Raw genomic sequence first — 115,343 nt, 5'->3', positions numbered from 1 at the left:
GTCCATTCGCGGCCCGTAGACGTTGAAATAGCGCAGCGCCACATAGCGCAGGCCGTACATATCGGCGAAGCTGCGCAGCAAGCCCTCGTTGAAGGTCTTGGCCGCGCCGTAGATCGTCCGGTTATTGTAGGGGTGATGCTGCTCTGTGGTCGGGAAACTTTCGGCAAGGCCCAGCACCGAGGCGGAGGAGGCAGCAACGACCTTCGACACGCCTGCCTTCACGGCAGCTTCGAGAACATTGAATGTGCCTTCGGCCAGCACATCGAAGGCGAGCCGCGGTTCTTCGGCGCATTGCGTGATGCGGATCGCCGCCTGGTGGAAGACGGTGTCGACGCCTTCGAAGGTTTTCGCCAGAAGCGCTCTGTCGCGGATATCTCCGTCGATGATGTTGACGGACCCGCTTGATATCGCCGTGCTGAGATTGTCCCGGCGCCCGCGCACGAAATTGTCGAGGACGATGATTTCGCGAGGTTTTTCCAAGGCGACAAGATCGGCGATATGCGAACCGATCAGACCGGCGCCGCCGGTGATGAGCACTCGTTTGTTTCTCATGATCTTCCCTCACGCGACTTGTTCGTCATCGGATCATTCTCCGAACGCCAACGTATGAATTTCGCAGGTACGCCTGCGGCGACCGAGAACGGCTCGACGTCGGAAACGACGACTGCCCCCGCTCCAATGATCGCCCCCTTCCCGATGGTCACCCCGGGAAGAATGGTCGCATTCGTTCCGATGTCGGCCTCCGCGCCGATGCGCACCGGCCTGATTTCAAGATCCGTGCGAATGATCGGCACGTCCACCGGCAGCGCCGTGTGGGTCGAGCCCAGCACCTTGGCGCCGGGGCCCCAGCCGACGGAATCCCCGATCTCCAGATCGCGGGCGTCGAAATAGGCCATCGGGCCGATCCAGACATTGTTGCCGATCTTGCACGTCCCGTCGAAGCGTCCCTGGATATAGGCCTGGGCGCCGATGAACACGCCATCGCCGATTTCGAATGTTTCCGGATGTTTGAAGCCAGCGCCGCCTGCAACCTGCAATCCGGTGCCGCAACTCCGCGCGATCGCCTGCCAGATCGCTTTTCGCATCAGCGTGTCGACAGGGCCGTCTCCGGTCGCAAAGCGACCGTAGAGTTCGATCAGGCCCGCACGCCCGTATGATTGCCTGAGCTCTTCGGCGAGCCCGGCCTGATAAGCCGGATCCGCCGGCCGTTCGTGGCGGCCGTGGACCGCCTGCACGATCCGGGCCCCGCTTGCATGACTAGCTGACATAGGCATACTCCAGCGCGGCCGCGACCTGGTCGATATGCCGTGAAGGCATCTCGGGATAGATCGGCAAGGAGAGCACCTCGCGTGCCGCGGCTTCCGAGACGGGGAAATCGCCGGCCTGGTAACCGAGATCGGCATGGGCCTTCTGCAGATGAACGGGTATGGGGTAGTGCAATCCCGAAGGTATGCCCTCGGCGCTGAGCACACGCTGGAGTCCCTCGCGATCGGCGCTCCTGACGGCATAGACGTGATAGACGTGACGCCGGTCGGCTGTTTCGACGGGTAGTTTCAAATGTGGCAATCCAGCAAGCAGCGACGAGTAGCGGCGCGCATGAGCGCGGCGCGCCTCCGTCCAGTCCTCCAGATGCCGGAGCTTCACCCGCAGGATCGCGCCTTGAATGGCGTCCATGCGATAGTTGAACCCCTTCAGCAGATGGTGGTAGCGCTGTTCCTGACCCCAGTCGCGCAGCATACGCATCGTCTTGGCGTGGTCGTCGTTATTGGTGACAACAAGGCCTCCCTCGCCGCAGGCGCCGAGGTTCTTGCCCGGATAGAAGCTGAAACATCCCGATACGCCGATGCTGCCGGCGCGCCGCCCCTTGTATTGCGCTCCATGGGCCTGGCAGGCGTCTTCGATGACGGGGATGCCGTGGCGATCGGCAATCGCCTTGATCGCGTCCATATCGGCCATCTGACCGTAGAGATGGACGGGGATGATGGCCTTGGTCCGGGAGGTTATCTTCGCCTCGATCCCGGCCGGATCCATGGTGAGCGTCACGGGCTCGACGTCGACGAACACCGGCCGTGCGCCTGCGTAGCAGATTGCCGACACGGTGGCGACGAAGGTGAAGGGCACCGTGATGACTTCATCGCCGGGACCGATGCCTGCGGCAAGCAGAGCGAGATGCAGCGCGCTCGTCCCGGTGTTGACGGCTATTGCATGCTTGACATTGCAATAGTCGGCGAATTCCTGCTCGAAGCGCAGAACCTCTTCGCCCAGGACATATTGCCCGGAGGCGAGCACGCCGAGCACGGCGGCGTCGATCTCGCTCTTGATCGATTGATATTGTGCCTTGATATCGAGGAACGGGATCATGCAATGAGCCTCGCCTCTTCGAGCTCGATGATACGGCCGCGCTGAGCGAGCGACCGGCTTGCTGCTTCAAGGACCCGAACGACACGCAATCCGGCCTGCCCGTCCGTGATAGGCCGCGAATTCTGCTCGATGCACTCGACGAACTGATCCAGCTCGCGCTTCAACGCCTCGGTCATATCGAGCTTGGGCGCCCACATGTCGCCGCTGCGGTATCCCACCAGCATCTGGTGCACCTTCTCGCCATAGGCATCGGAATTCGGGCACATGGTGATGCCCTTGTCATAGACCTTGATCTTTTCGCTGGGCTCCAGATCGTCATAGACGATCATCTTGTTGCTGCCGCCGATCAGCGTGCGGCGCACCTTGACCGGGGCCAGCCAATTGACGTGGATATGTGCGATGAGCTTGCTCTCGAAGAAGAGCGTCAGATAGGCGATGTTCTCCGGCTCGCCGAGCACATGGCTCATGCCCGTCGCGGAAACGGCGACCGGCCTCTCCTGCAGGACATGGTCCAGGATGGAAAGATCATGCACCGCAAGGTCCCAGATGACGCTGACATCATGCTGGAAGAGCCCCAGATTGACCCGAACCGAGTCATAATAATACATGTCGCCGAGGCCGCTTTCGACCAGCTCGCGCATCTTGCGGACGGCGCCGGTGTGGACGAAGGTGTGATCGACGGCGAGCACGAGGCGTCGCCGCGCGGCTTCTTCGACCATCCGGGATGCTTCCTCCGTCGTCGATGCCATCGGCTTTTCGACGAAGACATGCTTTCCGGCCATCATAGCCTGCATTGCGAGCTTGTAGTGGGTCGAGACCGGCGTCGCGATCGCGATGGCATCCACTCTCGGATCACGCAGGACTTCCTCGAAATTATCGGTGATCGTGACTGCCGGATAGCGGCTTTTGACCGCCGCCAACCGATCGACATTGAGATCGCAGACTGAAATGAGCTGCGCCCCGGCCGCCTCCGAAATATTGCGGACCAGGTTCGGGCCCCAATATCCATATCCAACAACAGCAATGCCGATCATCGCATTCCTCCAAACGCTTGCATGTTTACTGACCGGTCATGAACGTGACCGGTGATCCTGGCCGGGACACCGGCAACAATGGCGCCGTCAGGCACATCCTTGGTTACGACAGCGCCGGCGCCGACCTGGGCGGCCTCTCCGATGGTCACGCCGGGCAGAATGGTGGCGTTGCTGCCGATCGATGCATGGCGCTTGACCAGTGTGGGAATGACGACCCAGTCGGCCTCCGTCTGCAGACTGCCGTCCGCATTCACGGCACGCGGGTAAGTGTCATTGGTGAACATCACCCCGTGGCCGATAAAAACGCCGTCCTCGAGCGTCACGCCTTCGCAGAGGAAGGAGTGGCTGGAGATCTTGCATTCTTTTCCGACGACGGCGTTTTTCTGAATCTCGACGAAGGTGCCGATGCGCGTTCCCGCCCCGATCGTGCAGCCGTAAAGATTTACGAGATCCGGATGGTGGATAATGGTGCCGTCATCCAGTTTGACGTTTGCTGCAATCATCCCTGCAAAACCCCCTACTCTTGAACAGGTCCAGACTTTCAGTTGAAACAAACAATCGCTTGATTGCACCCGAGGTTTCACACCGACAGGACTAATATTTTTCTACAGTTCAAAGAGAATTGTTTTCTGCATCTGAGTAAAGAAACAAAACGTTTAAGGTTATTCACCTAAAGGCGTATCTACTTAGGACGACTTACGTCCTAATCATATAACGACCGACGTTGGTGGCGGGCTCACCTGCCGCATCCGTTGCCGATCCTACGCCGGAGACTGCGATTGTTTCCATGCATTTAGTGGCCCGCCGCAAATCTACGGTGTAAAAAATAAGTTTAGTCTGAAGACTATCCAGTAACACGCAAGACTACTTCAGATTTATCTTTTCATTTCCGAATTATGATGGAAGTTGTGCGCGACTTAGCCTTTATTAGCTACTGTAACGTTCCGCGAACTGTGGTATTCGATTCCTACTTTAGAGTTTCCTAAACCCCCGTATTGAGAGGGGTCGGTACTCGGGGCGTAGTTCAGCGTAACGTGTTAGGGGAGGGTGAAGCTGTGAATTCAGCACTTATACCAAATTTGGACCTCAGGCAGGAGAACGTCGCTCTTCCGCTGAGGATGGAAAACAATTCGAACCCACCTGCCGTTCCGGGAAGACACACGCATTCGCTTGTCATTCTCGATAATCGTGAGCTCGATCGTCAATGCCTGGCGCAATGCATGTCTGCCCAGAAAGCGGATTTGCAGATTCTGGCATTCGGTTCAATTGAGGAGTGGAAGCAGAAGCGCGATGAATATCCGCCGCTTTCGGCAATCCTCTTGAACGTCGGCGGCAAGAAAATCGATGAGCCGGCCGTTTCGGAGCAAATCCGGAAACTTTCATCGGAATTCGTATCAACGCCACTCATCGTATTGGCCGATAGCGACGATTTCGGTCAGATCGTCAGGGCGCTCGAGTACGGAGCTAAAGGGTTCATACCCGCTTCAGTCAGCGTCAGCGTCTGCATGGAATTGATCGCCCTGTCGGTGGCGGGCGGAATTTTCGTGCCTGCAAGCGCCCTGTTCGCCATGCGTCACTTGCTGGACTCGAGCAATTCGACCGCACGCCCGCTGGCCGGCATATTCACGGATCGTCAAGTCGAAGTCGTGGAGGCGCTCCGACGCGGAAAGGCGAATAAAATCATCGCCTATGAGCTCAACCTGCGAGAAAGCACTGTAAAGGTGCATGTTCGCAATATTATGAAAAAGGTCAAAGCAACGAACAGAACGGAAGTCGTGTTCAAGCTCAACGATCTTTTTCTTTCGGGCGGCTCTGCTGCAAACAGCCTGTGCTGAGCGCATTCTCGCTCTAAATATCCTCGGTGGCTGCGCGGCAAATACGCCACCGAGTCCGAGATTTAACGCCGGAAACGCCTCAGTGGGAGCACCTGCAGCTTCACCTGGGGCGTTTCTCATACGCGCTTCTTCAGGTGAGTGCATTTCCCACAGCTAATTGCCGGTGCCCACGGGAGGCCTAGAAAGAGCCATTCGGATCCTGCGCAACAGGCCTCTCTGCGACTGAGGGACCAGACCCCGCGCAAGATGCCAGAGATATCGGAACTCCGGCAGAGGCGGTACATTCGGCCTCAGGCGATTCAGGCGCAGCTTGATCATGAGGCCATCGACGCCGGAATATAGTCGAAGGCGCCAGGAGGCGTCACGTTTGAAGCGTAGAGATGCTGGTTTCTCGTCAGTCCCGCTTCCGCCAATAGGAGCGGCACGAAGAACATTTGCAAGATCTGGCTGGTGACAGCGCTCAAGAATATCGGAGAACCTTGCAAGCCACTCGGAATCGCTCCGCTCGGGAATCTGGTGAATGCTTCTTCGATCCCTGCCATACCGTCCCGAGACGCTCCCTTCTCCTGAGCGACTAAGTTGCGAGATGACGAGGCGCGCGCGCCTGAATTCGTCGTGGGACAGCGATGGGTAGAAATCCTGCAGCCTCCGCGCCCGCTCAAACTGGCCCCTGCAGATCAAAGAGAGAAGGAAGTACGCCCACTCGACCGGATCCGGGTTTATCGCCCCATATTCGGTCATGGTCACCTTAACCAGGTCCACCAGAAGGTCATGGGCGCGATCGGCGTCGCCCTCCTGCAATGCACAGATGGCAAGGCGGAATTTGGCCTCGGGCAGGTAGGATACATAGTCCAGGCAGCGTGCGTAGCACTGCTTGGCCTCCTCCACCTTGCCCTCTTCGAGAAGCAAGTCGCCCTGCTTCAGCAAAACGCGATCGCTCGCTTCCCCGACGATATGGACGCTCTCTTGCTTGGAGCTACGCTTGACCTTTGCAAGATCGGCGAAAGGGCCGGACTGGATGATCTTTTCGCCGAACTGCAGGCCTCTGTTCAACATAAACCACTGATATATTTGCGGCCTGTGCCTCAGCGTATGGCGCGAATGGATCAAACTGTGACCGGCTGTCGTGATACGCTCTATCTCGTCGGGATGGGCAAAAAGGTAATCCAGCCGCTCGACCACGTTGCGACTGTCAACAAAGACACCGTTTTCCATGTCGACAAAGCCGGCTGCTTCCACTGCTGCCGTGCGTTCCGTCACGAGACAGGCCCTCGCCCCGGGAATCTCAAAGTGCTTGCGCACGACCTCGCCGCCCATGGTGCCGCATGTGGGGACCAGGAGGCTCGCGTTGAGTGCGCGGGCATAAGCCTCGCCGGACAGGAGCTGGGAAGCGAGCTTGCTTTCATAGGCGTGTTGCGGTGAGACCAGGCAGGGGTAACGGTCCCGGATCATCGGAAAGACCGTCTGCCGCCAGGGATAAAGCCCATAGGCTTGACCTGTCAGCGTGACCGGGATGACCTTTTGCTGACCATAGTCGCGGTAGACTTCCGGATCGATGAAATTTGGCCAGACGAACAGATTCTCCTTCACCGCCGGCATATATTCCGGAGTCATGGTTGCGATCGCGAAATACGTCTCGATGCCCCACTGCTCCATATCGGAAAGGAAGCCCGCGCGCCGATCGCACCATGGGTCGGCATTATGAAGACCAAGCTTCGGTACGGCGAAATGGGTATTGGTGTTGGTGATTTTTATCCGATGTGAGCCATGCGACCGATAACCGCTCTCGAACAGCGTCAGATCCGGCTCGTGCTTGTCGCATATCTCCGCATAATCGCAGTCGCGGTTGATGACGACGACATCGAAATGTGTTGCGAGGCATTTGACCTGCTGCTGCATGTGCAGCAGCAGGTAACCGGCCGCGTTCGCATTGGGCTGATGGTCCCATTGAAAGAAAACGAGACGCGGCTTTCGCTGATCAACGTTGCTATTCATGTCCCTATCGAATGGCTTCAGGAACAGTGCGTTCGACGGTCGGAGCCGCCAGATGCGGGTAAGCCTCCTGCGAGGGCTTGACGTTGAGCCTGTTCCGCGCGCCGCCGGAAAGCTTCCACTCGAAATAAGCGATCGTCTTCTCGAGCCCGTCATGCAGGTTCACCGTCGGCTGCCAGCCGAGATCCTGCTTTGCGCGGCTGATATCCGGCTTGCGCTGCGTCGGGTCGTCGACCGGCAGAGGCTTGTAGACGATGGTTGATTTCGATCCGGTCATTTCGATGACCATTTCGGCCAGTTCCCGGACCTGGAACTCGCCGGGATTGCCGAGATTGATCGGGCCTGTCACCCCGGCCGGCGCCGCCATCAGGCGGATGAAGCCTTCGATCAGATCGTCCACATAGCAGAAGGAGCGTGTTTGCGTGCCGTTGCCGAAGATGGTGATCGGCTCGTTTTGAAGCGCCTGAACGATGAAATTGGAGACGACGCGGCCGTCATTGGTCTGCATGCGCGGCCCGTAGGTATTGAAAATCCGCGCCACGCGGATTTCCACGCCATATTGACGGTGGTAGTCGAAGAACAGCGTTTCGGCGCAGCGCTTGCCTTCGTCATAGCAGGCACGGGGACCGATCGGATTGACGCTGCCGCGATACTCCTCGGGCTGGGGATGGACTGCCGGATCGCCGTAAACTTCGCTCGTGGAGGCCTGGAAGATTTTCGCCTTGGTGCGTTTTGCCAGGCCGAGCATGTTGATGGCCCCGTGCACATTGGTCTTCACGGTCTGCACCGGATCGAATTGATAGTGGACCGGAGATGCCGGGCAGGCGAGGTTGTAGATCTCGTCGACCTCCACATAGAGCGGGAAGGTAATGTCGTGGCGGAGCACCTCGAAACGAGGATCGTCAAGAAGATGCAGCACGTTGTCACGCGAACCGGTGTAGTAATTGTCCACGCAGAGGACGTCATTGCCCTCTCGCAATAGCCTTTCGCACAGGAATGATCCCAGAAATCCCGTGCCGCCGGTTACCATAACTCGTTTTTGTCCGTGCATTGGTGTGCTCCCTGTTGATGGTTGCTTCGCGAAGCGAGGATCGTCAGTAGGCTCCCCTACGCTTGAAGAGCGCAGGGATTGTGCTGAAAAGAATTTGGCAGTCGAACCACAGGGACCGATTGTCGATGTAGAACTCGTCAAGTTGCTGCTGCAGCTCGATATCCGCATTGCTTCGTTCGGATATTTGCCAAAGGCCCGTGAGCCCCGGCGTGACGGAACGGCGCTTGGCTCGAAATTCGCTGTTCATGGCCAGGAGGTGATATTCGGGGAACGGACGCGGTCCGACGATGGCCATCTCGCCCGCAATGATGTTCACCAATTGCGGAAGCTCATCGATGCTCGAAGAGCGCAGCATGTGTCCGATAACCGGAAGGACGCGCGGATCCTCCTTGAGCTTGAAATGGCTCAACCACTCGGCGCGCATAGCGGGGTTGTCTCGGAACAGTGCTTCAAGGCGCTGTTCAGCATTCTGATACATCGTCCGCAATTTCAGAACGTGCACCGGCTTACCGGACCGCCCCTCCCTGGTGTGCCGGAAGAAGACGGGGCCTGGATCAATGGCATAGATTGCGGCCGCGGCGAACGCGATGAACGGCGCGACCACGATCATTGCAGGGACGGCGATTGCGAGATCGAGGATCCGTCGAACCAGATCCGAGTTCGCTGACTTCTCACAAGTGGCGAGGCGAATACCGATCTCTCCGCCGACATCCGCGGGTCGCAGTCCGCTTACCTTGAGGTTCGGCGTGTCGGACAGCAGAACGACTTCGGCGAACTTCCGGCGCATCACCGCCAAATCGGGTATCGGCGAGCCCGGGTCGCCCGCAACCACGGCAATGGAGGACCCGCCATCGGGCAAAGCCTCCAAAGTATCGGCGAAAAAAGGCTCCGGCCTGATGCCATACTGCCAGTGATCCTTGAAATGGGCCACGAGAGCGGGAGCAAGGTTGCCTGCCCCGATGACAACCGCGCGCTCCCCCCAGACTCCGAGCTTCCGGCAAAGGCCCCGTGCAAGCCAATGCACAAATGGCTGTACTATCAGCCCGAGAGCGAGGAACCCGATAGTGGCAAGCAGCAGTCGCTCCCCCTCCGGCAGGATAATTGCTCCGAACGCCGCCAGGACAGCCACCTTGACGGCAGCTAAAGTGCGCCGCCGCAGATGTTCGTGGTCATGCAGCCGGTATCCAGGATAGAGGCCGGCCGATGCGTAAAGAATGATCGCGGCGAGTGCTGCGATCGCGAACGTACGCTCGACCAGCGAGCCCTCCAAACCACCGGGGAGAAGGGACACGAGAACAAAATAGGCAATCAAATAGCCCGCAATGTCGCCGGCGACCAGGAAGGACGAGGTTGCAAGCCGAGGAAGCCGACGCCGTAGTTCGGGCATATTCGGCCCTGCCCAGTCAAAGGCATCGGCGGTCTTGGCTGCTATGGGCGGCACGGAACCTGCCGGGATCACCCGCGCCGTCATATCACTTGATGTCGCTGCCTTCGACGGACGCGGTCTTACTTCTGTCGATGCAAATAAGGACATGACGCTTTACCCCTCTACTGCATTTGTCCTGACGCGCCCGATCCAGAAATAGCGTCTTCGATCGGAAACTTCCGAAGCCCCAGTCTCTGGAATGCTGACAGTGAGATGAAGGTCGGCACGACGAGCGCGTAGCGCCGCCACAGCCGCCGCGGCTCGCACAGAAGACGAAACATCCATTCGAAGCCGCTTCTTTGAATGAATCTCGGAGCCTGCCGCTTGAGGCCGGCGTGGAAATCGAATGCGGCTCCGACACCGATGAGCATCGATGCGTCCAGACGATCACGCATGCGCGCCATCCAGAGTTCCTGCTTGGGACTGCTCAGCCCGACCCAGATGATATCGGCGCCCGATCGATTGAGCCGGTCAGCAATTTCCGTTTCCTCCGGCGTCGACAGGCTGCGAAAAGGTGGCGCATAGGAGCCGACGATCTGTGCTTTCGGAAATTTCTCGAGAAGGCGCGCCTGCAGTTGTTCGAGCGTTTCGGCCGTTGCGCCATAAAGGAAGTGGCGCAAGCCGTTGGAGCTGCCGGAATCGAAAACGGACAACATGAGATCCGGTCCATAGACCCTGTCGCTTTCGGCATGGCCCGCACGCTTCAATGCCCATACCAACGGCATGCCGTCAGGAGTTACGAGGAAAGCCCGGTTATGTATCGACCGGAGCTCGGGATCATCTTGACATCGGACGACGCCGTGTGCGTCGCGTACGCACACATATCCCTTCCTACCGTCCTCGATCGCTTTTTGAATAAAACCAGTCGCGCTTTTGAGATTAACTGCCGAAATGCGAACACCAAGGACATTAATCCATTCCAAAGAACTCGTTTGATTGAGAACTGAATCTTGGCTGCCGTCTACTGGTTGCTTTCTCATGACCTACGCTTTCGCGATCTAAACTGTCATCAGAATATGCTGCCAGGACGATTGCCTCCATACTTGCGCCTCCAACTGTTGGACGTAGAAGAGACCTCGTGTTTCTACGTCTTAGGCTGAGATAGGTTACATATTCGAAGTAAGGTGACGTACCCCTCGGCTTGCCAGGTTTGCTCTTTTTGATGAGCGCGGCCCCGAAAGAGCGGTCAAACCACGCAAAGCCGCAGAAGATAGTCGCTTCGCGCATAAATAGAGTTCGAGCGTGAATAAAGCCGGCAGGGAGACATGCCGAACCCGAAATGCGCGATGAGGGCCCCGGCTGGCAAGCCTCCAGAGCTTCCCGGCAGCACCAACCAGCTGCAGAAAGACTTGAGCACTGATTGATATAGTCTACGCAGGATCTTCGAGCGGATCTGGCCGCGGCTTCGCCTCGACGCTCAAAATGCTTTCACCTTGACGTGATGGCTCATTCGATGGATCGGCAGGCCTCCGGCCGCGTCGCAGTTTTCATGACCTTCGTCCGTCGGATGCGTGGACCTCGCCTATGCCGAGGAAGGCTGCAACCGCCATCCTGAAGTTCCGGGGAACCTTCAGTGCAGAAGTGCCGAGACAGCTTGCTGTCAATAATATAGCCCCGCCCACTATCGGGACGCCTGCCTCACTCCACCGGATGACGATTCAAAGGCTGGGTTTCCCGGGCTGGAGCAACGCCGATTCATCACCTGACTTCTGGAGGCGGTGATGGATTGCGACGCACATCGAGATGATCAGTGCAGGAGCTTTGTGCCGTGTGAGACCAGAGGGAGACGCGGTCTCCGCACGGATAATCGAACACTTTTGGACGCGCTTTTGTGGATGGCGAGTGAGTCGCTGGCCGTCGATATGCTGCCTTATAAAGTGGTGAGCAGGCCCCGATGCCCCTGCACGGCGGCCATTTATTACGCAAAAGATGCCAAAAATTGTTAAATTGAGAAAAAAAATGCCGTTTTTTCGTTTCGGAGGAAAAATCCACTCACCCCATCGGGTTTCCTTAATGTTTTCAATAGGGCTATGTCACTGTAGTTGTAGAAAGAATAATTCGCGGCAAACGGGACCTTTATACTGCCCCAATTTGAGCGACTCGAAATTCCGCAAATATTTCAAAATGTAACTTTGGAGTGATTTGGACATTGTGGCAGCAATAAGGCTCATTCATCTCAAGCACTTACTGTCGCGTTGCTGTTGCGCCCTCGAAAACGTCGGCCTATAAACCGCGCCGCAACGAGTGATTAGCTAAAATTAGCAATTGGTAAAGAACAACGCTAAGGTTGAGGACAAGACAATGACGACATACTACGTAGCAACGACCGGCAGCAGCGGCGGCAACGGCAGTGCCTCGTCTCCTTTTCGCACGATCAGCGAGGCAATGGCATCGAACCTTAGGCCCGGCGACGAGGTCGTGGTAAAGGCGGGGACCTACAACGAGGCCATCAACATCGACAAGGACGGCTCGGCAGCAGGCAACATCACGCTGCGCTCGGAAGTTCCCGGCGGGGCGCTGATCCGGCCGCCCGAGGGCTCGTGGAACGCGATTAGTGTCAACGCCAACTACGTTGTCGTTAAGGGCTTTGACATTGGCGGCGCCAACGGCGACGGCATCGAAGCGAACAATGTCCACCACATCCAGATCCTCGATAACAAGGTCCACGGCAGCGGGGAGTCGGGCATCCAGTTCAACCAGTCGGACTTCATCCGCATCGAAGGCAACGAGACCTACAATAACGCATCGACGGGTTGGTTCTCGGGCATCTCGATCTACCAGAACCGGAACATCACCGGCGACACCTCGACGGACGGCTACCGGACGATCGTGCGGAACAACATCTCGCACGACAACGTCACGAAGTCGGGTGCACACACCGATGGCAACGGCATCATCATCGACGACTTCCAGAGCACCCAGACGAGCGGTCATCCGAACTACACGTTCAAGACCCTGGTCGAGAATAACCTCGTCTACCAGAACGGCGGCAAAGGCATCCAGGTTACCTGGAGCGACTCCGTCACGGTGAAAAACAACACCGCATACCACAACAATCAGGACCCGCAGAACAGCGGCACCTGGCGCGGCGAGCTCAGCAACTCGGCGTCGAGCAACAACACCTGGGTCAACAACATCGCCGTCGCGGACCCGTCGATCAACAAGAACAACACCGCGATCGATAATACGTCGACCGACAGCTACAAGAACAGCAACGTCGTCTGGGCCAACAACATCACCTATAACGGCACGGCCGGCCAGGCCTCGGTCAAAACCGACGGCGGCAACGCGATGCCGAGCGCGGCGGACGGTAACAAGCTCGGCGTCGATCCGAAATTCGCGGGGGCAGCGAGCGACAACTTCCACCTCGGCTCGGGCTCGTCGGCGATCGACGGCGGAACCAGCAAATACGGCGTCGCCTCCGTCGATCTGGACGGCCACGCTCGCGTCGTTGGGACTGTCGATATGGGCGCCTATGAATCGGGCTCCAGCTCGACACCGACCACGCCAACGCAACCGACTACACCAACCACACCAACCACACCAACCACACCAACCACACCGACTACGCCGACAACCCCGACCTCGCCGACCTCGCCGACGAAGGTAATCACCGGCACCGACGGCAACGACATCCTGCCGCACACCGGTCAGTCCAACGCCGGCAACGAAACCTACAAGGGTCTCGGCGGTAGTGACGTGTTGAAGGGCGGCGCCGGCGCGGATGTGCTGGACGGTGGCAGCGGCACCGACACGGCCAGCTATGCAGGCTCCACCGCGGTCAACGTCAACCTGGCGACGAAGGCCGCATCGGGCGGGCAAGCTGCCGGTGACAAGATCGCCAGCATCGAAAACTTGACTGGCTCCAGCTACAACGACGTGCTGACCGGCGGCAATGGCGGCAGCAACGTTCTCAATGGTGGGGCTGGCGCGGACAAGCTCAGCGGCGGCGCCGGCGGGGACATTCTCAATGGCGGGACCGGCACCGACACGGCCGGCTATGCGGGCTCCGGCGGTGTGAACGTCAACTTGGCGACTGGCGCCGCATCGGGCGGCCATGCCGCCGGTGACAAGTTCATCAGCATCGAAAACGTGACTGGCTCCAGCTACAACGACGTGCTGACCGGAAATAGCGGCAGCAACGTTCTCGATGGCGGGTCCGGCGCGGACAAGCTGAACGGCGGACTCGGCAACGACAAGCTGATCGGAAAAGCCGGCGCAGACATTCTGACCGGCGGCGGCGGCGGCGATACCTTCGTCTTCGACGTGAAGCCCGACAATATCAGCATGGACAAGATCCGCGATTTTTCCTCTGCAGCGGGCGACAAGCTGATGCTCGATCATTCGGTGTTCACCGCGCTCAGCCTCTCCCATTTTTCGGACGAGAATTTCGTTCTCGGAACAAAAGCGCTGGAGGCTGATGACAAGCTGATCTACGATCAGAAGAGCGGCATTCTATCCTATGACGCGGATGGAAGCGCGGCGGGCGCGGCCGTTCATGTCGCGGATCTCGATAATTCCGCAGCACTTCACTTCAAAGACTTCGTGCTTGTCTAATAACCGGGTCGGCCCGTCGCCTTTCAGGCGGCGGGCCTACACGTCACGGGCAGTCGTGTCTCTTCCTCTTTCCGGCACGACAATCCCGACCCCCTTTTCCGTTGACGCCACGCTCTCCGCAAAGGAGATACCTTTGCGCTGGATCGTCTATCGCCCCGGGAACCCGCGTTTGCCTTTGGTCTCACCCGGCACAGAGCCCCTGACACGCTCCCCTTGATCATCTCGACGTGCGTCGCATCCATCACGGACCTCCAAAAGTCAGTGTTGAACCTGAGTTGAGTCAGCCCGGACATTCTCCCCTATTACTCGGGCGTTGCGACTACGCTGTCGGTGTCCGCCCCAGCCTTCTGAAGATCTCGTAAACTGCCAAATTCTCCCCGAGGCGTGATCTTCGGATGTATTCGGAAGCTCTTGTCGTTCAAATTGCCGGTGTAGCGGTTATGTGCGAACTGCACGTATCCGGACCCATGGTCAGGAGCGTAGACATAGGCTGCCAGCCCGTTGCTACTGTCGATCGACACGATATTGTTCTCGATACGATTAGGACGCGCCCATGGCGGATGCCAACCCCTGCCCGTACTATCATCAACGCGAAAAGCCGCGCCCGATCCGTGCGTGATGACGTTTCCCGTCACCAGGTTGCTCCAGCCGCCGTTGATGCCGATCGCCGATATATTGTCCGAGAGCGTATTTCCTTCGATGCGCACACCGCTGGCTTTGCCATCGGTATAGATTGCCCAGCTGATAGGGGTCGGCCACTCATTGATATTTTCATATCCGGCAGGCCAGAACGTCCCATCGGCCCTGTTCATAAGCTGGCCTGTCCCGGTCACCAGATTGTAGCGGATGCTGCTGTTCATGAGGTCGGCCTGCTCGCCCATCAGCTTGATGCCACCGCCATCTGCCGTTTGCTGATTGGCATTGCGGACCTCGTTATATTCGATGACTGCGTCGTAGACTGCGTCTTGCGCACCCCACAGTGAGCCGCCGGCGATACCGAACTGCGCGGTATTTTCGACCAGGTTATGGGCGATCCTGATGTTGTCGGCCGCTTGGAACCATATTCCCGCGGTTTCAAAATAGACCCTTCCGACGTCATGGATATGGTTCGACAGGATTCTGGCGCCGTTCGATTTGCCGAAGCTGCCATAAGTCGTGCCGATGTAAATCCCGTTGCCAGCCACATCTCCGATCACGTTGCCGGCAATCAGAACATCCTCGCTTTCGCTTACGTGAATGCCGACGCCGACATTTTTCATGACGTTGCCGAGCAGCCTGACGCGGTCTGCATGCTCGAGCCGTATGGCGCCAAAGCCTCTGGTGTCGGTATAGAACTTGCCGCTGCCCTGCGGACCTCCGTCACGAAACTCGAGGCCCGAGACAACCATGCCATCGGCCCCGTCCAGCTTGAAGAATGTCGGCAGGATGCCGGCGACAACCGCGGAGCTCGGGAATAGTCTATCGGTAGGGATATAGGTCAGCTGTCCCGCAGCGACGTCATACCGCCACTCCCCAGGAACATCGAGCAGGGCCGCTGCCCCCGTCAAGAAATAGCGGCTGCCTTCTGCGGTGAAAAAATAGCCGGTGCCTTTGGTATGAACAGTCCGGGTTGCCGCGTCGATTGAAACAGCCGGGAGAGTGTCACTGCCCCATTGGCTTCCCGGCTGGTAGCCGCCAACGATGTGGACGACAAGCCCGGTTGGATCTTCCAACGCCGGAAGATCACCGGCACGGAAGCAAAAGCGCGTATTACCTTGCCAAATATCGCTGTCCGGCTCGCACTTGGCTGCAAACAACCATCCCTTACGCGGATCTCCGCCAAGGGGAGCGTTGGGAAAGCGGGCCCGAGTTTGCAGGATCCCATCGACGAAGAGATCGCCCACCGCCTCATCGGGCGGCAACCTCAGCGGTGCCGTCCAGCGACCATCGGCCTGAGGCGCCCAGTTGCGCATAAGCGGGCCACCGTGCAAAATCGGCATTTCGTTACATCTCGCCGCGATGACCAGGCCCGCATCGCGAGCATCGAAGACTATCGGTTGAACGAGATAGTAGTCTCCATTGCCCATTGCGATTGTGTTTTGGCCGCCGTTCTGGCGCGCAGCATCCCGAGCTTTTTCAATGCTGGCAAAGGGACCGTCGGTACCCTGAGGGTTTGGTTTGGCAAGACGTCCGCTCCAGTTGTCTTTGCCATTGGGAGAAACATAGAACACTGTCCGGACCGCGGATGTGCCGGTCAATACATCGCTCAGCGAAGTCCCCTTCAGCTTGTCCGAAAGGGTCGCCGGCGACGCTTCCGCGCAAGTCGCTTCCCTGACAGCTGTCCGCAGCCTGTCGGGCGCATCTGCATCCTGGCTCACCGATGCCAAGTTGCTCGGCTGCGGAAAGAGCATCGCAAGCAAAACGCCAAAGATCGGTGCGAAACGCAGCCTCATGAGACTTGCAGCTCCGCCGCTCCGCTCCGTGCCGGTGCCCGCAGTCGCCGGCCAGGAGCCGTCGAAACCACAGGCGCGTACAGCGAGAACATGATGATGCCCGTTATGAACAGAATGAATATCGCGTCATTCTGGATCAGGAAGATGGTCTCGGTCAGGTTCATCACCAAAATCACGACCGTGAAGACATTCATCCAGAGCCAGCCGTAATGCTGATCCCGGCACTGAAGGACGGCCCCTTGGCGTAGTGCCTGCAAAACCATCAGAGCGAACAACGCCATTCCGCTTATTCCGAAGCTCAGCATCGTATCGCGAAATCCATTATGGGCGTGGGGAGCCATCCACTGGATCTTTGACCAGATAATCCAGGCTTCCGGGTTCGCCTCCGTCCAAAACGCCTGGTAGCCGAAGCCGAGCAGCAGATGATCGGCTATCTGACCATCGACCAGCTCCCACAAGGGCACTCGACCCGTCAAAGTCGCATCCTTGCCGAGCGCTTCAAGGAATGGGACCAGGAATTCGTGAAGCCAAAGGAGGAGCCCGACAGCCAGTTGTACGAAAAACAGGATGAAGACGATGCGACTGATGCCACGGAGCCGCTGCAAGACGGAGTAGAAGCCGATCAAACAATAGGCTGATACCGTCGCAATGATCGCGGTCATCGATCCGGAGCCCACGAGACAAATCCCACCCGCAATCAGCAACAGCAAAGCGGCTCGTCGCAAGCCCCGGTCGGCGTCCATTAAAACGGCGGTCGCCGCCAGTATCATCATGCCGGCATACCAACCGAGACTGTTCTTGTGAATGAAGACGCCCCGCAGCGCGCCGTCCAGCGGCATGCGGGCGAGACCCGGCGACGCTACGAAAATCAACAGGCTAAGGATGATACATGTTCCGAAGGTCGCAAATGCAAGGAGAAGCAACTGTCTCGGTGTGAAGCGTATCGCCAGCACATAGGCCAGAAGTACCGTAAAGAGCAGGCCGATGGCGCGCCTGAATGTCGTTGATGGGCCTACCGACCAGAAGACAGATACAAACGGTATGGCAACCATCACGGGGACAAGCCAATTTCGCTTGAGCGCGGTGAGAAATTGCGGAAGATTTCGTACCAGCATCAACAATGTAAACCCGTATACGGGTAGGCAAAGCAGACGTAGTATAGACCTGGCATGATCGCTGAGCGCTCCGTCCGCATCCGCCAACAGGAGCGGAAAAAGCGCGCCTGTTTGAAGAAAAAGGCACACGCCGGCGCCCCAGCACTCTATCGCTCGCCAACTGAGGGTCGGCCCATTGGCTACTCCAAGCGTATAGGCTCTCATTACCGCTCCCAACTCTTAGACGGATGAGAGGCTGTTGATCGCGGCAATCTGGAAAGACATGGGTTCCCTTTCAAAGCGGCGCTGCCTGCCAATCAACAATCATCCCGCCACCTCCCCAGTCAACCAACGCAAACGAAGGCAGGGCTAAGCCTAACGCGCATTCCCACCCTCCAAGGACGGTGTCTGGGTTAAGTTTACGGCCCACCCCTCCCCCAAAAGTTGGTGCCGGGGCCCATGGCATTGCCCATAAGAGGAGATGTCACCCGTGCCCGATCACCGGTAGCTTGACGATGAAAGCATATCGCGAAGCACGTCGCGCTGATCCGCAGTTTCCGGTGAAGTGAGGCAATAATTCTGGCGCAGCCGGCCGTTGGCAGGTGACGCTTAGAAGGGTTGGGATTGCTATGGTTCTGCGTCATGGTCCTGGATTGTTACTTTATATAAGCGGAGCGTCAGGCGTTGCGGCGTTGTCGACGGTGACCCTACCGGCTCAAGGCGAAGTCCTGGTCGAGCAGAACTCCTTGCATCAATCCGCGCTGCCCAACGCGCGAGCATTCGCAACTCTGGCGCACCGACGTGTCGCGCAGCGACGCGCTTGAGGGGTGTCATGGAGCGGCCTACAATCAGCGTCCTTATCAATAACTACAATTACGGTCGCTTCGTTGCCCAGGCAATCGACAGCGCCTTGAGCCAGCAGACATCCAATGTCGAGATAATCGTCGTCGACGACGGGTCGAGCGACCAGTCGCGCTCTGTTCTCGATGGCTATGGCAGCCAAGTAAAGGTGCTCTTCCAGGAGAACCAGGGGCAGGCCGCCGCCATGAATGCCGCTGTGAGGTTAAGCAGTGGCGACATCCTCTGCTTTCTCGATGCAGATGACTGGTGGGCGCCGGGCAAGCTGTCGGCAACCGCCGCTGCTTTCCGTTCGAATCCCCAGGCGTCGCTTGTTTATCATCGACTTCAGCCAACGCAGAGCGATGGCTCACCGGCCTTCAGGCCGATCCCTCGGACCCTGTGTTCAGGAGATTTGTCGACGCGGCTCGCCAGATCGGCTGGCTGGTGGCCCTTCCCGATGACATCGGCCATCGCCGTAAGACGCAGCGCGTGGGATGCAGCGGGTGATATTCCCGCGCAGTTCCGCCTGTCCGCCGACGCCTGGCTCACAGGCATCTATCCATTTCTGGGGGGCGTTGTCGCCTTGTCGGATCCACTCGGGTTTTACCGGATTCACAGCAATAACTGGTATCGGCCCGTCGATGATGCCGCCATGCTGCGAAAGCGGATGGCCCATTGGCAGGCGACCGTTGAAGCGACGAACCGGTTTCTTTCCGCGCACGATCTGGCGGGAAGGCTGCATCTGACCGATCACTATCCGTACCGGGTCGCCTCAGCCAGGCTGGAGGGCGCGGATATACGCACCCGGTTCAGACTTGCCCTGGAAGGGCTCTTTTTCGCCGGAGAACCAAACTTGTTGAGGCGGACGCGCGATGCATTGCGCACGGCCCGCGACCTGCCTCGACTTGGTCAGGATGTTGGATTGTCGGAGTCAGCGGGATGAAGGCATTGCTGCTGGTTTCCGAATTGGAAGACTACACCATCTCCTTCGCCAGCGGCGTTGCGCGACATGCGCACGTCATCCTGGCGGTTCCGCGCCGGCGCTACGCACACCTTGCTTCATGGATCGATCCGGCTGTCGATCTGCACCTGATGGACTGGCCAAGGCATCGCTCGCTCTCCAATCCCTGGTTCCTGCATCAGCTCACACGTCTTATCCGGCGGGAGCGGCCGGACGTCATTCACCTTCTGAGCAACTCGACGCTCTGGTTGAACTTCGCCGCGCCGTTTTGGCGCCCGATCCCGATCGTGACCACCGTCCATGACGTGGAAGTGCATCCCGGCGATTCCGACACCCGCACACTGCCGGCCTGGGCTCCCCAATTGATGGTGCGGCAATCGGGTCATGTCGTCGTCCATGGCGAAGGGCTGAAACAAATGGTCCTCGAGCGATATTCGAAATCGCCTGATTGTGTCCATGTCCTGTCGCATCCCGCCATTCATCGCTACGCGGATCTCGCTCGGCGGTACGAGATGGCGCGGCGCGGCGCAGATGGAACTTTGCGCGTCCTGCTTTTCGGGCGGATTTTTGCTTACAAGGGATTGGAGCATCTGATCCGTGCCGAGGCGATGCTCAAGGACCTGCTACCCAATCTACGCGTTACGGTTGCCGGCCGCGGCGATGATCCGTGGGTCTTCCAGCCGCTTATGGGGGAAGCCGGCCGCTATGATATTCGCAACCGCTTTATCGAGGACATGGAGGTCGCCCAGCTTTTTCTGGATGCCGATATCGTCGTCCTTCCCTATACGGAAGCCTCTCAAAGCGGCGTCCTCAATCTTGCCGCGGCATTCGGCAAGCCGGTTATCGTGACTGATGTCGGCGAATTGCGAGCCACCGTTGTGCCGAACCGATTGGGAATGGTGGTTCCACCGGGAGATGTGGAACAGCTAGCGAGAGCCATCTGGACATTGGCTAGAGATAACGAGCTCAGAAGCAGTTTCGGGACCAGCGCGCTCGCTTGGGCCACAGGTCCGAATTCGCCTGAGCGCGTCGGAGCACAGGCTGCGGCCGTTTATCGTGAGGTGGTGGGGACATGCTAATGGATGCGCTCACGGATGGGAACAGGCTGACGACACGCAACGCAGCGGCAACCGTCCGCCACTACGTCCCGGGTGGCTGCGAAAACGGTGGCGGAATTGGCAGGCTGGTCGGCTATATCTCGAACACGGCGAAGGCGGCCGGCGAAACACACCTGGTCACCGACACCAGAGGACCTCGATGGTCCGTGGCGACGTCGCCTGTGCGCTTGCTCGGCGCCGTCTTGATGATGGCGAAGGACCGGATAATGGCACCTGCCCGCATTCACCATATTCATGTCGCCGGTCGCGGCAGCACCACACGAAAACTGGTCCTGACAGAGGCTGCCCGTCGCCTCGGGTGCTCTTACATATTGCACCTGCACGACTACGACTACGCGAACGACTTCGCTGCACGCTCTCCGCGCCAGCAAATGCTCATACGCCGGATGTTTCAACATGCCGACCAGGTCGTGGCACTGGGCCAGCGCGACCGCATGACGCTCAAGACGCTTTTGGGCGTGGACGAGCGCCGCATCGCCGTCATCCGCAATTGCGTTCCCGACCCCGGGGCACGCATTGTCCATATCGGCGAGGTGCCGTTGATCGTATTTCTCGGTCGGCTGAGCGAACGCAAAGGCGTGCCGGAGCTTCTGCTTGCCTTAAGTCATCCGGTCATGAAAGAGCTCCGGTGGCGCGCCGTGCTGGCAGGCGACGGATCTGTCGAAGACTACCGACGTCAGGCTGCCGCCCTGGGACTTTCAGATCTGGTGAAAATGCCGGGCTGGCTTGGCGCCGACGAGGCGCAAGCCTTGTGTGCGCGGGCAGATATCCTGGTCTTGCCTTCGCATGCCGAAGGCCTGGCGATGGCTGTCGTCGAAGGGCTTGCCCACGGGCTTGCGGTCGTCACCACGCGCGTCGGAGCGCATGACGAAGTCATTTCCGACGGTGAAACCGGCGTCTTCGTCCCTGTCGGAGACAAGGATGCGCTGGCTGCGGCGCTGGCGAAATTGGTCACGGATCCGGGAATCCGCAACCATCTCTCGGCCAAGGGCCGCGCTCATTACCTCGCCCACTTCAGTATGAAGGCTTACATGCGATCGCTGGAAGAACTCTACGAAGCTGTCTCCGCGCAACCTCAAACAATGGTTGGTGAACGATGACGATTTCAACTGTCCCGCCAGACCGCAACAGCTCGCTCTCGTCGATGCGATACGATCCTCGGTTTCAGGTGGAGACCAGATCGGACGACTTTGACCTGACATCAGGCTTGCGCCTTATCCGGCGACGGGCGGTCATGATAGTGGCGATAGTCGCGCTGCTTATGGTGGCTGCCGCAGCCGCAATTTCGGGATTGAAGCCGACCTTTCATGCCGAATCCCGGCTGATTATCCACACGCCTCTGGCAACCACGCTGGGTGCGGACGATTCCGGCCGCAACGATCCGCTGAATGCCACATCGGAGACCGAGCGGCTTCTTTCCAGAAGCATCGCAGAGCGGGTCATTCGCGACCTGCGGCTTGACGAGTGGCCGGAATTCAATCCAGCGCTGCAGAAAGCCTCGCTTATCGACGAGATCCGGGGAATATTGCGCGGATTAGTCGACCAAGAAAGACCGTCCTCGTCGGCACAAACCGGCATCGAGCCCATAATCCCTCGGTATTACAAGGCGCTGCGCGTGTGGCGCGATGGCCAGGGGGACGTTATTCAGATCGGCTTTGATGCAAGCGACCCCCGACTGGCAGCCGCGGTCCCGAACCGACTCATCAGCATCTACCTTGAAGAGCGCAAGGAAGGTCTCCGTAGCCGCCTGGACGCAGCGGAAGATTGGATTCTGCAGCGTATCGCCGAACAGCAGATTCGCGTGAAGGCAGCACGCTACGCCGCCGACCAATATCAGAAAACGATGGAGCTAGCCTCAAATGACGACGCTGAGGTTGAAGCGATCAAATCGACAATGGAGTTGGGCGAGCGGCGAGCAAAAATCGAACAAAGTCGCGCTGAAGCGAGAGCAACGATATCTGCAATGGAAGCGGGCGACGACGCCTCGCTTGCCCTGCAGAATATAACCATTCCCGACAGCATTGCCACAATGCAACGTGAGCTTCGTGTACAGGAGCAAGATCTCGAACGCCTTCTTGAAACATATGGCAACACTGCCGAAGCAGTGGTCGATGCGCGCGCGAGGATCGTTAAATCCCGCACCGATCTCAACCTTGCTGTCGATCGATATCTCCAATCAATACGCGCCAAGCTTGCGACGCTCGATCATGAGGATGACGCTGTCCGAGCGGCATTGGCGGTCGCTCACGAGAAGCGTTCTCGCGTCGCCCTGGCGCAGACCGAGTTGGCGCGACTTCAGCGCATGACTGACAAAGAGCAAACGGCACTCGACAGGCTTGAGGAGCAGCGCCGGGGCTTGGCTGGGCAAGCCATGCTGCCGGGGGCGGAACTGGAGGTTTTGTCACCAGCCGCAGTGCCGCTTGCGCCGCAGGGACGCGGACGGCTTTTCTATTTGGCCGGCGCCCTCCTGGCTTCGATTTCGATCGCAGTGAGCGCCGCCTTTGTGGTCGAGATGATGGACAAGTCGGTCCGCAGCTTCGACCAGGTGGCCGGAATGTCGCGTATAATACCCGCCGGATTCATTCCGCATCTGAAAAGGAAAGACAGGGAAAATCCGTCGATACTCTTCGCGGGCACGCAAGACGGGATGTTTGAGGAAGCGATTCGCAACGTCTTGATTTCCCTCAAACAATCCAATGGAGGAAAGCTGCCCAACAGTATCGTTGTAACCTCGGCTCACAGCGGCGAAGGCAAGTCGCTCGTCGCCAGATCGTTGGCAATCGAACTCGCAGCAAGTGGAAGTCCCGTGCTGCTCGTTGATGGCGACCTTCGACGCGGAAATCTGAATTCGATTTTCAAATCGGAGCTTGATCATGGGTTGAATGAATTCCTGAGCGGACTGGCTGGATTACAGGACATCATCCATCATCACCCAAGCGGTATCGACTTCATTCCGGCGGGCAATCCCAGCCTCCATCGGCACGCTCATTCGCGGGATGCGGCTGACATTGTCGAGATGGCCCGCGCAAGAGGCAAAATCGTCATCTTCGACACCGCGCCTGTGCTCGCTTCGCTCGAAACGATGCACCTGACAGCGGTGGCAGAACGAACGCTCGTGGTGGCAAAATGGGGAGGAACGAGCCGCCGCGCCCTGGAATTTTGCTTGCAACAGCTGAAAAGCTCGCAGAAGTCAGAGCTCTTCGTCACCATAAATAATGTCAATCCAAAACAACATGCGAAATACAACTTCAGTGACTCGGAGTTATTCGCAAGCTCACTGATGAAATACCACGATTTTCAAGCATGAACTCGAGCAAGGCTCGTACTGGGGAGACCGTAGTGACAAGTAACAATAAAGTTGCGCTGATTACAGGCATAACAGGTCAGGACGGTGCTTATTTGGCCGAATTGCTCCTGGAGAAGGGCTACGTTGTTCACGGCCTCAAGCGACGTTCATCCTCCTTCAACACCAGCCGCATCGAGCATCTCTATGAAGATCCCCATATCGAAAATCCTCGCTTTATCTTGCATTTCGGGGACATGACCGATTCAACGAACCTCATCCGGGTCGTTCAGGAAACGCAGCCGGACGAGATCTATAATCTCGCCGCGCAGAGCCACGTTCAAGTCTCTTTCGAGACGCCGGAATATACGGCCAACGCCGATGGAACCGGCACGCTTCGGCTCCTTGAAGCAATACGCCTCCTGGGACTGACCAAGAAGACCCGCTTTTATCAGGCATCGACCTCCGAACTCTACGGCAAGGTTCAGGAAGTCCCACAGAGTGAAACGACGCCATTCTATCCCCGCTCACCCTACGCGGCTGCCAAACTCTATGCCTATTGGATCGTGGTCAATTATCGCGAGGCATATGGCATGCACGCCTCGAACGGCATTTTGTTCAATCACGAGAGCCCGATCCGCGGCGAAACATTCGTGACGCGCAAGATCACCCGGGCGGCAGCCGCCATCCATCTTGGCCTGCAGGATCGGCTTTATCTCGGCAATCTCGACGCCAAACGCGACTGGGGTCATGCAAAGGAATATGTCCGCGGCATGTGGCTGATGCTGCAGCAGGATGAACCGGCAGACTATGTCCTTGCGACCGGCGAAACGCACTCCGTTCGCTCCTTTGTCGACAAGGCCTTTGCCAAGGTAGGCATGCCGATCGATTGGCGTGGGAACGGGGTTGAGGAAAAGGGATACGATAAGACATCCGGCAAGTGTGTGGTGGAGATCGATCCGGCTTACTTCCGTCCGACTGAAGTCGATCTTCTGATCGGCGATCCGACGAAGGCACATACGAAGCTTGGCTGGAAACATGAAACCAGTCTTGATCAGCTGGTTGCGGAGATGGTTCGGGAAGATCTGAAAGTCATGGCCCGAAATGTTCCCTCAGTCGGCGTAACCAAAGGTTTCGCCTATGCCTGAGGTGATCTACAGCCTTGCCGGAAAAAGGGTCTATGTCGCGGGCCACCGCGGCATGGTGGGCTCTGCGATCGTGCGGCGTCTCGCTTCCGAGGGTTGCGAGATTTTGACGGCCACCCGCGCCGAGGTCGATCTCAGACGGCAGGAGCAGGTGGAGGCCTGGATGAGCAATCATCGCCCCGACGCCGTCTTCCTGGCTGCTGCAAGGGTCGGCGGCATTCTCGCGAACGCGACCTATCCGGCCGACTTCCTGTACGACAATTTGGTTCTCCAGGCGAACGTCATTCACGCAGCCCATAGAGCTCAAGTCGAAAAACTGATATTCCTGGGCTCGTCCTGCATCTATCCGAAATTCGCCGATCAGCCGATCGTTGAGGAGTCACTTCTGGCTGGATCGCTCGAGCCCACGAATGAATGGTATGCGATCGCCAAAATTGCCGGATTAAAGCTCTGCCAAGCCTATCGCAAACAGCACGGTAGCGATTTCATCTCGGCCATGCCTACCAATCTTTATGGTCCAGGCGACAATTTTGACCTTGGGTCAAGCCATGTCATGCCGGCGCTCATACGCAAGACACACGAGGCCAAGGTCAACCGGCAACAAGAGATATGCATCTGGGGGACCGGCACGCCGCGGCGCGAATTCCTGCATGTCGACGATTGCGCCGACGCCTGCCTCCATCTCATGAAGACCTATTCCGCCGAAAGTCATGTGAACGTCGGTTGCGGCGAAGACATTACCATCCTCGAATTGGCACATCTCGTCTCCAAGGTCGTTGGTTTCGACGGCAAGATCACGCGTGACCTCACCAAGCCAGATGGCACGCCACGCAAACTCCTGAGCGTCGACAAGCTTCGCACGCTGGGCTGGTCTCCCAAGATAGGCCTGAAGGAGGGCATCGCAGATGCCTACCGTTCCTTCCTTGACGGCCACCGTCTCGAACGCAGCGACAGCGCTGCGTCCAGTGACTTGATCGGCCCAAGCGACATCAGTTTTGAGAAAGCCAAGACTTCGCCGCCGCACGCGGCCACGCTCTCCACAGCTGCGCATCATCCTTCGCGCATAGGGAATTTGCACGAGGGATAACAAGGTTTGTCTCGGGGGGGACGCATATGCTGGGACGGGGCGAATGATGGGACCTGTAGAAATCAGGTTTGCGGCGCTAATTTTCCTGGTAGTCGTGTGGGTGATGATTATCAGTCTGGCAATGGATTTTTTCGCAGTCGAAATGCCGATTTCGCTTGTCGCTCTATTGCGCAGATAGTCCACATCGGATGGCCCCACGGCGCCTTCCTTCGGCTGGACGGGATGGCGTCGCCGAATTCAAATCCAAGCCAAACGAGCAGTATCAGGCGAAATTCGACGCTCCGGGCGCCTATGTCCTGAACTGCACGCCACATGTCGGCATAGGTATGGTTGCCCTGATCCAGGTCGGCGACAGCCCGGCCAATCTTAAAGCGATCAATACAGCGAAAGTGCCGAACATGGTGCGCAAGCGGCTCGATGCCGACCTCGCGCAGATAACCCAATAATTTTCGGCCGGTGCGGGCGGGCGGGCTTGCGCCATCCCGCATAATGGGAACCACGACAATTTCCATTCGGCGCATTCCGAAGGCAGCCTGAAGGAATGACGACCTTCACTAGTTCAACCGGGGCGTCTACTTGCCAAGAAGAGACAACCGACACATCTTCCGTGAATGAACAAGGCACAGACGCTCCTGTCCCAGCTTGCCGACCATGCCGAGACGATCCTCCTCGGCAAGGCCCTGGAGCAATTCGGTGCGCTTTGCCTGCGGGAAGCATCAGGCGGCGGCTTCGAGGTTCTGCTCATCACGACGCGCGAAACCGGCCGGTGGACCATCCCCAAGGGCTGGCCGATCAAGGGGCTCGCGCCGCATGAGGTGGTCGAGCGTGAGGCCTGGGAAGAGGCAGGAGTGAAGGGACGGGCGAAGAAACGCGCTTTCGGCTGTTTCTCCTATCTCAAGACGCTCCAGGATGGCAGGCAGGCGCCGTCATTCGTGACAGTTCACATCTTGATCGTTCGCCGCACCAAGGCCAATTTCCCGGAACGCCGGGAGCGCAAGCTCGCCTGGATGCCGCCTCTCGAGGCTGCGTCACTGGTGAACGAGCCGGAGTTAAAAAGCCTGTTCCGACGCGTCGAGCGGCGGGCGCTTCCCGGGAGCCTGCGGCTGAATGTCTAGTGGAGCTGGCTCAGGCCGCTTCCGTCCGCTCTTTGCGATCGACGTCCAGATCGTCCGGCTGCGCCGCAAGATCGAGACCGACCCGAAAAAGTCGGCGTCGGCTATGTCTTCACCGTGAGGCTGGATTAGCGTCCGGGATCGACGCCGATCTTTACATTACCGGGGGAAGATTCTGCGCGACAGCGGCGCAGGCTCACAGGGCGCGCCTCCCGATCAGGATGAGGAAGGAAGTATCAAGGAACCGCTGGCGACCGTCAAAGTTTAGCTTTTTGACGCTCTGGTAAAGCCAACGGTGGGAATTCGACATGCGCCTGGAGACGATAAGTTTCGAGCCGAGCGACTGGGTCCCGAACAATCCGCGTCTTCCTGTGCTGCTTTACAGCGGTGTTTTCACGGACGGCGAACGGATTGATTTCAAAACCCGCTTCGCGGCGAACTGTTGGACTGATATCTGGACCAACGGTGTGTTCGATTATCAGCACTACCATTCCGGCGCTCACGAAGTGCTGGGAATTGCCCGTGGCAGCGCCACCTTGCTGATCGGCGGCCCCGGCGGCCGAGCACTGGAGGTCGCGGCGGGAGATTGCCTGGTGCTGCCCGCGGGGACAGGGCACCAAAACCTCGGCTGCACGGGCGATTTTCAGGTGATCGGCGCCTATCCCGAAGGCCAGCACGCCGACATCCAAACTGCAGCCGCTTCAAGCGAAATGCTGTCGAAAATCTCATCCGTATCCCTGCCCCAGACCGATCCCGTTCAAGGGACATCAGGATTTCTCATCGAGAAATGGCGGTAGCCCTGTGCTCGTTTGGTGCCGGCGAGAACGGCCTATGTCTTTCGGGCTGCCGCGGCGTTTCGGATCCCTCCCGCTGAAAAATCAGCGTCAACAGTATCGTAAGCTATATTTCGTAATTCTATATTAAGGCAGGTGGTGCAGCAGAGATAAGCGAGTGCTGGCTGCTGACAGTTGGTGATATCGATAGGTCCTGCGAACTGCATGTGAACACGGAAAACTGCGAGCGCGTCAGCGGCATATTCGATGCAGCGAGGCCAACAACATATCGCTTGGGCCGTATTGCCCAACCTTGCCGGAGATATAAGTTGACGTTCATATCCGCCGCAATGCGCTCCGCCGAGAATGCGCCCAAGGTTCTGACAATCGAAGCCATCGTGGATAGTCGTCTCTACGCGCAGGCCTTGAAGGACGCCGCGCTGAAGCTGATTGCCATGCACGATGCCGCGCCTCGCATCGTCCGCTACACCGCAGATATGAAGCGGTGGCTGCTGACGCAGTCAATTCTGGCCTTTCATTTTCGGCATGTCACGTCGCCGTCTCATCCGAGGCTTACGGCGGCCAATCTGAACGCCTTCATCGCCGACAGCAACGTTGTCTCCAGGAACACCGCGTTCGCGCATCTCGCGGAGATGCGCAATTACGGTCTCCTGGTCGATACCCATGAACGTAGCGACGGGCGCTCTCGTCCGCTCAAAATCTCCGAGACCGCCGAATCCTTGATCCGCGAATGGTTCGACGAACATCTGAAATCACTCGACATACTCGATCAGGGCACGCGCCTCTTGCGATCGTCGGCCGATCGGCGATTGCTGTGGCATGCGCAGCCGAGGATGTCCGAGCGCCTCTTCCACGATCCTGATTGGGCCAGCCCTCCGGCAACGGTGGATAGTTTCGTTCGCACCGCGTCCGGCAGCAACATCCTGCACGACCTGATGTCTCGCCTGCCTCCGGAAAAGGAGCTGGAGGCGCAGATGTCCATCGGCCCTTTGCGCATCACCGAATTCTTCAAGCGCTATGCGATTTCCCGAACCCATGCGCGTCGCCTTTTTGAGCGTGCACAGCTGCTTGAAATCTGCGGCTGGGAGTTCTCCGGCATGGGTGGCGATTTCTGGCTCTCGGCAGGGCTGATCCGCGACTATCGCCATTGGCAAGCCGTCAAATTTGCCGCCATCGACGAAGCCTTTGAATGGGCCTACTCGCATTTGTCCGCGATGGTTCCCGAGCAACAATAGGATCGCTGCTGGCCCGGACCGCAATTTTCGGGTGGCGGAGTTCTTTCAGTTGCGCGGCACTGCCTTAGATGCGGTCCTCAATGCGACAGCAGGACAGGCAATGTGATGCTGGTCAGCATCGCCTGCGGCGCCACCGAGCAACGAGGAGATCGAAATGCACGGTCGTCGTGTCATAATGTGCGCGCGCGGTTGTGAGCAGGCTGACGATGCCTGGCCCATCGGATGATGACATCATTGATGATGACGGAAGCGTTTCAGCGTCTCAGCCTCGCGCTCGCGATCGGCATTCTCGTCGGGATCGAGCGCGGGTGGCGCGGGCGTGAGGCTGCGCCTGGCAAGAGAGTGGCGGGCATTCGCACCTACGGCCTCTCGAGTTTCCTCGGCGGTTTCTGCGGTTTTCTGCAGCCGCTCACGGGGCCGGTTCTGCCGACGGCCATTTTCGTATTTTTCTGCATCACCATCCTCGCTTTCAGCCGCATGCAGGCGGCACGCGAGGAGGATTACAGCGCGACCGGCGCCATCGCCGCGATCACGGTCTTCGCGCTCGGCTTCGGCGCTGTCGTTGCGGACATGGCGACGACAGCTGCAAGTGCCGTCGCGATAACGGTGCTTCTGGCGGCGCGGGAACCGCTGCATGGATTTCTCCGGAAGCTGACCTGGCTCGAATTGCGGGCGGCACTGATCCTGCTGACGATGACCGTCATCATTCTTCCCATTCTTCCCAACGAGACGATCGACCCCTGGCAGACGATCAATCCGTTCGAACTCTGGATGATGACCATCCTGGTGGGAGGCGTTTCGTTTGCCGGCTACGTCATGATCAGGCTGAGCGACGCCAGGGCGGGATTATTGCTGACCGGGGCCTGCGGCGGCATCGTCTCCTCCACGGCGCTGACGCTTTCCTTTGCCCGTCAGTCGACCCAGATGCCTGCCCTCTCGCCATTGCTTTCGGCCGGCGCGATGCTGGCGGGAGCGGTGTCCTTGAGCCGCGTGCTTCTGATCTGCGGCGTCATTGCCCCTGCGGTGCTGGCGGAACTGGCAGCAGCGCTCGGGCCGGCTACCGCAATTCTCGCCGTGGGCGGCGGCCTCGCCGGATTGTCGCGGCACTCCGAAGACGGATCCGATTTCTTGCCGCGCAATCCGCTGGAAGTGATGGTCGTCTTCCGCTTTGCGCTGCTGCTCGGCCTCGTGACCATCGTGACGCGGGCGACTTTGGCCGTCTTCGGAACGCAGTCGCTCATCGCGGTCGCCTTTATCACCGGACTGGGCGATCTCGATGCGATTACGCTCTCCATCGCGAAGCTCTCGCCGCAGTCCCTACCTGCGGATGCGGCCGCACTGGCGATAGCGGTCGCGGCCTTCGCCAATCTTCTTGCGAAAGCCGGCCTTGCGGCAAGCACAGGCAGCATCGGCTATGCAGTTCGGCTGGGTCTCGTCAGCGCTATCGCGGCTGTTGCCGGCGCTGCCGGCCTGCTCCTGACGTGAGCGGCCGACCGGCCGTCTGCGCGCTGTCTTCGCCCAAGTGAACGGCGAGGATGGAGGGCCCTGCGGTCAATCGCAGACGATGCCGTAGAGTTCGCGATATTGTTCCAACTGCTCTTTCGGGCCGGCCAGCAGCAACGGGCAAGCGGTGTAGTTTCCCTTCACTTTTCCATTCTCGATATACATCCAGTCGAAAATATCCGATTTCTCGAACTCGACGCGATCTTCCTGCTTGATGTTGTGGAGATATTCCGGCGTATCGCCGAGAAGAGCGGTGAAATGGTCGCCCGATGCCTCGATCTGATAGACCCACATATATTCCACCTCCGCATCCGAAGCCGTCTGGTCAGTAACCAGCGCCACGCCCTCCGCCTTGTCCGTGAAACCAAGCTTGATGCTGTAGTTTTCGGTTCCCGGCTGTGGATTTCGCAATTTTTCGAGGAAGCCGTCCAATTCGCTTGTGGACTTCTCATGGGCTTTGGCCATGGCCGGATCGTCGGACTTGATCCACTGAACGTTGTCGTTGGCCAGTGCGAGGTCGACGGGAACGACCAGGGTGAATAGACCAAGAATCGAGAGGATTGAAATGACGCTGCGCAACATTCGATAGGCCTGAAATTATTGTTACTATCCCGAGGCAACATAGCTACCTCGGGTTGATTTACAATATTTGGTTTGAAATTCGATGCGGTGCCCTCGCGCGCGTCTTAGTCACGCATCTGAGCGCATGAAATCGGCCGCTATGGAGCGGCGGCGCGATGGGCGCAATTGGCTGATGTGGACGTGTCGACGCGATTGCTGGGGGGATTTGTCGAAGTCAGCCAGCGGTCTGTCGAAAAATACGTCTTGGTCCTGACCTGCGGATCTGAAGCGGCCCTGAGACCAAGAGCAAAATTGAAGCTGTTTTCGCTGCCGGCCTCGCGCGTGAAGCTGAGATAGGCGCCGAATCGTTCGTCTTCGACGTCGCGAAGCCTTTGGATCGACACGAGCGTATCCTCGAAATCACGCCAGCACGCCTGCTTCACGATAATCTCAAAAATGCGCAGGGCAGCGGAGGCGAGACGCCCCTCAGCATCCGTCTTCGGCCCAACGATCTTGGCGCGGACTTCGAGTATGTCGCCGATCTCATTCCCACGAACCCTGAGGAAGGTCGAACTGAGCGGTCGCACTTCGTCTCGTTCGTCGATGCGCTGAAAATAACATTCATAATTGCGGTTGCGCATCGATGCGGCTTTCCATTCGCTCACCTCGATGCCGGCCTCTCGAAGGGCGCCGCAAAGGTTCTCGCCTGAGACCAGCCACCTCCGCAGAAACTGACTTGCGAGGTCGAGCCTTGGGAACGCGATCAGATGCCGCGATATGGAGATCGACGGGAGAGCGGAAGGAGCTGCCGCATGGGAGCTGGCGGCTACGTCTGACAATCGGCCAGCCTTGTCGAGAGCCAGATGATCAAACCGCTCAACCGGCGCTTCGGGCTGGCGGATCTCGCGGTAAAAAACGGCAATGCCCGCAAGCAGCAAAACGGCGATCAAAAGCCCTGCATAAACTCGCCGACGGCGGCTGCCAAACCATGGAAATTTCCAATGCCGAGGTGGATTGTCGCGCGGGGGACCTCCTGCTGATAACACTTTAACCACGGCGTTACCTCGCAAGTTCGCGGCCGGCCTATCGGTCGGCGCGCGGCCAATCAACCCACGCAGCGCGTCCTTCTAAGGCGAGCATCGATATGAAGCGGTACAGCCCGACTCGCCTTCGGCACCGCGAGTGTCATGTCGAATATATCAAGCGTCAAGCAGCAGCGCCAACGGCTCCGATGGCAAACTCGCGCTGATCTCCGGCGGGGCGGATGCGAGCAACTCTCGATGAGGAAGAACGGTGCGGCTCTTGCCGGTACGGGAACAGCAGAACCCTCGGAGAAAAATACATTCTGTGCCGCCGCGCGTCATCTCCCGCGGGGCTGCCGCTGCGAAGAGCTCTTCCTTCGACCCGCCGCCAATACCGCTCCCCGCCCCTCAGCGTCGCATCGCATCATGCCGGCTCTCAAACGGACGGTTGACATTGGCGGCGTTAAGGCCGAAGCCGCACTTGGCCGTGCATGCGCGGCCGTTTTTGCGAGGATTCGAGGAATGAAGACCAAGACGGCCGTCGCCGGTGCCGGAAACCTGATCATGACGGGCGTCGTGCTGATGCTGCTCGGCGATCTGCTCTTTGCGCTGAACGATGCGATGGGTAAGTGGCTGATGGCGAGCTTTGCCGTCGGCCAGGTGCTGGTGATCCGCTCGGTCGGCGCTTTCATCCTGCTCGGGCCGATGATCCTGCGGCAGGGGCCGATGGCGCTGTTCCGCGTCGAGCAGAAGGGCCTGCAGTTCATGCGGGTCGTCATGGCGACCGGCGATGTCGCCCTGTTCTATGCCGCCGTTGCCTATCTGCCGCTCGCCGACGTGATGACCTTCTATATGGCCGGGCCGATCTACATCGCCGCACTCTCGCATTTCTTTCTCGGAGAAAAGATTGGCTGGCGGCGCTGGCTCGCCGTTCTCGTCGGCTTCGCAGGCGTCGTCATCGCGCTTCGCCCCTCCACGGCGATGCTGTCGCTTCCCTCCTTCTTCGGCCTTGCCGGCAGTTTCTCCTTTGCGCTGTCGCTCGTCATGAGCCGCTATCTGCGCTCAACCAGCGACACGACGCTGGTGACGTGGCAGACGGTCGCCGCCCTCATCACCGGCATCGGCTTGAGCATCGGCAATTGGCAGCCGGCGACGCTGGTCGACTGGTCCGGCATGCTGCTGCTCGGCATCGTCGCCACCTGCGCGCATCTGCTCATCACGCGCTCGCTGAAGCTCGCGCCGGCGTCGCTGCTGGCGCCGCTGCAATATACGCTGCTGCTCTGGGCGATCGTGCTCGGCTACATCTTCTTCAACGACATCCCCGACACGCAGATCGTCATCGGCGCCGCCATCATCGTCTTCGCCGGGCTCTTCATCTTCCACCGGAAGAATTTGAAGGAAACGGTTCCGGTCGAAGCCGTCCCGCCCGACGGCCACTGACATCAATCGTCCGCAGCCGCCGGCGGTTCCCAGCCGAAGACGCTGCGGCCGCCGAAATCGGCGGATTGGCGGAATTCGCCGGCGATGATTTCCTTGAGGTCGGGGCCGGTCACGTAGCGCTCCATCCGGCGGGATTGCTCGTCGAGGCGCTTCAGCGCCTGCAGCTCTTCCTCGCGTCCGAGCCTGCCCTTTTGCACCGCCGATTTCATTACGCCGATCGTCTCGTCATAGACCTTCAGCGGCACCGGAAAGGGATGGCGGTCCTTGCCGCCGTGGGCGATCGAGAAGCGCGCCGGGTCTGAGAAACGGCAGGGTGCGCCGTGCACGACTTCCGCCACCATCGCCAGCGCCTTCACCGTGCGGGCGCCGACGCCGGGAACGAGCAGCAGTTGCTGGAAATCCGCCGGCCCACGATCGGCCGCGGCAGCCAGATTTCCGTGCAGGCGGCGCATGTTGACGTCGCTTTCGCGCACGTCGTGATGGGCAGGCATGATGAGATGCGGCAGCATCGGCTGTTCGGCGGGCTCGGGCTCAGGTTCTTCGGCGCGCAGGAGTGCGGCGGCCTCGCGGACGATCCGGTCGGGGCCGAGCGTCGCCAGGAGATCGAGTTGCCCGCGCCGCGAGCGTTCCGCGCGCTTGTCGGCAAGATTGACGATCTCGCCCTGGCTGCGTCCCTCGATTGCCGCATGCGGCGAGTCGACGAAACTTTCGAGCCCTTCGGAGAGCCAGTGGTAGCGCCTGGCCTGCCGCCTGTCGCCATTCATGCCCTGCTGCACGACCACCCAACGGCCGTCATCGGCGACGATGAAGCCATGGAGGTAGAGATCGAAGCCATCCTGCAGGGCGGCGCTGTCGACCTTGGCGATGAGACGGCTCGTCGTCGCCAGCCCTTCCCCGTCGAGACCGACGCGCTCGCCGATCGAGACGAGTTCCTGCGGTGTCTTGCGCGAATGCGTGCCGCGGCCGCCGCAGACATGCAGGCCGAGTTCGCCGGCGCGGGGCTTCAGCCCGCGCTTCAGCGCGCCGAGAACGCTGGTCGTGATGCCGGAGGAATGCCAGTCCATGCCCATGACCGCGCCGAAGGACTGGAACCAGAAGGGATGGGCGAGCCTGCGCAGAAATTCGTCTCGGCCATAATGCTGGACGATCGCCTCGGTGATCAGGGCGCCGAGCCGCGTCATCCGGTCGCCGAGCCAATGCGGCACGCGTCCCCCATGAAGGGGAAGATCGGCGCTGCCTGCTCGCTGTGACATTTTATTTCCTTGCATTTCGCTTCGCCGGCAGCCGCAGATGCCAGCCGCCTCACCTTCCGTCGGGAACCCGGGAAAATTCCGTGCGTTTGTTTTCAGTTAAACGGCCGAGGCAAACATGACTGCATTCGAGACGATGTCCGCCCAACCCTACCTGACCCGAACAAAAGCGCAACATCCGGAGGGCGAAAAACAGGCTAGCGCGGCATTGCGCCTGCAAGGGCGCGCAGAAAAAGCCGCTTTCCTCATCAACGGCAACCGCTATTTCGCCGAACTGGCCCGTTCATTGCGACAGGCGCAACGCACAGTGTGGATTATCGGGTGGGATTTCCACCCAGACATCCGCCTGGAGCCCGAAAAATCCGACGAAACCTTGGCCGATCTGCTGCATTCTGTGGCGGCGACAAATCCGGACCTCGAGATACGCATTCTGGTTTGGGCGCTCGGGCCGATCTATTCCGACAAGTCGATAAAGCTCCTTCGCAAGAAGAACTTCCCCAGAAATATCCGGATCGACCTGCGCTTCGATCTTCCCGCTGCCGTCCGTGGCTGCCACCACCAGAAACTTGTCTGCATCGACGACGCCGTTTCCTTCATTGGCGGCATGGATCTGACGGCGCGACGGTGGGATACAAGGCGCCATCGCGCGAGGAATCGGCTGCGGCGCGACCCGCACGGCGTTTCCTACGATCCCCTGCATGACGTGCAGGCAATGGTCACGGGCGATGCCGCCAGGCTGATCGGCGATATTGCCAGACGGAGCTGGGAAATCGCCACCGGAGAGAACCATTCGCCGCTCGCCGAAAGCGTGTCTTTCGCCTGGCCGGACGATCTACCCGTTGCGCTTCATGAAGTCCCCGCCAGCTTCGCCTTGACAGAGCCGACGACCTCGCGCCGTATCGGCATCAACGACGGCATCGCGTCGACCTTGGACATCATCTCGCGCGCCCGGCATCAGCTTTACATCGAAGCACAATATCTCGCCTCGTTCCGTGTCGCCAATGCCATAGCTGCGCGATTGCAGGAGGAGAATGGGCCCGAGGTGGTGGTGATTTGCACACGAAGCTCTCACGGGCTGATCGAGAAGCTCGTCATGGGCAGCAATCGCGACCGTGTCATCCGCCGCCTCAAACGCGCCGATCGCGCAAACCGGCTGCGAGTCTACTATCCTGTCGTCCCAGGGGCTGTGCCAGGGAAGGATGGCGAGGTCGAGGTGCTCATTCATTCGAAACTGATGATCGCCGACGACGAGCTGCTTCGCATCGGCTCCTCCAACCTTAACAATCGCTCGGAAGGCCTTGATTCAGAATGTGATCTTCTACTTGAGGCGAGCAACGGGGAACATCGGCGAGCAATCGCGGAGCTGCGCAATCGCCTGCTCGCGGAATATCTCGGAAAGGCCCCCGAGACCTTCGCCGCGGCTTATGCACAAAGCGGTTCGGTGATCGAGGCGATCGAGGCGCTGAACAATGGTCCTCCAGGCCTCAGGGAATTTGACGTCGAGCTGTCCGGCAGGGTTTCGCCTGTCGCAGGGACAGCGATCTTCGACCCGGACCGGCCCTTTCTGCTCCTACACAGACTGGGCCTCGGCGCGCTCCTCCGCTTCTTCTTCCGCACCACCGCCTGATCGCCGGAAGACGACTTCGCTGACGAGAAGAAGCATCGTGCCGAGCATCAGCGGGATGAAGAAATAGGCGCAGCGGAACGCGATCAGCGCGCCGATCGACGCCTGCTGCGGCACGACATAGGAAACGGTCGCCTCCAGCACGCCGAGACCGCCCGGCACATGCGTCGCGAGGATCGCCGAATTGGCGAGCACGTAGGCCGTGACCGACCGGAAGAAAGCGACGTCGCCGAAGGTCGAGAGCATCTGGTGCAGGCAGGCGGAGACCAGCATGAAATTAACGGTGCCGACACCCACCTGCGCGACGGCAATCGAAAAGCGCGGCAGCTGAAACGACCAGCGCCACAGGCTGAGCCGGCCGCGAACGAAGAAGGCCAGGCCCGCATAGAGGACGGGCACGATCAGAGCCAGCAGCCCGAAGATGCGGGTGCTCGCCGCGTCAGCGCGCAGCAGGCGTGCCGCATCATCAGGATTGATGGTCAACGCCAGGCCACCGAGCGTGACGAGCCCGAGCCCCACGGTGACGCCGCAAAACAGGATGATCTTCGCCACATCCTCCGTCGTCAGCCCCCAGCGCGAATAGAAACGATAGCGGAAGGCGCCGCTGCTCAGCCCTGCAAAGCCGATATTGTGGCCGAGCGAAAGGCTGATGAAGGAGGCGAGCACGATCTTGCGATAGGGCAAGGATTTGCCGAGCGAACGGATCGCCAGGAAATCGAAGCAGCTGAGGCAGAGGTAGGAAGCAGCCGCAAAGAGAAGCGCCGTGCAGAAGGTCGAAAGAGGAATGCTGCGGACCGACTGGACGATCTGATCCAGGCTATATTGCTGGAATATCCGGTAAAGAAGAAAGACCGCAAGACAAAGCCCGGCAACGAGCAGTCCATTCAAGATTATGCTTTTTAGGTTCATCGATCATCCATTCAGAAGTGCGGGCGGCGGGGCTCGTCTTCTGGAACGATCAAAGGAGTTCTGTGTTCCCCCGGGGAGGACAAGTTCTGTGTCCCCTCGGGGAAACAAGCTTTCAGTGGGCCATGCCGGACAAATCGATCAAACTCCTGACCTATAACGTGCACAGCTGCATCGGCAGCGACCGGAAGCTCGATCCCGGCCGCATCGCATCCGTCATTGCCGAAACGGAGGCCGATATCATCGCGCTCCAGGAGGTCGACGTCGGCAGGCGCAGGACCGGCGGCATCGACCAGGCGCATGTGATCGCCTCGCTTCTGAAAATGCAGGCGCATTTCCATCCAGCGCTCTCGGTCGCCGAAGAACAATATGGCGATGCCGTTATCACCGCCTTGCCGACCGGCGCGGTCAAGGCCGGCCCACTGCCCTCCATCGGCGAGACCAGGGGCGCGCTTTCCGTCGAAATCATGGTTGGCGACAGGAAACTGCTGGTGGTCAACACCCATCTCGGCCTTCGCGGCCGCGAGCGTATCCGCCAGATGACGACGCTCCTCAATTCCGGCTGGCTCCACGGAACGGCGGAAACGCCGCTGCCGGCCGTCCTCTGCGGCGATTTTAACGCCATTCCTTCTTCCGCGACCTATCGGCTCGTCGCCCGCTCACTGAAGGACGCGCAGCTCGCCGGCCCGGGCGCGCCGAAAGCCACCTTTCCCTCCCGCTATCCGCTGATGCGCCTCGACCATATCTTCGTGACCGGCGATCTCGTCGTCAAACAGGCGAAAGTTCTGGAAAACCGGCTGACGAGGGTCGCTTCGGACCATCTGCCGCTGCTTGCGGAAATCGGTTTCGCCTGATCGCCTCGGCGTTGGGCCAAAGCCTGCCCTACTTCAGTTTCCTATGCCGGCCGCGCGGATTGCATCAATGCAGCATCGGCCCCAACGGATATTGCGGATGTCTGCAGTGAAACGTAGTGATAAGCCCGAGAGCGCGTGTCGCAACATCCTCGGCCAGAACGGCATCAGTCGTGGCCAGATCTCCGGCGACGGACAGGATCGCCGCTCCAACCGAGAGCATCGCAGTCCCAAGCGCGTCATCACCTTCCTGCGCCGCCCACCTGGCATTCCGCTCGAGCGTCACGGCCAGCTTCTCCAGCATCGCCTGCCGTTCCGGAGGAGCGAGATCGCCAAATACGGGGTTCAAACCGGCTGCCAATGCCTTCATCGCGATGCCTGCAATTTGTTGTTCGTAAGCTGCAAACGCGCAAAGTGTCCGAAAGATGCGTTCGAGAACGCCGGAGCGACGTGGGTGGACAAGGAAGTCGTTACCGACAAAGGCCTGGTCACCAGCCGCAAGCCCGGCGACCTCCTGCATTTTTGCGCGAAAGTCATTGAGGAATTCGCGGAAGGCCCACACTCGCAACAGGCTCGGAGCGCCTGAATGGTTCGCAGAAGGCACCCTGCCCCTAAGGATAAGGGAACGGGCCGCCTCAAGAGGTTGATAAGCTTCGTCATCTGATCCATATAGAAGCGGCTGCGGCCAGCTCAGCTGGGCGCATGCTTGGAAAAACTCCTAGCCTGCCTCTCCGGCAGCCAGGTACGCTTCCTTAAGCGAAGGCTCGCAAGGAACAGATTGCCCTTCCCGCGAGTTCATTGTCGCAATTAATCGGAGACGAATATGGATCAATTTGCCAGCAGCGATACGATGCTCGCGCGGCGCCTTCAGCAGGCGCGGCTTGCAAAGGGTTACAGTCTGGAAGACCTCGCAATCGCGACCGGACTGACAATTGACGAAATTGCCGCAGCCGAAGAGCCGGGCAACAAAGTGCCTCAACATCACGTCGATCGTATCGACCATGCTCTCGGCTGAGCTCAACGGCGGACATGGAGCCTTTGGTGTATAGGGAAGCCTGCTACACCGCCATAATCTGAAGGCTGATTCAGCCAATTTCAAAAAAGGAACACGGCGCGCCTTCGGCGGCGCGTCAGTGGCGGCTGTAGAGCGGCGGCATCACGTCTTCGTCGGCAAGCTCCGGATAGAGCTGCCGGCGCGTGCGGGCGAGCGCTTCCGCCTCCCTGCGGTTCCGTTCCAGGAGAGCCGATGTCACGTCCTTGTAGGGCGCACCTTCCGACAAGGCGACGCGCACGGTTGCGCCCTGCGAGAGGAAGTCGCAGAACGACTGCACCGAGCGAAGGCGCGTCGTGATCTCGACGTAACGGTCGTCATATCCAGCCATGCCTGCCTCCTTCTAGGAGAGGCAAGATTTCACGCACACTTCGGCAACAAGATGGCGGCGGGTCAGATCACCATCTGCTCGCCGAGCTCGACGACGCGGTTGCTCGGCAGCTGGAAATAATCGGAGGGATCGATGGCGAAACCGGCCATGGCGATGAACAGGCGGTCCTGCCAGCGGGGAAGACCGGTATTGGGATCACCGACCAGCTTGCGCCGCCCGACATAGAAAGAGGTCGACATGATCTCGAACTGGAATCCCGCCTGCCGGCAGAGCGGCATGGCCGCCGAGACGTTCTGATCTTCCATGAAGCCGAAATTCAGCTGGATCTTGCTGAAGCGGGGCGAGATCCTCTCGATCGTCACCCGCTGGGATTCCGGCACATAGGGCCGCGACGCCGTCCTGACGTTCAGGATGACGTTCTGCTCGTGAAGGACCCTGTTGTGCTTGATGTTGTGCAGCAGAACGCTGGGGGCCATGTCGGGAACGCTCGAGAGGAAGATCGCGGTTCCCGGGACATCGACCGGGCTGTGTTCCGACTTGCGCTCGATCGACCTGACGAACTGGGCGAGCGGGATGTCGTTGCGCGCCGCCTTATCCCGCACGAGCAGGGTTCCCTTCTTCCAAGTCCACATCATCGCGATCAGCACCGCGGCGATCAGCACCGGGACATAGCCGCCGTCGTGAATCTTCAGAAGGTTGGCGCTGAGGAACACGCTCTCCAGTATGAAGAGCGGAAGCAGGACGGCAAGGGCGGCGAGCACCGTCCAGCCCCAGACGGCGCGAAGGAATTGGAACGACAGGATGGTCGTGACCACCATCGCGCCCGTGACTGAGATCCCGTAGGCCGTTGCCAGCGATTCCGAGCTTCCGAACGAGAAGATCAGGGCGAGCACGCCGATCAGCAGCACCATGTTGACCGCGGGCACATAGATCTGGCCGGTGTTCGACGCTGACGTGAAGCATATTTCCAGACGCGGCAGGAAGCCGAGGTGAATGGCCTGGCGGGCGAGCGAGAAAGCGCCGGTTATAACCGCCTGGCTGGCGATGATCGTCGCGGCGGTCGCCAGGAGTACGGCGGGCAGCATCGCCCATTCCGGGAACAGCAGGAAGAACGGATCGGATGCGGCAGCCGGGTTCTTGAGGACGAGAGCGCCCTGTCCGAGGTAGTTGAGGGCAAGCGACGGGAAGACCACCGCGAACCAGGCGACCTGGATCGGCTTGCGTCCGAAGTGCCCGAGATCGGCATAGAGCGCTTCCGCGCCCGTCACGGTCAGGAATACCGCACCGAGGATGACGAGGCCGACAAAGCCCGCATGGGTGATGAAGTCGAAGGCGTAGAACGGGTTGAGTGCGGCGAAAATCGACGTGTCATCGGCGATGTGAAGCAGGCCGGCGATGCCCATGACCACGAACCAGACGAGCGTGATCGGCCCGAACAGCTTGGAAACCGCGGCGGTTCCGACCGATTGTACCAGGAAGACCATGAGCATGATCGCTACGGCGATCGGCAGCACATAGGGCGTGAAAACAGGCGTCACCAGCTTCAGGCCTTCGAGCGCCGAAAGCACCGAGAGCGCCGGCGTGATCATGGCATCGCCGATGAAAAGGGCAGCGCCGATGATGCCCGCGAAGAAGAAGATCGTCGCATGCCTTTTCGTCTTCTTCATCAGAAGCGCGAGCAGCGACAGCGTGCCGCCCTCGCCGTCATTGTCGGCCCTGAGGAGGAAGAGCACGTATTTGAAGGTGACGATGCTCGTCAGCGTCCAGATCATCAGCGAGATCAGCCCGATCACCTCATGCGGAGCCGCGCCATCATGGGCGAAGGGCCGAAGCGCCTCGCGGAAGGCATAGAGCGGGCTGGTGCCGATGTCGCCATAGACGACCCCGATCGCACCGATCAGCAGCCCCGCGAACTGTCGCGAACCATGGTGGCTGCTGGCTTCGTGGGCTGTTGCACTCATCAGGCATCCTCGGCTGCTGACCCAGACCAAGGATATGGTGCGGCCGCTGCGTTTTGAAACGTCATCCTAGCCTAATAGATTCCGGCGGTGATCCCCAGATTTTAGGCCCGACCGCCTTAAATGCGAATGGCCGCGCAATCAAGGTAAGAACGAAGCTCTTGTCTGAGCATCGATCCCACGTCCCGGCGTTACGCCTTCGCGAGTTTTCGGTTCAAGGCGGCGGCGACGAGCGGCAGCGCCGTGGTCGCCACGGCTCCAAGAGGCAGCCGTCTGATGCCGCGCGTGGCGACGAATGCCGCCGCCATCGCACCCGCCAGCTTGAGCCATGGCCGGTCGCCGAGCTGCGCATGCGCGCTGGCATCGGCCCATCGGACGTTTTCCGCAACGACGGTTGTGGTCTGCTCCCTGATCACATGGAGCCTGGCCCTGAGATTTTCGAGCTCTTCCCGCAGCTCCCGCAGACGCCCGTCCAGAGCATGCCCTTCGGAGATCTCGACGGTTTCCACGACATAGGCTTCGAACGGGACATCCTGGCCGAGCGTCGCGAGATAGGCACGGTATTCGGCCTCGCTCGCAAAACCTTCGCGCCTGACGAGGTCAGGATTGATGTCGGCCTCTCCCCTATCGGCCAGCGGGATGCCGGCGGCATCGAGCCTGTCGTTCGGACCGGCGGGTTCGTTCTTGAACATGATGCGTCTCCCATGTTTCCTCACGGCAGAACGCCCGATGGCCGAAATTGATCCCTTCCGCCGGCAGAAGACGATTTCATCACTCCTGCGGGCTGAAACGTTCCGGCCGGAAATCCGCCAGCAGCGGGTGACGGCGTCCGGTGGCGATCTCGTCAGCCAGCAATTCGCCGGCAATCAGGCCGAGCGTCGCGCCGCTATGGCTGAAGGCGACGAAATAACCCCAGATCGACGGCAGTTCGCCGAAAACAGGCTCGCCATCGCCGGGAATAGGCTTGGGGCCGACGCCGTAATCCTCGATTTCGAGCGCGGGGTTGCCTTCGAGAACCTTCGAAGCCTCGCGCAGCAACCCGTCCAGCGTCGATTGCCTGACGTCATAGCTGCCGTCCGCCTTGATGCCGACCTCTTCCTCCGACCAGGCGGAATCGAGCGCGAAACCGCCATTGGGTGTCGGCCGGATGGCGACGCGGGGCGTGTTGAGCACAGCTTTCAGCGGGTGGCGGACCGGCTTGGTCCTGACGAGAAGGGCGACCGGCGTCGCGTCCTCGATCGTCTCGCCGACCCCGGCCACGATCTGGGGAACGGCGCCGCCCGCGGCAAGCAAGACGGACTCCGCCTCCCAGCGCCGGCCGTCCGCGGCGGTCACACCGCAGACGCGCGCACCTTCGACATCGACCGTCGCGCGTCCGGCATCCGTGACGATCTCGCCGCCGAGGACACGGAATTCCTCCGCAAGAATGCCGATCAGCGAGGGAAGGTCGACCCATCCCTCCCCCGGGTTGAAGATCGCGCCTTGCGGCGTCACGACGCTCGCGTCGACGCCCGGTGTGGTCCCGGCGATCTCATCAGGGGAGAGCCATAGCGCATGGTATCCGAGCGCATGCTCATAATCGACGATCTCGGCGATCTCGTTGCTGGCGTCATCCGCATCCCAGGTCAGGCCGCCTTCGAAGCGCAGCCAGGGTGCATCGGGATATCGGACGGCGAGCGTGCGATAGCGATCAATGCCGGCAAGACGCAGCCGGTGATAGGCATCGGAGCGTTTGCGCGCCGAATTGAGCCAGGCGAGCGAGCGGCCGGAAGCGCCGTTGGCAAGCGGCCCGTCATTGACGAGCACGGTGGCGATCCCCAGTCGGGCGAGATGGACCGCTGTCGAGACGCCGAATATGCCGCCGCCGATGATGACGACCTTCGAAGGTTTGGGGGAAGCATTCATGTCGATAACCTTGTTTCCTGCTCTTGCTTCACTGGAACGAAATCAGGCGCGTGGGGCCGTCTCAGAGGACTTCCGCGAGGAAGCGCTGCAGCCGCTCGCTTTTCGGATTGTCGAAAATATCCTGCGGCGAGCCCGCCTCGACGATCCGGCCCTCGTCCATGAACACCACCTGGTCGGCCACGCGGCGGGCAAATCCCATCTCATGGGTCACCACGACCATGGTCATGCCCTGGCGGCCGAGCGCCGCCATCAGATCGAGAACGCCCTTCACCAGTTCGGGATCGAGCGCGCTCGTCACTTCGTCGAAGAGGATGATCTCGGGATCCATGGCGAGCGCGCGGGCGATGGCGACGCGCTGCTGCTGCCCGCCCGACAGGCCTGACGGACGATGATCCCTGCGTGCGGCGAGCCCAACCTCGGCCAGGCGCGCCTCGGCGATGCGCCGCGCCTCCTGCCTCGGCATCTTCTTGATCTTGGTCAGCGACAGCATGACATTCTCGAGCGCGGTGTGATCGGGAAACAGGTTGAAATGCTGGAACACCATGCCGACGCGCCGGCGCAGCTTTTCCGGCTTCATGGCGAGGATGCTGTCGCCATCGAGCAGGATGTCGCCGCCCTTCGGTTCGACCAGCCTGTTCAGGCAGCGCAGCAGCGTCGACTTGCCCGAGCCGGACGGGCCGATGATGCAGGTGACGCTGCCCGGCGCGATGTCGAGATCGATGCCCTTGAGCACGTCGAGTTCGCCGTAAGCCATGCTGAGATCGCGGATGCCGAGCGCCCCGCCCTTGAAACGCGGCCCGTCGGCGGCAGCGGGTTCGGCGGCGGCCTGCAGCTCGCTCACCTCGACCAATCCGCTCGCAGCCCCGGAGCCATGCCCCTGTTTTCCCAGCCGCAGCCGCGCATCGATGAAATTGACCAAGTGGGTCAGCGGCACGGTGATGACGAGGTAGAAGACGCCCGCCAGCAGCAGCGGCGACAGATTGCCGGTGACGACGGCCTGATCCTGACCGACGCGGAAGATCTCCCGCTCGGAGGCAAGCAGACCCAGGAAATAGACGAGGCTCGAATCCTTGACGTTGCCGATGAACTGATTGACCAGCGCCGGCAGAACGCGCCTGATACCCTGCGGGATGACGATCAGGCGCATGCCCTGCCCGTAACTCATGCTGAGCGCCCGGCAGGCCTCCATCTGGCCGCGCTCGACGCTCTGGATGCCCGAGCGGAAGATTTCGCCGATATAGGCGCCGGCGATCAGGCTGAGCGCCAGGATGCCGAGCGGAAACGGCGACGGGCCGAAAATGTCCCGTCCGATCCGGGCAAAGCCCTGGCCGATGATCAGGATGGTGACGATCGCCGGCAGCCCGCGGAAGATATCTGTATAGATGCGCGCCGGCAGCCGCAGCCAGCGGGATTGGGAGATGCCCATGACCGCCAGCACCATGCCGATGACGACGCCGAGCACGGTCGAGGCGGCCGCCAGGATCAGCGTATTCTTCAGGCCGACGCTGATCATGCTCGGCAATACTTCGGCCATCGCTTCCCAATCGAGGAAGCTGCGGCGCAAATTTTCAAGCCAGTTCATTGCAATCCCCATCGAAGCCCTTGCCGGACACGCAGCCGGCAAGGGTCAGCCGTCGTCAGCGGACGGCGAGCGGCCTCACTTCTTGGGAAGATATTGGTCCGGCATCGGCGAGCCCGGGAACCATTTCTCGTAAAGGGTCTTCCAGGTGCCGTCCTGCATCGCCTCGTGAAGCGCGCCGTTCAGGGCCGTGCGGAAGGCGTCATTGCCCTTGCGGATCACGAAGCCCGCCGGCGCATCGAAGGACGGGATGTTTACCGCGACCTTCAGCGCGGGATAGCGCTCTCCATATTGCTTGGCGGCCTCGTAATCGAGGAAATGCGCGTCGATCGTGCCGTTGTTGAGCGCGGCGACGGCGGAATTGTTGTCGGGGAATTTCACCAGATCGGTCTCGCCGAAATTCTTGGCAGCATAGACTTCCTGAAGGGTTCCCTGGACGACGCCGAGACGCTTGCCCTTCAATCCATCCGCATCCTTGATCGCCGCATCCGGCGTCAGCACGGAGAGGTAGCCGGCGAGATAACCGTCGGAAAAATCGACGGTCTTTTTGCGGGCTTCGGTGGTTCCGATCGCCGCGACGGCCACGTCGAACCGTTCGTTTGCGACGGATGGCAGCAGGGCTGAAAATTCCTGGCCGGTAAACGTCACCTTATCCTTGGGGAAGCCGATACGGGAGACGACGTTGAGGAAGAACTCGATATCGAAACCGGTGAACTGCCCGTCCGCCGTCGCGAAGGTATAGGGTTTGGCATCGCCCATCGTGCCGACGCTGATCGTGCCGGGCTCGATGAGATCATAGGGATTTTCGGCCGCGGCCACGGATCCGGCTCCCATTGCCAGGAGGCATGTCAGAAAGCCGGCCCGCACGGGTGCCGCGATCGCTGCGAAAGATGGAAAAGGCTTCATGGTCGTTCTCCGCTCCAAAGGGATGCTCTTATCGGCATTCGGATTTGCCCTGCCTTGCCTATTTCCGGCAAAGCATCTGGACAAGATACCGGTCTCCTTTATAAAGAGACCGGTCTCACGACATATTTGATATCTGTCAATTGACCGGCCGTCAACAACTCTTGTAGTGCTGCCTCATGGAAGATTCCGCTGCTCCGAAACGTTCCGTCACGGTCGCCGACGTCGCGAAGGCGGCGCGCGTCTCAAAGGCGACGGCCGCCCGCGTGCTCGGCGGCTATGGCGTCGTCAGCGACAAGATCAGGGACGAGGTGATGGCGGCTGCCGCCGCCCTCGAATACCGCCCGAACGAGCTCGCCCGCAGCATGAGCACCGGACGGTCCGGCATCATCGGGGTCGTGGTCGGGGATATCGAGAATGCCTTCTTCAGCCTCGCCGTGCGCGGCATCACCGATGCGGCCCGCCTTGCCGGCTTCAACGTCATCATCGCCAATTCCGGGGAAGAACTCGGAGCGGAAAAATCGGCGGTCGACCTGCTGATCGGCAAACGCGTCGACGGGCTGATCGTTACACCCGCCCGCTGCGACAGCATGGAGCATCTGCAACAGGTTCGCCGCGCCGGCGTGCCCCTGGTGCTGTTCGACCGCAGCATTCCGGAACTCGACGCCGACGCCGTGACCGGCGACGATCGCGACGCCGCAATCACCGCCACCCGATATCTGATCGGACAGGGCCATCGCCGGCTCGCCTATGTCTCGGCCATGGAAGCGGAAGATGGCGGGCTGACCGACATCGGACGGATCTCGAATTCGGCGGTACGCGAACGCGTCGAGGGTTTTGTCAGCGTCCTCACTGAGGCGGGCCTGCCGAACCCGCTTCATTATGTCAGGCTCGGCGCTACGGACCAGCGGCAGACGGACGGCGTGATCAAAAGCCTGCTTCAGGACGCGTCATCGCCGACGGCGCTCTTGGCATCGGACAGCCTCGTCGGACTCAGGATCTTCAAGTCGCTGCAGTCGCTTGGGCTTTCGATCCCGAACGACGTCTCGATGATTTCTTTCCTGGATGCCGATTGGACCAGCGTCACCGTTCCGCCGATCACCATCGTCGACCAGCGCGTCTACGAGATGGGCAAGCTCGCCGGCGAGCGCCTGGTCGCCCGCATCGAGCGAGCCCCTCTTGCCGTCGAGCGTCTGCAGGTCGCTACGCGCCTGGTGATACGCGGCTCCGTCGCGACGATCGGCCGGTGACGGTGCCGACCCGGGCGGCTCGCGCAGCGACGTCTTTTGCGATGTGGCTCATTCCGCGCATGCCCGACTTCTGGAAAAGGCGCGTTTCCATTCCGTCAAAAGCATGTGACCGGACAGGCCGGGCGATCTCGCGCTCGACCTGTCCGGTCATCTTCTCAAGCCGGCATGCGCCGCAAGGCGGCACAGGCCTCCTCCATCAGAAGGCAGCTTCGACCTTCTGGGCGATGTCGGCCGGAACCCACTTCGTCCAGAGATCCTTGTTTTCCTGCAGGAAGTGCTTGGCGCCAACCTCGCCGTCGGCCTGGTTTTCGGTCTGCCACGCCATCAGCTTACCGACCGTGTCGTTGCTCCAGCCGCGCGTATTGAAATAGGCGAGCACCTCAGGCGTGGCGCGATCCGCGAACTCCTTCGTCAGCACCGTGTAGACCTTGTCGACGGGCCAGGCGGAGACCTTCGGATCCGGGCAATCCAGGTTGGTAATGCAGCGCTTCCATTCGGCCGCATCGTGCGGGGCGGCGCTCTGCAGCATCACCATCTGGTACTTGCCGAGCAATGCGGTCGGCGCCCAGTAATAGGTGATGAAGCCTTCCTTGCGCTCATAGGCCTTGGCGATCGCGCCGTCGAGGCCGGCGGCCGAACCGGGGTCGAGCAGGTTGAAGCCCTTGTCCGCGGCCTTGTATGCTTTGTAGAGCTGCGCCGTCACGACGGTCGCGCCCCCAGCCCTGTGCGCCGTTGAAGATGACGCCCTTGCTGGAATCTTCAGGATCGGGAAAGAGTTCGGGATGCTTCAGCGCATCGTCGACCGTCTTGATATCGGGATGGGCGTCGGCCAGATATTTCGGAATCCACCAGCCCTGCACGCCGCCATCCGGCAGCGCCGGCGCGCCGAATACGATCTTGCCTTCCTTCAGGCCGCGTGGAACGATCTCAGGCAGGAGATCCACCCAGGTCTCCGAGGAAACGTCGGGTTCGCCCTTTTCCACCATCGATGTCGTCGTCGGCACGGTATCGCCGGGAACGGTCTCGACCGTGCAGCCATATCCGTTTTCCAGGATGAACTTGTCGACGTAGGTCAGCACTTCGGCGCTCTGAACGTTATGCACCGTCAGGACGACCGTGCCGCATTCGGCGGCGGACGCAGGCGCATATAACCCCGCGAAGCCGACCAGAAGACATGTTGATGCAAGCAATTTCCTCATTCTCGTTCCCTCTGTTTTTGCGGCCGTGGAAAAGACAGGGTGCCGCAGAGTCCTGCCTAAAAACTCGCCTCTTCACGGGCGCTCATTGAATGGAGAGACCTCGTTCACCGCGCGCACCACCCCGGCCCCTCCCGCTAAACCCGCAAGCGAGCAGATGAGACGGGTAGCGCATGCGATCGTCTGTGGGTCACCCAATGTTTCGGTAGAGACCTTATAGCGAAACCCTGTCCGCCGGACAAGCAAAATGTACATATGTGTCATTAAAATATTCTATGATGGTTGTTTTAACGACTATTATGTACATTTCGACAAAGCCGCATGAATCCGACGCGGCGAGTCGGCAGCGCCGAACGTGGTTTCCCCCCGGACGAAGGTGTTTACGGCAGAGGCTGCCGGCTTCAGTCGCGAAGGGATGCGCAATCTCATCCCGCTCTAATCGTAGAGTTCGCCATGGCCGATCTGCTCCTTTGCAGGCGTATCGCTGATGGCTGGATCGTCGGCCGGATCGGGATCTTTTCTGTTTGCCTCGTTCAGGAACCGCGCCGCCTCGAAGAGCGCCACCGAAATTTCCTCGGTTCCCCATCCGGCTTCATTGGCTTCTGCGATCAGTTGTTCCAATGCGGTTCGCGCAGCAGCGGTCGCCTCTTGGAAGCGTTGCGCGGGCGCTTCGGCTTTCGGCGATGGAAAAGTCATCGGCGTTCCCTCCATGGACCTTGCTGTCATGGATGAACGCGGCGCGCCCGAAATGGATGCACCGTCGCTGATCATTTAATATTCGAAAGGCCGATCCTGACGCGTCAAATAACCGTCTGCAGCAGGAAAGGAGAGCGTTCCAGCGGCTGCTGGGCGATAAGCCTCAGCATCGCCGGGCCCTGTATGCCGGCTGTCGTGCGCGTGCGGCCATCGTGATAGATCACCGTCATCAGCTGGCTGTGAACATCGTAGCGAATCTGCGCGATTGTCCGGGTGTGAACGGGAAAGATGAATTCGTTGGGCTGAGATTCCTGCCCTGATGTCTTCCTGCTCATCGCGATGCCCCAGCGAAACAATGACCCGGCGTCGAAAACAGCACATACCCGCAGCGTGCCCCACTCGACCGTCTTCGACCAATTGACCGATCAACTGCAGGAACGGCGCGCTCCCGCAATCGGGCCGAAAGCCCCCCGGCCTCAGCCTATCGTGCCTATGAAGCACATATTGTTGCTATGGTCGCGTGACATCAGCGTGACATGCAGATCGGAGCGTGAAAGCCCCGCGCGGACCTGGCTCGTGAAGCACCGGCTGCGAAGGCGGCCAGACCCTTAATGCAACGTACCGTGCGGCCCGTGGAACCAGCCAGCCTGCGGCCGGCATTCGGCCGTACGCGCGAGCGAGCGAATGGCTTCGTCCGCGGCGAAGACCACGGCCTTCAGCCGTTCGATCTCGTAGTCGAGTTCGCAGAGCTCGACCTCGTCGAGGCTGCCGTTGTATAATAGCTGCTTGGCCGTCTCGATCATGCGCTCCGTTCGCCCAACGATATCGAGGCCGCTTCGTATGATGATGTCGTGCATGGCTTCCCCCCGATTGGATGACGAAGCGTCCGATATAATCGAGGGGATGACAATCCTGAAATCTTGTCAGACGCGCTCGCGAAGCGCGTGGTAGAGATCCCGGAGCTCGTCCAGCGGGGAATGGTAGCGATGACGCGGCGCGGAGGCGCTGCGGCCGGCAAGGACGAGCGCGCCGGCGGCCGCCGCAACGAGCAGAACCGTCGTTACCGGATAAAGCTTCACCGCCGCTTCTGTCTGACGCACGGCTTTTCCGGCGCCGCCTTTGGCCGAGCGGGCGATATCCAGGACCTGCTGCTGAAGCGCGTCGATCTGCTTTCGCAAGGCGCTCAAATCTTCTTGCGGATCATAATCAGGCTGCCTGGGAACGCCGACGGAGGCAGTGTTCGTGTCGATGATGGCTTTCGGCACCGGCTCGCCAATCCTGGCTCCACTGGTGTCGAGGGTCGTCGTTTCGGTGTTTTTGCGGCGCGGCATGATCGTCTCTCCTTTCTGTGCGGCGGGCTTAGAGCATGTCGCGCAAAAGTGTTCGGCGGTCTTGCGATAACGACATGCGTAAAACAAAGAAAGCGCAACGAGCGAATCCAGAATCGCGACGCGCTTTAGTCATCGTCGAGCGAGAAGACCGGCCGGTAATGACGCTCGGCGATCAGCAAGGTGCGGTCGGGCCGGATGATATAGATCTCCTCGACCTGCCGTCCCCATTGGTCGGTGAAGCTGTGCGGAAAGGAAGACCCTACCGGCGATTTGGTCAATTTCGTGCGCGGCTGGCCGTTATAAGTGATGCTGCCCGGGATCGGTTCCAGACCCGCGGACGAATAGATGCCCGTGCTGGCCGTGCAGCCTGCCAGCGCAATGGCGAGGACCAGTCCCATGCTCCGCTTCATCGAACCCTCCCGCTGCTTCGGCGTCGGCCGTTCCTGGCTAAAGTAACAGGCAGCAAGGGATATTTGTTCCGGAATTCAGCTGTGACAAGTAAGACCCGGCTTCCTGGCCGGAACAACCGGGCGAGGGCGTAGTTCGGCGGCAAAGGAGAAGCCACATGAACCACGAAGCATCGCGCCGCTGGCTGCTCTTCGGAGGAAGCCGGCCGGCCCGGCAGCGCAGTTTCCGAAACCGGGAGCATGCCGATCGAGATCGCCGCGGATCGCGCCATGGCTGACATTATCGAGGTCGATTTCCACCTGGTATGGCGATACCCGGTGTTCATCCGCACCGGCCAGAGCCAGCGTCAGCGTATAGAAGGCCCCGACGCTGCGCTCGATGCCCTGAACAACAGCTGGGCAACCGTGCGGGGCGGCGGCTATGTCGAAGCGAAGCGGCGTTGCGTCGATGCGCTTCGCAGACGCGGAAGCGCGGAATTGGCCCGCCAGCGTTTCATCCAGGCCGCCATCGCCGCCGGCGTGCTCGCTTGATTGGTTTGTGCGCAAGCGCACTAAACCCACGAGCGGTCTGGCGCCCTTCAAAGCGTCAGCTATCGTGGAAGATGAAGAAGAGCCTATCAGGTTTACAGGCATGGTGGTGGCGTGATGACGATTTTCGAAAAGCCGATACAGCCCCGGGACTTCCGTTGCCTTTCGCTGGCTGTCATGAGTTGGTATCGCCATTTCGGCATCAAGGTGGGCGAACATGACAGCCAGATCCTCTGTAGCGCCGCCATTCAGCTTTTCAACGACGGCACGACGGATGTCGAGGCTCTGACGGCAGGGCTGCTCGAGATGTTTCCCGCGCCGGATCTTCTCAAGATCAACGCACCGACCTCGCAGTCGATCCACTAACTGGCATCGTGGTCTCTCAGATCTGCTGCACCAACGGCTGTGTCAGCCGAGGGCGTCGGCATCCCATGCATGGCGTGATCTGTCTGTCCGCTCGCGGGAGCTAACGCTCGTCGCTGCGACGCCTTACGGCGTGTTTGACTGCTAGCAAATGCCTGCGCCGTTCCAGCATATAGTCGGCATAGCCGACGCAGATGTAGAGCAGGGTCGGGCCGGCGAAGATGAGGATAAGAGCGAGTGCAAGGACAATGAATGCGGTCGTCATGGTCAGTGTTCCATCATGTTGGTGACGTAATGCGACGGACCTGACACCTTCTGCCGATCAGGTTCCGCCGCCTTTTCTGTCCCTCACTTTTCTCGTGCATCGTGGGTGTGATGGCGATCATGCTCGCCGCCGCCACCGGAGACCTTGCTTCGCGTGCGCCGATCCGGCTCGGCCGGCGGCTTTGGTATTTCGAGCGGAGCCTTGGCGTTTTCATGCGATGCGCCCGGGCCGCCCTGGCGGATGGTCGACGGGCTCTTTTTCGAAGTGGACATCGATACCTCCTACCTGTCCTGCTGGTAACCCTGGTGGGTGGTGTTAATCTTGGTGTTTCCCTGCTGGCCCTTCTTGTCGGGGCTTTCATCGCCGCCTGCCATGGCGGCATCCTCTGCCTTCGTCTTCGCCGGCTTGCCTGTACCCTTTTGGCTGACATTGTCGGCGGGAACGGGGGGTAATCTGCTGCTCATCACCTTCTCCTTATTGGGCTCCTCGTTTGCCTCTTCATTTGGGATTTCGATTGGAGCTGTGATCGGAATATTGCTCGGTCTGGACCGTCTTGCCGTCGAGGCCGCGCTCCTTGGAATGCTGCGTCTTGTCCCGGTTCGAAAGGACCATATTCTCGGGAAGTTTTTCGTCGTTGAGGTTGGTCATCGCCCCGCTGCCGTCGCCTTTCCCCTTCGCGCCAGCGCCCATATGTTTCCGGTCGGCATGTGCCATGATTTTCTCCTTCGGTTTGTCGAGTCAAACAATCCAGATCAACGGAGGTTCCGCCCCGACGGCAAATCCGCCACAGCGGAGGCTAGCCTGAGCGCTCCCGGGATTTCTCCAGGTGCCGGCGCAACTCTTTCTTTTGGATGAAATGATCGGTGTTGCCCGGCTCATGATCGGGATGCGACACTTCGAGATCGAGATCGTCGGGAAGCGCAAGCGCCTGCTTGGCGTTCATGATGCCCAGCGGCACCCGTCCCTCCTCCGTATCCACGGCAACTTCGACCAGCTTTTTCTTCGATTTCATCTCGGCGATCCTTATCCTTACCTATTCAGAATCCGCCGGCCGTCCGTTCGTTCCCTCCCCGCTCGATTTTGCGGCCTTTCGTCCCGCATCGCCTCCGTGACGCGCTCCATAAGCGGGCTTGATCTCATCTCCTCCAGCGAAACCGACAGCTTCGGCTTCCAGTTCGGGTAACTGTCGCTGGTGCCCGGAATATTGGTCGGCTTCTTCTCGTCGGTGAGGTCGGCAAGGCGGACGGCCACGAGCAGAGAAGGGGTTCTGGCAATGAAGCGATAGGCGCTGACGGTGAGTTTCCGCAGCGTCTCCCGGCTTGCCCTTGCGGTGAGCCCCGCCGGCACGTCAAGACCGGCCGCCTTCAGTGCGGCCTTCAAGTGTCTGCGCTCGCGCCTGCGATTTTCGAGATGTTTTGCGGTGAGATTCGGCGGCACGATACCATGGTCGCGCCGGTCATCAATGTCGGCAGCACGCCACCAGCCGGCAAGGGTCTGGTGGTCATGCGTCGAGATACAGGCCAAAGCGAGAGGGGGATAGGCGTCTGCAGGCTTGAAGCCCTTTTCATCCTGTTCATAGGAAAGGATGCGATAGGAAAGGATGTGAGCCGCCTCCAGATCATCCGGCAAGTCAGCCGGGATCATTCCGAGCGCTTCGCCGATGACGAGGCAGCGATGCTCGGTTGAGGCCTCGGAGAGGATCTCTAGCAGCCGATGCTGGGGATAGCTGACATAGGCGCCGTCTTCCGGTCGGCTGCCGAGCGGCACCAGGAAGAGACGCCGGATTGCCGGCGCATGATCGATACGGATCGCACCGGCATAACGCATGGCGGCGCTCACCATGCGCCGGTAGGGCGACGCGTCTCCCGCAGCGATGGTGGAAGGCAGGAAGCCGGCAAGGTGCCAGTCCTGTCCGTCCACGGCGAAGGGGTCGGGCGGACTGCCGATGGTGGCATCGGATAGATAGACGTCGGGCTCGCTCCATGTCGCCGAACCGTCGATAGCCTCGCCGACGGCAAGATCGAGATAGAGACCAAGCCGCAGGCCGGCCTTCTCCGCCCGCTCCGCCGCCTGCAGCAACTGCCGGTGCGCGAGCCACTGCAGCCACATGTGGAAGCGGACATCGTCGGTGTGTTGGCGCTCGAAGGCGGTGACGGCGGCACTGTCGAAACGCTGAAAGTCGGCCGGCCATGCCTGCCAGCCGGCGCCTGCGCCGCGCTCGACCATGGACAGCGACAGGCAGTCGAAAAGCGCGTGCCGCCGCAGGCTCTCGCCGCCCTGCTCCACGAAAGCTGCGAAATCAGCAGGACGATAGTTCTTGTCCGGCTTGGCCTGCACCTGCCAGACCGGCCAGAGCGAGCGCAGGGCTCGAAGCTTCGTTCTTGCGACCCCGGCGTAGTCGACAAGATCCGTCCGGCGAAGCCTCTTCAGTTGAGCTTCGAGCTCGGCATTGCCGGCAAAACCCGGCACCCGGTCTACTGCGATATAGAGCGTGTTCAGGTGCTGACGGTTCGAAGGCTCGTAGGGGCTGCAGCGTTCGGGATCGGCGAGGAGCGGCGCATGAAGCGGGTTGAGGCCGATGAAATCCGCCCCTAGCGATCCCGCGAGATCCGCCATAGCGGCAAGATCCTCGAAATCTCCGATCCCCCAGTTGCGGTCAGAACGCAGTTCATAGAGCTGCAGGGCAATCCCCCAAACCCGCGTGCCGACAAGGAAATCCGGCAGAAAGGACGTTGGGATCTTCCTGTCCGCCTCCGGCGGCAAAGCGCCGGCTTCTGCCCGGGCGGTTGAAGATAGATCGACCTTCAAGGCGGACAATATCTTGCGCTTAGCCTCGTTGGAGATCGCCACCTCGCGATTTTCGGGGCTCGGCCTGGTCGGGCTAATGCCGTGCCGGCGGGCAAGCCTATCGAACTCTGCGGATCTCATGCTTCCATCACCTCATGCCATCCCTCATGCCTCGCTGATGCTCCAGATCACCGTCCAGGGCGCGAGTTCGCCGTCGTCGCTGCGGCCGAGACGGAAGATCGTCTCGCCGTCTTCACGCTTGCTACCAAGTGATGCCGCCTCATTGCCGAGGTTGGCGCGCAGATGAAGGCGGCTGTTGCCGGCGAGCGTCCAATCCACCGCCACGGCGGTGCCCGCCGAGCGGTAGACCGCATCGCCGGCGCCTTTCAGCAAGGGGATGATCCTGTGGCGGCGCAGATCGAGAAGCTTCCGGTAGAAATCGAGAACCTCGGAGGAAGCGCGTTTCGACCAGTCGAGCTTGCCGGCCGCGAAGGTCGAGGGCGCCGTCGGATCGAGAAGGTCCGCGGCATCGAAGCCCGGCAGGCGCGACAGTTCTTCACGCCGGCCTTTCCTGACCTTCTCATTCAGGTCCTCGTCGAAATCGCAGAAATATGGAAAAGGCTCACGCGCACCCCACTCCTCGCCCATGAACAGCATCGGTATCTCGGGCGACAACAGATAGATTGAAGTGACCGCCTTGACGGCATCGACCGGGCTGGAAGCCATGATGCGGTCGCCAAGCGCGCGGTTGCCGATCTGATCGTGATTCTGGATGAAGGACACGAAGGCGGTTGGCGGCAGATGGCCGCTCGGCCTGCCCCGGCTTCCGCCGCGATAGGGCATATGTTCGCCTTGAAACACGAAGCCTTCCGCCAGGGCCCGGCCGAGCTTCTCCCCGTCACCGGCGTAGTCGGCATAGTAGCCGAAGGTCTCGCCGGTGGCGGCGATGTGGAGCACATGATGCACGTCGTCGTTCCACTGCGCGGTGAAAAGCCGCGCTTCGCCCTTTTCCTCACGCGTCAGGAGGTCGCTGTCGTTCTCCTCGTTTTCGACGATCAGGTGTACGTGCCGGCCGCCAGCTGCGGCCCTGACGCGCCGCGCAAGCGCGTGGAGAAGATGCTCTTTGCTGTCATCCTTGATGGCGTGGACGGCGTCGAAGCGGAATCCGTCGAGCCTGAATTCGGTGAGCCAGTAAATGGCGTTCCCGATGACGAATTCGCGGATCATCTCGGATCGATCGCCATCGTAATTGATGCCGTTGCCCCAGGGCGTCTTGTGGTGATCGGTAAAGAGCGGCGCGTAGCAAGGGATGTAATTCCCGTCAGGCCCGAAGTGATTGTAGACGACGTCGAGAAAAACACTGATGCCGCGCTCATGCGCCGCATCCACCAACGCCATGAGATCCTCCGGCCGCCCATAGCTGCTGTCGGGGGCATAGGGCAGCACGCCGTCATAGCCCCAGCTGTAACGGCCGGGAAAATCGCTGAGCGGCATGATCTGCAAAGCCGTGACGCCGAGTTCACGGAGATGATCGAGCCGCTCGATCGCAGCCCTGAAAGTGCCCTCCGGCGTAAAGCAGCCGATATGCAGCTCATAGAGGACCATCTCTTCCCAGGGCCGGCCCGTCCAGTCGTTCGTCTTCCAGCGATAGGCGGAGAGATCGACCACTTCGCTCGGCCCATGCACGTCCTCAGGCTGGAACCGCGAAGCGGGATCGGGAATTTCCAGTCCATCCGGCAGAACGAAGCGGTAGCGCGTACCGGCACGGGCGTCCGAAGCCGTGCAGCGATGCCAGCCGTCCCCTGCCGCATGCATCGGGCGCGGGTCGGCACCTTCCATCTTCAACGACACGCTTTCATGCAACGGCGCCCAGAGGCGAAACAGAATGCCCTCTTCGGTGAAATCAGGTCCGAACGTCGTTTGGGTCAAGGGAGAGCCTTTGATGAAACGGGATGGGATTTGGGTAACTTTTGGAGGAGCAAAAGGTTTCGCGGCGACGGCAGTGAAGCGCTACCGCGCGCAGATGCCCATATCCGACAATGAGAGTTGGATTTCTCGCCATGGAGAGTAGGATTTTATCCTATCGAATGCTATAAGACTGCCAGAGACAGGAGTGCAATCAATATGCGTTCGACGCAGCAGATGAGCATTACGTTGCCGATGGAAATGGCGAAGCGCGTCAAGCAGCGGGTGGCCGATGGTGATTACGCCTCGGAGAGCGAAGTCATACGCGAGGGGCTTCGGGCGTTGCAGGAACGCGAAAACGCCGTGGAGCACTGGCTGCGAACCGAAGTCGCGGCCACCTATGATGCTCACAAGGCCGATCCGACCAAGGCAAAGCCTCTCGATGAAGTCTGGAAGCGGCTCGAAGCACGCATGGACGAGATCGATCGGGAAGAAGATTGATGAAGCGCTATCACATCCGCCTCACCGATGAGGCGGAGTTGGATTTGGCGCGCATTTATCGTTTCGTCAGCAGCAAATCCGCATCTTCCGTCGTCGCCCGCAATTACGTGACCCGTATCAAGAGCTTTGTGGATGAATTCGCGACATATCCCGAACGTGGCAGCATTCATGATGATGTCAGACCAGGATTGCGTATTGTCGGCTTTGAGCGTCGGGTAAGCGTCGCATTCGTAGTTGACGCCGCCGAAGTTGTCGTCCTGCGCATCCTCTACGCCGGGCAGCAGTTTGAAAGCGGCGAGAGTTAGACCGGCCGCGAAACACGCCCATGCTTCAACCCTCAAGCCGCCGCGACCTTGCCCGAAAGCGCCTGATCCATCGCCGCCTGAAGCTGTTCCTGAGTGAAGGGCTTCGTCATCCTGAGCATCCGGCCGAGCCCATTGTCCTCGGAAAGCTCGGCATAACCCGAGGCGAGGATGACGGGCAGGCCGGGAGAGGACGAGCGAAGATGGCGCGCAAGCTCGGCGCCGGTCATGCCCGGCATGGCATGGTCGGTGATGACGAGATCGCAATCCTTGCCGTCGGCCAGGAATTCCAGCGCCTCGGACGCGGAAGAGGCTTCCCGCGGCAGATGGCCGAGATCCTCCAGCATGGCGACTGTTCCCGTCCGGACGAGGGCGTCGTCGTCGACGACCAGAATGGAAAGGGTTCTCGATACCGGTTTCAGCGGTTCTTCTGCCGGCGGTTCGGCGACGGGCTGCGCCTTGGCGAAGGCCTCGGCGACGGGCAGCCACAGGGAGACGGTCGTGCCCTTTCCCGGGGTGCTCGTTATCTGGAGCGAACCGCCGGATTGGGCCGCCAGCCCGTGCACCATCGACAGGCCGAGACCGGTGCCTTTGCCGACACCCTTGGTGGTAAAGAATGGTTCGGCGGCGCGCGAGACGGTCGCCTCGTCCATGCCTTCACCGTTATCTGACACCGATATCCTGATGTAGTTGCCGCCGGCAAGACCGGGCAAAGGCGGCTCTTTGGCCTCGGCCGCCGCGACGGTAACGGCGCCGCCGTTTTCCAGCGCATCCCGCGCATTCACGAAGAGATTGAGCAGCGCCAGTTCCAGCTGATTGTTGTCGATCAGCAGCGGCGGCAGATCCGCGGGGATGTGCTTGAGGATTTCGATTCTGGGGCCTACGGCCTTGGCGAGAAGATCCTCGACATTTTCGAACAGCCGGAGGAAATCGACAGCCTGTGGCTTGAGTTCCTGGCGACGTGCGAAGGCAAGCAGGCGCTGGGTCAGCGCCGTGCCGCGCTCGGCCGCCTGGATCGCGTTCGTCACCAGCCGTTCGCTGCGCTCGTCGGGAGGCAGCCGCTTTTTAAGCAGGCTGAGGCTGCCGAGAACCGCCATCAGCAGATTGTTGAAGTCGTGCGCGACGCCGCCCGTGAGATGGCCGATCGTATCGAGCTTCTGCGCCTCGAAGAGCTGGGCCAGCGCCTCTTCGCGCTCGCGCGTCCGCTGGTCGATGCGATGCTCGAGCTCCTCGTTGAGCTGACGCAGTTGCGCCGCCGAGGATTCGAGCTCGGCCGTGCGCTGGAGCACCCTTGCCTCCAGATCGGCATTCAGGCGTTCGAGCTCGCGCGTCTTCCGGTAGAGATCGGCAAAGACCCTGACCTTGGCGCGCAGCACCTCGGGCACGATCGGAACGGAGACGTAATCGACCGCGCCGACGGCATAGCCGCGTAGCCGGTCTGGTTCGGCCAGCATCACGGCGGAAACGAAGATGATCGGCGTGTTCTGGTAGCGCGGGTGCTGCCGGATCATGCTGACAAGCTCGAAACCATCCTGTTCGGGCATGCAGACATCGACCAGGATGACGGCAATTTCGGTGCGCAGCAGGTGCTCGAAGGCTTCGCGGGCCGACTGCGCCTTGATGAGGTTTTCCTCGAGTTCTTCGAGAATGACCTCATAGCTTAGAAGCTTAGCCGGCTGGTCGTCGACGAGAAGGATGTTGACGGGGTTCATGGCCGGGCCCTCAGCGATGCAGCCACATTCGAAGCGCTGACAGGAGCTGCTCGGTATTGACGGGTTTCGCCAGGTAATCCGACGCGCCCGCCTCCAGGCATTTCTCGCGGTCCCCCTTCATCGCCTTGGCCGTCAGCGCCAGGATTGGCAGCCGCCGGAAACGCGGCTCCGAGCGGATGACCTGCATCGTCTCATAGCCGTCCATGCCGGGCATCATGATGTCCATCAGCACGATGGCGACGGAGGGCTCGTTGTTGATGACGTCGATAGCCTCGCTGCCGGTGGTGGCGGTCAGCACCTTCATGCCGCGGCGTTCGAGAACGCTGCTGAGAGCGAAGATATTGCGGGCATCGTCATCGACGAGCAGCACGGTTTCGCCGACGAGATCCTCGTCCGAGCTGTGCAGCTCCTGCAGCGTCGCCTGCTTGGCCGCCGGCAGGTCCGCGACGACCCTGTGCAGGAAGAGCGCCGTTTCATCGAGCAGACGTTCGGGCGACTCCACGCCCTTCACCACGACGCTGCGCGCCATGCTGTGCAGCGTCGCGTCTTCCTCGGGGGAAAGCTCGCGGCCGGTGAAGACGACCACCGGCACCTCGGCGATCTCTTCGTCGTCGCGGATCTGCTCCAGCACTTCGAAGCCGGACATGTCAGGCAGCGTGAGGTCGAGCACGACGCAATCGGCGGAGCCCTGGCGGAGTGCGGCAAGCGCCTCCGAACCGGATCCGACACTCGTGATGTCGATGTCGTCGTGCCCGAGAAGGGCGGTGACGCTCATGCGCTCGGCCTCGTTATCCTCCACCAGCAGCAGCTGCTTGCGGCGCGGCTCGGCATAGGCCTTCAGCCGCGACAGCGCCTTGCCGAGCCCTTCCGGCGTCGTCGGCTTGCTCATGAAGGCGAAGGCGCCGCGGGTCAGCCCATGCTGGCGGTCTTCATCAAGGCTGATGATCTGGACGGGAATGTGCCGCGTCTGCGGGTTTTGCTTCAGCTGGCTCAGCACCGTCCAGCCGAGCATGTCGGGCAGGAAAATATCGAGCGAGATCGCCGACGGCTTGTAATCCTGCGCGAGAACAAGCGCATCGCTGCCGCGCATCGCGACCAGCACCTTGAAGCCGTTGTCCCGGGCGAGATCGACCAGCACCCGGGCGTAATGCGCATCGTCCTCAACGACGAGCAGCACGGAGTCGCCCGCCTCTATCCGGTGGCGATCGTCCGCAACGTGTTCGGCGGGCTTTTCGGCACGGCGGGCAGCCGCTTCGGCGAATTCGACGACGTTTGCCGCCGCCGGAGCCGACTTTGGCACCACAGCGCCGGCGCCGACATAGGTGAGCGGCAGGTAGAGCACGAAGGTGCTGCCGACACCCGGCGTGCTGCGCAGCTGGATCTCGCCGCCCAGCAGGTTCGCCAGCTCGCGGCTGATCGCCAGACCAAGGCCGGTGCCGCCATATTTGCGGCTGGTCGAGGCATCCGCCTGCTGGAACGCCTCGAAGATGATGCGCTGCTTCTCGGGCGGTATGCCGATGCCGGTATCGACCACTTCGAAGGCGATCACCGAAGGCGCGTGCCTGAGCGAAAGATGATCCGGCGACCAGCCGCTCGTCACCGATGCGACGCGCAGCGTGACACCGCCCTGCGCGGTGAACTTGAAGGCGTTCGACAGCAAGTTCTTAAGAATCTGCTGCAACCGCTTGGAATCTGTAATGATGCTCTTCGTCACATCGGCGCCGACCTCGACCGCGAAGGAGAGATTGCGGTTTTCGGCCTCGTGGCGGAAGGGGCGCGCCATGACCTCGAGCAGGTTGCTGACAAAGATCTCCTCGGCATCGACCGAGACCGTGCCGGACTCGATCTTCGACAGGTCGAGGATGTCGCTGATGAGGTTGAGCAGATCGGTGCCGGCGCCGTGGATCGTCTTTGCGAACTCGACCTGCTTTGCCGACAGGTTGCCGTCAGGGTTTTCCCCGAGCTGCTGGCCGAGGATAAGGATGGAATTCAGCGGCGTGCGCAACTCATGCGACATGTTGGCGAGGAATTCCGATTTGTATTTCGATGTCAGCGCGAGCTCGGTCGCCTTTTCCTCGAGCGCGCGCCGCGCCTGCTCGATCTCCTGGTTCTTCGCCTCGACTTCGACGTTGCGCTCTTCCAGCTGCTGCGCCTTCTGGCCGAGCTGTTCGTTGGTCTGCTGCAGCTCGCGCTGCTGCGTCTGCAGCTCGGCGGCGAGCTGCTGGGACTGCTTGAGCAGGCCTTCGGTCTGCATGGTCGCTTCGATCGAGTTCAGCACGATGCCGATCGATGTGGTCAACTGATCGAGGAAGGAGAGCTGCAGCTCGGTGAATTCGCCGGCCGAGGCGAGCTCGATCACCGCCTTCACCTGGCCCTCGAAATGCACCGGCAGCACGATCGCACTTCTGGGCAGGGTCGTGAACACGCCGGAGCTGATCGGGACGACGTTGTCGGGAAGATCGGTCACGAGGATGCGGCGGGCGTCGCTCGCGCATTGGCCGACGAGGCCCTGACCGAAGTCGAGCCGGAGCGGGTGTGCCGCCTCGACGCCTTGCGCATAGACCGACAGCAGCGACAGGAACGGCTGGCTCTCGTCGGCATCGACCTGGTAGATGACGCCCTGATGGGCGCCGACCAGCGGCGCCAGTTCCGACAGCATCATCTTGCCGACCAGCGTCAGGTCGCGCTGGCCCTGCAGCATGTTGGTGAAGCGCGCGAGGTTCGTCTTCAGCCAGTCCTGCTCGGTGTTGCGCTCCGTCGTCAGACGCAAATTGTCGATCATCGTGTTGATGTTGTCCTTGAGCTCGGCCACTTCGCCGCGCGCATCGACCTTGATCGAGCGCGTCAGGTCGCCCTTGGTGACGGCGGTCGCCACTTCGGCGATGGCGCGCACCTGTGTCGTCAGGTTCGCCGCCAGCAGGTTGACGTTGCCGGTCAGGTCCTTCCACGTTCCCGCGGTGCCGGGAACATTCGCCTGGCCGCCGAGCCGGCCTTCGACGCCCACCTCGCGGGCCACCGTCGTCACCTGATCGGCGAAGGTCGCGAGCGTGTTGGTCATGTTGTTGATGGTTTCGGCGAGTGCGGCCACCTCGCCCTTGGAGGCGACGGTCAGGTTCTGCTTGAGGTCGCCGTTCGCCACCGCCGTCACCACCTTGACGATGCCGCGCACCTGCTCGGTCAGATTGGCGGCCATGACGTTGACGGTGTCGGTCAGATCCTTCCAGGTGCCGGCAACACCTGGCACCTGCGCCTGGCCGCCGAGCTTGCCTTCGGTACCGACTTCGCGCGCCACGCGCGTCACTTCGCCGGCAAAGGCATTCAGCTGATCCACCATCGTGTTGATGGTGTTCTTCAGTTCGAGGATTTCCCCCTTCACGTCGACGGTGATCTTGCGCGACAGGTCGCCGCGCGCCACGGCGGTGGTCACTTCGGCGATATTGCGCACCTGGGTCGTCAGATTGGCGGCGAGCAGGTTGACGTTGTCGGTCAAGTCCTTCCAGGTGCCGGCGACGCCCGGAACGACGGCCTGGCCGCCGAGCCTGCCGTCGGTGCCGACTTCGCGGGCCACGCGCGTCACTTCGCCGGCGAAGGAACGGAGCTGATCGACCATGGTGTTCAAGGTGTCCTTCAACAGCAGGATTTCGCCGCGCACGTCGACCGTGATCTTGCGCGACAGGTCGCCATTGGCGATCGCGGTCGCCACTTCGGCGATGTTGCGCACCTGCGCCGTCAGGTTGCCGGCCATGGAATTGACGCTGTCGGTCAGGTCCTTCCAGGTGCCGGCGACGCCGGAGACCTGCGCCTGACCGCCGAGCTTGCCCTCGGTGCCGACTTCGCGGGCAACGCGCGTCACTTCACCGGCAAAGGCGTTGAGCTGATCCACCATCGTGTTGATGGTGTTCTTCAGTTCGAGGATTTCCCCCTTCACGTCGACGGTGATCTTGCGCGACAGGTCGCCGCGCGCCACGGCGGTCGTCACTTCGGCGATGTTGCGCACCTGGCCGGTGAGGTTGGAGGCCATGGAGTTGACGTTTTCGGTCAGGTCCTTCCAGGTGCCCGCGACGCCTGGCACCTGCGCCTGGCCGCCGAGCTTGCCTTCGGTGCCGACTTCGCGCGCCACGCGCGTCACTTCCGAGGCGAAGCGGTTCAGCTGGTCCACCATGGTGTTCAGCGTTTCCTTGAGCTCCAGGATTTCGCCCGAGACCGACACGGTGATCTTCTTCGACAAGTCGCCATTGGCGATGGCGGTCGAGACCTCGGCGATATTGCGCACCTGCGCCGTCAGGTTGCCGGCCATGGAGTTGACGCTGTCGGTCAGGTCCTTCCAGGTGCCGGCGACGCCGAGCACGTTCGCCTGGCCGCCGAGCCGGCCTTCCGTGCCGACCTCGCGCGCCACGCGCGTCACCTCGCCGGCAAAGCCGTTCAGCTGATCGACCATCGTGTTGATGGTTTCCTTCAGCTCCAGGATTTCCCCCGAGACGGTGACGGTGATTTTCTTGGACAGGTCCCCCTGGGCGACCGCGGTCGCGACTTCGGCGATGTTGCGCACCTGGCCGGTCAGGTTGGAGGCCATGGAGTTGACGCTATCGGTCAGATCCTTCCAGGTGCCGGCCACGCCGCGGACATTGGCCTGGCCGCCGAGCCGGCCTTCCGTACCGACTTCGCGGGCGACGCGGGTGACTTCCGAGGCGAAGGCATTCAACTGGTCCACCATCGTATTGATGGTTTCCTTCAGTTCCAGGATCTCGCCCTTCACGTCGACGGTGATCTTCTTCGACAGGTCGCCATTGGCGATGGCGGTCGAAACTTCGGCGATATTGCGCACCTGCGCCGTCAGGTTGCCGCCCATCGAGTTGACGTTCTCGGTCAAGTCCTTCCAGGTGCCGGCGACGCCGCGCACGTTCGCCTGGCCGCCGAGCCGGCCTTCCGTGCCGACTTCACGCGCCACACGCGTCACTTCCGAGGCGAAGGCGTTCAACTGGTCGACCATCGTGTTGATGGTCTCCTTCAGTTCGAGGATTTCGCCCGACACCGTCACCGTGATCTTCTTCGACAGGTCGCCATTGGCGATCGCGGTCGAGACTTCGGCGATGTTGCGCACCTGTGCCGTCAGGTTGGAGGCCATGGAATTGACGTTGTCGGTCAGGTCTTTCCAGGTGCCGGCAACGCCGGGCACCTGCGCCTGGCCGCCGAGCCGGCCTTCCGTGCCGACCTCGCGCGCCACGCGCGTCACCTCGCCGGCAAAGCCGTTCAGCTGGTCGACCATCGTGTTGATGGTCTCCTTCAGTTCAAGGATTTCGCCGGAAACGTCGACGGTGATCTTGCGCGAGAGGTCGCCGCGCGCCACGGCCGTTGTCACTTGCGCGATGTTGCGGACCTGCGCCGTCAAGTTGCCGCACATGGCGTTAACGGAGTCAGTCAGGTCCTTCCAGGTGCCGGCCACACCCGGCACCAGCGCCTGCCCGCCGAGCTTGCCTTCGGTGCCGACCTCGCGCGCCACGCGCGTCACTTCCGAAGCGAACGAACGCAACTGGTCGACCATAGTGTTGATCGCTTCCTTCAGCTGCAGGATTTCGCCGCGCACGTCGACGGTGATCTTCTTGGAAAGGTCGCCATTGGCGACCGCGATCGTCACTTCGGCGATGTTGCGCACCTGCGCCGTCAGGTTCGACGCCATCGAGTTGACGCTTTCGGTCAGGTCCTTCCAGACGCCCGTCACCTCCGGCACCTGCGCCTGGCCGCCGAGCTTGCCGTCGGTGCCGACTTCGCGGGCGACGCGGGTCACTTCAGAGGTGAAGACGCTCAGTTGCTTGATCATCGTATTGACGATATCGGCCGAGCGCAGGAACTCGCCCTTCAGCGCCCGCCCGTCGACATCGAGCGGCACGGTCTGCAACAAGTCGCCCTTGGCGACGGCGGTGATCGTGCGGGTGACTGCCGTCGTCGGCCAGAGGAGGTCGTCGATCAGGCCGTTGATCGACCCTTCCATCTCCGACCAGGAACCGTCGGAGAGGCCGAAGCGCACGCGGGTGCTCGTGCGCCCATCCCGGCCGACCACTTGGCCGACATGTTCGAGCTGCTGGGCCATGCGCTGATTGGCGGCGATGATGTCGTTCAGCGCATCGGCGACCTTGCCGGTGACGCCGGTCAGATCGGAGCGCATGCGCACGGAAAAGTCGCCGCGCCTGACGGCAACCAGCACCTCCAGAAGGGCGCTGGCATCGTCAAAGGCCATGGTTTTGTGGTCGTGCCCGTTGAGGCTCTCGGCCGCAGCCTCGTCGCGCGAAATCTCACTGGTTTGCGTGCTCACGGAATCCCCCCTGTTCGAACGAAGATAATTAGTGCGCGACTGGAAAAAGGGTATGGGTGTGCCGCAGGGTTGCAGCGATAGGCCTAATCCAACGTCAACGGTCAAACTTGGCCTGCGCGGGAACAGTTTCCGGCCGGCCGTCGTTTCCGTCCTGACAAGGAGAGCGACATGTCGAACGTCTCAAGAACAGGCAAGGACGAGATCAACAACGCGACCAGCGCAACCACCTTCGGGCGCTCAGTCGAGAGCCAGGCGCAGATGCAGGATGCCGCTGCGGAAGCGGCGCCGGAAGCCGGCGGCGAAATGCTCAACATCTACCGGCTGGAGCCGATCGCCAAGCCCGACGATCCGAGATGGGATAACGCCCCGAACCATGGCACCATCGTGGTGGCCGCCCGCACACCCGGCGATGCCAGGATCGTCGCCGCCGCACGCGAACTCGATTTCATGGAAGTGGACGCCGCACCCGCCGAGGACGTTACGACGACAAATGCCAGCGCATTTCGAGACGACAAGCTTTATACTGTGATCGAGATCGACCGGAACAGGCGCGATATCAAGCGCGGCGTCCTCGACGGTACGATATCTGTCGACACGATCCGGCCGGTCCAGCCGGACTAGGCTTCTTCTTTACCTGGGGGTTCTCAATGAATACTGCCAATCTGCAGCTCAAGGGCTTGATCATGGCGATGGCCTCGATTTGCGACGCGATCGCCGAGAAGGAATTGCTCACCCGCGAAGAAATCAATGCCGCACTCTCCAAAGCGCAAAAGGCGATCGAGGAGGATGACGACCATGAGCTGTCGGGCGCCAACCTTGCAGCCATCCTGTTTCCGATCCGTGTGCTGAAGCTGGCCGGCGACGCGGGCCGGAAGGGCGAAGGAGCGACGTTTTCTGACTATGCCAAGCTCGTAGGAAAGCTTAGCTGAGCATGTTCGAAGGCTTTTCTCTTGAGGCTGTCGATGTCGGGCCGGGTCCGCTTCGCGTCCGCATCGGCGGCTCAGGACCCGCCGTTCTTCTGCTCCACGGCCATCCCAGGACACATATGACCTGGGGCAAGGTAGCGGATCTGCTTTCACCCGATTACACCATCGTCTGTCCCGACCTGCCCGGTTTCGGCCGTTCCTATCAGCCGGCCGATGCTCCTGACAGCCGAAATTCCTCCAAGCGCGCCAAGGCCGAAGCCCTGGTCGAATTGATGCGGCGACTGGGGCACGAAACCTTCGCCGTGGTCGGCCACGACCGCGGAAGCCTGACCGCCTTCCGCATGGCGATGGACCATCCCGATCGCGTGAGGAAGCTCGTCATCGCCGACGGCATCCCCGTCATCGAACATCTCGAACGCGCCGACTGGAAGTTTGCGAGAGACTGGTATCACTGGTTCTTCTTCGCCCAGAAGGAAAAGCCGGAGCGGGCGATCTCGGCCGATCCCCTGGCGTGGTACGACAAACTCTCGCCGGCGCTGATGGGCAAGCCGGCCTATGACGACCTCATCGACGTCATCCACGACCCGCGTGTCGTCCATGGGATGATCGAGGATTACCGCGCCGGCCTCAGCATCGACCATGTCCACGACCGCGAGGACCACGACGCCGGCCGCAAAGTGACCTGCCCCATGCTCTGCCTCTGGTCGCTCCGCGACGACATGGAGCAGATCTATGGCGACCCGGCCGCCATCTGGCGCAACTGGGCAAATGACGTGCGCGGCTTCGGCATAGACAGTGGCCACCACGTGGCCGAGGAGAATCCGAAAGCGCTCTCGCAGGCCATCCGGAGGATTCTCGAAAACGGGTAGGGCAAGGGTTCAGACGCCTTGCGGTAGCAGGCCATCCGCCTGAGATGCCCTGCGCTGTCGATTTTTGCGATAAGTTGATCAATTTGGTCTTGTTTCCCGGCGGTTCCTGTGGCTATAGGGCGGCCGCAGACACTTATGCACCGGGATTTTTACGTGACCAGCTTCAAATCACTTCTGGCCGCCTGCGGCCTCTCCGCCCTGATCGGTCTTGCCGCAACGCCGTCCTTCGCCGGCTCGACGGCCTACCCGCTGACGCTGGAAAACTGCGGCGCTGAGGTGACCTTCAAGAAGGCGCCCGAGCGGGCGATCGGCCTCGGCCAGAACAGCGCAGAAATCCTGCTGCTGCTCGGCCTTCAGGACAAGATGGTCGGCACCGCCTTCTGGCCCAGCAAGGTTCTGCCGCAGCTCGCCGAGGCCAATGCCAAGGTCAAGCTTCTCACGGTCGAGATGCCGACTTTCGAATCCATGCTCGCCGAGAATCCCGACTTCGTGGCGGTGGCTTTGCCGAGCCTCGTCGGGCCGAACAGCAAGGTCGCCAAACGCGAGGATTTCGACAAGGTCGGTGTTTCAACCTATCTGTCGCCCAGCACCTGCCTCAGCACCAAGGGTGTCAAGGATCAGTATGGCAGCCGCGGCGAGCTGTGGAACATGGATCTTCTCTACAAGGAGATCGACGAACTTTCTCAGATCTTCGACGTCGCCGATCGCGGCCAGGCGCTGATCGGCGATTTCAAGGCGCGTGAAGCCAAGCTGCGCGGAAGCGTTGCCAAGGACGGCCAGAAACTGTCCTACGTCTTCTGGTTTTCCAGCCCCAGCCCGTCGGCCGATGCCTATGTGGGTGGCAAGAACAGCGCCTCCGGCTTCATCGCCGATCTGCTCGGGGGACGCAATGCGATCGACGCGGCAGCGGAATGGCCGACCATCGGCTGGGAAGGCATCATCGCCTCCAATCCCGATGTCGTCGTCGTCGCCAGCCTCGATCGCAACCGCTGGGAGCTCGACAAGCCTGAGGCCAAGATCAACTTCCTGAACACCGATCCCGCCGTCAGCCAGATCCCTGCCGTCAAGAACAAGGCGCTTGTCGTCATGGACGGCCAGGCGATGAACCCGACCATCCGCACGATCTACGGCGCCGAACAGGTGGCCGAGCAGCTGAAAGCCCTCGGCCTGCTGAAGTGACCGAGGCGGGCCGTCTCTTCCGGCAGCTGGGAGCGCTCACCGCACTGCTCCTGGCTTCCCTCTGCCTCATCGCTGTCGCCATCGGCGTCAGCGTCGGGATCGGCGATCTGCCGATCCCCCTCGCGACCACGTTTTCCGCCGTCACCAACCGGCTGGGCTGGACCTCGGTCGAGCTCAACCGCATCCATGAGACTGTCATCTGGGATTATCGCCTGAGCCGGGCGCTCGTCGCCGCCTTCTGCGGCGCGGGGCTGGCGCTGTCGGGCGCCGTCATGCAGTCGCTGCTGCGCAATCCCCTCGCCGAACCCTATGTGCTCGGCATCTCCGCCGGAGCCTCCACCGGCGCCGTCGCGATCGTCATCCTGGGCCTCGGCGCCGGCGCGGTGTCGCTGTCGGCAGGCGCCTTTGCCGGCGCATTCGCAGCCTTCTTCTTCGTGGCGCTGCTGTCAAACGGCACGCGCGGCGGCGCGGACCGCACCATCCTTGCCGGTGTCGCCGCATCGCAGCTCTTCAACGCCTCGACCTCCTATATTGTCACCACCTCGGCCAATGCGCAGCAGGCCCGCGACGTCATGTTCTGGCTGCTCGGCAGTTTCGGCGGCGTGCGCTGGCCGGAATTCGCGCTGGTCTCGGTCGTCGTCGGCTTCGGCCTTGCCGCCTGTCTGCTCTACGCCCGCGTGCTCGACGCCTTCGCGTTCGGCGACGAAGCCGCCTCCTCTCTCGGCGTCAATGTCGGCCGTGCCCGCATGGCGCTGTTCGCGCTCACCGCGATGATGACGGCGACGATCGTCAGCATGGTCGGCTCGATCGGCTTCGTCGGCCTCGTCGTGCCGCATGTCGCCCGGTTTGTCGTCGGACCGCTCCATATCCGCCTCCTGCCGGCCTGCGCCATCACAGGCGCCATCTTCATGGTGTTCGCCGATATCGCCGCGCGCGCCCTCATTCCCGGCCAGATCCTGCCGATCGGCGTCGTCACGGCGCTGGTCGGCGTTCCCTTCTTCTCGATCATCCTCTACCGGTTCCAGCGCGCGTCATGAGCATCAAGGCCGACAACCTCACCTGGAAAATTGGCAGGAAGACCATTCTGGACGGCGTCTCGATGGAGGCGCAGCCCGGCCGGATGCTCGGCCTGCTCGGGCCGAACGGCTCCGGAAAGACCTCGCTGCTCAGGCTTCTCGCCGGCCTCAAGCGGCCGCATTCCGGCCGCGTCACGCTCGACCGCAGCGATATCGGCAAGATCAGCCGCCGCTCGATCGCCCGGCGTATCGCCTTCGTCGAGCAGCACGCCACGACCAATGCCAATCTGAAGGTCGTCGACGTCGTCAAGCTCGGAAGGTTTCCGCACCGCTCCATGTTCTCAAGCTGGACCAGGATTGACGAAGAGGCCGTCGAAGCGGCACTCGTCCGCGCTGGCATGGCGGAGAAGCGCGACGACCGCTGGCAGAGCCTGTCGGGCGGCGAAAAGCAGCGCACCCACATCGCCAGGGCGCTCGCCCAGTCGCCGCAGGAGCTGATCCTCGACGAACCCACGAACCATCTCGATATCCAGCACCAGATCGGCCTGATGCGGCTCGTCTCCGGCCTGCCGATCACCAGCATCGTCGCCCTGCACGATCTCAACCATGCCGCCATGTTCTGCGATGAGCTTGTCATCATGCAGCAGGGCAGGATCGTCGCCTCCGGCGCGCCTGAGGATGTGCTGAGCGAAAAGCTTCTGCGCGAGGTCTTCTCGATCGAGGCGCGCGTCGAAGCCTCGCCCTATCATTCCCGCCCGCACATCCACTATCTCAAGTGAGAGCGACTAGAACAGGATGATTATAGGCCCGATAGGCCTAAAATCTGAATCCTGTTCTAAATTTAAAGAGTTAGAGCATGATGTTGTCCGAAAACCGCTCACACTTTTCGGCATGGTGCTCTAGTCCACGCAGGCCGACTTTGCCGCGTCCAGGCGAACGTTCTGCACGAATACCTGCAGCGCCGGCCACATTTCCCAATAGTAACGATTCAGTAGTGGATCAACATGGTCGAGAACGGGGCGAGGCTGGCCCAGAATCGCGGCCATATCGATTTCAAAAGCGCTCATGTCGCCGAACGGGCGCTTGAAATTGACCACGGGCGCCGGATAGCCTTCACCGGCGACGATCGAGATGATCTGGCTGTCCGGCCATTCGAATCTCAGGTGGTGCAGGAGTTGGAGATGCTGGCGGGTGAATTGAAAATAGCCGTCTGGCTCAAGGCGTGGCATTTCTGCCAGATATGAACCAATCCGTGCGCCCGGCAATCCAGCGAGATCGTTCAGAAGCCGGCGTTGCATCGTCGCATTATCAAGATGGTCGAGGCGATATTGTCCGTCCGCTAGCCCGCAATTCGCAAGAGCCCAAGTCAGCAGCGTCGAGACTTCGCGGTGAAATCGAGCGATAGCAATTCGATCACTCGTGCCGATGATCGGGCCGAGATCAGCGTCCACATCGTCGCTGCCATATGGAGCGACTGGATTGACGACAGGCCCCCCGCTTTCGATCGAAGTATTCCACGCAAACTGCAGTTTCCGCAATGCCTCGATGTGCTGAGGTGTGATGGTCAGCGCGGGGTCTTCCGGATCGGCGTAGATCTGATGCTCGGCGTGCCACTGCCAAGCGATCCAGGCCGGCCAGGAAAGCACAGCCACGATCAGAGCGAGCCAAAAAAGCCGCCGCTTGTATGCCATTTAAGAGTTCTCCCGGTATCAATACGCAGAGATCATGACGTCTTGGCTATCGGGTCTTGGTAGGTTTTGGCAAGTTCGGTATGCGTGTCGCTCTGCCTGCGCGGCAACTTCCATGCGCTGACACGCTCACGTCACGATTTGCAGTGGCAGAGCGGTCGTCTTCTTGAGCGTCTTGAGCACGATGCTCGATTTGACCGAGGCCAGATTGTCGGTGACCCGGATCATTCGTTCAAGAAACTGGCTGAGATGGTCGAGGTCGCGCGTCATCACCTTCATCAGAAAATCGGCGTCACCGGTCTGCGAATAACATTCCAGGATCTCCGGCGCGGTCTCGATGAAGCGATGGAGCCGCTCGTTTCCGCCTTCCGTATGCGCGCGCAGACTGACGAGCGTATGGGCGACGACGCTGAAACCCAGTTTCGCGGGATTAAGGATGGCGACGACGCTCTGGATATATTGCTCCTTGCGCAGCCGTTCCAAACGGCGCGCGCATTGGGTGGCGGAGAGATTGACCTTCTGCGACAGCTCGCCCTGCGTCATCTCGCTGTTCTGCTGAAGCGCCGCGAGCAATTTGATATCGAACTGATCAAGCATGAAATACCCGAGATAAGGGGAATTTCGGCATAGTATAGCCCTCTGACGCAGAATGTCTGCATCGATGCGGTGAAACAGGCAGACAATCGCAGAAATTCGCCGCGAAACTTCAGTTAATCTCCAAACAACTGATAAAACGGAGGTGGACCTGTGTTTGAAGAACTGAATAACCGGCCGGCCGACAGCCTGCTTGCCCTCATCAAAGCCTTCCAGGCCGACGAACGCGCCGGAAAGATCGACCTCGGCGTCGGCGTCTATCGTGACGCCATGGGCCGCACGCCGGTCATGCGGGCCGTGAAGGCGGCGGAGCAGTTTCTTCTTGAGACGCAGGACAGCAAGAAATATCTCGGCCCGGAAGGCGATCTGCAGTTCGTTCGCCTGCTGCAGCCGATCATTTTCGGGCAGCCGGCCTTCGGTGGGCGTCTCGTCGGCATCCAGACGCCGGGCGGCAGCGGCGCGCTGCGTCTCGGCGCTGAACTCATCCAGGCGGCAAATCCATCAACGAAGGTTCTGCTGGGCACGCCGAGCTGGCCCAACCATGCGCCGATTTTCGGTTCGGCGCGCCTCACCGTAAAGGAATATCCCTTCGTCGATCTCGCCTCGCAGCAGGTGAAATTCGAAAGCGTGGTCGAGGCCCTGTCTTCCGCCAATAAAGGCGATGTCGTGCTTCTTCACGGCTGCTGTCACAACCCGACCGGCATCGATTTCACCATGGAAGAGTGGCGCCGAATTGCCGAACTGCTCGTCGCCCACAAGCTCGTGCCCTTCATCGATCTTGCCTATCAGGGGCTCGGCGACTGTCTCGAACAGGATGCCGCGCCGACGCGCATGATCCTCGAAGCGGTCGACGAGGCACTGGTCGCCTATTCCTGCGACAAGAATTTCGGCCTCTATCGCGAGCGTGTCGGCGCGCTCTATGTCATGACCCGCAATGCCGGTGACATCGGGAAAGCCGAAAGCAATATGGCCGCCCTCGCCCGGGTGAACTGGTCGATGCCGCCGGATCATGGCGCGGCCATCGTCCGGACCATTCTCGAAAGCGCCGAAATGTCGGCAACGTGGCGTGCCGAGCTCGAAGAGATGTGCGAGCGCGTCAATGGCAATCGTGCCGCGCTCGCCGCCGCAGCACCCGATCTCGCCTTCATCAGCCGCCAGCGCGGCCTGTTCTCCAATCTCTCCATATCAAGGGAAACGGCAGCGGCGCTTCGCGCCAGGCACGGCATCTACATGGCCGATTCCGGGCGCATGAACCTTGCCGGCATGCAGCCGGCCGACGCCGGCGCCATCGTCACCGCACTCCAAGCCGAAGGCTGCCTGAAATGAGCAAGAACGAAACGACCGGCCAGGCGATCGCCCGTTCGCTTGTCGCCCATGGAATCGACACGGTCTTCGGCATTCCGGGCGCCCACATGTATGACTTCAACGATGCCCTCTACGGCGCCGCAGATAAGATCCGCTTCATCCACACAAGGCATGAACAGGGCGCCGCCTACATGGCCTACGGCTATGCCAAGTCTACCGGCCGAATTGGCGCCTATACCGTCGTGCCCGGCCCCGGCGTGCTCAATTCCGGCGCGGCTCTCTGCACCGCTTACGGCGCCAATGCGCCGGTACTCTGCGTCACCGGCAACATCATGTCCCATCTGATCGGGCAAGGCAGAGGACAGCTGCACGAACTGCCGGACCAGCTCGCGACCATGCGCGGGATCACCAAGACGGCGGAACGCATCAACCATCAGTCCGAAACCGGCCCCGTCATATCGGAGGTCGTCGGCAAAATGCTCTCCGGCCGCCAGGGTCCGGGAGCGGTCGAAGCGCCGTGGGATGTGTTCGGACAATCCGGTCCGGAAGCCGACCTGCCACTCGGCACGAGAGCCCCTCATCCGGCCATCAATCCCGACCAGATCGCCGCCGCGGCGGCGCTGATTTCAGGCGCTCGGAATCCGATGATCATGGTCGGCGGCGGCGCCGCGGATGCCGGCGCCGACATCGCAGCACTTGCGGAGCTCTTGCAGGCACCAGTCACCTCCCATCGCTCCGGCAAGGGCATCGTCCCCGACGACCATCCGAACTACCTGAATTTCATCGCCGCCTATGAATATTGGAAGAAGGTCGATGTGCTGATCGGCATCGGCAGCCGGCTCGAATTGCAGTTCATGCGGTGGAAGTGGCTGCCCAAAGGCCTCAAGATCATCCGCATCGATATCGACCCCACAGAGATGGTCCGCCTCAAGCCCGACGTCGGCATCGTCTCCGATGCGGGAGATGGCACGCGAGCACTGGCCGCTGCGCTGGCAGGCACCCGCTGCGAGAATCGGACGCGCGAATTCGCCGAGCTGAATGAAGAGGCGAGATCTCGTTTTCAGGCGGTGCAGCCGCAGCTCGCCTATCTCGAGGTCATTCGCGAGGCCCTACCGAGAGACGGCTTCTTCGTCGAGGAAATCAGCCAGATGGGCTTCACCGCCCGCTTTGCCTTCCCGGTCTATGGCCCGCGCCAATATGTGACATGCGGCTATCAGGACAATCTCGGTTTCGGCTTCAACACGGCGCTCGGCGTAAAGGTCGCCAACCCCGATAAATCAGTTATCTCCGTTTCCGGCGATGGCGGCTTCATGTTCGGCGTTCAGGAGCTTGCCACCGCCGTCCAGCACAAGATCGCCGTCGTCGCCATCGTCTTCAACAATTCAGCCTATGGCAACGTGCTGCGCGACCAGAAGCAGACTTACAAAGGCCGCTATCTCGGCTCGGAACTGACCAATCCTGATTTCGTCGCTCTCGGCGAGAGCTTCGGTGTCAAATCCTTTAAGGCGACGAGCCCCGGCGAATTGAGGGAGGTATTGCAGAAAGCGCTCTCGCTCAATGAGCCCGTGCTCATCGAGGTTCAGATCGAAAAGGGATCCGAGGCAAGCCCCTGGCCTTTCATTCATCCGGCTCCGCACGCCGAATGAAGCCTGTTAGGGCGATGGTCCCTTGAGAACGACCGTCGCCAGGGGCGGCAGCGTCAGCGAGAGGGAGACGGGCCGGCCGTGGGCGGGGATGGGTTCGCTCGACACTGCACCGTTGACGAGCCCGGAGCCGCCATATTCGCGCGCGTCCGTCGTTATCCGCTCGATCCACACACCATCATCAGGCACGCCGATCCTGTAGCCGTAGCGCGGCACCGGCGTGAAATTCGAGACGATGAGGACCGAGGACGAACGGTCTGGGGCATAACGCAGCATGCCGAGAACGGAATTGACGCTGTCGTCGGCAGCCGCCCATTCGAAGCCCTCGGGATGAAAATCGCCGAACTGCAGCGCCGGCTCCTCGCCATAAAGGCTGTTCAGATCCTTCACCAGGCGCTGGATGCCGATATGCGCCGGCCGATCCAGCACGTCCCAGCTCACCGAAGCATCATGGTTCCATTCGCCAGGCTGGGCGATCTCGCTTCCCATGAACAGCAGCTTCTTGCCGGGATGGCCCCACATGAAGGCGAGATAGCTGCGCAGATTGGCGAATTTCTGCCACTCGTCGCCCGGCATTTTCGTCAGCAGCGAGCCTTTGCCATAGACCACCTCATCGTGGGAAATCGGCAGCATGAAACGTTCGGAATAGGCATAGATCATGCCGAAGGTCATCGTGCCGTGGTGATAGCTGCGATAGACGGGATCTTTCTCGATGTAGCTCAGGCTGTCATGCATCCAGCCCATGTTCCATTTGATATCGAAGCCGAGCCCGCCCTCCTCGGGCGGCTTGGTCACACCCGGCCAGGCCGTCGATTCCTCGGCGATGGTCATGGCGTGCGGGCAACGCTCGTGAACGATACTGTTGAGGTGCTTGAAGAACTCCACCGCCTCCAGGTTCTCGCGCCCGCCATACCGATTGGGAATCCATTCGCCCTCGTTGCGGCTGTAGTCGCGGTAGAGCATTGAGGCGACGGCATCGACGCGCAAGCCGTCGACATGGTAGCGCTCGAGCCATTCGAGCGCGCTGGCGATCAGGAAGCCCTTCACCTCGTTGCGGCCGAGATTGTAGATCAGCGTGTTCCAGTCGCGGTGAAAGCCTTCGCGCGGATCCTCGTGTTCGTAGAGCGCGCTGCCGTCGAAGCGGGCAAGACCCCAGACGTCGGTCGGGAAATGCGCCGGCACCCAATCGAGAATGACGCCGATGCCGGCGCCGTGGCAGCGGTCGACGAAATAGGCGAAATCCTCTGGCGTTCCGTAGCGCCCGGTCGGGGCGAACAGGCCGAGCGGCTGGTAGCCCCAGGAGCCGCCGAATGGATGCTCCATGACCGGCAGCAGCTCGATATGGGTGAAGCCCATCTCGCGCGCATAGGGAACGAGCCGCTGGCTGAGCTCCACCCAATCGAGCGACCGGTTACCGTCCTTCTGATCGCGCAGCCAGGAGCCGGCATGCACCTCGTAGACTGAGATCGCGCCCTCCAGCCTTTCCTGCCGGGACCGGCCTCTCATCCAGGTATCGTCGGTCCATCGAAACGGCGTCGAAGACGCGACGATCGAGGCGGTCGACGGGGCGGCCTCGCTGGCGCGCGCCACCGGATCGGCCTTCTGCGGCAGGCAGGTCCCGTGCGCGTCGACGATCTCGAACTTGTATCTTTCGCCGGGCGCCAGTCGGGGAATGAACAGCTCCCAGACGCCGGCCGATTGCCTCAGCCGCAACGGGTTTCGCCGCCCGTCCCAGGCGTTGAAATCGCCGACGACCGAAACGCGGCGCGCATTCGGCGCCCAGACGGCGAAACGAACGCCCGCCACGCCGTCGATCGACATCGCCACCGCGCCGAGCGTTCGGCTCAGGCTGTAGTGGGTGCCCTCGGATATCAGATGAAGATCGAGTTCTCCGAGCAGAAGACCGAAGCTATAGGGATCTTCGGTGAGTTGTTCGCCATCCGGCCATTGGATCCGCAGCCTGTATCCCATCCTCGAAGCCGTCGCCGCCGCAAACAGGCCGGAGGGGTGAGCGATACTGAAAGGCGTCACCACCCTGCCGCTCGATGCTTCGATGAGATCGACCGCCTCTGCTCCGGGCAGATAGGCGCGCACGACCGTCATGCCGCCGCTCTCGTGCGGACCGAGGATCGAGAAGGGATCGCCATGGCGCCCTTCGATCAAGGCCCAGAGCGCATCGTGGCCGATGCCGGCGAGAAGTTCCGAGCGTTCAACATTCATGCATTGACCCCCGCTAAGCGCGATACGATTTCGGTAAGGCCGGCGAGCGGGATCGGCAGCCACTTGGGCCTGTTGCGGGCTTCATAGGCGACTTCATAGGCGGCCTTTTCCAGAAGAAAGGCATCGAGCACCCGCCTGCGTTGTTCGGCCGGCATGACAAGCGCCTTGGAGGCGGAGACGGCCTGCCAATAGGCATCGAGGAAGGCCGCCTCGGCATTGCGCCCGAACCGGGCGATGGCATCGCGGCGCACCTCGTTCTCATGTTCCGTCACCGCGTCATTATCGAGCTGGGCGGTGGCGACGAGATAACTGAGCGAGCGAAGCAGCCCGGCGACATCGCGAAGTGGAACCGTCTTGGCCCGGCGTTCGGCGAGGTTTTTCGCGGGCTCGCCTTCGAAGTCGATGATGACGGCATCGCCCTCGCTGACCAGGATCTGGCCGAGATGGAAATCGCCATGCGTGCGCGTCATCAGCGTGCCGCGGGCGCTCTCGGCTAGGCTCGCGCCAAGCTCGACGAGTTCGGAGCGGCGCTCGACAAGCGGGGCGGCGAGCAGATCGACGGCGGGATCGGCATTTTCCTCGCGTTCGGCAAGCTTCGACATGGCAAAGGCGACCTCGCCCGCCACGGCCTTCTTGATCGCCTCCACCTCGTCGTCGCCGGCAACAACAGGGCTGAAAGCCGCGTCGGCGTTCTCTCCGGCAAGCACCACATGCAATTCGCCCAATCGCATGCCGACCATCGCGACGAAGCTGATCAGCGATCGGAAGACATCGTCGCCGGGCTCGACCGCCGGGTCGGCCAGCACCAGTTCATCGGCTGCGCGGCGCAGATTGTTCAGCATCCAGTTCCAGGCGTCGCCCTGGTTGCGGATCGCGCCCTGGACGATGATCAGGGTCGAGCGGCGACCGCTGGAATCGGTATGTGCGACTTCGCCGAGCAGCGGCGCGGTATGGTCATAGCCGGCACGAGTCAAGAACCGCGTCATCTCCACCTCCGGGTGGATGCCGGGAAAGATGTGCCGGATCAGCTTGATCATGGCGACATCGCCGACGATCAACGAACTGTTGGATTGCTCCGCCGAGAGCCAGTGGACCGGCATATGGTCGGTGACATCAAGCCGGTCGAGCCTTTCGGTGCCGAGAAATTCCAGCGTGCCGGTGCGCCCCGTGATGCGCGAGCGGTCGGCCAGCCCGCGCAGGATGCCGCGCGCCATCGGCTCCACGGCAAATCCATCCGTCAGGAAACCGACCCGCCTGCCCTGACGAACCCGCCCGAGCGCAAGCTGCTGCGTGAGCGCCGAGGGCTGGGCATCGTCCCAGGCAACCGTCAACGGCAACTGATAGGATTCGGTATGATCAGGCAGCACCACCTCCAATTCGCCGAGAACGACACCGTCGACAAAGGGGATCGGCGTTGCCGAGATCAGCCGCGCCGCCTGCAGCGGCTGGTCCTTCGCCCCGAACCACCGCCGTCTGGCGAGATAGGCGGGCAGGATTTCGTTGCTCAGCACGCGCGCATGCGCGGGCTCATCGACAAGATCGAGCAGGCCGCGGCGAATGACCATCGTCATGAGGTCGGGCAACTGTTCGGGCGGCGCCGTGCGCCATGCCGGCGGATCGGCATCTGCCTCCAGCTGGAACCAGAAGAAACCGTAAGGCGGCATTGTCAGGAGATAGGTCAACTGCCCGATCGGCGGAAAAGGCGACATGCCGGTCAGCTCGATCGGCACCCGGCCCTCGAAGGCCGAGAGGTCGAGCTCGACCGCCTGGGGCAGCCGCGAGAGGTTGGCGACGCACATCAGCGTCTCGCCTTCATATTCCCTGAGATAGGCGAGGATCTTGCGGTTCTCGGGCGAGAGGAAACGCAGAGAGCCGCGCCCAAAGGCCGGGTGCCGGCCGCGCAGCGCCAGCATCTTGCGCGTCCAGTTGAGCAGCGAATGCGCGTCAGTGCTCTGCGCTTCGACATTGACCGCCTCGAAACCATAGAGCGGATCGGCGATCAGCGGCAGGACGAGGCGCGCCGGATCCGTGCGGGAGAAGCCGCCGTTTCGGTCGGGCGACCATTGCATCGGTGTGCGCACCCCGTCGCGGTCGCCGAGATAGATGTTGTCGCCCATGCCGATCTCGTCGCCATAATAGATCACAGGCGTTCCCGGCATCGACAGAAGCAGGGCGTTCATCAGCTCGATGCGCCGGCGGTCGCGCTCCATCAGCGGCGCCAGCCGCCGCCGGATGCCGAGATTGATGCGGGCACGTTTGTCGGAAGCATAGGTCTCCCATAGATAGTCGCGCTCGGCGTCGGTGACCATTTCGAGCGTCAGCTCGTCGTGGTTGCGCAGGAAGATCGCCCACTGGCAGTTCTCCGGAATTTCGGGCGTCTGGCGCAGGATGTCGGTGATCGGGAACCGGTCCTCCTTGGCTATCGCCATGTACATGCGCGGCATCAGCGGGAAGTGGAACGCCATATGGCATTCGTCGCCGTCGCCGAAATACTCGCGCGTGTCCTCCGGCCATTGATTGGCCTCGGCCAGCAGCATGACGCCGGGATGGGTGGCGTCGAGGGCGGCGCGGATACGCTTCAGGATCGCATGCGTCTCGGAAAGGTTTTCGTTGATCGTTCCCTCACGCTCGACGAGATAGGGGATTGCGTCGAGACGGAAACCGTCAATGCCGGTTTCCAGCCAAAAGCGCATCACCTTCAGCAGTTCCTCCATGACGAGCGGGCTGTCGAAGTTGAGGTCCGGCTGGTGGGAATAGAAGCGGTGCCAGTAATAGGCGCCGGCCACCGCATCCCATGTCCAGTTCGATTTCTCCGTGTCGAGGAAGATGATGCGCGTTTCCGGAAATTTCTGATCGGTATCCGACCAGACATAGAAATCCCGCTCGGGCGATCCGGCCGGCGCCTGGCGAGCGCGCTGGAACCAGGGATGCTGGTCGGAAGTATGATTGATGACGAGCTCGATGATGACGCGGATATTGCGCTGGTGAGCGGCCTCGACGAAGGCGCGGAAATCCTCCACCGTCCCATAATCAGAGCTGACACTGCCGTAATCGGCAATGTCGTAGCCATCGTCGCGGCGCGGCGAGGGAAAGAACGGCAGCAGCCAGATGGCGTTGACGCCGAGGGCCGCGATGTGATCGAGCTTCTGGTGCAGCCCGGCGAAATCCCCGACCCCATCGCCATTGGCGTCGTAGAACGACTTGATATGCAGCTGGTAGATGATCGCATCCTTGTACCAGAGCAGCGGCTCGGTGTTACCGGGGTTCATCGTGTCCATTCATGCCTCCGCTGCGCGAACGCGCCAGATCGCAAAGGGCAGAACCTGCGGATTGAGCGCGACGATCTGCCTTTTGCCAGTCCATTTGAAACGATGCCCGCCGACCAGATCCTCCGCATCGAGTGCGCCGCCATCCCCGAGCGACCATTTCCAGAGCGGCAGCTCGACGTCGCTTTGCTGAAAATTATGGGGGTCGAGGTTGATCGCGATCAGCAGGACATTGTCGCGGGCTTTGCTCGTCTTCTCGAAGAACAGGATGTTGTCATTCCAGGCGGGGAGCAGCGTCAGCCCGAGATGGGAATGCAGCGCGGTGTTTTCGTTGCGGATGCGGTTCAGCATCCGGATTTCGGCGATGATGTTGCCCGGCCGGTCGTAATCCCAGGCGCGGATCTCGTATTTCTCGCTGTCGGCATATTCCTTGCGCTTGGCGTCGGGACGTCCTTCGCACAGTTCGAAACCGTTATAGACGCCCCACAGGCCCGAAAGCGTGGCGGCGAGCGCTGCGCGGATGAGGAAGGCCGGGCGCGGCGCGTTCTGCAGAAAATCCGGATTGATGTCGTGGGTGTTGACGAAGAAATGCGGACGGAAGAACTCCTTCGGCGCCGTTTCGGTCAGCTCCCGCATATATTGCTCGAGCTCCCACTTGGCGTTGCGCCAGGTGAAGTAGGTGTAGGATTGGGAGAAACCGATCTTTGCCAGCCGGTACATGACCTTCGGCTTGGTGAAGGCTTCCGAGAGGAAGACGACGTCGGGATGGCGCGCCCTGATATCGCCGATCAGCCATTCCCAGAACGGGAAGGGCTTGGTGTGCGGATTGTCGACGCGAAACAGCTTGACGCCCTGATCAACCCAGAGCTGGACGATATCCCTCAGTTCCACCCACAGGGAAGGCACGGCGTCCTTCGTGTAGAAATCGACATTGACGATGTCCTCATATTTCTTCGGCGGGTTCTCGGCATATTTGATCGTGCCGTCGGGCCGCCAGTCGAACCAGCCGGGATGCTCTTTCAGCCAGGGGTGGTCGGGCGAGGCCTGGATGGCGAGGTCGAGAGCGATCTCCAGCCCATGCCGGCCCGCCTCCTCGACCAGCCGGCCGAAATCCTCGAAATCGCCGAGTTCGGGATGGATGGCATCATGGCCGCCATCTTCAGAGCCGATGGCATAGGGGCTTCCGGGATCGCCGGGAGCGGCCTTCAGGCTGTTGTTGCGCCCCTTGCGATTGGTCGAGCCAATCGGATGAATGGGCGGGAAATAGAGCACGTCGAAGCCCATGCCGCGAATATCGGCCAGCCTCGGAATGACGTCGTCGAAAGTGCCGTGGCGGTTCGGATCGCCGCTCTGCGAGCGCGGGAAGATCTGATACCAGCTCGCGAAGGCCGCTTCCTTGCGTTCGGCATCGACGGCGCTTGTCATCGAGCGAAGCCGAAACGGCCGCCTGTCAGCCCTGTTCATCAGCTCCGATGTTTCGGGATCGAGCAGGATCGCCGTGCGCTCGGGATCGGAAGCTTTTTCGAGGTTGTCGATCAGAGCCTGCAGACCGGCGCTGAGCGCCGCCGGCGCTTCGGCTTTGGCGGCGCGAACGAGGTTCAATCCCTCCTGAAGCTCCAGCTTCAGGTCCAGCCTCGCATCGTTCTTCTTGGTCAGTTCGTAACGGAAGATCGCGAACGGGTTTTTCCATGCCTCGACGGCGAATTCGTAGCGCCCTATGCGCTCCAGCAGGAATTCCGCACGCCAGCGGTCATTCTCGACCAGTTGCATCGGCGTCTCGTTCCACTCCGCCATGGCATTATGCGGCCGCCAGAGCAGGACGGCTGCGAGCGGATCGTGACCGTCGGCAAATATATCCGCCTCGACAGTGACGGTTTCCCCGGCCACGCGCTTGACGGGAAAGCGCCCGTCATCGACCCGCGGCGTGATGTTTTCGATGGCAAGCCGCGCCGATGCCGTCGCCTGCTCGATGTCGAGGGCGGGTCTTGAGATGATCGGCTCCGGCGCCTTGGCTTCGATCACCCGGGTCTCCCCTGCCCGCAGACGCAGGGCCGCGCCATCGGCGATGGGAAGAAAACCGGAGGCCGCTTCGCGAAGCGCCGTTACCGGTGCCGGCGCGCTTCGCCTGAGGTCTCTGTTCAGCAGGATGAAGCGCACATCGGAGGCGCTGCGAAGATCCCGCACCTCGGATTGCACAAGCGCCGAAACCGGCCCGCTGGCGTTGCGGATCAGGCGAAGCGACGGCGCGCGCGCATGGCCGGCCTTGCCGATCTCTGTATTGGCGAGGCGGATTTCGGAGGAGATATCGAAGGTGAGATCATGACGAAGCTTGCGCAAGCTCGAGCCATCGCCATGGGTCGGATCAAGCGGTGTCGCCGCGCCATATTCGAAGCCCATGGGAACCATCAGGCCACCGCCGAGCGAGGCGGCAAGGTGCAGCGCCCTGACGGCGCGGCGCTCGAGGATTTCGCGGCTCTCGGTGCCATGCGCGATGCGCCTGGCAAATGGCGGCTCAGGGAACGCGACCTGCCAGCCGAGCGGCTCCTGAACGCGATGCTCCTCGACGAACCATCTCTCGTCGAGATCCCACCAGGCCATTGATGAAAAACATCCGGTGAAACCTGCATCGGCGATCGCGCTTCTCACCGCAAAATCGGTGCCGGGCGTCCAGGCGAAGAATTGCGCTTCCGCCTTTTCACGTACACCCGCGATCAGCGATTTAAAAAAACCCGGTGCCGTCCGGTCGATCCCGAGCACACGGTATCCGGAGAGGCCGGCCTCGGAAAGACGCTGCAGCCGTTCGGCCCATTCCGCCAGCAGCTGCGACTGCTGTTCCGCCCCCACCGCTGTCGTCGGCTCCGGCGGGTCGAGCGGCGAACGCCGGGGATCGACGGGACGATAGCCCGCTTGTGGGTCCCGCGCTTTCCCGTTGACCATCAAATCCACCATCAAGCCGACACCGCTCTTGCCGGCAGCCTCCGCCAGGCGCGACACGCCATCCGCAACTGGGCTTCCGAGCTGCAGTTCAGGATCGAGGCGATCGAAGTCTTGAGAGGAAAAGATGCTGCATTCCCTACCCCGGTCGAACAGGGGCGCCGTCAGCACATGGTCGAAACCGGTATCGGCGGCATGGTCGAATACCTCGCGCCATGCATCGATGCCCTGGAGAAGCAGCGGATTGACATAATAGATCCTGGGTGGGGTGCTCACCGCACCCTGCTTCGCAGATAATAACATCGGCCGCCGCCTCGAGTTTGCTTTTCAGGCAAACTTCCTTTGGCGGAGGTTGTTCCACTCAACCCGTCAATTCACGGCTGCATGGGCATCGCGGGCAGCATCTAGCGCGAGCCTGCTCAACCGCACTGATGCCGCCTGATTTGCCGGTAGCGATATTCTCGCCATACGATAAAAGATCCTCTGACTCTTCCGATCCGGAATTTTCGAGCGCTGGAGAGCCGGCAATGCTTCGACCGATATTCTTCATAACGACCCTGCCGGTCTGCGTCGCGTGCCTCGCCTCCTGGAGCGTCGATGAGGCGGTGGGATGTGCATGTACCGGCGGAGCGGAAACCTGCCCGTCCGTAGAGGAAGCAGACTGAAATTTGAGATATTGATGAAATTCTCGCAATTATGCAAAGGCCACCGGACGTGAATCCATCGATAGAATTGTGCTCCTATCCCGGACTCGACGAACGGATCGTGATCGTCAGGGCGGGAGACGAAGTGGATGCCGTGTTTGTCAGGACCGAAAGGTTCAACGTGCTGATCGATACGCTCGGCACGCCCGAGCTATGCCGGACAGCCTTGGATCTGCTGGAGGGAAAGGCAGAGGATCGCCCGCTGATCGTCGTGAACTCTCATATGGATTGGGATCATTTCTGGGGAAATGCCGCCATTGCAGGGCGTGCTCCGATCATTGCGCATGCCGCGGCCCTCGACCGCCTGCGCGATCCCGCGACACGGCAGATCCTGCGGGACAAGGCGGGCGAGGAAGCGCGGTTTCGCGGTGTGGAGCTTATCGGCCCCGACATCACCTTCTTTGGCTCGATGGTTCTGAACGGCGGCGATCTGACGCTCGAACTCATTCATACGCCGGGGCACACGCCCGACCATCTCTCCGTCTGGATTCCGGAACTGCGCGTCTGCCTCGCCGTCGACGCCGTCGAATATCCCGTTCCTGAGGTCTGGAGCAGAAGTGCGGATGATCTTCGCCTGATCCGCTCCTCGCTGGAGCGTATCCGCGACCTTGATGCGAAGCTGGTCATCCCTGCACATGGCAGGACGTGCTCTCCTTCGACGGTCGTTGAAAACCTCGCCTATTTCGAAGCTCTGGCCTATCGCGTCGGTCATTTGAGCGAGAGCCGGCTTACGGACCCGCACCTCGGCAGTGCAAGCGGGTTCAGGCTCGAAGACTTCATTGCCATTCCCGAAGACATGCCTTCGGATACATTGGCGTTCTACCGGAACTGCCATGAGACAAATCTGGGCGCCACGGTTGAGGCGCATGGCGAAAAGCTGAAATCCGCATAGAGCTGTCGCACTGGGGAGGCATGACGTGAAACAGTTGGAGGGCGGGCGAACCGGGCAGATCTGGCGCGACGGCAACAGCGTGATCAGACCATCGGGCGCTTGGACGCCGACGGTGCATCGCTTTTTGCAGCATCTTCGTGGTAGAGGCTTCCGCGCCGCACCGGAGCCCATCGCAATATCGGCCGAAGGACAGGAGGTCGTCGGCTACGTCGCCGGGCGCGTCTGCGAAAACCTCGGCGATCCCTTCGTCGGATCGGATCGCATGCTGATCTCGGCAGCGAGGCTTCTGCGCGATTTTCACTCGGCCTCCGAAGGCTTTCTGGAAGCGGATGGTGAGATCAAAACATGGATGCTGCCGCCGCAGGAGCCGCGGGAGATCGTCTGCCACGCGGACTTTGCGCCCTATAACGTCGCCACGATAGATCACGAGGCTGTCGGGATCATCGACTTCGACACCGCTCATCCCGCGCCGCGCCTGTGGGATCTCGCCTATGCGGTTTATCGCTGGGCGCCCCTCTCCGATCCCGCCAATCCGGCTGTCACCTTCGATCTCGACGAGCAGCTGCGGCGGACGGAAATCTTCTGCACCGCTTATGGAGCGACGGCCGAAGAACGGCGCCAGCTTCCCGAGATGATCTGCAGGCGGCTTCAAGCCCTCGTCGCCTTCATGCTGGCAAGTGCAGCAGCCGGAGACGAGACCTTCGTCGAGGATGTCTCGGCGGGAGACGCACGCCTATATCTGAACGACATCGGCTATGTCGGCATGCACCGGGATCCGCTACTGAAGGCGCTCTCCTGACTAAAGCCACTTCCGCCGGCGGAAGAAGGTGAAAAGGCCGAGGCAAAGGACACCGATGATGCCGAGCACGACGAAATAACCGTACTGGAATTTCAGCTCCGGCATATCGTCGAAATTCATGCCGTAGATGCCGGCAATGGCGGTGGGAACGGCGAGGATCGCTGCCCAGGCGGCAAGCTTGCGGGCGATCGCCGTCTGCTCCGTCTGGCCGATCATGACACTCGCCTCGAAGGCGAAGGCGAGCACTTCGCGCAGCGCGTCGATATCTTCCTGAACCCGGCGCACGTGATCGGTCACATCGCGAAACAGCGACTGCAGCGTCGGATCCATCCCGGGCAGATCGATATGTTCGTAGCGCCGGCAGACGTCGACGAGCGGCACCACGGCATTGCGCAGCCGCAACAGCTTGCGGCGCAGCAGATAAAGCCGCTCGATATCGGACTTGCCCAGCTGTTCGCGCAGCACCAGATCCTCAAGCTTCTCGACCTCTTCCTGCACCACCTCGATGACAGGCATGTAGTTGTCGACGATGAAATCGAGGATCGAATAGAGGATGTAGTTCTCCCCGTGCGCAAGAGCGGCGGGCGTCGCCTCGCAGCGCTGCCTGACTGCCAGATAGGAAGAGGATTCTCCGTGGCGAACGGAGACGACATAACCGCGGCCGACGAACAGATGCGTTTCGCCGAAGATGATCTCGCCATCCTTCATATGGGCGGTGCGGGCGACGATGAACATCGCCTCCCCATAGATCTCCAGCTTCGGCCGCTGGTGCGGCTGCGCCGCATCCTCGATCGCCAGCGGATGGAGATTGAACTCCGCCTGGATCTGATGCAGCAGCACTTCATCCGGCTCGTGCAGGCCGATCCAGACGATGGCATTCTCGCGGTTTCGCCATTCGCCCGCCTCCTCGATCCTGATGTCGCGAATGCGCTGCCCATGCTGGTAGACGGCGGCGGCGACGACACCGCGCCGCTCATGCGGCTGCGATGCCGAACCGCTGCCGGCGGGCGCGGAAACATTCTCCAGATCCTTCAGCCGTTCCAATCCTGCCGTCCTCCCACTCCCGCGGACCATGCATCCGCACCCAACGCCGGCCAGGCGTTAAGCCGATCATAATGCCATTTCGCAAAACATGCATCCGTCTCGGTGCGGTGCCGGCCTGCCCTCTGCCCGGCAATCGAACGCCTGACGTCGAAAGGACGACGCGGCTCGCTATCCGCCAGGACCTGAGAGCCACGCGCGGATATCTTCCAGGGAGCGAACGAGGATCGAGGAATTATTATGCGATGGTATGAAAGCCCAGCTTTGCCAAAACTGCTCGGCCTCTTCATCGATAGCCCGAACGATGACGGCGCGCCCACCGACGATATCGGCGCCGGCAATACAGCGAAGAAAGGCGTCCTTCACGAGCGCCGATCCGATGCCTTTACCTTTATAGCGGTTATCAACGGCCAGTTGCCCGATCAACAGGCAGGGGATCGGATCAGGCGGGCGCCCGGTTCTAATTCTGCGCGATACGGCATTAGGTTCGATGACGGTCGGCGCGAGACCGTAGTAGCCAACCACTTTGTCGCCGTCGCAAACGACGAACGTGCGGGTAAATCCACGCTGCTGGTTCGAGCCGGCAAAATTCTGCAGCCAGAAATCCAAAGGCGGCTTGCCGCAGGTGAACCCCTCAAGCCTGTGACGCCCATCGAGAAGTTCGACATTCGACAGGGCCACCGATCAGTTTTCCCATGGCGTCTTGCGCTGCAAGCGTTCTGCCACCTTCGGAGGTGGCGCGGTGGGCGCAGCCTCGATCGCAGCGACAAAGGCATCAAAGGCATCGGGAGAGAGACGGATGACACTTTCATTCAGGATCGCTGTCTGCGCCTCATGCAGGGCAGCGCGCCGCATAAACTCAGTGCGGGAAAGGCCAGTAAGCGCGGCACCGCGATCAATGATTGCCAGATCATCGTCGCGAAAACGCATCGATATCGGTATTTCCTTACGGGGAGCAGCGTTTGTCATGATTTCCTCATGAGGTTAATGAAGCAGTGATATAGCAATGTAACGCGAAACGCAATACATGCGATAGGCCTGCATACCGAGCGAGCAGACCCGTCATCACGTATCCGTGGAAATATCGTCCCAGTCCTGATCCATGTAGCCGATCAGCCAGTTGAGAGCGTAGTGGCGTTCAAAGACCACGCCTTTGTCCAATCCGGCGGGCGGCTCTTCGCCCTTCAGCCTGGCGTTCACGGCGGCCCAATCGTAGCGGTAGATCAGGTCGGCGGCGTCGAGCAGTTCGGCCTGCGGGCGCAGCTTGGCGCGGCGCATCAAGCCGTCCGTACCCAGTTCGCGCAGCGTGTTGGCGATGAACGGCACGTCGCAGATATGGTCGGGTCGTTCGAGCTCCGGCGTGATGCCGAGCGCCCACAGCATGACGTATGCGCCTTCGTAACGCCAGGTGAAATTGGTCCGGTCCTGATCGGAAGGATCGGGGTCGTCCATGAAGGCGCGCTCGTCCGGAGTGAAGAAACTCGCGGCGTCGAACTGCCGGATGAGGGCCTGGCCCATCGTATGGTCGCCGGTCTCGCCTTTCACGGCGACGATCGCCAGCGCGATGGCGCGCTGAACCACCGCCTTGGTATTCCGCCGTGTACTCGCGCGCTCGGGCTCGATCGTCGGCAGGTGATCGATGGTTGGAACGCCTTCCGATTGAAGCAAGGCGACAGACCGGGCCTTGCGCGCCTGCGCCTCATCGGGGGTTTGAGAAACGGCGGCCTGCACCGGAATGACCAGTGCGAGAAGAGTGGAGAATATGCGCTTCATCATGTCTGGCTCCTGTCGTCGCGGCAACGCGACCAATAGGCATTTTTCCGTATCAGCGGGATTGGCGGCCCGAAAACAAGGGCGGCTTTTGGCGGATTTGGTAAACGCGCCTTTACCCACGGAACAAATCGTTAAATTTTTTTCGCTACAAAATACCTTGGCCAGCCCGGTCTGCCGCCGGCGCTCGATTGAGGGCTTTTCATGCACCGTCCAAACATCAAGTCCAGTTTGCTGTTGATTTTCAGCGGCATCGCTATTCTCTTCGGCCTCGTCGCCTATCTCGCGGTCGACGGGCTCCGAAAGACGAACGGCTCGACGGAAGAAATCGCAAACCACTGGCTGCCGAGCGTGCAGGCATCGCAGGCGATCAACCTCGATATGACCAATTTGCGCCTCGCCTATCGCGATCACATCATCGCGCAATCGGAAGCGGAAAAGAAAACCCGGGAAGAGGCCATTACAGCCGCCGAAGACAAGGTCCGCAAATCGGTGGATACCTATCTCTCGCTGGCCGTTTCCGACCACGAGCGTGATTTGATCAAATCGATAAAAGAGAGCGTCGGCGGCTACATCGCCAGCAGCGCCCAGTTGCTCGCTCTGTCCCGTGCCAACAAGACCGAGGAAGCGGGACAATATCTGGGCGCCGATATGCGCTCCTATTCGGACACGCTCAAGGAAGCCACGACAGCCCTGGTCGCACTTGACGTGGAGGGCAGCAGGGAGGCCGCGGAGCTCAGCAAGACGACCTTCGCCTCGATCGAATTCTATCTGCTTGCCGCAATCGGCTTTGCCGGACTGCTCGTTCTCGGCGCCGTCGTCTTCGTGCTGAAGGGCATCGCCAATCCGATTACCGGTATCACCGCGGCAATGCGGCGGCTCGCCGAGGGAGACACCGGCGCGGAAATTCCCTTCTCCGACCGTGCAGACGAAATCGGCTCGATGGCGGGAGCGGTGGAGATCTTCCGCCAGGCTGCAATCACCAACAAGCGCATGGCGATGGAAGCAGAGGAAAATCGCAACCGGGCAGAGGCCGACCGCCTTGCCGCCCAAGCGCAAGCGGAAGCCGAAGCCTCGGAGCGGCTGCGCATCGCCACGTCAGGCCTTGCCGGCGGCTTGAAGCGGCTCGCCGGGGGCGACCTCGCCTTCCAGCTCAACGAGGCCTTCGCCCCCGATTTCGAGGCATTGCGCCATGACTTCAACCAGTCCGTCACCCAGCTCGGCGCGACGCTGAGAGCGATTTCCGAGAGCATCGGCACGATCGACGAGGGCACGCGGGAAATCTCCTCGGGCGCGAGCGACCTTTCCAGGCGCACTGAGCAGCAGGCCGCTTCGCTGGAGGAAACGGCCGCCGCCCTGGAAGAGATCACCGCCAACGTATCGAACTCCACCAAGCGGACCGAGGAGACGCGCAAGGTCGCCACCGAGGCAAACCGCAGCGCCGTCAGCTCCGCCGACGTCGTGTCCCATGCCGAAGAGGCGATGGAGCGCATCGAGACCTCGTCGCAGCAGATTTCCAACATCATCAGCGTCATCGATGAGATCGCGTTCCAGACCAACCTTCTCGCGCTCAATGCCGGCGTGGAAGCGGCCAGGGCCGGCGAGGCCGGCAAGGGCTTTGCGGTGGTCGCCCAGGAAGTGCGCGAACTTGCCCAGCGCTCGGCAAGCGCTGCCAAGGAAATCAAGAGCCTGATCCAGAATTCTTCGAAAGAAGTGGAAGGCGGCGTCAAGCTGGTGCGCGATACCGGCCAGGCGCTGAAGACCATCGGCGGCTTCATCACCGAGATCAATCAGCACATGGATTCGATCGCAACCTCGGCGAAGGAACAGTCGATCGGCCTCAGCGAAGTCAACGGCGCGGTCAACCGGATGGACCAGACCACGCAGCAGAACGCGCACATGGTGCAGCAATCGACGGCGGCATCGGACTCGCTGGCCCAGGAAGCCCAGAAGCTTCGCGAACTCGTCAGCCAGTTCCGCCTTGACGATGCCGCTTCCGGCCAATCGGCAGCGCTTCGTGCCTCGGCGCGATCGATGGCGCAGCCGGCGGCTCGCGCCGCCATCCATGCGGTTGCCGCACGCGGCTGAGGGACACCTCCCCCGGTCCCCCGGGACAAGCTCGTCGCACATTCTGCCGGACGATAGGACGCGTCCGGCCGCTGCCAATCGCGCCATCACGAACACCGATGGCGCGTTTCGCCTGTCGTTCGGCGCATATGAGGTTGTCTCGCCGGAGCACTCGCTTCACCATAAAAGCGATTTCAGCTCCGCAAACAGACAGGCAGGCTATGACAGATATCGCGCAGATGCAGGAACAGCGATTGAACGCCCTTCGACAGACCGCGTCGGGCGCGCCGAAACTGCCGTCCAACCCGTTCTTCGGCGTCGGGCCGATCACCGATGCGACGACCGACGAAGTGGATAGCCGCCTGCGGCGCATCGCCTTCGACGCCTGGATCGAGAAGACCTATCGCAAGTTCGACGACCGGGGCAACGATATCGGCGGCTTCACCACGGCCGAGATTTCCCGCAGCATGCATCGCGGCTATCCGGCCGACAAGATCCTGACCGACATGATGCGGGCGATCCATCGTTATTTCGGCTTCCCGAAGGAGAACCGCATGGCGGTCGGTCTCGGCGGCGGCCATAGCGGTTTCACCGTCTGCATCCAGCACCTGATGAATGCCAACGACGCCGGCCAGCGCGTCTATGTCGATACGCCGCGGCCGGAGAGCGATCCGTCCAAGGCGGCCGGCTTCTTCCGCCAGTCGTGGGCGACCCAGCTGATCGAGATGCAACGCTTCGCCGAAAAGGGCTGCGAGAGCCGCATCCATTTCGCCGCCTCCGAGGGCGTGATCCCGACGGCGGCCGAACTGTCCAGCCTCGGCGTGTCGATCTTCGTCGGCGTCGGCCACGAGACGACGGGGGCCAATGCCTATACCAGCGCCGAGATCCACGAACTCCTGAACTGGCTCGACGGCAATCCGGCAAACCGCCATGCCGTGTTCGACGCCACCTCGATGCTCGGCGCCATGCCGTGGGAACCTGAACTGGTCAGCGCCGTGATGGCGAAGTGCTGCCTGTTCATGCCGTTCCAGAAGGCGATCGGCGGCATTTCAGGCTATTTCGTCGCCTCCTTCACGCCGCATGCCTTGACGCTGATCGAGAAGAACCAGCAGGATCCGGCCTGGGCGATCCCGCGCCAGCTGAAGATCGCCCCGCCGATCGATCCGCGGCAGCCGTTTTCGGCCAAGCGCTCGGTCGATGCCGGTCCGTTCTACGATGCCGGCGAAGACCGCATGCTCGGCGGCGTCATCAACACCTACAGCGCGCTCGCCTTTGCCGAGACCACCTTCGGCCTGCTGCAGTCGGAAGCCCGGGTCGGCTCCGTCGTCGATCTCAACCGCCGCTCCGCCGCCAACCGCGCCGTGATCGACGAATGGGTCAAGTCGCATCCGCTGCTGTCGCTGACCGTCACCGATGCCGAGCGCCGTGGCGCCGCCGTGACGCTGCTGAAGGTCGAGGACGACGGCATCACCGATGCCGGCATCCACGCCCGCATCATCGCCCGTTCCAAGCAGTTGCTCGGTTATGAGGGCATCACCCATCCGAATGGCGAATACGAGCCCGGCCTCGATGCGGCCCGCTATGTCAACGCCTTCCCCGGCACTCCCGGCGACTACCGCGCCTGGGTCGGCGGCATCCGCGAGCCCGAAGATGTCGTGGCACTCCTGGAAAACCTGCAATATGCTTATCTGCGCGCCAAGATCGTCGTGCTCGAAGAGGAGCTCGCAAAACAGGGCGTGACCTTCGAGGCCCCCGTCAAGGCCGATGGCGCCGTGCGCAAGGACGACCCGAACCGCGCCTATACGGTGCTGATCGCCGATCTGGTGGGCCTGCGCTTCGGCGCCGACGGCGAGCCCGACTATAGCGAGGTCAAGGCCTATATCGAGGAGAAGGGCGGCAGCTTCCATCTCGGCCCGCTCGGTGATCGTTCGGCGCTCGAAAAGGGCCGCATCCATTTCTTCTATCAGCCGAACCTCAGCACCGAGGCGGAGATCCTGCCGCAGACCGACAAGGGCCAGTATGACGCGCTGATTGCGGCGGCGACCTTCATTCCGAAGGGCTCGGTCTTCCCGCTCGGCGGCGTGCGCATCGGCGCCGGCACCGGCAATATGGGCTCGGCCTCCTGGGGCGGCGGCAATGGCGAGGGTGGCGATGCGCCCCTGATGAACACGCCCGGCATCAACAGCCGCGCGACCGCCCAGATGGCTGTGAAAGCGATCCTGAAGGTCGTGCCCGACTTGCCGGTCGACCGGCTTCACTGGATGGTCGCCGGCGGCGATTTCGATACCGGCCGCCAGCTGAAGGATTTTCCGACGGCGAAGCTCGAGGGCCGCAAGCTTGCCGTTCTCGGCTACGGCAATATCGGGCGCGAAGTCGCCAAGCTCGCCAAGGCCTTCGGCATGAAGGTGGCGATCTATGCCCGCGAGCATCACAAGCGCTGGATCGAGGCTGAGGGCTTCGACTATGCCGCAAGCCCGGTCGAAGCGGCTAGCGGCGCCGACGTTCTCTCTGTCCATATCGGCCTCGGCCGCCTGGACGCATCGACGGGCACCTACTCCAATGCCGGGACCGTCGATGCGAAGGTGCTCGGCGCCATGAAGGACGGCGCGGTGCTGGTCAATTACGACCGCGGCGAAGTCGTCGATGCCGATGCGCTCGATGCAGCGCTTGCCTCCGGCAAGATCGCCCATGCCGCGATCGACGCCGATCTCTTCAGGGATGCCGCGACCGGTGCACTCAGCGGGCCGATGCTGCCTTACCTGCCGCTCGAAGCGCGCCACAAGGGCAAGCTGGAACTCCTGCCGCATGCCGCCGCCGACACCGACCACCCCTCGCGGGTGACCGGCGCCAGGCAGGCGGTCGACCAGATCTTCGACGTCATCCGCCTCAAGTCGGTCGTCAATCTCAAGGGCGACCTGCCGGAAGGCTACGTGTCCGGCGGCAGCCGCACGCCGGCCGGCATCGGCAAGGTGACGAAGCAGGTGGTCGCGGAAGCCGGCCGCAAGTCGGAGCTTCTGGAAGAACTGCGCCAGACTTCAGAAAAGATCGCGGCGATCACCGGTGCGCTCTCGGCCGTTTCCGACCAGGATCACCGCGACCGGATCGTCGAGCGTTATACCAGCCTGCTGGTCGAAAATGCCGACCGGCAGCGCGCGCTTCTCGAGCAGCTCGGCCTCTACGGGCCGGCGCAGGGGTAAGACTCTTCGACGGGCTCGTACCGAGCCCAAGATCCCTCCCCACCAGGGTCACAAGTGGGGAGGGGCAGTCGTCGGTCATGCCGGGCCTTCGCGTTTGTCAGGACGCGAAGGCTGGATTGCGCCGGGCGCCCATTCTCAGCACGAAATAGATCGCTCCACCGATGGCAACGCCGAAGAACCAGCCGTAGGTGCCCCACCAGTCCGGCAGGATCGAGGTGAAGGTCGGCAGGATCGAGGAGAAGAGCGCGCCCACCGCGAATGCGATGAAGGCATTGCCGTGCCATCCGTTCTGGAAGCGGAACTCGCCATTCTCGTAATAGAGCGCCTCGACGTTCAGCTGGCTCTTCCTGATGAGGTAATAGTCCACCATCATGATGCCGAAGATCGGCCCCATCGTCGAACCGATGAAGTTGACGAAATGCGCCGCACCCGTTTCCCAGGGCGCAAACGGATAGAGCACGAGAGCGATCAGCGCGGCGATATATCCGCCGCGCTTGAAGTTGATCTGGCGCGGGAAGACGTTGGCGAAGTCGAAGGCGGGCGAGACGAAGTTCGCCACGACGTTGATGCCGAGCGTGGCGACCGCGAATGTCAGTGCGGCAAGCAGCGCCAGGAACCAGCTATCGAATTTCGCCGAGATCATTTCCGGATGCAGCAGCACCTCGCCGTAAACGGTGAAGGCAGCCGTGGTCGTGACACCTGCAACGAGGCAGAAGGCCAGAAGATTGATCGGCAGGCCCCAGAGATTGCCTTTTCTGAGCGCTTTTTCGCTCGTCGCGTAACGAGAGAAATCGCAGAAGTTCAGGTAGAGCGCAGCGAAGTAAGTGATCCAGGTGGCGGCGACGGCGGCAAGCGCTGCGATCGAGCCGGGTTCGCCCGGTACGCCGGCATCCTTGGTTTTTTCGATCAGGACGTCACGCGGGATTTCCGAACCGAAAGAGAAAGTGCCTGATTTAACGACCAGGTAGACTGCGAGGATCAGCATCATGATCCAGACGGCCGGCCCCGCCCAATCCTGGAACTTGCGGACCGTTTCCATGCCGCGCTGGATGATCAGCAGCTGCAGTGCCCAGACGATGACGTAGCAGATCAGCTCCAGCGTCGAATGGCCGAGCATGTGGCTGTTCTGGTGAAAGGCGAGCAGGCTCTCGTTGCGGATCAGCAGGGCGACGATGGCGCCGGATGCGGCGGCGGTCTGCGCGCCGTACCAGAAGCAGGCGACCACTGCCCGGACCAGGGCCGGAACGTTGGCGCCGAAGGTGCCGAAGGAGGCGCGTGCCAGCACCGGAAAGGGGACGCCCGTGCGCACGCCGGCATTGCCGACCAGGCTCATCAGGACGAAGATGACGAGGGAGCCGATGCCGATGGCGATGACGAAATTCACGAAGCTGCCGCAGAGCAGGAACAGGCTCGCCGCCAGATAATAGCCCCATAGGCTGTGAACGTCCGACGTCCAGACGTTGAAGATGCTGAATGCACCCCATTTGCGTTCTTCGGCGGGTGCAAGATCCTCGTTATATAACGAGGGAGACGGATTTCGTATGCTCATGAATGCCCTCCCATATCCCCAGTGGCCGACTCGGCCACGGACGGAAGTGTGCTCTTCATTTAGGCATATGACAATTTAATAGTCATATTGTAGGCAATCTTGAATGCCCGGATGTACAGAGTCCGGCCTATTGCGAGCGAACGACACGCCCGGCCAGGCGAAACGGACTTGCGACCGCAGCACCGGCAGCATCGAAAACGAAGGCGCCGACATCGCCGGCGCTCGAGCGCCTGCCGCTCTCGAAGGAGGCAAGCTGGGCGCCGAACTTGGCGAGCGATGCATAGCGATCGTGACCCAGCCCGTCGGATGTCTTGATCGACGTGATGTCGATGACCCGGAGCCTCGCCTTCAAGGCAGCCTCCTCGATGACGGGATCGTCGATATCGAGCCGCCCGACGCGCGGCCGCTCTCCGGCGATGAAACTGGAGGCCACCAGCGCCCGGTCGTCCTTGGAAACCAGGAGCGAGATCGGCATCGGCATTGGCCCGATATCCTTCAGCTGAGACCGGAAGACATCCACATCGATATCGGGGGCGGCGAGCACCACCGCCAGCTTGCCGATGACGGCGTCGCGATGCTGCAGCCTGAGTTCCCGCACCGTTTCCATCACCAGGAAGCCGCCCATGCTGTGCCCGAAGAGAATGATGCGCTTCACCCTGCCCGATGCCGAGAGCGACGTGACGAGGCCATCGAGCTCGCTGCGCGAGGAGAGCGCGGCGTCACGGTCGGCGACATATCCGGCGACGGAAGCGGCCGAAGGCCAGGAGAACAGGATCGGGGCGCCGGGAATTTTCGCGTCCGCGGCGATCTGGGCGGTGCGATAAAGCGCCTCCTGATAGCTGTAATTATAGCCGTGGACGAAAATGCCGACGGTGCCGTCGGGCTGGACCGAGGCGAGCGCTTGCTGCACGAAAACGTCCTTCGGCAGTTGCTTGCGTTCGACGACGGCAAATTGCCGCTCCGGATCGGGCTTTGCCGTGGGATAGGTGATGGCTGTATCCTTCCTGCCGGGAGGGACCGAAAACGTATATTGCTCGTAGGTGAGCTTCTCGGCCCACGCACTGCCGAAGCCGCCCCGCACGCTATCGGGGGTTCTGTTGGTCGCAGCGAGCACGCTCATCCTATCCGGGCTCGTTTCGGAATGGACCGCCTCGCTCAGACGGACGGGCGTCAAGACCTCGGGCGACGGCCTCGTGGTGCAGCCGGCAAGCATCGCCAAGCCGGCCAAGACGAGGATTGCAGTGGTCGGCTTTGGCAGGCGCCGGGCAGCAGCCTTCGGCAGGCCTCGGGAATATCGTTCAGCCATCGGTCTTTTTCCCTCAAGAATACGCGTGCTGTGGGATGGCATCGCCTGCGCCATCCCACCCATTTCGTCGCGGCCCGTGTTGCAGCGGCCGCCGCGGCGGCCGTAGGCGATGGCCGTCGAAGGCTGTCCTCACGCCTCTGCCGTGGCCTCGGCCCGGACGCCTTCATCCCTCGGAATCCTGAACCATGCGACGTAGAGCGCCGGCAGGAACAGCAGGGTGAGCGCGGTTCCGACGACGATGCCGCCCATCATGGCGTAGGCCATCGGCCCCCAGAAGATCTCGCGCGAGATCGGGATCAGCGCGAGGGTTGCCGCCGCCGCCGTCAGCATGATCGGCCGCATGCGGTGCTCGGTCGCCTCGATGACGGCCTGCCAGGGCGCGACACCTTCGGCGCGCAGATGCTCGATCTGCACGACCAGGATGACGGAGTTTCGGATCAGGATGCCGATCAGCGCCAGCACGCCGAGGATGGCGACGAAGCCCATCGGCGCGTTGCTCAGCAAGAGCGCCGTGACCACGCCGATCAGCGCCGTCGGGGCCACCGCGAAGACCAGGAAGAGGCGGCTGAAGCTCTGCAGCTGGATCATCAGGATCGTCGCCATCGTGAACAGCATCAGCGGCGCGACGGCGGCGATCGGCCCCTGGGCGTCGGCGCTGGATTCGACGGCGCCGCCCACTTCCACCTTGTATCCCACAGGCAGGGTCTTCTGGAATTCCTCGACCTTCGGCTTCAGCTGGTCGACGATCGTCGCCGGCTGCGTCGAACCGATGACGGCGGCCTTCAGCGTGATGGTCGGCTGCCGGTCGCGCCGCCAGATCGTCGGCTGCTCGAGCTCGTAGCGGAAATTCGCCACCGCCGAGAGCGGCATGACCTTACCGCTGGAGCTGGAGAGCTGCAGATTCTCGAGCGTCTGGATGGAATCGCGCTCCGATGCCTTGGCGCGGCCGATGACGTTGACCAGGTAGATGTCGTCACGGATCTGCGTCGCCGTCGAACCTTCGACGATGCCGTTGAGGGCGGTGGCGATATCCTCCGAGGAGATGCCGAGCTGGCGCGCCTTGTCCTGCAGCACATCGACCTTGACCACGCGCGAGGGCTCGTTCCAGTCCAGCACCATGTTCGACAGCAGCGGATGCGCGCCGACGATGCCGGCAAACTGCTGGGAGACGTCTCGCACCTTCTGGATGTCGGGGCCGCTGATCCGGTACTGCACCGGCTTGCCCACCGGCGGGCCGATATCGAGAAGCTTCACGAAGGCGTCGGTGCCGGGGAAGGTCTTCGTCAGATAGGTCTGCAGGTCCGCCCGCACCTTGTCGCGCACCTCCAGCCCCTTGGTGACGACCACCGTCTGTCCGAACGAAACATCCGGCGTCTGCACGTCGAAGGAGAGGATGAAGCGCGGCGCGCCCTGGCCGACATAGGTCGTCCAGTGGTCGATATCCTTGTTGCCGGCCAGCATCTCCTTTTCGAACTTGGCCATCTGCCTATTGGTCTCGGCGATCGAGCTGTTGTGCGGCAGGTTCCAGTCGATGATGAGCTCGGTTCTGTCCGAATTGGGGAAGAACTGCTGCTGCACCAGCCCCATGCCGCCGACAGAAAGGCCGAAGACGCCGACGGTCAGAATGATGGTGATCCAGCGCCAGCGCATCGCCAGCCCCAGAAGCCAGGAGAAGATGGAGGCGAAGCGCCCCTTCTTCTCGTGATGCGATTTCATGGTCTTCGGCAGGATGGTGACGCCGAGAAGCGGCGTGAACAGCACCGCCACGATCCAGGAAACGATGAGCGACACCGCGATGACCACGAAAAGCGTGAAGGTGAATTCGCCGGCCGCGCTGCTGTTGAGACCAACGGGAATGAAGCCCGCGACGGTGACGAGCGTTCCCGTCAGCATCGGGAAGGCCGTCGACGTGTAGACATATGTCGCGGCCTTCTTCAGATCGTCGCCCGCCTCCAGGCGCGCGACCATCATCTCGACGGCGATCATGGCGTCGTCGACGAGCAGCCCGAGCGCGATGATCAGCGCGCCGAGCGAAATGCGCTGCAGCGAGATGCCGGAATATTCCATCACCACGAAGGTGATGGCGAGCACGAGAGGAATGGAGATCGCCACCACCATGCCGGCGCGAAGGCCGAGGCTGATGAAGCTGATGACGAGCACGATGACGATCGCTTCGAAGAGCGCGCGAGTAAAGCCCGAGACGGCCTCGTCGACGACATGCGGCTGGTCGGATACGCGGTGGACATCCACACCGATCGGAAGATCGGCGACAACGCGTTTCATCTGCGTGTCGAGCGCTTCGCCGAAGTGCAGCAGGTTGGCGCCCTGCTTCATGCCGATCGCAAGCCCGATCGCCGGCTGGCCATTGAAGCGGAACAGCGCCGAGGGCGGATCGACATAGCCGCGCTTGATGGTGGCGACGTCGGTCAGCGGGAAGAAGCGGTCGTTGATGCGAAGGTTGATTGACCGCAGGCTTTCCTCGGAGGTGAACTGCCCGCTTACCCTGAGCGCGATGCGTTCCGGCCCGGCATCGACGAAGCCGGATTGGGTCACGGCATTCTGGGCCTGCAGGGTCTGGATGACAGACTGCTGGTCGATGCCGAGCGCCGCGATCTGGCGGGTGGAGAATTCGAGATAAATCGCCTCGTCCTGGGCGCCGATCACGTCGACCTTGCCGACATCGGGCACGGTCAGAACTTCGGAGCGGGCGTTTTCGACGAGATCGCGAAGCTGGCGCTGGGTCAGCCCGTCGCTGGTGAAGGCATAGATGTTGCCGAACACGTCGCCGAAGCGATCGTTGTAGAAGGGACCGACGACACCGCTCGGGAAATCGCCCTTGATATCGGCGATCATGTTGCGGATGCGCAGCCAGGTCGGCGCGACATCTTTCGCTTTGGTCGTCGGCAGCAGTTCGACGAAGACGGTCGTCTGGCCGGCAACGGTCTGGCTCTTGGTGTAGTCGAGAGATTCCAGCTCCTGGAGCTTCTTCTCGATGCGGTCGGTCACCTGCCGCGTCACCTCCTCAGCGGAAGCGCCGGGCCACTGGGCGGTGATCACCATCGTCTTGATCGTGAAGTTCGGGTCTTCCTCGCGGCCGAGATTCAGGTAGGAGAAGGCGCCTGCGAGAATGAAGACGATCATGAAGTACCAGACGAGCGAACGGTGTTCGAGCGCCCAGTCGGAGAGATTGAAGGACTTCACTGGCTGATCTCCTGGTCGATCCTGATGGCCTGGCCATCTTCAAGTTTATGCACGCCGGCCACGACCACCCTGTCTCCGGGGGCAAGCCCTTCTGTGACGCGGACAGTGCCGCCGTCGGCGAGGTCGCCGTCGATCTTCACGCGGCGGAACGAGACTTTCTTGCCGGGCACGTCGACGATCCAGACGCTCGTCTCGTCGGTGCCGGCGAGGATGGCCGAAGACGGCAGCAGGATCTCGGGATCGGCGGCGATGGTTGCCGCGGCCGTGATGACGGCGCCGAGCCTGAAGGCTTCGGGCGGATCGCTCAGCGCGATCTTGGTCCGGCTCGTGCGGGTGGCCGTCTCGGCCTCGGGCGCGATCTCACGCACGACGCCAGATGTGCGAATCGTCGGATCGAGCTGCAGCGTCACTTCGAAGGGCGCGCCGATCTTCAGCTTCTGGGCGGCGGCCTGCGGAATGTCGACCACGGCGTCGCGCTTGTCCGGCCGCGCGATGGTCACCACCGTCTGGCCCGCCGATACGACCTGCCCGACCTCGGCCGAGGCCGCCGTCACCACCCCGTCGAATTCCGCCCGAAGCTGGGCGTAGCCGAGCTGCTCCCTGGCCTTGTCGAGATTGGCCTGCGCCTTGGCGACGGCGGCGGCAGCCGTGCGTCTTGCCTGCTCGGCCTCTTCGAGCGAGGCCTCGGTGCCCGAGCGCGACTCCACGAGCGCCCGCTGGCGCTGCTCCGTGGTCACCGCGTTTCTGAGCTGGGCGTCGCTATTTTCCACGTCGGACTGCGCGTTGCGCACGGCAAGCTCCAGCGCCACGGGATCGATGGCGGCGACCACGTCACCCTTCTTGACGATATCACCGACATTGACGTTGCGGGCGATCATCCGCCCGAGAATCCGAAAGCCGAGATCGGTCTCGATCGTGGGCTCGATGGTGCCGGTCAGGCTGAGGCTCGAAGCCGGCGTCTGCTTGACCGTCATCGACAGCACCGGACGCGGCGCTTCCTCCCCGCTCTCTTCAGCCTTCGGCGAGCAGGAGGAAACCAGGGCGGTGCCCAGCATCAGTGCGGCTATCTTGAGACGAATACTCACTTGGAAGCTTCCTTGAGATAAGACACGATTTCACCGGGCCTGAGGAACTTGGTTCCGTCGGTCACTACGACCTCTCCTGTCGTCACACCCGATTTGACGATGAAGCTGCCGGTCTCGTAACCGGCGATCTCGACCGCCCTGACCGAAACCGCCGATGTGGCGGGGTCGACGATCCAGACGGCCGGCTTGCCGTCCTTGGATGTCATTGCCGACCAGGGCAGCTGGATGACGTCCTGCGGGACGTAGGTGAAGCGCCCGACGACGGGAGCGCCGAGCGGAATGGGCGCGTCGCTCGATATGGCGAGCTTCACCTTGATGGTGCCGGTGGAGGAATCGATCGTCGGCGAAATCTCGCGAACCTTCGCCGTGATCTTCTGCGTGGGGTCCGACAGCAGGGTCACGGTGCCGTCGCCGTCGACCGGACGCAGGAAGGCGCTTTCGACCACGTCGAACACGGCATCCCGGTCGCCGTCATGGGCAAGGGTGAAGACGACCTGGGCAGCCTGCGCCACCTGCCCCACTTCGGCATTGCGGGCGGTGATCACGCCATCGGCATCCGCCTTCAACTCCGTATAGGACAGCGTGTCCTGGGCAGTCTCCAGCAGCGCCTGCGCCGACTTCGTCGATGCCTGCGCGGTCAGAAGCGCCTCCTGCGCCTGGTCGAGCGCGGCGCGCGTTGTCACCTGCGTTCGAAACAGGCTCTGCTGGCGGTCGAATGCAAGCTGCGCCTGGGTCTGCTGCGCTTCAGCCGACTGAAGATTGGCGGCCGCCACATCCACATCGGCCTTCTGCTCTTCCGGATCGATGCGCGCCAGGACCTGCCCCGCCTTGACGGACTGGCCGACCTCGACGAGCCGTTCGATGATCTTGCCGCTGACACGGAAGGAAAGATCGGTCTGGATGCGGGCGCGGACTTCTCCTGTCAGCGCGCCGCCCTCAGCCAACGGCTCGGACTTGGCCGTGACGACGCCGACTTCCCGCGCAGTCGGCTCGGTCGGCCCGCCCGTGTCGCTGCATGATCCCAGACCGATGGCGCATAGGATCGCCGTGGCGACCAGAATGGTTCTCATAGTTGACCTCTTGCTCTCAACGGCAGCTCCTATATAATTGACTGACGCATTAGTCAATGAAACTTTGTGCCGCGGGGAACGAGGCCGGCACGACAGGGAGGCGAGGAAGAAATGGCAGCAATGAAGAAGCTTACGCGCGCGGAACAGAAAGCGCTGCGCCCCATCCAGATCCTGGATGCCGCCTTCGAGGAATTCGTCAGATGCGGCTTCGCGGGCACGCGCGTCGAAGACATCGCCGACAGGGTCGGCGTCACCAAGGGTACGGTCTATGTCTACTTCGAAACCAAGGAAAAGCTTTTCGAAGCCATGATCAACCACTTCTCCGTGCCGTTCCACGAACTGCTGGAGGTGGCCGGTGGGCTGAGCGGCAAGGCCGCCGACAGGCTGCCTTCCCTTCTGAGCCTGCTCTATGAACAGATCGCCGAGGATCGCACGACCCGCGAACTGATTCGTCTCGTCATTGCCGAGGGACAGCGTTTCCCCGACCTGATCGATCGCCATCATGATGAGTTCATCGCGCCGATTATCGCCAAGATCGACGCTCTCATTCTGGAAGGCGTCGAGTCGGGAGAGTTTCGAAAAATTCCCGTGGAATTCTCCGACCTCGTCGTCGCGCCCATCCTGACGAGGACGGTCCTGCGGCTGATATTCGACGATCGCCGCGAGCCTCCCCCCAACAAGGAGGCCTTCCTCAAGGCCTATTTCGACTTGCTGATCAATGGCCTGCTCGCCAAACCTCACTGATTGCAGAAGGTTTCGCGCGGCCGATTTTTCCGCCATGGAGGTTTGGAAGGACGTTTTTAAGGAGGCCCAACATTTTTAAAAATGCGCAAACGTCGGCCGCGCCATCCATTTTTTAAAATGTTGACCTCTCTTAAAAACCCCTTTGTCACTCTTAACATATTGAATTCATATGGATTCAGTGACGAAGAGGTTTTTAAGGACCCGATTTTTCAGGGATTTTGCCGATCGTTTTCGCAGAGCCGATGCGGGCTCTGCCACGAAAATTCGATGGTGTTCTTCGCCGCTTGCCGCTCGGTAGGCCCCGTTTCGGCGGAATGAGGAAAAATACCGCGGCCGCACATGGATTTTTTCGACTCTTTATGTGAAAACATCGAGTTAGCTCAGCCTTCGAAGGCGTGGCCTCAACTCGTGACGGATTAAAGTGGAACGCAAAGTCAATCTCAAGGATGTCGCACGCGATGCGGACGTGTCGCTGAGCACGGCTTCGCACGCGCTGAACGGAACCGCGCCGTTGACGATCGAGGTGCGCGAAAGGGTTCTCGATTCGGCCAGACGGCTCGGCTACCTCGACCGCCGCCGCAAGAAGGCGACGATCGCGGCACTGCGCGTGCTGCTTCTCGCCATTCCCGACGACGCCGCGCCGGAGAGCGACCTCAACCTGGTGAGCTGGACGATCCTCAACGGCCTGCGCCGGGAATGCGAGCGCCGCGGCATCCGCATCGTGCCTTACGTCAGCACCGGCCGGCGCATCGACGGCGCCGAGGTCCGCCAGATCGCGATCTCCGAGCGCGCCGACGGCATCGTGGTGTTGAACGACGATCAGCCGGAACTCATCCGCAGCCTCGCCTCATCAGACATGCCCGTCGTCATCGTCAATGGCGAGGATCCGGCCATGTTGGTCGATACGGTGACGCCCGAAAACCGCTTCGGCGCACGCCTCGGCATCGAGCACCTGCTGGCGCTCGGCCATCGCCGCATCCTGCACCTGACCTGGAAGGGCCGCACGACGATCCAGCGGCGATATGACGGTTTCTCCGACGCCTATCTCGCCGCCCGGCTTCCCGTGCCCAAAGACATGATCATCGCGGCCGAAGGATATGAGCCGAGACATGGCGAGGCCGCCATCAACGCGCTGCTCGACCGCGACCCGACGCTGAAAGGTGCCACCGCCGTCTTCTGCGCCGCCGACAACCTCGCCCTCGGCTGCCTCAAGGCGCTGGCCGACCGCGACATCCGCGTGCCTGATGCAATCTCCGTCCTCGGCTTCGACGACATCGTCCCCGGCGAATTCAGCCGCCCGCCGCTTTCGACGGTCAGCGTCCCAACCGACAAACTCGGCGCCGCCGCACTCGCCCTCATCGAACAACGCCTGATCGCCAACGACCCGCAGCGCCCGGCCCACCGCCTGGAACTCGGCTGCCACCTCGTGCTGCGGGGCAGCATCGCGCCGCCGCGTTAAACATCCGGTCCTTGCATGAAACAAAAAAGCGGTTCCGGCGATCAAGCCTGAACCGCTTCTTCTCAAAGCAGGAAGGCCAAGCCCTCCGCTCTGCATACCGAGATCAGAACTCGGACCACTCGTCCTGCTTCACAGCCAGATTGCCGCGGGCGGCGGGGCGGCTGGCACCGGTGCTGCGCGGGGGCGATGCCATGGCCGTCGCGGTCTTGCGCAGGGCGGCGGCCTGGGAGGCGTTGTTGTCTCCGAGCTGGAAGCGGCCGATCAGGTCGCGAAGGCGGCCGGCCTCGCCGGCGAGCGTGGCGCTTGCGGCGTTGCTTTCCTCGACCATCGCCGCGTTCTGCTGGGTCACCTGGTCCATCTGGTTGACGGCGGTGTTGACCTCCGAGAGGCCGAGGGACTGCTCCTTGGCGGATGTGGCGATCGCATCCATGTGCTGGTTGACCGTGACGATGTAGTTCTCGATCGTCTTCAGCGCCTCGCCGGTTTCGCTGACGAGCCGGACGCCGCTCTCCACCTCGACGGAGGAGTTGCGGATGAGGTCCTTGATCGCCTTGGCGGCCTGCGCCGAGCGCTGGGCGAGTTCGCGCACTTCCTGCGCGACGACGGCAAAGCCCTTGCCGGCATCGCCGGCGCGTGCGGCTTCCACGCCGGCATTGAGCGCCAGGAGGTTGGTCTGGAAGGCGATCTCGTCGATCACGCCGATGATGTTGGACACCTGGTTCGAGGACTGCTCGATCTTCTGCATGGCATGGACCGCATCGGCGACCACCTTGCCGGATTGAACCGCGCTGGCATTGGCCTGGACGGCCACGGCGCGGGCCTCATCGGCGCGCTTCGAGGAGTTCGAGACATTGGCGGTGATCTGGTCGAGCGCGGCGGCGGTCTCCTCGAGAGAGGCAGCCTGCTGCTCGGTCCGCTTGGCGAGATCCTGGGCGCTCATGCTGATCTCACGCGTGCCGCTGTCGATCTGACCGGTCGATTGCGCGACGGCTCTCAGCGTCTGCTGAAGCTGGTTGACGGCAGCGTTGAAGTCGCCCCTCAGGCTCTCGAAATCCGGCGCGAAAGACTGGGTCAGCTGATAGCCGAGATCGCCGCCGGCAAGATGCTTCAGGCCATCGGCAAGGCCTGACGTCGCCTGCGCCATGTGCTCGGCGCGCAGCCTCTCGGCCTCCGCTTTCTGGCGGCGCTCTTCTTCGGTCATGTTGCGGTTGGCGGCGGCCTCTTCCTCCAGCCGCTTGTTGGCGAGCGCATTGGCACGGAAGACTTCGACGGCGGCCGACATTTCGCCGATTTCATCGTGGCGGTGGGCTCCGGGAATATCGAGGGCGAGGTTGCCGCCGGCGATGGCGCCCATGGTTTCGGTCAGGCGGCGGATCGGCCGGACGATTTGCCCGAGGCTGACAGCGGCCGCGATCGCCAGGGAGCCGAGCGCGGCGATCACGAGCACGATATAGCTCGTGGAGATCGTCGCGTTGGTGACGACGCTCGCAGCATCGTTCTTTCGCTGCAGCTCCGCTTTTGCCCAGCTGTAAAGCTCGGTTGCATCGCCGTCGAACTTCATTCTGGCGGTCTTAAAGCCGTCGCTTGCCAGATGCAGAGCCGTGACATTGTCACTCGCCATGGATGCCTTCACGATGGGCGGCGTCGTCGCCTGCAAGGCGCGCAGATCCGATTTGAGCTGATCGAATCGTGTCTTTTCACCGGGGTAGCGGCTTGCCGCATCATCGATGAAGCCCTCAGTTTCATCAAACACCTGCGCCAGCTCGGTTTCCGATTTCTTCACGCTGTCCACGTCCGGCTCGGCGATGAGGCGAAAGAGAACGCGGCCGATCGAGTCGGAATTGCCGGTGATTTCGGCAAGCTTGTTCGTCCCGCTCGCATCCATTTCCAGCAGCGCGCTGTAGGTGTCGTCGATCGAGCGCAGCTTCGTGGAGACATAGACGCTGACGCTGACCCCGACGACGACGGTGAAAACCGTCAATCCCAGCAGTTTCGGGCCTATTTTGAGAGATTTCAGAGAGATCATGTATTGTTCCAGCCTAATGTGCTTTCGAATTTGAAATGAAATTCGGAATCGTATCTTCTTCTCGTTCTGACGCTTCGGACAGCCATTCGGAAATGCGAATTGGCGCGCCAATTAATACACCGGCAAATTCTTGAAATATCAGAACGTCAAATCTCGGGCGCTGCCATGAAAAACACTCGCCGTCCCAGCAATCCGAGAATCTATACTTACGACTTCGGGAAAATGACGGAATTGTTTCGACCCATCATGGCCGGATTATTATTGTTTCCGCCTCACGCAAGAAATTGCACGCGGAAATTAAGATGGTGTAAACGATACAATCACGCTGCCACGGTCGCGCGCAATTCTGCGCATTTCGGATAGTCATGTCGAAATTGTACAGAAAGAGCCGACGATTCCGCCCAGAAAACAGGCACCGATCCCACAAGCCATGCAGCCGAAGCGCGCCGCACGGATCAGCTCCGATGCGGCGCGCTCTGCCGGCGCAGTAAACGTGGACGCTGTTTGCAACGCCGGGAGGGCTTTCCACGTCTCGACCCCGATCTCCCGGGATCATGCGCCAGGTTGGTTTATTTCATCCCCGTTCCGGCAATGCCCGTCGTGATGTATTTCTGCAGGAACAGGAAGACGACGGTGACAGGCAGCAGGCTGAGGAAGGTCATCGCCAGGATATAGTGCCACTGCACCGAGAACTCGCCCTGGAATGCGTTGAGGCCCACCTGCAGCGTGAAATTCTCGCGGCTGTTGAGGACGATCAGTGGCCAGAGGAAGTCGTTCCAGCGCCAGAGCACGGAGAAGATCGCGAGAACCGCGAGAGCCGGCGCCGTCAGCGGCAGGATGATGCGCCAGAAGATGCAGAATTCGCTCGCGGCGTCGACGCGCGCCGCCTCGATCAGCTCGTCGGGAATGGTCAGCATATATTGCCGCAGCAGGAAGACGGCTGTGGGCGAAGCGATGGTCGGCAGGATGACGCCCCAGAGATTGTCGGCAAGCCCGACGCCGACGATGACGAGATAGGCCGGCACCATGACGACGGCGAGCGGGATCATCAGCGTCGAGATGATGATGACGAAAACCGTCGTGTCGCCGCGAAATTTGTACTTCGACAGGGCAAAGGCCGCCATGGCGTTGACGATCAACGTCAAAAGCGTCGCAACGACGGTGACGAACACCGAATTCTTGAGGAAGGTCAGGAAGTTGAAGCGCGTCAGCGGATCGGTGTAGTTTTCGGTGGCAACGGTCATGTGCTGCACCGGGGTGATCCCCTTCACGTCGACGCTGACCGGCTGTCCCGGATTGGCGGGATCGACCATCTGCGCCTTGAGGCCGATGCGCCGAACCATGGCCATCTCACGCTGTTGGCCATCGATCGTGACCTGCCACAGGCTGAGCGGCTTGTCGAAGCCGGGCACGGTCTGCTCCACTGCGGCGCGCGGCAGCAGCGTCGGCGGAAAGCGGGTGATTTCGGCCGCCGGCTTCAGCGAGGAGAGGCCGGCCCAGAGCACGGGAACGAGCACGGCGAGCGTGCCGCCGATCAGCCAGACCCATGACAGAATGTCGGTGATGTCGATGCGTCCGGCTCGGCGCGTGCGCGTCATGAAGCGGATCGGGTTTATAGAGCTGTTCATCTCAGGACTCCATTCGCTTGCCGAGGCGCAGCTGGATGAGGGTGAGAACCAGAAGCACCAGCCCCATCAGCACCGAGGCGGCCGAGGCAAGGCCGAAGAGGCGAAGATCGCTGCTGAAGGCCATCTGATAGATATATTGGACGATGAAGCTGTTGGCCGTGCCCGGACCGCCGCCATTCGTCAAAACCCAAGCCTCGTCAAAGATCTGCACGGACTTGATCATCAGCAGAATGAATACGACGAGCAGGTTCGGCGCAAGCAGCGGCAGCGTGATCCTGAACAGCGTGCGGCGCGGCGAAGCGGCGTCGATGGAGGCGGCCTCATAGAGTTCCTTCGGGATCGCCTGGAGGCCGGCAAGCAGGATGAGGGTGTAGAAACCCATGTGGAACCAGACCGAGACCACGACCACGAAGAAGCGCGACCAGCCGACGTCGAGCAGGAAGATCTCAGGGGGAACGCCGATCATCTGGAAGAAGGCGTTCAGCAGTCCGTTGCGATCGAGGAACCATTTCCAGATCAGGCCGATGACGACGGGCGACAGCAGAACGGGATAGAAGAACATCGCCCGGAAGAAGCCGCGCGCAAAGATCGCCCGGTTGAGGATCAGCGCCGTGATCAGCGCCACCAGCAAGGTGGCGGTGACGTTCAATGCGACGAACCAGAGCGTGTTCCACACCGCCGTCCAGAACAGTGATTCCTGGCAGGTTCCCGGCTGCAGATAATTGCCGCAGGAAAGCAGGGCGCGGAAGTTGTCGAAGCCGACGAAGGGCCGCTCCGAGACGAAGAGATTGGTGCCGCCGGTGAAGGCGTAACCGACCGCGATCGCGATCGGAAGGAAAGTAAAGATGGCGAAGAGAACGAGGTTCGGCGCCAGGAACAGCCAGGGCATGCGCTTGCGGCCGAAGAGACGCTCGAACGCATTCATTGGAGCCTCGACCACCTTCATCGCCGTGTCGCCCGCCTGGGAGAGCAATGCAGCAGCAGCCATGGTCAGCGCCTCCCCTGCCCGGAGCGGCGGGCGAAAGCCAGGCCGCTTTCGGGATCGAACAGATGAACGCGCGCCGGATCGGCATCGATCATGATCCGATCGCCCTGAACGGGCGCGAAATGGCCGGCTTCATGGATGATGATCTGTTCGTCCTGCCCGGCAAGATTGCCGTAGACATAGGTCTCGGTGCCGAGGCCTTCGTGATACTGGACGATGAACGGCAGGCCGTTTTCGCTGGAGCGGGAGAAATGCGCGGGCCTTATGCCGGCGAGAACCTCCTGCCCCACCGAAATGCCGTTGGGCTCGACATCGCTGACGATCCGGCCGCCGTTGGCGACATCGATGGCGATGCCGCTTTCGGTGATGGCGGCGACCTTGCCCTTGATGATGTTCATCCGCGGTGAGCCGAGGAAGCCGGCGACGAAGAGGTTGCGTGGGTGGTCGAACAGTTTCAGCGGCGCCCCGACCTGCTCGACGCGGCCGGCGCGCAGCACGACGATCTTGTCGGCCATGGTCATCGCCTCGACCTGGTCGTGGGTGACGTAGATCATCGTCGTCTTGATCTCGCGATGGAGCTTGGTGATCTCGGCGCGGGTCTGGACGCGCAGCGCCGCATCGAGGTTGGACAGCGGCTCGTCGAAGAGGAAGATGTCGGGCTCGCGCACGATCGCCCGGCCGATCGCCACGCGCTGGCGCTGGCCGCCGGAAAGCTGCTTCGGACGCCGGTCGAGATAGGGTTCGATTGCCAGCATCCTGGCAGCCTCGGCGATCCGCGCCTCGATCTCGGCGCGCTTGAACTTCAGGTTCTCAAGGCCGAAGGCGAGGTTCTTGCGCACGCTCATATGCGGATAGAGCGCATAGGACTGGAAGACCATGGCGATCTTGCGCTCGGCCGGCGAGAGCGCGCTGACGTCGCGCCCGCCGATCGCAATCGTGCCCGCCGTGACCTCTTCGAGGCCGGCGATGACGCGCAAGAGGGTCGACTTGCCGCATCCGGATGGACCGACGAAGACGACGAATTCACCGTCCTTGATGTCGAGTTCGACGTCATGCAGGACTTTGACCGTGCCATACGCCTTGTTGACGGTGGAAAGTTTCAGTTCTGCCATGCCCCACTCCCATCAGGTGCCGCCGTTTCCATGACGACGTCGTTTTCGTTCCAGCCTTGCGGCAACGGTGCCGGTCTCGTAATCCGCACCTCGTTCATCGTGATCCCGGCGATGCCGGCCACATAGGCGGCCGGCATTCCGCCGGGATAGTCCTGCAGGCCGATCACCCGGCCGTCCGCGCCGCGGGTCCAGGCATTGGCGCGGCCGCCGCCATCGGCCTTCGGCGCGAGATCGGCATTGGTCGGGCGCAAGTCATAGCTCCGCCCGGTGCCAAGCTGCCCGGGCTGCTGATCGATGGTGATCCGGGCGAGCGACACGTTGCGGATACCCGCCGGCGCGGCCGCGATGACAGTGATCGCTCCCTCCATGCGGCCGGTCACGTCCTCGACGATAAGATTTTCAACGGCGCCCGCAGGCCGTTCGGCGATACGGTCGACGACATTGACGGTCAACGCCTCGCCCGAGCCCCAGAAACCATCCGGCGTCTCGCGGCACTCTACGGCAATCCTGGAGAACCTCACATTCGATATCCGGCCGCCATCGCGGGAGAATATACCGAGCGCCCTGTTGGAAGAGGAAACGCTGCAATCCTCGAACACGACGTTGCTGACATCGCCATGCGTTTCCGTGCCGATCTTCAGCGCGCAGCTGAGGCTCTGAACAGCGCAGCGGCGCACGAGAATGTTTTCGCATCGCCCGATGGCCACACCGTCGGGACCGATGCTCGTCTTCAGGCATATGCCGTCGTCGGCCGTCGATATGCTGCAATCCTCGATGACGGCGCCGCGGCAGGCGTCGAGCACGATGCCATCGGTATTGGGAAGGCGGCGGTCGTTTTCGATCGTGACGTTGCGGACCGCAAGATCGGTGCAGTCGACGAAGTGCAGCGTCCACATCGGCGAGCGGCTGATGGTGATGGCACTGATCTCGACCTCGTCGCAGCCTTCGAAGACGACCACGCGCGGACGGAATTCGGCCGGGATGAAGGTGCCGACGCTCTCGTCGTCCCCGATGATGAAGCTCTCGCAGCCGGCTTCGATGCGCCCCTCCCCCGTCAGCCCGATCCGCCGCGCGCCCTTGGCGACGATCATGCCGCGATCGGATTTTTCGGCGATCACCGAAACCGTCGTATGCGCATAGGCCGCATAGTCGGGGATGGGACGCAGGATCGCGCCGGCGGCCAGGTGCAGATCGACGCCGGAGCGCAGCCGGAGCCCCTGGCAAAGGTGGATGCCCGCCAGGAGTTCCAGGCGTCCGCCGCCGGAAGCCGAAAGAGTGTCGATCGCCGTCTGCAGGCGATCGGTATTATCGCCGTCAAACGCCTCGATCACGACGCGGGAGGTGCCACTCATTGGCGTCGGCCGCTCTCGATGAAGACTTCCGTCAGCAGCAGCATGGTCAGCGCCTGGCCGTAAGGCGTCGGTAGGTTCGGGATGCGTCGGTAGAAATCGAGGTCATGGCCCATCGGCGTGCCGTCCGAAACGCCGTGGACGACGCCTTCCTCGTCGATCTGGGCGAGCACGGCCTTCAGCGCGCGCTCCGCATGCACCTTGTCGCTCTCGCCGAGAATGCCGGCGTCGATGGCGCGCAGGATGCCGTAGGCGATGCCCGCCGTGGCCGAGGTTTCCAGCGGCGAAGAGGGATCGTCGAGCAGCGTCGTGAACATGCCGTCCGGCCGCTGATATGCTTTCAGGGAACGCACCTGGCTGACGAGGACGTTCGACAGGAAACGCCGGTCCTTTTCGCCGAGCGTCGGCACGAGGTCGAAGAGTTCGGGAATGGCGACGGTGATCCAGGCATTGCCGCGGGCCCAGAAGGCATTGGCGAAATTGTGCCGGCCGTTGAAGGTCCAGCCGTGATACCAGAGCCCGCTCACCGGATCGGAGAGATAGCGGGTGTGGATAACGAACTGATAGACGGCCTCGTCGATCCAGTCGTTGCGCTTGCAGAGCACGCCGGCGCGCGCGAGGAACAGGCAGGCCATGAACAGCGTGTCGTCCCACAATTCGCCGTCGTTGAGGCGTTCCTTGACGACGTGCTGGAAGCCGCCGTCCTCGGTCTTCGGCAGCTCCTTGACGAGCCATTCGGCCCAATCCTCGACGAGGGCGCGGAAATCCGGGCGGTCGACATGCTCGACGAGGATCGCAAGCGGCAGCATCGGCGCCGTGCTGTTGATCTGGCGCGGCGGCAGGCCGCGGTCGATCTGGGCGCCGTACCAGGCGACGAGTTCCTGCAGCGCCTTCTGGTCGTTGGCGGAAATCGCACGGCGCAGGAAGCCGTAAAGGCCGACGCCGACTTCCCAGTCCCATTCGTCGAACTGGATTCCCGAGGCGGCATTGTCGGTCACGAGACCTTCCTTGATGCCCCTGAGCCGGCTGAAAGCCGTCGCCACGCGATCGATCGTCGTCAGTAGAGCGGCGTTGTCGACAGATGCTGTGTTCATGCTGAAATCCTATATTCTCAGGAGTAAAACGGCCCGTCAGCGGCAGCGGTGGCAGCCGCGCTGTCGTGGGTGAGGATCGGGTGCGGCTGGTCATGCGTGAACGGCCGTGGCTTGCCGGCGATCGAAAGACCATCGGCATAAGAGAGGGAGATCGCCGGGCCGCCCAGCGGCGTCAGGGAAAGACGCCGAAGCGCGGGATCGAAGGAAACCGCCGTCTGGGACAGGCGCTCGAGGAAGGCCCTGAACTCATCGCCATTGCCGCATGCCGCGATGGCCGCCCAGCCGCAGAGTGGTCCGTAGGAGCGCGCCTCGCGGCCGGCCGTCGGGCCGTCGGTGACCAACTCCAGGCCGTTCGACGCCCAGAGGGCGGCAAATCCCCTGCCCGACCGGGCAATCAACCACTTGTCCTCGACGATCAGGTCGTCGAGTCCGTCGCGGCCGATATAGGCATGCGTCCAGGCGTGCCGTGCGTCGCCCGTGTCCTCGATCAGCAGGGCGACATCGCGATGTTGGGCGACACGCGGCAGGATGCCGTTTCCGGCCCAATAGGACGGTCTCTGATTGCCCCACGGATCGTCTTCGCCGGGATGGTTGACCCACAGCCTCGCCATCGGATGACCGGCGAGGCGAATATCCAGAACGTGCTGCTGGTGCCCCTTCCGGCCGGTCTTGTGGTCGACGACCGTCGAAAGCTGCGCCGCCTCGTTCTTGAAGAGCACGAGCTTTCCGCTCTCCAGCCCCTGGCTGTAACGCGCCTCGACGCTTCTTCCCCGCAACAGCGACGCCAGCTCGGCGAGATCGGCCGGCGGCTCATAGTCGCCGGCGCAGAACATGGTCAGCGCCGCAACGCCGTTGTTCAGCCAGCCGGTGCCGAAGGCGACCTGAGCGAAGGGCGCAAGCTCGGTGAGCGGGCCGGCGCGCAGCTCCTTGTCATAGGCGCGGCCCTGAGAGCCGGCGGGAACGCCTGCGAGCGTGTGGAGGGCGATCATGCGGAAGATGAGGTCGATCTGGCCGCGGGCGCGATCGGCGATCCCGCTTTCCGCCCAGCGCTCCAGCGCCAGCAGGCCGATGAAATCGATCGGGTAATAGGCGGCCGAATTCCACTCCGCCAGGCCATGGGCCTCGACGCTGTCGAACCAGCGCCCGAGCCGTTCCACGGCGAGTTCCGCCTGCTGCCGCCCCGTCCGCCCGGAGGCCGAAAACACCGCGTCCGGCAAGAAAAGCCCGGCCAGCAGCTGGCTGGTATGGAAGCAAAGCACATGGTTCTCGCTCCAGAACCACATCGCGTCATTGCCCGGCTCGTCGACCCAGTAGCGGTAGGAGAGGACGGAATGGCGGATGCGTTCGACCGTCGCCTCCGGCATCCGGTCGCCATAGGCGCCGAGCAGCCACAGGAGCGGCACCATGATGAAATCGGAGCAATCCTCGCGCGCATCGATGGAGGCGAGCGTCGCATCGACGATGCGGTCGAAGCTTTCCGGGTCGTGATGGCCGGTTTCCATCATCGCGATGAGACGCCCGGCGCGGTTGGCGCCGAAGCGGGCGCTGTATTCCAGCGCCTGGCGCTTGCGGGCGGCAAGCGATGCCTCTTCCGGCAATGGCGAGATGCTGCTCATGAAGGCGGCATCGATGACACGGGTGACGGAGCCGGGCCCGGAGCCGATCGTCATGTGGATGCCGTGATAACCGTCGGCAATGCCGCGGACATCCTCGGCGATCAGCAGGCCCTGATGGGCGTGAAGGGTCAGTTTCGCATGGGCGAGAACCGGCCGCTCATGGCCGTGGCCGACGACCTTGATCTCCACCGGCAGGTCGCGCTCGGGCGCGGTATCGAAGACGATTTCCAGCGGCTGGTTGACGAAGACGTCTCGCGCCGGGCGCACGCCGCGCGAAAGCGCTTCCAGTTCGCGCACCTCCTCCTGATCGAGCGCGACCGGCAGCAGAACCGAAAGCGGCTCCTTGTCCAGCATTTCGAGCTCGAAGAACCAGGTCGTATCGCGCTCGGCGAGATCTTCGGTATGGACGAGAATCTCGTTGTCGCCGGCGTCGAGCGGCAGCGCGATCTCGGTTGCACTCTCGGTGTTGCGCTTGAACGGCTCGAAACGCACCGACTCCTGGCCATTGACCCATATGCGAACGCCGCCGCAGGTCTTGAGCGCGAGATTGAGCGTGCGCGGAGCATCCGTCCTGAACGTGCCCTTCAGCCACCGGCTGACATGTGTCGGCACATGCCAGAAGCTGGTGAACTCGACACGGCGGTTCGAGCCGGGAAGATAGAGGCTTTCGGTCGGCCAGGACGTGTCGGGGGCGAGATCGCGGCCGACCATGGTGGACCAGAAGGCCTTGCGGCACGGCAGGTCGCCGACATCGACGAAACCGTTGATGAAACGATAGTTGACGCGATCTTCGGCCGGGGCCGGCTCGCCGGGAAAATAGCGCTCGATGAGGGCGGAAACGGCCCATGCCGTGATCGTCTGCCCCTCGGCCACGCTGTAGGCTGGCGCCGTGTCGTCCGGCTGCTTGATGCTTTCCGTTTTCACAGATCGCCTCCTCCGCAATCAATGAAAATATTTTCATTAGGTGATTTGAGTGCGTTATTTTTGAAAAATGCTCAAAAACATCGCTATTCGCTTAGAAAACAGCTTGACGGCACGAATGTCAAGTATATGAAATTCACTTATCGATGGCTGAGGCCGCGATTGATGAAAATGTTTTCATGGGAGGATGAAAATGAAAACCTATCTCTCAGGGGCTTTCGCACTGGCGCTGGCCACCGTTTCTTTCGCCTGGTCCAGCGTGGCCATGGCCGAAACCCAGACGATCACCTTTCT

Annotated in this window: 93 protein-coding genes and 4 pseudogenes (2 of these 97 cut by a window edge); 40 read left to right on the top strand and 57 right to left on the bottom strand. The window is 61.5% G+C overall.

The genetic code is table 11. The features are described 5' to 3' along the window. The 5 genes in view from ATY77_RS02020 to ATY77_RS02000 are tightly spaced (each overlapping or abutting the next) and all read right to left on the bottom strand, a layout consistent with a single transcriptional unit that may run on beyond the window. A protein-coding gene (locus ATY77_RS02020) for an NAD-dependent epimerase/dehydratase family protein (RefSeq protein ID WP_088675761.1) crosses the window boundary here: on the bottom strand, positions 1-552 show its 5' portion. It extends 420 nt beyond the left edge of the window; the window shows 552 of its 972 coding nt (coding positions 1-552); it begins with the start codon at positions 550-552; its stop codon lies beyond the left edge, outside the window. Next, the gene (locus ATY77_RS02015) at positions 549-1,268 is read right to left on the bottom strand and encodes an acyltransferase (RefSeq protein WP_088685852.1); all 720 of its coding nucleotides are present in this window, start codon (positions 1,266-1,268) and stop codon (positions 549-551) included. Before ATY77_RS02015 ends, ATY77_RS02020 begins: the two co-directional genes overlap by 4 nt. Beyond that, complete coding sequence (locus tag ATY77_RS02010; RefSeq protein WP_088685851.1) at positions 1,258-2,361, bottom strand: DegT/DnrJ/EryC1/StrS family aminotransferase; 1,104 nt, start codon at positions 2,359-2,361, stop codon at positions 1,258-1,260. The genes ATY77_RS02015 and ATY77_RS02010 overlap by 11 nt, the downstream gene beginning before the upstream one ends. Continuing rightward, positions 2,358-3,395 (bottom strand): Gfo/Idh/MocA family oxidoreductase, encoded by a 1,038-nt coding sequence (locus ATY77_RS02005; RefSeq protein WP_088685850.1) that lies wholly within the window; start codon positions 3,393-3,395, stop codon positions 2,358-2,360. The genes ATY77_RS02010 and ATY77_RS02005 overlap by 4 nt, the downstream gene beginning before the upstream one ends. Next, positions 3,392-3,898, bottom strand: a complete 507-nt coding sequence (locus ATY77_RS02000; protein WP_088685849.1) for an acyltransferase — start codon at positions 3,896-3,898, stop codon at positions 3,392-3,394. The genes ATY77_RS02005 and ATY77_RS02000 overlap by 4 nt, the downstream gene beginning before the upstream one ends. Positions 3,899-4,450: 552 nt before the next feature. Here ATY77_RS02000 and ATY77_RS01995 point away from each other — a divergent pair. After that, positions 4,451-5,230 (top strand): response regulator transcription factor, encoded by a 780-nt coding sequence (locus ATY77_RS01995; protein WP_088685848.1) that lies wholly within the window; start codon positions 4,451-4,453, stop codon positions 5,228-5,230. A 153-nt stretch (positions 5,231-5,383) separates the two neighbouring features. Here the strand turns inward: ATY77_RS01995 and ATY77_RS01990 are convergent, their stop codons facing one another. From ATY77_RS01990 to ATY77_RS01975, 4 genes are read right to left on the bottom strand one after another with little or no spacing between them, the layout of a single operon-like run. Beyond that, entirely contained in the window at positions 5,384-7,225 is a 1,842-nt protein-coding gene (locus tag ATY77_RS01990) for a glycosyltransferase (protein WP_088685847.1), read from the bottom strand. 4 nt (positions 7,226-7,229) lie between these two features. Beyond that, entirely contained in the window at positions 7,230-8,273 is a 1,044-nt protein-coding gene (locus tag ATY77_RS01985; protein ID WP_088685846.1) for a UDP-glucuronic acid decarboxylase family protein, read from the bottom strand. 43 nt (positions 8,274-8,316) lie between these two features. Further along, entirely contained in the window at positions 8,317-9,807 is a 1,491-nt protein-coding gene (locus ATY77_RS01980) for a sugar transferase (RefSeq protein ID WP_088685845.1), read from the bottom strand. A gap of 14 nt (positions 9,808-9,821) precedes the next feature. Beyond that, complete coding sequence (locus tag ATY77_RS01975) at positions 9,822-10,679, bottom strand: WecB/TagA/CpsF family glycosyltransferase (protein WP_088675752.1); 858 nt, start codon at positions 10,677-10,679, stop codon at positions 9,822-9,824. Positions 10,680-11,420: 741 nt separating this feature from the next. Between ATY77_RS01975 and ATY77_RS33100 the strand changes: the two are divergent. Together ATY77_RS33100 and ATY77_RS01970 are read left to right on the top strand one after the other, a co-directional pair. Further along, positions 11,421-11,540 (top strand): annotated as a pseudogene (locus tag ATY77_RS33100) (IS5/IS1182 family transposase); the annotation flags it as partial. 460 nt (positions 11,541-12,000) lie between these two features. Then, complete coding sequence (locus ATY77_RS01970) at positions 12,001-14,256, top strand: choice-of-anchor Q domain-containing protein (protein WP_088685844.1); 2,256 nt, start codon at positions 12,001-12,003, stop codon at positions 14,254-14,256. A 302-nt stretch (positions 14,257-14,558) separates the two neighbouring features. On the opposite strand, the gene ATY77_RS01965 is transcribed toward ATY77_RS01970, so the two are convergent. After that, positions 14,559-16,688 carry a right-handed parallel beta-helix repeat-containing protein gene (locus ATY77_RS01965; protein ID WP_088685843.1) on the bottom strand — a complete coding sequence of 710 codons (2,130 nt, stop codon included), beginning with the start codon at positions 16,686-16,688 and terminating at the stop codon, positions 14,559-14,561. Then, entirely contained in the window at positions 16,685-18,007 is a 1,323-nt protein-coding gene (locus tag ATY77_RS01960; RefSeq protein WP_088685842.1) for an O-antigen ligase family protein, read from the bottom strand. The genes ATY77_RS01965 and ATY77_RS01960 overlap by 4 nt, the downstream gene beginning before the upstream one ends. Before the next feature lie 607 nt (positions 18,008-18,614). Between ATY77_RS01960 and ATY77_RS01955 the strand changes: the two genes are divergently transcribed. From ATY77_RS01955 to ATY77_RS01905, 12 genes and pseudogenes are all read left to right on the top strand, one after another. Beyond that, positions 18,615-19,565 (top strand): glycosyltransferase, encoded by a 951-nt coding sequence (locus tag ATY77_RS01955; protein WP_088685841.1) that lies wholly within the window; start codon positions 18,615-18,617, stop codon positions 19,563-19,565. Then, a complete protein-coding gene (locus ATY77_RS01950; protein ID WP_088685840.1) occupies positions 19,562-20,662 on the top strand; it encodes a glycosyltransferase family 4 protein in 1,101 nt (366 codons plus the stop codon). Before ATY77_RS01955 ends, ATY77_RS01950 begins: the two co-directional genes overlap by 4 nt. Next, a complete protein-coding gene (locus ATY77_RS01945; protein ID WP_088685839.1) occupies positions 20,656-21,801 on the top strand; it encodes a glycosyltransferase family 4 protein in 1,146 nt (381 codons plus the stop codon). Before ATY77_RS01950 ends, ATY77_RS01945 begins: the two co-directional genes overlap by 7 nt. Beyond that, on the top strand, positions 21,798-24,008 hold the full coding sequence (locus ATY77_RS01940; RefSeq protein WP_088685838.1) for a tyrosine-protein kinase domain-containing protein: 2,211 nt from the start codon (positions 21,798-21,800) through the stop codon (positions 24,006-24,008). The genes ATY77_RS01945 and ATY77_RS01940 overlap by 4 nt, the downstream gene beginning before the upstream one ends. Continuing rightward, positions 24,005-25,132, top strand: coding sequence for a GDP-mannose 4,6-dehydratase (gmd, locus tag ATY77_RS01935; protein ID WP_088685837.1), 1,128 nt, complete (start codon positions 24,005-24,007; stop codon positions 25,130-25,132). Before ATY77_RS01940 ends, gmd begins: the two co-directional genes overlap by 4 nt. Then, positions 25,125-26,216, top strand: a complete 1,092-nt coding sequence (locus tag ATY77_RS01930; protein ID WP_088685836.1) for a GDP-L-fucose synthase — start codon at positions 25,125-25,127, stop codon at positions 26,214-26,216. The genes gmd and ATY77_RS01930 overlap by 8 nt, the downstream gene beginning before the upstream one ends. Positions 26,217-26,437: 221 nt before the next feature. Next, positions 26,438-26,662 (top strand): annotated as a pseudogene (locus tag ATY77_RS01925) (plastocyanin/azurin family copper-binding protein); the annotation flags it as partial. A 165-nt stretch (positions 26,663-26,827) separates the two neighbouring features. Continuing rightward, positions 26,828-27,331, top strand: coding sequence for an NUDIX hydrolase (locus ATY77_RS01920; RefSeq protein WP_088685835.1), 504 nt, complete (start codon positions 26,828-26,830; stop codon positions 27,329-27,331). Then, positions 27,324-27,449, top strand: coding sequence for a hypothetical protein (locus ATY77_RS33380; protein ID WP_280950729.1), 126 nt, complete (start codon positions 27,324-27,326; stop codon positions 27,447-27,449). Before ATY77_RS01920 ends, ATY77_RS33380 begins: the two co-directional genes overlap by 8 nt. Before the next feature lie 187 nt (positions 27,450-27,636). Next, positions 27,637-28,125 (top strand): cupin, encoded by a 489-nt coding sequence (locus ATY77_RS01915; RefSeq protein ID WP_088685834.1) that lies wholly within the window; start codon positions 27,637-27,639, stop codon positions 28,123-28,125. A gap of 305 nt (positions 28,126-28,430) precedes the next feature. Then, positions 28,431-29,357, top strand: coding sequence for a hypothetical protein (locus ATY77_RS01910; protein WP_245309918.1), 927 nt, complete (start codon positions 28,431-28,433; stop codon positions 29,355-29,357). A 222-nt stretch (positions 29,358-29,579) separates the two neighbouring features. Then, positions 29,580-30,842, top strand: a complete 1,263-nt coding sequence (locus tag ATY77_RS01905; RefSeq protein ID WP_088685833.1) for a DUF4010 domain-containing protein — start codon at positions 29,580-29,582, stop codon at positions 30,840-30,842. 66 nt (positions 30,843-30,908) lie between these two features. On the opposite strand, the gene ATY77_RS01900 is transcribed toward ATY77_RS01905, so the two are convergent. Next, entirely contained in the window at positions 30,909-31,442 is a 534-nt protein-coding gene (locus ATY77_RS01900) for a DUF2314 domain-containing protein (RefSeq protein WP_088685832.1), read from the bottom strand. A gap of 137 nt (positions 31,443-31,579) precedes the next feature. Beyond that, a complete protein-coding gene (locus ATY77_RS01895; RefSeq protein WP_088685831.1) occupies positions 31,580-32,371 on the bottom strand; it encodes a DUF6030 family protein in 792 nt (263 codons plus the stop codon). A 594-nt stretch (positions 32,372-32,965) separates the two neighbouring features. Between ATY77_RS01895 and ATY77_RS01890 the strand changes: the two genes are divergently transcribed. Beyond that, positions 32,966-33,883 carry a DMT family transporter gene (locus ATY77_RS01890; protein ID WP_088685830.1) on the top strand — a complete coding sequence of 306 codons (918 nt, stop codon included), beginning with the start codon at positions 32,966-32,968 and terminating at the stop codon, positions 33,881-33,883. Between the two features lie 2 nt (positions 33,884-33,885). On the opposite strand, the gene ATY77_RS01885 is transcribed toward ATY77_RS01890, so the two are convergent. After that, a complete protein-coding gene (locus ATY77_RS01885; protein ID WP_088685829.1) occupies positions 33,886-35,136 on the bottom strand; it encodes a DUF763 domain-containing protein in 1,251 nt (416 codons plus the stop codon). A gap of 115 nt (positions 35,137-35,251) precedes the next feature. On the opposite strand from ATY77_RS01885, the gene ATY77_RS01880 reads away from it, so the two are divergent. Continuing rightward, on the top strand, positions 35,252-36,760 hold the full coding sequence (locus ATY77_RS01880; RefSeq protein ID WP_088685828.1) for a phospholipase D-like domain-containing protein: 1,509 nt from the start codon (positions 35,252-35,254) through the stop codon (positions 36,758-36,760). Here ATY77_RS01880 and ATY77_RS01875 read toward each other — a convergent pair. Continuing rightward, complete coding sequence (locus tag ATY77_RS01875; protein ID WP_088685827.1) at positions 36,704-37,666, bottom strand: lysylphosphatidylglycerol synthase domain-containing protein; 963 nt, start codon at positions 37,664-37,666, stop codon at positions 36,704-36,706. The genes ATY77_RS01880 and ATY77_RS01875 overlap by 57 nt on opposite strands. Positions 37,667-37,788: 122 nt before the next feature. Here ATY77_RS01875 and ATY77_RS01870 point away from each other — a divergent pair, with 122 nt between their 5' ends. The 3 genes and pseudogenes from ATY77_RS01870 to ATY77_RS01855 all read left to right on the top strand — a co-directional run bounded on the left by ATY77_RS01870 (position 37,789) and on the right by ATY77_RS01855 (position 39,529). After that, complete coding sequence (locus ATY77_RS01870; RefSeq protein WP_088685826.1) at positions 37,789-38,517, top strand: endonuclease/exonuclease/phosphatase family protein; 729 nt, start codon at positions 37,789-37,791, stop codon at positions 38,515-38,517. A 433-nt stretch (positions 38,518-38,950) separates the two neighbouring features. Then, positions 38,951-39,100: pseudogene (locus ATY77_RS33095) on the top strand (DJ-1/PfpI family protein); the annotation flags it as partial. A 237-nt stretch (positions 39,101-39,337) separates the two neighbouring features. Then, positions 39,338-39,529, top strand: coding sequence for a helix-turn-helix transcriptional regulator (locus ATY77_RS01855; protein WP_088685825.1), 192 nt, complete (start codon positions 39,338-39,340; stop codon positions 39,527-39,529). A 115-nt stretch (positions 39,530-39,644) separates the two neighbouring features. Here the strand turns inward: ATY77_RS01855 and ATY77_RS01850 are convergent, their stop codons facing one another. From ATY77_RS01850 to ATY77_RS01825, 6 genes are all read right to left on the bottom strand, one after another. Then, the gene (locus tag ATY77_RS01850) at positions 39,645-39,896 is read right to left on the bottom strand and encodes a hypothetical protein (RefSeq protein WP_088685824.1); all 252 of its coding nucleotides are present in this window, start codon (positions 39,894-39,896) and stop codon (positions 39,645-39,647) included. Positions 39,897-39,958: 62 nt separating this feature from the next. Beyond that, the gene (locus tag ATY77_RS01845) at positions 39,959-41,857 is read right to left on the bottom strand and encodes a potassium transporter Kup (RefSeq protein ID WP_088685823.1); all 1,899 of its coding nucleotides are present in this window, start codon (positions 41,855-41,857) and stop codon (positions 39,959-39,961) included. A gap of 188 nt (positions 41,858-42,045) precedes the next feature. Next, positions 42,046-42,546, bottom strand: coding sequence for a hypothetical protein (locus tag ATY77_RS01840; RefSeq protein WP_088685822.1), 501 nt, complete (start codon positions 42,544-42,546; stop codon positions 42,046-42,048). A 79-nt stretch (positions 42,547-42,625) separates the two neighbouring features. Next, on the bottom strand, positions 42,626-43,759 hold the full coding sequence (locus ATY77_RS01835) for an FAD-binding oxidoreductase (protein ID WP_088685821.1): 1,134 nt from the start codon (positions 43,757-43,759) through the stop codon (positions 42,626-42,628). Between the two features lie 61 nt (positions 43,760-43,820). Next, positions 43,821-45,341 (bottom strand): amino acid ABC transporter permease/ATP-binding protein, encoded by a 1,521-nt coding sequence (locus tag ATY77_RS33375; protein ID WP_088685820.1) that lies wholly within the window; start codon positions 45,339-45,341, stop codon positions 43,821-43,823. 75 nt (positions 45,342-45,416) lie between these two features. Continuing rightward, on the bottom strand, positions 45,417-46,244 hold the full coding sequence (locus ATY77_RS01825) for an ABC transporter substrate-binding protein (protein ID WP_088685819.1): 828 nt from the start codon (positions 46,242-46,244) through the stop codon (positions 45,417-45,419). A gap of 176 nt (positions 46,245-46,420) precedes the next feature. Here ATY77_RS01825 and ATY77_RS01820 point away from each other — a divergent pair, with 176 nt between their 5' ends. Then, positions 46,421-47,491 carry a LacI family DNA-binding transcriptional regulator gene (locus tag ATY77_RS01820; protein ID WP_088685818.1) on the top strand — a complete coding sequence of 357 codons (1,071 nt, stop codon included), beginning with the start codon at positions 46,421-46,423 and terminating at the stop codon, positions 47,489-47,491. Positions 47,492-47,687: 196 nt separating this feature from the next. Here ATY77_RS01820 and ATY77_RS01815 read toward each other — a convergent pair. The 6 genes and pseudogenes from ATY77_RS01815 to ATY77_RS01790 all read right to left on the bottom strand — a co-directional run bounded on the left by ATY77_RS01815 (position 47,688) and on the right by ATY77_RS01790 (position 51,124). Further along, a pseudogene (locus tag ATY77_RS01815) lies at positions 47,688-48,690 on the bottom strand (glycine betaine ABC transporter substrate-binding protein). Between the two features lie 432 nt (positions 48,691-49,122). Then, positions 49,123-49,383 carry a hypothetical protein gene (locus ATY77_RS01810; protein ID WP_088686236.1) on the bottom strand — a complete coding sequence of 87 codons (261 nt, stop codon included), beginning with the start codon at positions 49,381-49,383 and terminating at the stop codon, positions 49,123-49,125. 104 nt (positions 49,384-49,487) lie between these two features. Beyond that, positions 49,488-49,718, bottom strand: coding sequence for a hypothetical protein (locus tag ATY77_RS01805; RefSeq protein WP_088685817.1), 231 nt, complete (start codon positions 49,716-49,718; stop codon positions 49,488-49,490). Positions 49,719-49,991: 273 nt separating this feature from the next. Continuing rightward, a complete protein-coding gene (locus ATY77_RS01800; protein ID WP_088685816.1) occupies positions 49,992-50,240 on the bottom strand; it encodes a hypothetical protein in 249 nt (82 codons plus the stop codon). A gap of 66 nt (positions 50,241-50,306) precedes the next feature. Further along, positions 50,307-50,714, bottom strand: a complete 408-nt coding sequence (locus ATY77_RS01795) for a hypothetical protein (protein ID WP_088685815.1) — start codon at positions 50,712-50,714, stop codon at positions 50,307-50,309. A 125-nt stretch (positions 50,715-50,839) separates the two neighbouring features. Beyond that, positions 50,840-51,124: a hypothetical protein gene (locus ATY77_RS01790; protein ID WP_088685814.1), complete on the bottom strand. Its 285-nt coding sequence runs from the start codon at positions 51,122-51,124 to the stop codon at positions 50,840-50,842. Between the two features lie 237 nt (positions 51,125-51,361). On the opposite strand from ATY77_RS01790, the gene ATY77_RS01785 reads away from it, so the two are divergent. Together ATY77_RS01785 and ATY77_RS01780 are read left to right on the top strand one after the other, a co-directional pair. Then, positions 51,362-51,652: a DUF982 domain-containing protein gene (locus ATY77_RS01785; protein WP_245309916.1), complete on the top strand. Its 291-nt coding sequence runs from the start codon at positions 51,362-51,364 to the stop codon at positions 51,650-51,652. A gap of 114 nt (positions 51,653-51,766) precedes the next feature. Further along, positions 51,767-52,015, top strand: a complete 249-nt coding sequence (locus tag ATY77_RS01780) for a hypothetical protein (RefSeq protein ID WP_088675717.1) — start codon at positions 51,767-51,769, stop codon at positions 52,013-52,015. A 100-nt stretch (positions 52,016-52,115) separates the two neighbouring features. Here ATY77_RS01780 and ATY77_RS32735 read toward each other — a convergent pair whose 3' ends face one another. From ATY77_RS32735 to treZ, 7 genes are all read right to left on the bottom strand, one after another. Continuing rightward, entirely contained in the window at positions 52,116-52,277 is a 162-nt protein-coding gene (locus tag ATY77_RS32735) for a hypothetical protein (RefSeq protein ID WP_190237562.1), read from the bottom strand. Between the two features lie 83 nt (positions 52,278-52,360). Beyond that, on the bottom strand, positions 52,361-52,549 hold the full coding sequence (locus ATY77_RS01775) for a hypothetical protein (protein WP_088685813.1): 189 nt from the start codon (positions 52,547-52,549) through the stop codon (positions 52,361-52,363). Positions 52,550-52,558: 9 nt separating this feature from the next. Further along, positions 52,559-52,741, bottom strand: coding sequence for a hypothetical protein (locus ATY77_RS01770; RefSeq protein ID WP_088685812.1), 183 nt, complete (start codon positions 52,739-52,741; stop codon positions 52,559-52,561). A gap of 34 nt (positions 52,742-52,775) precedes the next feature. Next, complete coding sequence (locus tag ATY77_RS01765) at positions 52,776-52,991, bottom strand: hypothetical protein (RefSeq protein ID WP_088685811.1); 216 nt, start codon at positions 52,989-52,991, stop codon at positions 52,776-52,778. A gap of 82 nt (positions 52,992-53,073) precedes the next feature. After that, on the bottom strand, positions 53,074-53,289 hold the full coding sequence (locus ATY77_RS01760) for a hypothetical protein (RefSeq protein WP_088675713.1): 216 nt from the start codon (positions 53,287-53,289) through the stop codon (positions 53,074-53,076). 17 nt (positions 53,290-53,306) lie between these two features. Continuing rightward, on the bottom strand, positions 53,307-55,205 hold the full coding sequence (gene malQ, locus ATY77_RS01755; RefSeq protein WP_088685810.1) for a 4-alpha-glucanotransferase: 1,899 nt from the start codon (positions 55,203-55,205) through the stop codon (positions 53,307-53,309). A gap of 24 nt (positions 55,206-55,229) precedes the next feature. Continuing rightward, a complete protein-coding gene (gene treZ / locus ATY77_RS01750) occupies positions 55,230-56,993 on the bottom strand; it encodes a malto-oligosyltrehalose trehalohydrolase (protein WP_088685809.1) in 1,764 nt (587 codons plus the stop codon). A 195-nt stretch (positions 56,994-57,188) separates the two neighbouring features. Between treZ and ATY77_RS01745 the strand changes: the two genes are divergently transcribed. Next, positions 57,189-57,470, top strand: coding sequence for a type II toxin-antitoxin system ParD family antitoxin (locus ATY77_RS01745; protein ID WP_088685808.1), 282 nt, complete (start codon positions 57,189-57,191; stop codon positions 57,468-57,470). Next, the gene (locus tag ATY77_RS01740) at positions 57,470-57,775 is read left to right on the top strand and encodes a type II toxin-antitoxin system RelE/ParE family toxin (RefSeq protein ID WP_088685807.1); all 306 of its coding nucleotides are present in this window, start codon (positions 57,470-57,472) and stop codon (positions 57,773-57,775) included. Before ATY77_RS01745 ends, ATY77_RS01740 begins: the two co-directional genes overlap by 1 nt. A 32-nt stretch (positions 57,776-57,807) precedes the next feature. Here ATY77_RS01740 and ATY77_RS01735 read toward each other — a convergent pair whose 3' ends face one another. Then, positions 57,808-59,484 carry a response regulator gene (locus tag ATY77_RS01735; RefSeq protein WP_088685806.1) on the bottom strand — a complete coding sequence of 559 codons (1,677 nt, stop codon included), beginning with the start codon at positions 59,482-59,484 and terminating at the stop codon, positions 57,808-57,810. A 10-nt stretch (positions 59,485-59,494) separates the two neighbouring features. Then, on the bottom strand, positions 59,495-65,794 hold the full coding sequence (locus ATY77_RS01730; RefSeq protein ID WP_088685805.1) for a HAMP domain-containing protein: 6,300 nt from the start codon (positions 65,792-65,794) through the stop codon (positions 59,495-59,497). 168 nt (positions 65,795-65,962) lie between these two features. On the opposite strand from ATY77_RS01730, the gene ATY77_RS01725 reads away from it, so the two are divergent. The 6 genes from ATY77_RS01725 (at position 65,963) to ATY77_RS01700 (ending at position 70,563) form a co-directional block, all read left to right on the top strand. Continuing rightward, the gene (locus ATY77_RS01725) at positions 65,963-66,415 is read left to right on the top strand and encodes a hypothetical protein (RefSeq protein ID WP_088675706.1); all 453 of its coding nucleotides are present in this window, start codon (positions 65,963-65,965) and stop codon (positions 66,413-66,415) included. A 26-nt stretch (positions 66,416-66,441) separates the two neighbouring features. Then, positions 66,442-66,723, top strand: a complete 282-nt coding sequence (locus ATY77_RS01720) for a hypothetical protein (RefSeq protein ID WP_088685804.1) — start codon at positions 66,442-66,444, stop codon at positions 66,721-66,723. A 2-nt stretch (positions 66,724-66,725) separates the two neighbouring features. After that, entirely contained in the window at positions 66,726-67,589 is an 864-nt protein-coding gene (locus tag ATY77_RS01715) for an alpha/beta hydrolase (protein ID WP_088685803.1), read from the top strand. A 153-nt stretch (positions 67,590-67,742) separates the two neighbouring features. After that, positions 67,743-68,768: an ABC transporter substrate-binding protein gene (locus tag ATY77_RS01710; protein WP_088686235.1), complete on the top strand. Its 1,026-nt coding sequence runs from the start codon at positions 67,743-67,745 to the stop codon at positions 68,766-68,768. Beyond that, positions 68,765-69,805 carry an iron ABC transporter permease gene (locus tag ATY77_RS01705; protein ID WP_088685802.1) on the top strand — a complete coding sequence of 347 codons (1,041 nt, stop codon included), beginning with the start codon at positions 68,765-68,767 and terminating at the stop codon, positions 69,803-69,805. Before ATY77_RS01710 ends, ATY77_RS01705 begins: the two co-directional genes overlap by 4 nt. Further along, entirely contained in the window at positions 69,802-70,563 is a 762-nt protein-coding gene (locus ATY77_RS01700) for an ABC transporter ATP-binding protein (protein ID WP_088685801.1), read from the top strand. Before ATY77_RS01705 ends, ATY77_RS01700 begins: the two co-directional genes overlap by 4 nt. A 120-nt stretch (positions 70,564-70,683) precedes the next feature. On the opposite strand, the gene ATY77_RS01695 is transcribed toward ATY77_RS01700, so the two are convergent. After that, entirely contained in the window at positions 70,684-71,475 is a 792-nt protein-coding gene (locus ATY77_RS01695; protein ID WP_088685800.1) for a hypothetical protein, read from the bottom strand. A 126-nt stretch (positions 71,476-71,601) separates the two neighbouring features. Then, positions 71,602-72,069: an Lrp/AsnC family transcriptional regulator gene (locus ATY77_RS01690; protein ID WP_088675699.1), complete on the bottom strand. Its 468-nt coding sequence runs from the start codon at positions 72,067-72,069 to the stop codon at positions 71,602-71,604. A 150-nt stretch (positions 72,070-72,219) separates the two neighbouring features. Here ATY77_RS01690 and ATY77_RS01685 point away from each other — a divergent pair, with 150 nt between their 5' ends. After that, positions 72,220-73,392 (top strand): amino acid aminotransferase, encoded by a 1,173-nt coding sequence (locus ATY77_RS01685; RefSeq protein WP_088685799.1) that lies wholly within the window; start codon positions 72,220-72,222, stop codon positions 73,390-73,392. Further along, positions 73,389-75,017 (top strand): thiamine pyrophosphate-dependent enzyme, encoded by a 1,629-nt coding sequence (locus ATY77_RS01680; RefSeq protein WP_088685798.1) that lies wholly within the window; start codon positions 73,389-73,391, stop codon positions 75,015-75,017. The genes ATY77_RS01685 and ATY77_RS01680 overlap by 4 nt, the downstream gene beginning before the upstream one ends. A gap of 6 nt (positions 75,018-75,023) precedes the next feature. On the opposite strand, the gene glgB is transcribed toward ATY77_RS01680, so the two are convergent. Genes glgB through ATY77_RS01665 form a run of 3 tightly spaced genes read right to left on the bottom strand, consistent with a single transcriptional unit; the run spans position 75,024 to position 83,737 of the window. Next, positions 75,024-77,234 carry a 1,4-alpha-glucan branching protein GlgB gene (gene glgB, locus ATY77_RS01675; protein ID WP_088685797.1) on the bottom strand — a complete coding sequence of 737 codons (2,211 nt, stop codon included), beginning with the start codon at positions 77,232-77,234 and terminating at the stop codon, positions 75,024-75,026. Continuing rightward, complete coding sequence (treS, locus tag ATY77_RS01670) at positions 77,231-80,512, bottom strand: maltose alpha-D-glucosyltransferase (protein WP_088685796.1); 3,282 nt, start codon at positions 80,510-80,512, stop codon at positions 77,231-77,233. Before treS ends, glgB begins: the two co-directional genes overlap by 4 nt. Continuing rightward, positions 80,513-83,737: an alpha-1,4-glucan--maltose-1-phosphate maltosyltransferase gene (locus tag ATY77_RS01665; protein WP_088685795.1), complete on the bottom strand. Its 3,225-nt coding sequence runs from the start codon at positions 83,735-83,737 to the stop codon at positions 80,513-80,515. A 411-nt stretch (positions 83,738-84,148) separates the two neighbouring features. On the opposite strand from ATY77_RS01665, the gene ATY77_RS01660 reads away from it, so the two are divergent. Both ATY77_RS01660 and ATY77_RS01655 read left to right on the top strand, forming a co-directional pair. After that, positions 84,149-85,030: an MBL fold metallo-hydrolase gene (locus ATY77_RS01660; RefSeq protein ID WP_088686234.1), complete on the top strand. Its 882-nt coding sequence runs from the start codon at positions 84,149-84,151 to the stop codon at positions 85,028-85,030. A 25-nt stretch (positions 85,031-85,055) separates the two neighbouring features. Next, entirely contained in the window at positions 85,056-85,829 is a 774-nt protein-coding gene (locus tag ATY77_RS01655) for an aminoglycoside phosphotransferase family protein (protein WP_088685794.1), read from the top strand. Here ATY77_RS01655 and ATY77_RS01650 read toward each other — a convergent pair whose 3' ends face one another. From ATY77_RS01650 to ATY77_RS01635, 4 genes are all read right to left on the bottom strand, one after another. Further along, positions 85,830-86,873, bottom strand: a complete 1,044-nt coding sequence (locus ATY77_RS01650) for a magnesium and cobalt transport protein CorA (protein ID WP_088685793.1) — start codon at positions 86,871-86,873, stop codon at positions 85,830-85,832. Between the two features lie 168 nt (positions 86,874-87,041). Continuing rightward, complete coding sequence (locus ATY77_RS01645; RefSeq protein WP_088685792.1) at positions 87,042-87,551, bottom strand: GNAT family N-acetyltransferase; 510 nt, start codon at positions 87,549-87,551, stop codon at positions 87,042-87,044. A gap of 3 nt (positions 87,552-87,554) precedes the next feature. Further along, positions 87,555-87,839: a DUF1778 domain-containing protein gene (locus tag ATY77_RS01640; protein ID WP_088685791.1), complete on the bottom strand. Its 285-nt coding sequence runs from the start codon at positions 87,837-87,839 to the stop codon at positions 87,555-87,557. A gap of 96 nt (positions 87,840-87,935) precedes the next feature. Next, the gene (locus tag ATY77_RS01635; protein ID WP_088685790.1) at positions 87,936-88,646 is read right to left on the bottom strand and encodes a DUF4272 domain-containing protein; all 711 of its coding nucleotides are present in this window, start codon (positions 88,644-88,646) and stop codon (positions 87,936-87,938) included. Positions 88,647-88,844: 198 nt separating this feature from the next. Between ATY77_RS01635 and ATY77_RS01630 the strand changes: the two genes are divergently transcribed. Continuing rightward, on the top strand, positions 88,845-90,728 hold the full coding sequence (locus ATY77_RS01630; protein ID WP_088685789.1) for a HAMP domain-containing methyl-accepting chemotaxis protein: 1,884 nt from the start codon (positions 88,845-88,847) through the stop codon (positions 90,726-90,728). 200 nt (positions 90,729-90,928) lie between these two features. Further along, complete coding sequence (locus ATY77_RS01625; protein ID WP_088685788.1) at positions 90,929-93,904, top strand: NAD(P)-dependent oxidoreductase; 2,976 nt, start codon at positions 90,929-90,931, stop codon at positions 93,902-93,904. Positions 93,905-94,001: 97 nt separating this feature from the next. Here ATY77_RS01625 and ATY77_RS01620 read toward each other — a convergent pair whose 3' ends face one another. The 5 genes from ATY77_RS01620 to ATY77_RS01600 form a co-directional block, all read right to left on the bottom strand. Then, positions 94,002-95,453 carry an NCS1 family nucleobase:cation symporter-1 gene (locus tag ATY77_RS01620; RefSeq protein WP_088685787.1) on the bottom strand — a complete coding sequence of 484 codons (1,452 nt, stop codon included), beginning with the start codon at positions 95,451-95,453 and terminating at the stop codon, positions 94,002-94,004. A 127-nt stretch (positions 95,454-95,580) separates the two neighbouring features. Continuing rightward, a complete protein-coding gene (locus tag ATY77_RS01615) occupies positions 95,581-96,759 on the bottom strand; it encodes an alpha/beta fold hydrolase (protein ID WP_088685786.1) in 1,179 nt (392 codons plus the stop codon). A 129-nt stretch (positions 96,760-96,888) separates the two neighbouring features. Continuing rightward, complete coding sequence (locus ATY77_RS01610) at positions 96,889-99,960, bottom strand: efflux RND transporter permease subunit (protein WP_088685785.1); 3,072 nt, start codon at positions 99,958-99,960, stop codon at positions 96,889-96,891. After that, positions 99,957-101,045: an efflux RND transporter periplasmic adaptor subunit gene (locus tag ATY77_RS01605; RefSeq protein WP_088685784.1), complete on the bottom strand. Its 1,089-nt coding sequence runs from the start codon at positions 101,043-101,045 to the stop codon at positions 99,957-99,959. The genes ATY77_RS01610 and ATY77_RS01605 overlap by 4 nt, the downstream gene beginning before the upstream one ends. After that, complete coding sequence (locus tag ATY77_RS01600; protein ID WP_088685783.1) at positions 101,042-102,115, bottom strand: efflux RND transporter periplasmic adaptor subunit; 1,074 nt, start codon at positions 102,113-102,115, stop codon at positions 101,042-101,044. The genes ATY77_RS01605 and ATY77_RS01600 overlap by 4 nt, the downstream gene beginning before the upstream one ends. Before the next feature lie 111 nt (positions 102,116-102,226). Between ATY77_RS01600 and ATY77_RS01595 the strand changes: the two genes are divergently transcribed. Both ATY77_RS01595 and ATY77_RS01590 read left to right on the top strand, forming a co-directional pair. Next, complete coding sequence (locus tag ATY77_RS01595) at positions 102,227-102,859, top strand: TetR/AcrR family transcriptional regulator (protein WP_088685782.1); 633 nt, start codon at positions 102,227-102,229, stop codon at positions 102,857-102,859. A 421-nt stretch (positions 102,860-103,280) separates the two neighbouring features. Next, positions 103,281-104,318, top strand: a complete 1,038-nt coding sequence (locus ATY77_RS01590) for a LacI family DNA-binding transcriptional regulator (RefSeq protein ID WP_088685781.1) — start codon at positions 103,281-103,283, stop codon at positions 104,316-104,318. Positions 104,319-104,421: 103 nt separating this feature from the next. Here ATY77_RS01590 and ATY77_RS01585 read toward each other — a convergent pair whose 3' ends face one another. From ATY77_RS01585 to ATY77_RS01555, 7 genes are all read right to left on the bottom strand, one after another. Then, the gene (locus ATY77_RS01585; protein ID WP_088685780.1) at positions 104,422-106,344 is read right to left on the bottom strand and encodes a methyl-accepting chemotaxis protein; all 1,923 of its coding nucleotides are present in this window, start codon (positions 106,342-106,344) and stop codon (positions 104,422-104,424) included. Positions 106,345-106,913: 569 nt separating this feature from the next. Further along, the gene (locus ATY77_RS01580) at positions 106,914-107,972 is read right to left on the bottom strand and encodes a carbohydrate ABC transporter permease (protein WP_088685779.1); all 1,059 of its coding nucleotides are present in this window, start codon (positions 107,970-107,972) and stop codon (positions 106,914-106,916) included. A gap of 1 nt (position 107,973) precedes the next feature. After that, positions 107,974-108,960 (bottom strand): sugar ABC transporter permease, encoded by a 987-nt coding sequence (locus tag ATY77_RS01575; protein WP_088675680.1) that lies wholly within the window; start codon positions 108,958-108,960, stop codon positions 107,974-107,976. Between the two features lie 2 nt (positions 108,961-108,962). After that, the gene (gene ugpC / locus ATY77_RS01570; RefSeq protein WP_088685778.1) at positions 108,963-110,069 is read right to left on the bottom strand and encodes a sn-glycerol-3-phosphate ABC transporter ATP-binding protein UgpC; all 1,107 of its coding nucleotides are present in this window, start codon (positions 110,067-110,069) and stop codon (positions 108,963-108,965) included. Further along, complete coding sequence (locus tag ATY77_RS01565; RefSeq protein WP_088685777.1) at positions 110,057-111,421, bottom strand: glycoside hydrolase family 28 protein; 1,365 nt, start codon at positions 111,419-111,421, stop codon at positions 110,057-110,059. Before ATY77_RS01565 ends, ugpC begins: the two co-directional genes overlap by 13 nt. Then, complete coding sequence (locus tag ATY77_RS01560) at positions 111,418-112,512, bottom strand: glycoside hydrolase family 88 protein (protein WP_088675677.1); 1,095 nt, start codon at positions 112,510-112,512, stop codon at positions 111,418-111,420. The genes ATY77_RS01565 and ATY77_RS01560 overlap by 4 nt, the downstream gene beginning before the upstream one ends. 17 nt (positions 112,513-112,529) lie before the next feature. After that, positions 112,530-115,052 carry a hypothetical protein gene (locus ATY77_RS01555; protein ID WP_088685776.1) on the bottom strand — a complete coding sequence of 841 codons (2,523 nt, stop codon included), beginning with the start codon at positions 115,050-115,052 and terminating at the stop codon, positions 112,530-112,532. A gap of 190 nt (positions 115,053-115,242) precedes the next feature. Between ATY77_RS01555 and ATY77_RS01550 the strand changes: the two genes are divergently transcribed. Continuing rightward, positions 115,243-115,343 carry the 5' portion of an ABC transporter substrate-binding protein gene (locus ATY77_RS01550; RefSeq protein WP_088685775.1) on the top strand. It continues 1,186 nt past the right edge of the window, so the window shows 101 of its 1,287 coding nt (coding positions 1-101); the start codon lies at positions 115,243-115,245; its stop codon lies off the right edge, out of view.

It is taken from the genome of Rhizobium sp. R634, assembly GCF_002211305.1.
Classification (GTDB): domain Bacteria; phylum Pseudomonadota; class Alphaproteobacteria; order Rhizobiales; family Rhizobiaceae; genus Rhizobium.
Note: the sequence above shows the minus strand (reverse complement) of the source record. Positions and strands in the feature narration are given on the sequence as shown.

Bases quoted from the DNA above. Each gene is read 5' to 3' on its own strand.
- ATY77_RS02015 (WP_088685852.1), bottom strand. From the start codon at position 1,268: ATGTCAGCTAGTCATGCAAGCGGGGCCCGGATCGTGCAGGCGGTCCAC.
- ATY77_RS02010 (WP_088685851.1), bottom strand. From the start codon at position 2,361: ATGATCCCGTTCCTCGATATCAAGGCACAATATCAATCGATCAAGAGC.
- ATY77_RS02005 (WP_088685850.1), bottom strand. From the start codon at position 3,395: ATGATCGGCATTGCTGTTGTTGGATATGGATATTGGGGCCCGAACCTG.
- ATY77_RS02000 (WP_088685849.1), bottom strand. From the start codon at position 3,898: ATGATTGCAGCAAACGTCAAACTGGATGACGGCACCATTATCCACCAT.
- ATY77_RS01990 (WP_088685847.1), bottom strand. From the start codon at position 7,225: ATGAATAGCAACGTTGATCAGCGAAAGCCGCGTCTCGTTTTCTTTCAA.
- ATY77_RS01985 (WP_088685846.1), bottom strand. From the start codon at position 8,273: ATGCACGGACAAAAACGAGTTATGGTAACCGGCGGCACGGGATTTCTG.
- ATY77_RS01980 (WP_088685845.1), bottom strand. From the start codon at position 9,807: ATGTCCTTATTTGCATCGACAGAAGTAAGACCGCGTCCGTCGAAGGCA.
- ATY77_RS01975 (WP_088675752.1), bottom strand. From the start codon at position 10,679: ATGAGAAAGCAACCAGTAGACGGCAGCCAAGATTCAGTTCTCAATCAA.
- ATY77_RS01970 (WP_088685844.1), top strand. From the start codon at position 12,001: ATGACGACATACTACGTAGCAACGACCGGCAGCAGCGGCGGCAACGGC.
- ATY77_RS01965 (WP_088685843.1), bottom strand. From the start codon at position 16,688: ATGAGGCTGCGTTTCGCACCGATCTTTGGCGTTTTGCTTGCGATGCTC.
- ATY77_RS01960 (WP_088685842.1), bottom strand. From the start codon at position 18,007: ATGAGAGCCTATACGCTTGGAGTAGCCAATGGGCCGACCCTCAGTTGG.
- ATY77_RS01955 (WP_088685841.1), top strand. From the start codon at position 18,615: ATGGAGCGGCCTACAATCAGCGTCCTTATCAATAACTACAATTACGGT.
- ATY77_RS01950 (WP_088685840.1), top strand. From the start codon at position 19,562: ATGAAGGCATTGCTGCTGGTTTCCGAATTGGAAGACTACACCATCTCC.
- ATY77_RS01945 (WP_088685839.1), top strand. From the start codon at position 20,656: ATGCTAATGGATGCGCTCACGGATGGGAACAGGCTGACGACACGCAAC.
- ATY77_RS01940 (WP_088685838.1), top strand. From the start codon at position 21,798: ATGACGATTTCAACTGTCCCGCCAGACCGCAACAGCTCGCTCTCGTCG.
- gmd (WP_088685837.1), top strand. From the start codon at position 24,005: ATGAACTCGAGCAAGGCTCGTACTGGGGAGACCGTAGTGACAAGTAAC.
- ATY77_RS01930 (WP_088685836.1), top strand. From the start codon at position 25,125: ATGCCTGAGGTGATCTACAGCCTTGCCGGAAAAAGGGTCTATGTCGCG.
- ATY77_RS01920 (WP_088685835.1), top strand. From the start codon at position 26,828: ATGAACAAGGCACAGACGCTCCTGTCCCAGCTTGCCGACCATGCCGAG.
- ATY77_RS33380 (WP_280950729.1), top strand. From the start codon at position 27,324: ATGTCTAGTGGAGCTGGCTCAGGCCGCTTCCGTCCGCTCTTTGCGATC.
- ATY77_RS01915 (WP_088685834.1), top strand. From the start codon at position 27,637: ATGCGCCTGGAGACGATAAGTTTCGAGCCGAGCGACTGGGTCCCGAAC.
- ATY77_RS01905 (WP_088685833.1), top strand. From the start codon at position 29,580: ATGATGACATCATTGATGATGACGGAAGCGTTTCAGCGTCTCAGCCTC.
- ATY77_RS01900 (WP_088685832.1), bottom strand. From the start codon at position 31,442: ATGTTGCGCAGCGTCATTTCAATCCTCTCGATTCTTGGTCTATTCACC.
- ATY77_RS01890 (WP_088685830.1), top strand. From the start codon at position 32,966: ATGAAGACCAAGACGGCCGTCGCCGGTGCCGGAAACCTGATCATGACG.
- ATY77_RS01885 (WP_088685829.1), bottom strand. From the start codon at position 35,136: ATGTCACAGCGAGCAGGCAGCGCCGATCTTCCCCTTCATGGGGGACGC.
- ATY77_RS01880 (WP_088685828.1), top strand. From the start codon at position 35,252: ATGACTGCATTCGAGACGATGTCCGCCCAACCCTACCTGACCCGAACA.
- ATY77_RS01875 (WP_088685827.1), bottom strand. From the start codon at position 37,666: ATGAACCTAAAAAGCATAATCTTGAATGGACTGCTCGTTGCCGGGCTT.
- ATY77_RS01870 (WP_088685826.1), top strand. From the start codon at position 37,789: ATGCCGGACAAATCGATCAAACTCCTGACCTATAACGTGCACAGCTGC.
- ATY77_RS01855 (WP_088685825.1), top strand. From the start codon at position 39,338: ATGGATCAATTTGCCAGCAGCGATACGATGCTCGCGCGGCGCCTTCAG.
- ATY77_RS01850 (WP_088685824.1), bottom strand. From the start codon at position 39,896: ATGGCTGGATATGACGACCGTTACGTCGAGATCACGACGCGCCTTCGC.
- ATY77_RS01845 (WP_088685823.1), bottom strand. From the start codon at position 41,857: ATGAGTGCAACAGCCCACGAAGCCAGCAGCCACCATGGTTCGCGACAG.
- ATY77_RS01840 (WP_088685822.1), bottom strand. From the start codon at position 42,546: ATGTTCAAGAACGAACCCGCCGGTCCGAACGACAGGCTCGATGCCGCC.
- ATY77_RS01835 (WP_088685821.1), bottom strand. From the start codon at position 43,759: ATGAATGCTTCCCCCAAACCTTCGAAGGTCGTCATCATCGGCGGCGGC.
- ATY77_RS33375 (WP_088685820.1), bottom strand. From the start codon at position 45,341: ATGAACTGGCTTGAAAATTTGCGCCGCAGCTTCCTCGATTGGGAAGCG.
- ATY77_RS01825 (WP_088685819.1), bottom strand. From the start codon at position 46,244: ATGAAGCCTTTTCCATCTTTCGCAGCGATCGCGGCACCCGTGCGGGCC.
- ATY77_RS01820 (WP_088685818.1), top strand. From the start codon at position 46,421: ATGGAAGATTCCGCTGCTCCGAAACGTTCCGTCACGGTCGCCGACGTC.
- ATY77_RS01810 (WP_088686236.1), bottom strand. From the start codon at position 49,383: ATGACTTTTCCATCGCCGAAAGCCGAAGCGCCCGCGCAACGCTTCCAA.
- ATY77_RS01805 (WP_088685817.1), bottom strand. From the start codon at position 49,718: ATGAGCAGGAAGACATCAGGGCAGGAATCTCAGCCCAACGAATTCATC.
- ATY77_RS01800 (WP_088685816.1), bottom strand. From the start codon at position 50,240: ATGCACGACATCATCATACGAAGCGGCCTCGATATCGTTGGGCGAACG.
- ATY77_RS01795 (WP_088685815.1), bottom strand. From the start codon at position 50,714: ATGCCGCGCCGCAAAAACACCGAAACGACGACCCTCGACACCAGTGGA.
- ATY77_RS01790 (WP_088685814.1), bottom strand. From the start codon at position 51,124: ATGAAGCGGAGCATGGGACTGGTCCTCGCCATTGCGCTGGCAGGCTGC.
- ATY77_RS01785 (WP_245309916.1), top strand. From the start codon at position 51,362: ATGCCGATCGAGATCGCCGCGGATCGCGCCATGGCTGACATTATCGAG.
- ATY77_RS01780 (WP_088675717.1), top strand. From the start codon at position 51,767: ATGACGATTTTCGAAAAGCCGATACAGCCCCGGGACTTCCGTTGCCTT.
- ATY77_RS32735 (WP_190237562.1), bottom strand. From the start codon at position 52,277: ATGACGACCGCATTCATTGTCCTTGCACTCGCTCTTATCCTCATCTTC.
- ATY77_RS01775 (WP_088685813.1), bottom strand. From the start codon at position 52,549: ATGTCCACTTCGAAAAAGAGCCCGTCGACCATCCGCCAGGGCGGCCCG.
- ATY77_RS01770 (WP_088685812.1), bottom strand. From the start codon at position 52,741: ATGAGCAGCAGATTACCCCCCGTTCCCGCCGACAATGTCAGCCAAAAG.
- ATY77_RS01765 (WP_088685811.1), bottom strand. From the start codon at position 52,991: ATGGCACATGCCGACCGGAAACATATGGGCGCTGGCGCGAAGGGGAAA.
- ATY77_RS01760 (WP_088675713.1), bottom strand. From the start codon at position 53,289: ATGAAATCGAAGAAAAAGCTGGTCGAAGTTGCCGTGGATACGGAGGAG.
- malQ (WP_088685810.1), bottom strand. From the start codon at position 55,205: ATGAGATCCGCAGAGTTCGATAGGCTTGCCCGCCGGCACGGCATTAGC.
- ATY77_RS01745 (WP_088685808.1), top strand. From the start codon at position 57,189: ATGCGTTCGACGCAGCAGATGAGCATTACGTTGCCGATGGAAATGGCG.
- ATY77_RS01740 (WP_088685807.1), top strand. From the start codon at position 57,470: ATGAAGCGCTATCACATCCGCCTCACCGATGAGGCGGAGTTGGATTTG.
- ATY77_RS01735 (WP_088685806.1), bottom strand. From the start codon at position 59,484: ATGAACCCCGTCAACATCCTTCTCGTCGACGACCAGCCGGCTAAGCTT.
- ATY77_RS01725 (WP_088675706.1), top strand. From the start codon at position 65,963: ATGTCGAACGTCTCAAGAACAGGCAAGGACGAGATCAACAACGCGACC.
- ATY77_RS01720 (WP_088685804.1), top strand. From the start codon at position 66,442: ATGAATACTGCCAATCTGCAGCTCAAGGGCTTGATCATGGCGATGGCC.
- ATY77_RS01715 (WP_088685803.1), top strand. From the start codon at position 66,726: ATGTTCGAAGGCTTTTCTCTTGAGGCTGTCGATGTCGGGCCGGGTCCG.
- ATY77_RS01700 (WP_088685801.1), top strand. From the start codon at position 69,802: ATGAGCATCAAGGCCGACAACCTCACCTGGAAAATTGGCAGGAAGACC.
- ATY77_RS01695 (WP_088685800.1), bottom strand. From the start codon at position 71,475: ATGGCATACAAGCGGCGGCTTTTTTGGCTCGCTCTGATCGTGGCTGTG.
- ATY77_RS01690 (WP_088675699.1), bottom strand. From the start codon at position 72,069: ATGCTTGATCAGTTCGATATCAAATTGCTCGCGGCGCTTCAGCAGAAC.
- ATY77_RS01680 (WP_088685798.1), top strand. From the start codon at position 73,389: ATGAGCAAGAACGAAACGACCGGCCAGGCGATCGCCCGTTCGCTTGTC.
- glgB (WP_088685797.1), bottom strand. From the start codon at position 77,234: ATGAATGTTGAACGCTCGGAACTTCTCGCCGGCATCGGCCACGATGCG.
- treS (WP_088685796.1), bottom strand. From the start codon at position 80,512: ATGGACACGATGAACCCCGGTAACACCGAGCCGCTGCTCTGGTACAAG.
- ATY77_RS01665 (WP_088685795.1), bottom strand. From the start codon at position 83,737: ATGTTATTATCTGCGAAGCAGGGTGCGGTGAGCACCCCACCCAGGATC.
- ATY77_RS01640 (WP_088685791.1), bottom strand. From the start codon at position 87,839: ATGACAAACGCTGCTCCCCGTAAGGAAATACCGATATCGATGCGTTTT.
- ATY77_RS01635 (WP_088685790.1), bottom strand. From the start codon at position 88,646: ATGATGAAGCGCATATTCTCCACTCTTCTCGCACTGGTCATTCCGGTG.
- ATY77_RS01630 (WP_088685789.1), top strand. From the start codon at position 88,845: ATGCACCGTCCAAACATCAAGTCCAGTTTGCTGTTGATTTTCAGCGGC.
- ATY77_RS01625 (WP_088685788.1), top strand. From the start codon at position 90,929: ATGACAGATATCGCGCAGATGCAGGAACAGCGATTGAACGCCCTTCGA.
- ATY77_RS01620 (WP_088685787.1), bottom strand. From the start codon at position 95,453: ATGAGCATACGAAATCCGTCTCCCTCGTTATATAACGAGGATCTTGCA.
- ATY77_RS01615 (WP_088685786.1), bottom strand. From the start codon at position 96,759: ATGGCTGAACGATATTCCCGAGGCCTGCCGAAGGCTGCTGCCCGGCGC.
- ATY77_RS01600 (WP_088685783.1), bottom strand. From the start codon at position 102,115: ATGAGAACCATTCTGGTCGCCACGGCGATCCTATGCGCCATCGGTCTG.
- ATY77_RS01595 (WP_088685782.1), top strand. From the start codon at position 102,227: ATGGCAGCAATGAAGAAGCTTACGCGCGCGGAACAGAAAGCGCTGCGC.
- ATY77_RS01585 (WP_088685780.1), bottom strand. From the start codon at position 106,344: ATGATCTCTCTGAAATCTCTCAAAATAGGCCCGAAACTGCTGGGATTG.
- ATY77_RS01580 (WP_088685779.1), bottom strand. From the start codon at position 107,972: ATGAACAGCTCTATAAACCCGATCCGCTTCATGACGCGCACGCGCCGA.
- ATY77_RS01575 (WP_088675680.1), bottom strand. From the start codon at position 108,960: ATGGCTGCTGCTGCATTGCTCTCCCAGGCGGGCGACACGGCGATGAAG.
- ugpC (WP_088685778.1), bottom strand. From the start codon at position 110,069: ATGGCAGAACTGAAACTTTCCACCGTCAACAAGGCGTATGGCACGGTC.
- ATY77_RS01565 (WP_088685777.1), bottom strand. From the start codon at position 111,421: ATGAGTGGCACCTCCCGCGTCGTGATCGAGGCGTTTGACGGCGATAAT.
- ATY77_RS01560 (WP_088675677.1), bottom strand. From the start codon at position 112,512: ATGAACACAGCATCTGTCGACAACGCCGCTCTACTGACGACGATCGAT.